This is a genomic window from Brevundimonas sp. MEB006b (assembly GCF_030209705.1).
GTDB lineage: Bacteria > Pseudomonadota > Alphaproteobacteria > Caulobacterales > Caulobacteraceae > Brevundimonas.
The window spans coordinates 447,000-557,304 of sequence record NZ_JARVRL010000005.1; the positions used below are offsets into that span (position 1 = coordinate 447,000).

111 protein-coding genes, 8 tRNA genes and 1 riboswitch (2 of these 120 only partly in view) are annotated in these 110,305 nt (G+C 65.8%); of the genes, 46 read left to right on the forward strand and 73 right to left on the reverse strand.

Annotation, left to right across the window (positions count from 1 at the left end; genetic code table 11):
• The 4 genes from QRN13_RS08575 to QRN13_RS08590 form a co-directional block, all read right to left on the reverse strand.
• Positions 1-775 carry the 5' portion of an NADH-quinone oxidoreductase subunit D gene (locus QRN13_RS08575; protein WP_088582886.1) on the reverse strand. The gene continues 404 nt to the left of window position 1, outside the view, so the window shows 775 of its 1,179 coding nt (coding positions 1-775); the start codon lies at positions 773-775; the stop codon falls past the left edge of the window.
• Positions 776-861: 86 nt separating this feature from the next.
• A complete protein-coding gene (locus QRN13_RS08580) occupies positions 862-1,491 on the reverse strand; it encodes an NADH-quinone oxidoreductase subunit C (protein ID WP_284877585.1) in 630 nt (209 codons plus the stop codon).
• The gene (locus QRN13_RS08585; RefSeq protein ID WP_087119131.1) at positions 1,488-2,117 is read right to left on the reverse strand and encodes a NuoB/complex I 20 kDa subunit family protein; all 630 of its coding nucleotides are present in this window, start codon (positions 2,115-2,117) and stop codon (positions 1,488-1,490) included. The genes QRN13_RS08580 and QRN13_RS08585 overlap by 4 nt, the downstream gene beginning before the upstream one ends.
• The gene (locus QRN13_RS08590; protein ID WP_017503999.1) at positions 2,087-2,464 is read right to left on the reverse strand and encodes an NADH-quinone oxidoreductase subunit A; all 378 of its coding nucleotides are present in this window, start codon (positions 2,462-2,464) and stop codon (positions 2,087-2,089) included. The genes QRN13_RS08585 and QRN13_RS08590 overlap by 31 nt, the downstream gene beginning before the upstream one ends.
• A gap of 205 nt (positions 2,465-2,669) precedes the next feature.
• On the opposite strand from QRN13_RS08590, the gene QRN13_RS08595 reads away from it, so the two are divergent.
• The 3 genes from QRN13_RS08595 (at position 2,670) to QRN13_RS08605 (ending at position 4,631) form a co-directional block, all read left to right on the forward strand.
• Positions 2,670-4,301 (forward strand): AbgT family transporter, encoded by a 1,632-nt coding sequence (locus QRN13_RS08595; RefSeq protein WP_284877586.1) that lies wholly within the window; start codon positions 2,670-2,672, stop codon positions 4,299-4,301.
• A gap of 96 nt (positions 4,302-4,397) precedes the next feature.
• Positions 4,398-4,474 (forward strand) — tRNA-Asp (locus QRN13_RS08600).
• An 80-nt stretch (positions 4,475-4,554) separates the two neighbouring features.
• Positions 4,555-4,631: transfer RNA gene (locus QRN13_RS08605), tRNA-Asp, on the forward strand.
• Positions 4,632-4,716: 85 nt separating this feature from the next.
• On the opposite strand, the gene QRN13_RS08610 is transcribed toward QRN13_RS08605, so the two are convergent.
• The gene (locus QRN13_RS08610) at positions 4,717-5,967 is read right to left on the reverse strand and encodes a glycosyltransferase (protein ID WP_082465006.1); all 1,251 of its coding nucleotides are present in this window, start codon (positions 5,965-5,967) and stop codon (positions 4,717-4,719) included.
• Positions 5,968-6,278: 311 nt separating this feature from the next.
• On the opposite strand from QRN13_RS08610, the gene QRN13_RS08615 reads away from it, so the two are divergent.
• Positions 6,279-9,572, forward strand: coding sequence for an autotransporter outer membrane beta-barrel domain-containing protein (locus QRN13_RS08615; RefSeq protein ID WP_284877587.1), 3,294 nt, complete (start codon positions 6,279-6,281; stop codon positions 9,570-9,572).
• Between the two features lie 58 nt (positions 9,573-9,630).
• On the opposite strand, the gene QRN13_RS08620 is transcribed toward QRN13_RS08615, so the two are convergent.
• The 3 genes from QRN13_RS08620 to lon form a co-directional block, all read right to left on the reverse strand.
• Positions 9,631-9,707, reverse strand: a tRNA-Val gene (locus QRN13_RS08620).
• Between the two features lie 33 nt (positions 9,708-9,740).
• Complete coding sequence (locus QRN13_RS08625) at positions 9,741-10,016, reverse strand: HU family DNA-binding protein (protein WP_284877588.1); 276 nt, start codon at positions 10,014-10,016, stop codon at positions 9,741-9,743.
• 105 nt (positions 10,017-10,121) lie between these two features.
• The gene (gene lon / locus QRN13_RS08630) at positions 10,122-12,518 is read right to left on the reverse strand and encodes an endopeptidase La (protein ID WP_137721542.1); all 2,397 of its coding nucleotides are present in this window, start codon (positions 12,516-12,518) and stop codon (positions 10,122-10,124) included.
• A 280-nt stretch (positions 12,519-12,798) separates the two neighbouring features.
• Here lon and QRN13_RS08635 point away from each other — a divergent pair, with 280 nt between their 5' ends.
• From QRN13_RS08635 to QRN13_RS08645, 3 genes are read left to right on the forward strand one after another with little or no spacing between them, the layout of a single operon-like run.
• Positions 12,799-12,927: a hypothetical protein gene (locus QRN13_RS08635; protein WP_284877589.1), complete on the forward strand. Its 129-nt coding sequence runs from the start codon at positions 12,799-12,801 to the stop codon at positions 12,925-12,927.
• Between the two features lie 59 nt (positions 12,928-12,986).
• On the forward strand, positions 12,987-13,130 hold the full coding sequence (locus tag QRN13_RS08640; RefSeq protein WP_284877590.1) for a hypothetical protein: 144 nt from the start codon (positions 12,987-12,989) through the stop codon (positions 13,128-13,130).
• A complete protein-coding gene (locus tag QRN13_RS08645; protein WP_284877591.1) occupies positions 13,130-13,324 on the forward strand; it encodes a hypothetical protein in 195 nt (64 codons plus the stop codon). The genes QRN13_RS08640 and QRN13_RS08645 overlap by 1 nt, the downstream gene beginning before the upstream one ends.
• A gap of 71 nt (positions 13,325-13,395) precedes the next feature.
• Here QRN13_RS08645 and clpX read toward each other — a convergent pair whose 3' ends face one another.
• Positions 13,396-14,664 (reverse strand): ATP-dependent Clp protease ATP-binding subunit ClpX, encoded by a 1,269-nt coding sequence (gene clpX / locus QRN13_RS08650; RefSeq protein WP_284877592.1) that lies wholly within the window; start codon positions 14,662-14,664, stop codon positions 13,396-13,398.
• A 194-nt stretch (positions 14,665-14,858) separates the two neighbouring features.
• Between clpX and QRN13_RS08655 the strand changes: the two genes are divergently transcribed.
• Positions 14,859-15,506 (forward strand): HAD-IB family hydrolase, encoded by a 648-nt coding sequence (locus QRN13_RS08655; protein ID WP_284877593.1) that lies wholly within the window; start codon positions 14,859-14,861, stop codon positions 15,504-15,506.
• Between the two features lie 3 nt (positions 15,507-15,509).
• On the opposite strand, the gene QRN13_RS08660 is transcribed toward QRN13_RS08655, so the two are convergent.
• The 4 genes from QRN13_RS08660 to tig form a co-directional block, all read right to left on the reverse strand.
• Positions 15,510-15,830, reverse strand: a complete 321-nt coding sequence (locus QRN13_RS08660) for a hypothetical protein (protein ID WP_066625462.1) — start codon at positions 15,828-15,830, stop codon at positions 15,510-15,512.
• Between the two features lie 72 nt (positions 15,831-15,902).
• Positions 15,903-16,550, reverse strand: a complete 648-nt coding sequence (locus tag QRN13_RS08665) for an ATP-dependent Clp protease proteolytic subunit (RefSeq protein ID WP_017506180.1) — start codon at positions 16,548-16,550, stop codon at positions 15,903-15,905.
• A gap of 93 nt (positions 16,551-16,643) precedes the next feature.
• Positions 16,644-17,549 (reverse strand): hypothetical protein, encoded by a 906-nt coding sequence (locus QRN13_RS08670; protein ID WP_284877594.1) that lies wholly within the window; start codon positions 17,547-17,549, stop codon positions 16,644-16,646.
• Positions 17,550-17,653: 104 nt separating this feature from the next.
• Positions 17,654-19,000, reverse strand: a complete 1,347-nt coding sequence (gene tig, locus QRN13_RS08675; RefSeq protein WP_284877595.1) for a trigger factor — start codon at positions 18,998-19,000, stop codon at positions 17,654-17,656.
• 191 nt (positions 19,001-19,191) lie between these two features.
• Between tig and QRN13_RS08680 the strand changes: the two genes are divergently transcribed.
• Positions 19,192-19,893, forward strand: a complete 702-nt coding sequence (locus QRN13_RS08680) for an MBL fold metallo-hydrolase (protein WP_284877596.1) — start codon at positions 19,192-19,194, stop codon at positions 19,891-19,893.
• Between the two features lie 18 nt (positions 19,894-19,911).
• Here the strand turns inward: QRN13_RS08680 and QRN13_RS08685 are convergent, their stop codons facing one another.
• The gene (locus tag QRN13_RS08685; protein ID WP_284877597.1) at positions 19,912-20,205 is read right to left on the reverse strand and encodes a hypothetical protein; all 294 of its coding nucleotides are present in this window, start codon (positions 20,203-20,205) and stop codon (positions 19,912-19,914) included.
• Between the two features lie 103 nt (positions 20,206-20,308).
• Here QRN13_RS08685 and QRN13_RS08690 point away from each other — a divergent pair, with 103 nt between their 5' ends.
• Positions 20,309-20,470 (forward strand): hypothetical protein, encoded by a 162-nt coding sequence (locus QRN13_RS08690; protein WP_197458470.1) that lies wholly within the window; start codon positions 20,309-20,311, stop codon positions 20,468-20,470.
• A 116-nt stretch (positions 20,471-20,586) separates the two neighbouring features.
• A complete protein-coding gene (locus QRN13_RS08695; RefSeq protein ID WP_039243609.1) occupies positions 20,587-20,808 on the forward strand; it encodes a con-10 family general stress protein in 222 nt (73 codons plus the stop codon).
• An 84-nt stretch (positions 20,809-20,892) separates the two neighbouring features.
• Here the strand turns inward: QRN13_RS08695 and egtB are convergent, their stop codons facing one another.
• The 6 genes from egtB to QRN13_RS08725 all read right to left on the reverse strand — a co-directional run bounded on the left by egtB (position 20,893) and on the right by QRN13_RS08725 (position 29,067).
• Entirely contained in the window at positions 20,893-23,052 is a 2,160-nt protein-coding gene (egtB, locus tag QRN13_RS08700) for an ergothioneine biosynthesis protein EgtB (protein WP_284877751.1), read from the reverse strand.
• 102 nt (positions 23,053-23,154) lie between these two features.
• Positions 23,155-24,366: an acyl-CoA dehydrogenase family protein gene (locus QRN13_RS08705; protein ID WP_284877598.1), complete on the reverse strand. Its 1,212-nt coding sequence runs from the start codon at positions 24,364-24,366 to the stop codon at positions 23,155-23,157.
• A 105-nt stretch (positions 24,367-24,471) separates the two neighbouring features.
• Positions 24,472-24,777: an SCP2 sterol-binding domain-containing protein gene (locus QRN13_RS08710; RefSeq protein WP_017506191.1), complete on the reverse strand. Its 306-nt coding sequence runs from the start codon at positions 24,775-24,777 to the stop codon at positions 24,472-24,474.
• A 262-nt stretch (positions 24,778-25,039) separates the two neighbouring features.
• Positions 25,040-25,318 carry a SemiSWEET family sugar transporter gene (locus QRN13_RS08715; RefSeq protein WP_284877599.1) on the reverse strand — a complete coding sequence of 93 codons (279 nt, stop codon included), beginning with the start codon at positions 25,316-25,318 and terminating at the stop codon, positions 25,040-25,042.
• A gap of 72 nt (positions 25,319-25,390) precedes the next feature.
• Complete coding sequence (locus tag QRN13_RS08720; RefSeq protein WP_284877600.1) at positions 25,391-26,884, reverse strand: amidase; 1,494 nt, start codon at positions 26,882-26,884, stop codon at positions 25,391-25,393.
• Entirely contained in the window at positions 26,818-29,067 is a 2,250-nt protein-coding gene (locus QRN13_RS08725) for a S9 family peptidase (RefSeq protein ID WP_284877601.1), read from the reverse strand. Before QRN13_RS08725 ends, QRN13_RS08720 begins: the two co-directional genes overlap by 67 nt.
• A 108-nt stretch (positions 29,068-29,175) precedes the next feature.
• Here QRN13_RS08725 and QRN13_RS08730 point away from each other — a divergent pair, with 108 nt between their 5' ends.
• Together QRN13_RS08730 and QRN13_RS08735 are read left to right on the forward strand one after the other, a co-directional pair.
• Entirely contained in the window at positions 29,176-29,991 is an 816-nt protein-coding gene (locus QRN13_RS08730) for a ferredoxin--NADP reductase (protein ID WP_284877602.1), read from the forward strand.
• A gap of 41 nt (positions 29,992-30,032) precedes the next feature.
• On the forward strand, positions 30,033-30,365 hold the full coding sequence (locus QRN13_RS08735) for a chorismate mutase (protein ID WP_284877603.1): 333 nt from the start codon (positions 30,033-30,035) through the stop codon (positions 30,363-30,365).
• Between the two features lie 15 nt (positions 30,366-30,380).
• On the opposite strand, the gene QRN13_RS08740 is transcribed toward QRN13_RS08735, so the two are convergent.
• Complete coding sequence (locus tag QRN13_RS08740) at positions 30,381-30,734, reverse strand: Hpt domain-containing protein (RefSeq protein ID WP_284877604.1); 354 nt, start codon at positions 30,732-30,734, stop codon at positions 30,381-30,383.
• On the reverse strand, positions 30,734-32,146 hold the full coding sequence (locus QRN13_RS08745; protein ID WP_284877605.1) for an amino acid permease: 1,413 nt from the start codon (positions 32,144-32,146) through the stop codon (positions 30,734-30,736). The genes QRN13_RS08740 and QRN13_RS08745 overlap by 1 nt, the downstream gene beginning before the upstream one ends.
• A 156-nt stretch (positions 32,147-32,302) precedes the next feature.
• Between QRN13_RS08745 and QRN13_RS08750 the strand changes: the two genes are divergently transcribed.
• The 3 genes from QRN13_RS08750 (at position 32,303) to gor (ending at position 35,569) form a co-directional block, all read left to right on the forward strand.
• Positions 32,303-32,378: transfer RNA gene (locus QRN13_RS08750), tRNA-Lys, on the forward strand.
• 188 nt (positions 32,379-32,566) lie between these two features.
• Positions 32,567-34,078, forward strand: a complete 1,512-nt coding sequence (locus QRN13_RS08755) for a tryptophan halogenase family protein (protein ID WP_284877607.1) — start codon at positions 32,567-32,569, stop codon at positions 34,076-34,078.
• Positions 34,079-34,186: 108 nt separating this feature from the next.
• Positions 34,187-35,569 (forward strand): glutathione-disulfide reductase, encoded by a 1,383-nt coding sequence (gene gor, locus QRN13_RS08760; RefSeq protein ID WP_284877608.1) that lies wholly within the window; start codon positions 34,187-34,189, stop codon positions 35,567-35,569.
• 9 nt (positions 35,570-35,578) lie between these two features.
• Here the strand turns inward: gor and QRN13_RS08765 are convergent, their stop codons facing one another.
• On the reverse strand, positions 35,579-37,099 hold the full coding sequence (locus QRN13_RS08765; protein ID WP_284877609.1) for a carboxylesterase/lipase family protein: 1,521 nt from the start codon (positions 37,097-37,099) through the stop codon (positions 35,579-35,581).
• A 131-nt stretch (positions 37,100-37,230) separates the two neighbouring features.
• Between QRN13_RS08765 and QRN13_RS08770 the strand changes: the two genes are divergently transcribed.
• Positions 37,231-38,727, forward strand: a complete 1,497-nt coding sequence (locus QRN13_RS08770) for a sensor histidine kinase (RefSeq protein WP_284877610.1) — start codon at positions 37,231-37,233, stop codon at positions 38,725-38,727.
• Entirely contained in the window at positions 38,724-39,101 is a 378-nt protein-coding gene (locus QRN13_RS08775; protein WP_091747160.1) for a response regulator, read from the forward strand. Before QRN13_RS08770 ends, QRN13_RS08775 begins: the two co-directional genes overlap by 4 nt.
• On the opposite strand, the gene hutI is transcribed toward QRN13_RS08775, so the two are convergent.
• Genes hutI through QRN13_RS08790 form a run of 3 tightly spaced genes read right to left on the reverse strand, consistent with a single transcriptional unit; the run spans position 39,098 to position 42,398 of the window.
• The gene (hutI, locus tag QRN13_RS08780; protein WP_284877611.1) at positions 39,098-40,303 is read right to left on the reverse strand and encodes an imidazolonepropionase; all 1,206 of its coding nucleotides are present in this window, start codon (positions 40,301-40,303) and stop codon (positions 39,098-39,100) included. The genes QRN13_RS08775 and hutI overlap by 4 nt on opposite strands.
• Positions 40,300-41,025 carry a histidine utilization transcriptional repressor HutC gene (hutC, locus tag QRN13_RS08785; protein WP_284877612.1) on the reverse strand — a complete coding sequence of 242 codons (726 nt, stop codon included), beginning with the start codon at positions 41,023-41,025 and terminating at the stop codon, positions 40,300-40,302. Before hutC ends, hutI begins: the two co-directional genes overlap by 4 nt.
• On the reverse strand, positions 41,022-42,398 hold the full coding sequence (locus QRN13_RS08790; protein ID WP_284877613.1) for a formimidoylglutamate deiminase: 1,377 nt from the start codon (positions 42,396-42,398) through the stop codon (positions 41,022-41,024). The genes hutC and QRN13_RS08790 overlap by 4 nt, the downstream gene beginning before the upstream one ends.
• A 77-nt stretch (positions 42,399-42,475) precedes the next feature.
• Here QRN13_RS08790 and hutG point away from each other — a divergent pair, with 77 nt between their 5' ends.
• The 3 genes from hutG to hutH are packed head-to-tail and all read left to right on the forward strand — an operon-like array spanning position 42,476 to position 46,488.
• Positions 42,476-43,294 carry an N-formylglutamate deformylase gene (hutG, locus tag QRN13_RS08795; RefSeq protein ID WP_284877614.1) on the forward strand — a complete coding sequence of 273 codons (819 nt, stop codon included), beginning with the start codon at positions 42,476-42,478 and terminating at the stop codon, positions 43,292-43,294.
• Positions 43,291-44,955: a urocanate hydratase gene (gene hutU / locus QRN13_RS08800; RefSeq protein WP_284877615.1), complete on the forward strand. Its 1,665-nt coding sequence runs from the start codon at positions 43,291-43,293 to the stop codon at positions 44,953-44,955. Before hutG ends, hutU begins: the two co-directional genes overlap by 4 nt.
• Positions 44,956-44,958: 3 nt before the next feature.
• A complete protein-coding gene (gene hutH, locus QRN13_RS08805) occupies positions 44,959-46,488 on the forward strand; it encodes a histidine ammonia-lyase (RefSeq protein ID WP_284877616.1) in 1,530 nt (509 codons plus the stop codon).
• Between the two features lie 6 nt (positions 46,489-46,494).
• Here hutH and QRN13_RS08810 read toward each other — a convergent pair whose 3' ends face one another.
• Together QRN13_RS08810 and QRN13_RS08815 are read right to left on the reverse strand one after the other, a co-directional pair.
• Positions 46,495-47,067 (reverse strand): manganese efflux pump MntP, encoded by a 573-nt coding sequence (locus QRN13_RS08810; RefSeq protein WP_066551658.1) that lies wholly within the window; start codon positions 47,065-47,067, stop codon positions 46,495-46,497.
• Between the two features lie 27 nt (positions 47,068-47,094).
• Positions 47,095-47,238: riboswitch (yybP-ykoY riboswitch) on the reverse strand.
• 47 nt (positions 47,239-47,285) lie between these two features.
• Complete coding sequence (locus QRN13_RS08815) at positions 47,286-49,184, reverse strand: PPC domain-containing protein (protein ID WP_284877617.1); 1,899 nt, start codon at positions 49,182-49,184, stop codon at positions 47,286-47,288.
• Positions 49,185-49,276: 92 nt separating this feature from the next.
• On the opposite strand from QRN13_RS08815, the gene folD reads away from it, so the two are divergent.
• The 5 genes from folD to QRN13_RS08840 all read left to right on the forward strand — a co-directional run bounded on the left by folD (position 49,277) and on the right by QRN13_RS08840 (position 53,253).
• On the forward strand, positions 49,277-50,200 hold the full coding sequence (folD, locus tag QRN13_RS08820; RefSeq protein WP_284877618.1) for a bifunctional methylenetetrahydrofolate dehydrogenase/methenyltetrahydrofolate cyclohydrolase FolD: 924 nt from the start codon (positions 49,277-49,279) through the stop codon (positions 50,198-50,200).
• A 61-nt stretch (positions 50,201-50,261) separates the two neighbouring features.
• The gene (locus QRN13_RS08825; protein ID WP_112861840.1) at positions 50,262-50,945 is read left to right on the forward strand and encodes a LemA family protein; all 684 of its coding nucleotides are present in this window, start codon (positions 50,262-50,264) and stop codon (positions 50,943-50,945) included.
• Positions 50,942-51,766: a TPM domain-containing protein gene (locus QRN13_RS08830; protein WP_284877619.1), complete on the forward strand. Its 825-nt coding sequence runs from the start codon at positions 50,942-50,944 to the stop codon at positions 51,764-51,766. Before QRN13_RS08825 ends, QRN13_RS08830 begins: the two co-directional genes overlap by 4 nt.
• Positions 51,766-52,443, forward strand: coding sequence for a TPM domain-containing protein (locus QRN13_RS08835; RefSeq protein ID WP_284877620.1), 678 nt, complete (start codon positions 51,766-51,768; stop codon positions 52,441-52,443). The genes QRN13_RS08830 and QRN13_RS08835 overlap by 1 nt, the downstream gene beginning before the upstream one ends.
• Before the next feature lie 72 nt (positions 52,444-52,515).
• Positions 52,516-53,253 (forward strand): endonuclease/exonuclease/phosphatase family protein, encoded by a 738-nt coding sequence (locus tag QRN13_RS08840; protein WP_284877621.1) that lies wholly within the window; start codon positions 52,516-52,518, stop codon positions 53,251-53,253.
• Here the strand turns inward: QRN13_RS08840 and QRN13_RS08845 are convergent.
• Positions 53,238-54,716: a phospholipase D-like domain-containing protein gene (locus QRN13_RS08845; RefSeq protein ID WP_271041314.1), complete on the reverse strand. Its 1,479-nt coding sequence runs from the start codon at positions 54,714-54,716 to the stop codon at positions 53,238-53,240. The genes QRN13_RS08840 and QRN13_RS08845 overlap by 16 nt on opposite strands.
• A 157-nt stretch (positions 54,717-54,873) precedes the next feature.
• Here QRN13_RS08845 and QRN13_RS08850 point away from each other — a divergent pair, with 157 nt between their 5' ends.
• From QRN13_RS08850 to pip, 5 genes are all read left to right on the forward strand, one after another.
• Positions 54,874-55,056: a hypothetical protein gene (locus QRN13_RS08850; RefSeq protein ID WP_055808686.1), complete on the forward strand. Its 183-nt coding sequence runs from the start codon at positions 54,874-54,876 to the stop codon at positions 55,054-55,056.
• Positions 55,057-55,195: 139 nt separating this feature from the next.
• A complete protein-coding gene (locus QRN13_RS08855) occupies positions 55,196-57,778 on the forward strand; it encodes a coiled-coil domain-containing protein (protein WP_284877622.1) in 2,583 nt (860 codons plus the stop codon).
• Positions 57,779-57,850: 72 nt separating this feature from the next.
• Entirely contained in the window at positions 57,851-58,456 is a 606-nt protein-coding gene (locus QRN13_RS08860; RefSeq protein WP_284877623.1) for a C15 family peptidase, read from the forward strand.
• Between the two features lie 48 nt (positions 58,457-58,504).
• Positions 58,505-58,867 carry a DUF423 domain-containing protein gene (locus QRN13_RS08865; protein ID WP_039247990.1) on the forward strand — a complete coding sequence of 121 codons (363 nt, stop codon included), beginning with the start codon at positions 58,505-58,507 and terminating at the stop codon, positions 58,865-58,867.
• A 26-nt stretch (positions 58,868-58,893) separates the two neighbouring features.
• On the forward strand, positions 58,894-59,874 hold the full coding sequence (gene pip, locus QRN13_RS08870; RefSeq protein WP_199059264.1) for a prolyl aminopeptidase: 981 nt from the start codon (positions 58,894-58,896) through the stop codon (positions 59,872-59,874).
• A gap of 49 nt (positions 59,875-59,923) precedes the next feature.
• On the opposite strand, the gene QRN13_RS08875 is transcribed toward pip, so the two are convergent.
• Together QRN13_RS08875 and QRN13_RS08880 are read right to left on the reverse strand one after the other, a co-directional pair.
• Entirely contained in the window at positions 59,924-60,322 is a 399-nt protein-coding gene (locus QRN13_RS08875) for a DoxX family protein (RefSeq protein WP_055755196.1), read from the reverse strand.
• 72 nt (positions 60,323-60,394) lie between these two features.
• Positions 60,395-61,093 carry a pirin family protein gene (locus tag QRN13_RS08880; protein WP_284877624.1) on the reverse strand — a complete coding sequence of 233 codons (699 nt, stop codon included), beginning with the start codon at positions 61,091-61,093 and terminating at the stop codon, positions 60,395-60,397.
• A gap of 120 nt (positions 61,094-61,213) precedes the next feature.
• On the opposite strand from QRN13_RS08880, the gene QRN13_RS08885 reads away from it, so the two are divergent.
• Positions 61,214-62,140, forward strand: coding sequence for a LysR family transcriptional regulator (locus QRN13_RS08885; RefSeq protein ID WP_055755194.1), 927 nt, complete (start codon positions 61,214-61,216; stop codon positions 62,138-62,140).
• 3 nt (positions 62,141-62,143) lie between these two features.
• On the opposite strand, the gene QRN13_RS08890 is transcribed toward QRN13_RS08885, so the two are convergent.
• From QRN13_RS08890 to QRN13_RS08905, 4 genes are read right to left on the reverse strand one after another with little or no spacing between them, the layout of a single operon-like run.
• Positions 62,144-62,440, reverse strand: a complete 297-nt coding sequence (locus tag QRN13_RS08890) for a hemolysin (RefSeq protein WP_271041322.1) — start codon at positions 62,438-62,440, stop codon at positions 62,144-62,146.
• Positions 62,441-62,461: 21 nt separating this feature from the next.
• Positions 62,462-62,818: a hypothetical protein gene (locus tag QRN13_RS08895; RefSeq protein ID WP_174085785.1), complete on the reverse strand. Its 357-nt coding sequence runs from the start codon at positions 62,816-62,818 to the stop codon at positions 62,462-62,464.
• Positions 62,776-63,234: a DNA polymerase III subunit chi gene (locus tag QRN13_RS08900; protein WP_055755192.1), complete on the reverse strand. Its 459-nt coding sequence runs from the start codon at positions 63,232-63,234 to the stop codon at positions 62,776-62,778. Before QRN13_RS08900 ends, QRN13_RS08895 begins: the two co-directional genes overlap by 43 nt.
• Positions 63,235-63,255: 21 nt before the next feature.
• The gene (locus QRN13_RS08905) at positions 63,256-64,731 is read right to left on the reverse strand and encodes a leucyl aminopeptidase (protein ID WP_284877625.1); all 1,476 of its coding nucleotides are present in this window, start codon (positions 64,729-64,731) and stop codon (positions 63,256-63,258) included.
• Between the two features lie 143 nt (positions 64,732-64,874).
• Between QRN13_RS08905 and QRN13_RS08910 the strand changes: the two genes are divergently transcribed.
• From QRN13_RS08910 to QRN13_RS08940, 7 genes are all read left to right on the forward strand, one after another.
• On the forward strand, positions 64,875-66,011 hold the full coding sequence (locus QRN13_RS08910) for an LptF/LptG family permease (RefSeq protein WP_284877626.1): 1,137 nt from the start codon (positions 64,875-64,877) through the stop codon (positions 66,009-66,011).
• Positions 66,008-67,147: an LPS export ABC transporter permease LptG gene (lptG, locus tag QRN13_RS08915; RefSeq protein WP_284877627.1), complete on the forward strand. Its 1,140-nt coding sequence runs from the start codon at positions 66,008-66,010 to the stop codon at positions 67,145-67,147. Before QRN13_RS08910 ends, lptG begins: the two co-directional genes overlap by 4 nt.
• Positions 67,148-67,180: 33 nt before the next feature.
• A complete protein-coding gene (locus tag QRN13_RS08920; RefSeq protein WP_284877628.1) occupies positions 67,181-69,619 on the forward strand; it encodes an LPS-assembly protein LptD in 2,439 nt (812 codons plus the stop codon).
• A gap of 72 nt (positions 69,620-69,691) precedes the next feature.
• A complete protein-coding gene (locus QRN13_RS08925; protein WP_284877629.1) occupies positions 69,692-71,059 on the forward strand; it encodes a peptidylprolyl isomerase in 1,368 nt (455 codons plus the stop codon).
• Positions 71,056-72,060, forward strand: coding sequence for a 4-hydroxythreonine-4-phosphate dehydrogenase PdxA (pdxA, locus tag QRN13_RS08930; RefSeq protein ID WP_284877630.1), 1,005 nt, complete (start codon positions 71,056-71,058; stop codon positions 72,058-72,060). Before QRN13_RS08925 ends, pdxA begins: the two co-directional genes overlap by 4 nt.
• Positions 72,061-72,068: 8 nt before the next feature.
• Entirely contained in the window at positions 72,069-72,878 is an 810-nt protein-coding gene (gene rsmA / locus QRN13_RS08935) for a 16S rRNA (adenine(1518)-N(6)/adenine(1519)-N(6))-dimethyltransferase RsmA (RefSeq protein WP_284877631.1), read from the forward strand.
• Entirely contained in the window at positions 72,875-73,999 is a 1,125-nt protein-coding gene (locus QRN13_RS08940) for a pyridoxal phosphate-dependent aminotransferase (RefSeq protein WP_284877632.1), read from the forward strand. The genes rsmA and QRN13_RS08940 overlap by 4 nt, the downstream gene beginning before the upstream one ends.
• Here the strand turns inward: QRN13_RS08940 and QRN13_RS08945 are convergent.
• The 11 genes from QRN13_RS08945 to QRN13_RS08995 form a co-directional block, all read right to left on the reverse strand.
• Positions 73,996-75,747: an ATP-binding protein gene (locus tag QRN13_RS08945; RefSeq protein ID WP_284877633.1), complete on the reverse strand. Its 1,752-nt coding sequence runs from the start codon at positions 75,745-75,747 to the stop codon at positions 73,996-73,998. The genes QRN13_RS08940 and QRN13_RS08945 overlap by 4 nt on opposite strands.
• A gap of 196 nt (positions 75,748-75,943) precedes the next feature.
• Positions 75,944-76,585 (reverse strand): guanylate kinase, encoded by a 642-nt coding sequence (gene gmk / locus QRN13_RS08950; RefSeq protein WP_039247959.1) that lies wholly within the window; start codon positions 76,583-76,585, stop codon positions 75,944-75,946.
• The gene (locus QRN13_RS08955; protein ID WP_284877634.1) at positions 76,575-77,459 is read right to left on the reverse strand and encodes a YicC/YloC family endoribonuclease; all 885 of its coding nucleotides are present in this window, start codon (positions 77,457-77,459) and stop codon (positions 76,575-76,577) included. Before QRN13_RS08955 ends, gmk begins: the two co-directional genes overlap by 11 nt.
• Entirely contained in the window at positions 77,456-78,556 is a 1,101-nt protein-coding gene (mltG, locus tag QRN13_RS08960; RefSeq protein WP_284877635.1) for an endolytic transglycosylase MltG, read from the reverse strand. The genes QRN13_RS08955 and mltG overlap by 4 nt, the downstream gene beginning before the upstream one ends.
• Before the next feature lie 61 nt (positions 78,557-78,617).
• Positions 78,618-79,889 (reverse strand): beta-ketoacyl-ACP synthase II, encoded by a 1,272-nt coding sequence (fabF, locus tag QRN13_RS08965; RefSeq protein WP_284877636.1) that lies wholly within the window; start codon positions 79,887-79,889, stop codon positions 78,618-78,620.
• Positions 79,890-80,040: 151 nt separating this feature from the next.
• Positions 80,041-80,280 (reverse strand): acyl carrier protein, encoded by a 240-nt coding sequence (locus tag QRN13_RS08970; RefSeq protein WP_008264317.1) that lies wholly within the window; start codon positions 80,278-80,280, stop codon positions 80,041-80,043.
• A 179-nt stretch (positions 80,281-80,459) separates the two neighbouring features.
• Entirely contained in the window at positions 80,460-81,200 is a 741-nt protein-coding gene (gene fabG / locus QRN13_RS08975) for a 3-oxoacyl-[acyl-carrier-protein] reductase (protein WP_284877637.1), read from the reverse strand.
• An 88-nt stretch (positions 81,201-81,288) separates the two neighbouring features.
• Entirely contained in the window at positions 81,289-82,230 is a 942-nt protein-coding gene (fabD, locus tag QRN13_RS08980; RefSeq protein WP_284877638.1) for an ACP S-malonyltransferase, read from the reverse strand.
• Between the two features lie 131 nt (positions 82,231-82,361).
• Positions 82,362-82,790: a J domain-containing protein gene (locus QRN13_RS08985; protein ID WP_284877639.1), complete on the reverse strand. Its 429-nt coding sequence runs from the start codon at positions 82,788-82,790 to the stop codon at positions 82,362-82,364.
• Between the two features lie 7 nt (positions 82,791-82,797).
• Positions 82,798-83,634 carry a division plane positioning ATPase MipZ gene (locus QRN13_RS08990; RefSeq protein ID WP_284877640.1) on the reverse strand — a complete coding sequence of 279 codons (837 nt, stop codon included), beginning with the start codon at positions 83,632-83,634 and terminating at the stop codon, positions 82,798-82,800.
• Between the two features lie 129 nt (positions 83,635-83,763).
• Positions 83,764-84,423 (reverse strand): SPOR domain-containing protein, encoded by a 660-nt coding sequence (locus QRN13_RS08995; protein WP_284877642.1) that lies wholly within the window; start codon positions 84,421-84,423, stop codon positions 83,764-83,766.
• A gap of 75 nt (positions 84,424-84,498) precedes the next feature.
• Between QRN13_RS08995 and panC the strand changes: the two genes are divergently transcribed.
• Entirely contained in the window at positions 84,499-85,359 is an 861-nt protein-coding gene (gene panC / locus QRN13_RS09000; RefSeq protein WP_284877643.1) for a pantoate--beta-alanine ligase, read from the forward strand.
• A gap of 44 nt (positions 85,360-85,403) precedes the next feature.
• Here panC and QRN13_RS09005 read toward each other — a convergent pair whose 3' ends face one another.
• The 4 genes from QRN13_RS09005 to QRN13_RS09020 form a co-directional block, all read right to left on the reverse strand.
• Positions 85,404-86,162: a chorismate mutase gene (locus QRN13_RS09005; RefSeq protein WP_284877644.1), complete on the reverse strand. Its 759-nt coding sequence runs from the start codon at positions 86,160-86,162 to the stop codon at positions 85,404-85,406.
• Between the two features lie 282 nt (positions 86,163-86,444).
• On the reverse strand, positions 86,445-87,020 hold the full coding sequence (locus tag QRN13_RS09010; RefSeq protein ID WP_284877645.1) for a prephenate dehydratase domain-containing protein: 576 nt from the start codon (positions 87,018-87,020) through the stop codon (positions 86,445-86,447).
• Between the two features lie 90 nt (positions 87,021-87,110).
• Entirely contained in the window at positions 87,111-88,481 is a 1,371-nt protein-coding gene (locus tag QRN13_RS09015) for a class II 3-deoxy-7-phosphoheptulonate synthase (protein WP_153925671.1), read from the reverse strand.
• Between the two features lie 66 nt (positions 88,482-88,547).
• The gene (locus QRN13_RS09020; RefSeq protein ID WP_165116349.1) at positions 88,548-88,688 is read right to left on the reverse strand and encodes a hypothetical protein; all 141 of its coding nucleotides are present in this window, start codon (positions 88,686-88,688) and stop codon (positions 88,548-88,550) included.
• A 243-nt stretch (positions 88,689-88,931) separates the two neighbouring features.
• Here QRN13_RS09020 and QRN13_RS09025 point away from each other — a divergent pair, with 243 nt between their 5' ends.
• Entirely contained in the window at positions 88,932-89,927 is a 996-nt protein-coding gene (locus QRN13_RS09025; RefSeq protein ID WP_284877752.1) for an ROK family protein, read from the forward strand.
• Here the strand turns inward: QRN13_RS09025 and QRN13_RS09030 are convergent.
• The 3 genes from QRN13_RS09030 to QRN13_RS09040 all read right to left on the reverse strand — a co-directional run bounded on the left by QRN13_RS09030 (position 89,884) and on the right by QRN13_RS09040 (position 92,118).
• A tRNA-Val gene (locus tag QRN13_RS09030) sits at positions 89,884-89,958 on the reverse strand. The two genes, QRN13_RS09025 and QRN13_RS09030, sit on opposite strands and share 44 nt — an antisense overlap.
• Before the next feature lie 56 nt (positions 89,959-90,014).
• The gene (locus tag QRN13_RS09035) at positions 90,015-91,304 is read right to left on the reverse strand and encodes a dicarboxylate/amino acid:cation symporter (RefSeq protein ID WP_284877646.1); all 1,290 of its coding nucleotides are present in this window, start codon (positions 91,302-91,304) and stop codon (positions 90,015-90,017) included.
• A 100-nt stretch (positions 91,305-91,404) separates the two neighbouring features.
• A complete protein-coding gene (locus tag QRN13_RS09040; RefSeq protein ID WP_284877647.1) occupies positions 91,405-92,118 on the reverse strand; it encodes an HAD-IA family hydrolase in 714 nt (237 codons plus the stop codon).
• A 64-nt stretch (positions 92,119-92,182) separates the two neighbouring features.
• On the opposite strand from QRN13_RS09040, the gene glmU reads away from it, so the two are divergent.
• Entirely contained in the window at positions 92,183-93,535 is a 1,353-nt protein-coding gene (gene glmU, locus QRN13_RS09045; protein WP_284877648.1) for a bifunctional UDP-N-acetylglucosamine diphosphorylase/glucosamine-1-phosphate N-acetyltransferase GlmU, read from the forward strand.
• Positions 93,532-94,215, forward strand: a complete 684-nt coding sequence (rpiA, locus tag QRN13_RS09050; RefSeq protein ID WP_284877649.1) for a ribose-5-phosphate isomerase RpiA — start codon at positions 93,532-93,534, stop codon at positions 94,213-94,215. Before glmU ends, rpiA begins: the two co-directional genes overlap by 4 nt.
• Here the strand turns inward: rpiA and QRN13_RS09055 are convergent.
• The 3 genes from QRN13_RS09055 to QRN13_RS09065 form a co-directional block, all read right to left on the reverse strand.
• On the reverse strand, positions 94,212-94,874 hold the full coding sequence (locus tag QRN13_RS09055) for a sugar transferase (protein ID WP_284877650.1): 663 nt from the start codon (positions 94,872-94,874) through the stop codon (positions 94,212-94,214). The two genes, rpiA and QRN13_RS09055, sit on opposite strands and share 4 nt — an antisense overlap.
• A 79-nt stretch (positions 94,875-94,953) precedes the next feature.
• Positions 94,954-95,451 (reverse strand): hypothetical protein, encoded by a 498-nt coding sequence (locus QRN13_RS09060; RefSeq protein WP_284877651.1) that lies wholly within the window; start codon positions 95,449-95,451, stop codon positions 94,954-94,956.
• Positions 95,448-96,404 carry a M28 family peptidase gene (locus QRN13_RS09065; protein WP_284877652.1) on the reverse strand — a complete coding sequence of 319 codons (957 nt, stop codon included), beginning with the start codon at positions 96,402-96,404 and terminating at the stop codon, positions 95,448-95,450. The genes QRN13_RS09060 and QRN13_RS09065 overlap by 4 nt, the downstream gene beginning before the upstream one ends.
• A 120-nt stretch (positions 96,405-96,524) precedes the next feature.
• On the opposite strand from QRN13_RS09065, the gene ligA reads away from it, so the two are divergent.
• Together ligA and QRN13_RS09075 are read left to right on the forward strand one after the other, a co-directional pair.
• On the forward strand, positions 96,525-98,858 hold the full coding sequence (gene ligA, locus QRN13_RS09070) for an NAD-dependent DNA ligase LigA (protein WP_284877653.1): 2,334 nt from the start codon (positions 96,525-96,527) through the stop codon (positions 98,856-98,858).
• Between the two features lie 122 nt (positions 98,859-98,980).
• Positions 98,981-99,403 (forward strand): DUF2147 domain-containing protein, encoded by a 423-nt coding sequence (locus tag QRN13_RS09075; protein ID WP_205681203.1) that lies wholly within the window; start codon positions 98,981-98,983, stop codon positions 99,401-99,403.
• Positions 99,404-99,475: 72 nt separating this feature from the next.
• Here QRN13_RS09075 and QRN13_RS09080 read toward each other — a convergent pair whose 3' ends face one another.
• The 14 genes from QRN13_RS09080 to QRN13_RS09145 all read right to left on the reverse strand — a co-directional run bounded on the left by QRN13_RS09080 (position 99,476) and on the right by QRN13_RS09145 (position 108,146).
• Positions 99,476-100,462 carry an aldo/keto reductase gene (locus tag QRN13_RS09080; RefSeq protein ID WP_284877654.1) on the reverse strand — a complete coding sequence of 329 codons (987 nt, stop codon included), beginning with the start codon at positions 100,460-100,462 and terminating at the stop codon, positions 99,476-99,478.
• A 98-nt stretch (positions 100,463-100,560) separates the two neighbouring features.
• Positions 100,561-100,637: transfer RNA gene (locus tag QRN13_RS09085), tRNA-His, on the reverse strand.
• A 150-nt stretch (positions 100,638-100,787) separates the two neighbouring features.
• A complete protein-coding gene (locus tag QRN13_RS09090; protein WP_055754883.1) occupies positions 100,788-101,507 on the reverse strand; it encodes an energy transducer TonB in 720 nt (239 codons plus the stop codon).
• Between the two features lie 14 nt (positions 101,508-101,521).
• On the reverse strand, positions 101,522-101,956 hold the full coding sequence (locus QRN13_RS09095) for a biopolymer transporter ExbD (RefSeq protein ID WP_055754882.1): 435 nt from the start codon (positions 101,954-101,956) through the stop codon (positions 101,522-101,524).
• Between the two features lie 5 nt (positions 101,957-101,961).
• Entirely contained in the window at positions 101,962-102,843 is an 882-nt protein-coding gene (locus QRN13_RS09100; protein ID WP_017505197.1) for a MotA/TolQ/ExbB proton channel family protein, read from the reverse strand.
• 532 nt (positions 102,844-103,375) lie between these two features.
• Positions 103,376-103,451: transfer RNA gene (locus QRN13_RS09105), tRNA-Phe, on the reverse strand.
• A 63-nt stretch (positions 103,452-103,514) separates the two neighbouring features.
• Positions 103,515-103,679 carry a DNA gyrase inhibitor YacG gene (locus QRN13_RS09110; RefSeq protein WP_082503546.1) on the reverse strand — a complete coding sequence of 55 codons (165 nt, stop codon included), beginning with the start codon at positions 103,677-103,679 and terminating at the stop codon, positions 103,515-103,517.
• Between the two features lie 3 nt (positions 103,680-103,682).
• A complete protein-coding gene (locus QRN13_RS09115) occupies positions 103,683-104,717 on the reverse strand; it encodes a ribonuclease E/G (protein WP_284877655.1) in 1,035 nt (344 codons plus the stop codon).
• Positions 104,714-105,295, reverse strand: a complete 582-nt coding sequence (locus QRN13_RS09120; protein WP_284877656.1) for a Maf family protein — start codon at positions 105,293-105,295, stop codon at positions 104,714-104,716. Before QRN13_RS09120 ends, QRN13_RS09115 begins: the two co-directional genes overlap by 4 nt.
• Positions 105,296-105,514: a translation initiation factor IF-1 gene (infA, locus tag QRN13_RS09125; RefSeq protein ID WP_008261544.1), complete on the reverse strand. Its 219-nt coding sequence runs from the start codon at positions 105,512-105,514 to the stop codon at positions 105,296-105,298. It lies immediately after the preceding gene.
• 103 nt (positions 105,515-105,617) lie between these two features.
• The gene (locus QRN13_RS09130; protein WP_017505201.1) at positions 105,618-106,085 is read right to left on the reverse strand and encodes a UPF0262 family protein; all 468 of its coding nucleotides are present in this window, start codon (positions 106,083-106,085) and stop codon (positions 105,618-105,620) included.
• The gene (locus QRN13_RS09135; RefSeq protein ID WP_066551770.1) at positions 106,082-106,567 is read right to left on the reverse strand and encodes a DUF2948 family protein; all 486 of its coding nucleotides are present in this window, start codon (positions 106,565-106,567) and stop codon (positions 106,082-106,084) included. Before QRN13_RS09135 ends, QRN13_RS09130 begins: the two co-directional genes overlap by 4 nt.
• Entirely contained in the window at positions 106,557-107,846 is a 1,290-nt protein-coding gene (murA, locus tag QRN13_RS09140) for a UDP-N-acetylglucosamine 1-carboxyvinyltransferase (protein WP_284877657.1), read from the reverse strand. The genes QRN13_RS09135 and murA overlap by 11 nt, the downstream gene beginning before the upstream one ends.
• 102 nt (positions 107,847-107,948) lie before the next feature.
• A complete protein-coding gene (locus QRN13_RS09145) occupies positions 107,949-108,146 on the reverse strand; it encodes a hypothetical protein (protein ID WP_055754875.1) in 198 nt (65 codons plus the stop codon).
• Between the two features lie 110 nt (positions 108,147-108,256).
• Here QRN13_RS09145 and QRN13_RS09150 point away from each other — a divergent pair.
• Positions 108,257-108,331 (forward strand) — tRNA-Thr (locus QRN13_RS09150).
• A gap of 66 nt (positions 108,332-108,397) precedes the next feature.
• Here the strand turns inward: QRN13_RS09150 and QRN13_RS09155 are convergent.
• The 3 genes from QRN13_RS09155 to QRN13_RS09165 form a co-directional block, all read right to left on the reverse strand.
• On the reverse strand, positions 108,398-108,985 hold the full coding sequence (locus tag QRN13_RS09155) for a hypothetical protein (protein WP_284877658.1): 588 nt from the start codon (positions 108,983-108,985) through the stop codon (positions 108,398-108,400).
• A 48-nt stretch (positions 108,986-109,033) separates the two neighbouring features.
• Entirely contained in the window at positions 109,034-109,528 is a 495-nt protein-coding gene (gene msrB / locus QRN13_RS09160) for a peptide-methionine (R)-S-oxide reductase MsrB (protein ID WP_284877659.1), read from the reverse strand.
• A gap of 73 nt (positions 109,529-109,601) precedes the next feature.
• Positions 109,602-110,305 carry the final stretch of a hypothetical protein gene (locus QRN13_RS09165; RefSeq protein WP_284877660.1) on the reverse strand. The gene runs 781 nt beyond the window's last position, so 704 of the gene's 1,485 nt are visible here — the last part of the coding sequence; the start codon falls outside the window, past its right edge — the gene reads right to left on this strand; its stop codon occupies positions 109,602-109,604.

A 110,305-nucleotide genomic window follows, 5' to 3' on the forward strand; every position in this document is an offset into this window, starting at 1 on the left:
GCACCAGATAGCGGTCCCAGCAGTCGCCGTTCTTGCCGACGACCACGTCGAAGTCGAGCTCGGCATAGCACTCATAGGGCTGCGACTTGCGCAGGTCCCAGGCGATGTTCGAGCCCCGCAGCATCACGCCGGTGAAGCCCCATTCCAGGGCCTGCTGTTTGGACACCACGCCGATGTCGACGTTGCGCTGTTTGAAGATGCGGTTTTCGGTGACCAGGCTTTCGATGTCCTTCAGCGCCGGCGGGAACTCGTGGCACCAGCGGCCGATGTCGTCGATCAGGTCCATCGGCAGGTCCTGGTGGACTCCGCCGGGACGGAAGTAGTTGGCGTGCAGACGGGCGCCGCAAGCGCGCTCGTAAAACACCATCAGCTTTTCGCGTTCCTCAAAGCCCCAGAGCGGCGGCGTCAAGGCGCCAACGTCCATGGCCTGGGTCGTCACGTTCAGCATGTGCGACAGGATGCGGCCGATTTCCGAATACAGAACGCGGATCAGCTGCGCCCGGTACGGAACCTCGATGCCCAGCAGCTTCTCGATCGCCAGGCAGAAGGCGTGCTCCTGGTTCATCGGCGAGACGTAGTCCAACCGGTCCAGATACGGCACGTTCTGAAGGTAGGTGCGGGCCTCCATTAGCTTTTCGGTGCCGCGGTGCAGCAGGCCGATGTGCGGATCGACGCGCTCGACGATCTCGCCGTCCAGCTCCAGCACCAGGCGCAGCACGCCGTGCGCGGCCGGGTGTTGCGGACCGAAGTTGATGGTGAACTTGCGGTCTTCCATCTCGCGCGCATGGGCGGTGCGGGTGTCGAGGTCGTCCTCGAACACATCGACGCCTAGCGGCGGCAGGGTGGGGTTTCCGTCAGCCATTACGCCTGGCCTCCCGCCTTCTCGTCGCCGGGCAGAACCGGCGCGGGGTATTCGGCGCCCTCCCAGGGCGACAGGAAATCGAAGGTGCGGAATTCTTGAGTCAGCTTGACCGGCTCATAGACCACGCGGCGCTGTTCCTCGTCGTAGCGGACCTCGACATAGCCCGTCATCGGGAAGTCCTTGCGCAGCGGATGGCCTTCGAAGCCATAGTCCGTCAGCAGGCGACGCATATCCGGGTGGCCAGAGAACAGCATGCCGTACATGTCGTAGGCTTCACGCTCGAACCAGTTGGCGGCCGGATAGGCCGAGATGACCGAGGGCACCGGCTGGGTCTCGTCGGTCGAGACCTTGACCCGCAGGCGCGCGTTCCGCGTCATCGACAGCAGGTGATAGACCACCTCGAACCGCTCCTTGCGATCCGGATAGTCCACGCCGCACAGGTCGAGCAGCTGCTGGAAGCCGAATTGATCGCGCAGGGTCGTCAGCACCTCGACGATCTGCTCGCGCGGCGCGACCAGCGTCAGTTCGCCGAACGCCACCTGAGCCTCGACGCCCAAGGCGCCGACCATCTCGGCGCCCAGCGGCGTCAGCGCGGCTTCGTGTTGCGCTTGAACAGCCAGAGAGGTCATCGGTCGATGGTCCCCGTGCGACGGATCTTCTTCTGCAGTTGCAGCAGGCCGTAAAGCAGCGCCTCGGCCGTCGGCGGGCAGCCGGGCACATAGACGTCCACCGGCACAACGCGGTCGCAACCGCGCACGACGCTGTAGCTATAGTGGTAGTAGCCGCCGCCGTTGGCGCAGCTGCCCATCGACACGACGTAGCGCGGATCGGGCATCTGGTCGTAGACCTTGCGGATGGCCGGGGCCATCTTGTTGGTCAGGGTGCCGGCGACGATCATCAGGTCCGACTGACGCGGGCTGGCGCGCGGCGCCATGCCGAAGCGCTCGACGTCGAAGCGCGGCATCGACATCTGGATCATCTCGACGGCGCAGCAGGCCAGGCCGAAGGTCATCCACATCAGAGACCCCGTGCGGGCCCAGTTGATGACGTCGTCGGCGGCGGCGACCAGATAGCCGCGCTCGCCGAGCTCCATGTTCACGGCCTCGAAGAACTTGTCGTGGACCTTGGGATCATAGCCCTCGACGGTCGAACGCGCGCCGGCGCCGGCCGGAACCAGGGGCGCGCCCGATGCGGACACCAGGCCTGCGGGCTTGGAAGCGGCGACTACTCCCATTCCAGGGCTCCCTTCTTCCATTCGTAGATGAAGCCGATGGTCAGCACGCCCAGGAAGACCATCATCGACCAGAAGGCGAAGACCATGCCGGCGTGCGACAGATCGAACATCGACACCGCCCACGGGAACAGGAAGGCGACTTCCAGGTCGAAGATGATGAACAGGATCGACACCAGATAGAAGCGGATGTCGAACTTCATCCGGGCATCGTCGAAGGCGTTGAAGCCGCACTCATAGGCCGACAGCTTCTCGCTATCGGGGCTTTTCGGCGCCAGCAGCAGCGGCAGCACGATGAAAAGAATGCCGATGAAGGCGGCTACGCCGGCGAAGACCAGGACCGGAAGATATTCGAGAAGGAATGCGTTCATTCGAAGAACCTCGTCCGCCGGGGAGAGGCGGGATTCGGCGCTTCTTAGACCCAAGACCGCCGCCGTTCAAACCCCTGCGACTATTGGATTTTCATTGAGAATGGCTCGCAACTTTGCGCGCCATATGTCGCAGGGCCGACGCTTGCGCGGCGCAGGGCTGCAAAGGCCTATTGGCGGGCCGATCGCGTAACCGAAAGTCATCCGAATGAGCCTAGCCAGCCGCGCCCTGAACGCTGTCGAACGGATCGGCAATCGGCTGCCCGATCCTGTCTTCCTGTTCCTGTGGCTGATCGGCGGTCTGATCGTCCTCAGCATGGTCGGCGCCGGCCTGGGCTGGTCGGCCGTCAATCCGGTCACCGGCGATCAACTGGTCGCAAATAGCCTGCTGTCGGCCGAGAATCTGGAACAGTTGATCATCGGCATGCCGCGCACACTGGCGGACTTTCCGCCCCTCGGCATCGTCATCACCATTATCTATGGCGCTTCGGTCGCCGAACGCACCGGGATGTTCGCGACCGCCATTCGCGGCGCCCTGCTGAACGCCCCGCGTTCCATACTGACACCCGTCGTCGTGATCACCGGCATGGTGTCCCATCACGCGTCGGACGCCTCCTATGTCGTGGTCATCCCGCTGGCGGCCGTCATCTTCGCCGCTGCGGGCCGCCATCCGCTGGCGGGTCTGGCCGCGGGCTTCGCCGCCGTGTCGGGCGGATACGCCGGCAACCTGTTTCCCGGCGCCAGCGACGCCCTGATCCTGGGCATCACCGAGCCGGCCGCCCGCCTGATCGATCCGTCCTATTCCGTGAACATCGCGGGCAACTGGTTCTTCATCGTCGGCGTCGTCTTCGTCTTCACCCCCATCGTCTGGTTTCTGACCGACCGGGTGATCGAGCCGCGCCTCGGCGTCTGGAAGCCGTCAGAGGGGGTCGCCGCCCCGAACGCTTCGGAAAAACAGCCCCTGACCGCCGCCGAAAGGCGCGGCCTGAAGTTCGCCGGTCTGGCGCTTCTGGGAATGATCGCGCTCTGGGCCCTGCTGACCTTCATACCGGGCTCGCCGTTCGTCGATCCCGAGGTGGATCCGGAGCAAAAGTTCAATCCGCTCTACAAGTCCCTGGTCGCCTTCTTCGCCATCACCTTCTTCATCACCGGCGGCGCCTATGGCGCAGGAGCCGGCACGATCCAGTCGCACCGCGACATGGTCACGATGATGCGCGACGGCATCGCCCAGTTGGCGCCCTATATCGTGCTGGCCTTCTTCGCCGCCCATTTCGTAGCGATGTTCAACTGGTCGGGCCTGGGGCCGATCCTGGCGGTCAATGCGGCGGCGGGTCTGAAGACCCTGGCCCTGCCCGCCCCTCTGCTGCTGATCTGCGTGGTCTTTGTCTCGTGCTTCTTTGACTTGTTCATCGGCTCGGCCTCGGCCAAATGGTCGGCCCTGGCACCCATCGTGGTGCCGATGTTTATGCTGCTGGGCATTTCACCGGAGATGACGACCGCCGCCTATCGCATGGGTGATTCCGTCACCAACATCGCCACACCGTTGATGAGCTACTTCCCGCTTATCCTGACCTTCGCCCAGCGCTGGGATCCGCGATTCGGCCTCGGTTCCTTGATGGCGACCATGCTGCCCTACGCCGGGGCCTTCCTGATCGCCGGTTTGGCGATGGTGGCGGCCTGGGTCGCCTTCGACCTGCCGCTGGGGCCGGGGGTCGGCGTCCACTATGAGCCGCCGCCTCCCGCCGTGGCGGCCCATGAGCCTGCCGACGGCGGCGTAGCGGGCCCGCACAGCCCGCCCCAGGCGGCGATGGTGGCACCGTCCACAGCCCCTTCGCGTTGAGCGGCGCGTTTCTCCGAAAAGGTCGCTTGACGCGATGTGTCAGCCCGCCTAAACGACGCCCCTCGCCGGGGCGCATAGCCGCTTTGGCCGGGAAACGCGGGTGTAGCTCAGTTGGTTAGAGTGCCGGCCTGTCACGCCGGAGGTCGCGGGTTCGAGCCCCGTCACTCGCGCCACTCTTTCTAGAAATAGAAGAGTGGCGCACACCGCCTTCCCAAAAAGCTTTCGAAACAGCTCAAAAGTTTCGACCTGATACGCGGGTGTAGCTCAGTTGGTTAGAGTGCCGGCCTGTCACGCCGGAGGTCGCGGGTTCGAGCCCCGTCACTCGCGCCACTTCTTTTCAAGACATCGATAAAAGAAGTGGCGCACTCCCGTTTTCGGAAACGCGCCATTCGAACGCGTCGTGGCCCTGGCCGCCTCAGTGCAGCGGCAGTGCAATATCCGGGTTCACGAAAGCCGCTTCGCCCGTCAGCTCGCCATAGACCATGCAGAGGTCTTCGAAGACGCGGTTCCAGGCGAACTGGCTGACGGCCTTCTCGCGCGCCGCCCGACCGATCGCTTCGATGTCGCGCGTGAACAGGGCCTCGACCGCCTGGGCGTAATCGTCGGCGTCCGCGCTGGCGGCCAGTTGCCCCACGCTTTCGTCGACGGTTTCGGCGACCCCGCCCGCGTTGACCCCGACGACGGGCCGTCCGCAGGCCATGGCCTCCAGCACGATCAGCCCGAACGGCTCCTTGTCATTGGCGTGAACGAAGGCGTCGCAGCTGGCGATGATCTTGGCGACCGCCTTGGGATCGCTTTCATAGGGCATGGAGATGACGCGATCTTCCTCGGGCATCCCCGCCCCAGCGCCGACCAGAACCAGATGATAGGGGGCGCCCAGCTTCTGCACCGCTTCGATCAGCACATCGACGTTCTTTTCCTTGGCCGGACGACCGGCGAAGCACAGCAGGCGCGCGTCGTCGCCTAAACCCAGCTGTTTCAGCAGCCACTGCCGGTCACGACGGTCCGGACGGAAAGTGTCGATCTCCACGCCCAGAGGCCGAATGACGATGTTGTTCACACCCGCCTCTTCCAGGCGCCGTGCGATAAAGCGGCTGGGCGACACCACCCGATCAAACTGTGAAAACAGCTTCGCCCAGCGCTTTTCCACCGGCTTCTTGGCCCATTCGCCGAAATGCAGCGCCGCGAGGCCCGCCGGATCGGAGTGGCAGAAGCCGACGACCGGGCATCCGACTCGCTGACCGGCCTCCAAAGCCCCTTGCCCGGGCGTGTAAGGATCTCCGGCCTCGATAATCGACGGCTTCATAGCCGCAACCCAGGCGCTCCAGCGTTTGACTGAACTGGGCCAGCGATAGCCATCGCCGAACGGCAGCTTGGTCGCCCTCAGTTGCACGATGCCGTCAGCGCGCGCCTTGTGACGCGCGCCGGGCACGATCAGCGAGTGACTGACCCCCGGCCGATTGGCCTCAATCCACGCCTTCTTGGACAGGATATAGCGCTTCACCCCGCCCGAGCGCGGTGCATAAAGCATTGTGGTGTCCACCAAGCGGGGCCGCTCGTCCATCGCCGCCGCCTTCAGAGCCCGCAGCGTATCGGCGACTTCCACATCCAGCCCCGGAATCAGTCGGAGTTCGCTTTCCTGGACGTCGAGGTCTGTCATGCTCATGGAGTGTTCTCGCCTGGTCTGGGCTGTCGAACGCCGGAGGGGTTCGATGGATGCGTCCACGGGACGCGGCCTTTGGACCGTTCGACGCCCGTAGACCCGGGCGCGGCAAAGCTCAAGTGCGCGCCGTCGCGATTTCCTCCGCATTCGGCCTATGAGGCATCGACGAGCGAACGCGGGTCGCCTTACAGGATCGCCTCAGGACCATCACGGCCTTGCATTCGCCTCAAATTCGATAAACTTGGAACGCTGGCGCGGACCCTGCTAAGGGGTCTCCCGTAACGTGACGCGTGACCACCAGGGGTTTCTACCGAATGCGTATTTTGCTCGCGACCGCCGTGGCGATCGCCCCCTTGATGGTCGCCACCGGATCCCAGGCCGAGATCGTCATCTCGAACGCCCGGACCACGCCGATCCAGACGTCCAATGCGACGGGCACGGCGGCCGACAACATCCGCATCGCCAGCGGCGGCAGCGTCGCTGTCGCCACCGGCGCGGCGGTGAACCTGAACAGCAACAACACGGTCGATCTGGACAGCGGCAGCTCCATCACGATGGACAAGTCGGCCGACGGCTCGACGGGTCTTCTGGTCAACGGCGGCAACACCGGATCGGTGATCGTCGGTGGCTCGATCACCGTCAACGACACTCAAGAAACGGCAGACATCAAGGACACGGACGGCGACGGCGATCTGGACGGTTCTTTCGCCACCGGAACTGGCCGCTACGGCGTACGGGTCACTGGAGCCTCGCCCTTCACCGGCAACATCCTTGTCGAGGGCACGGGCGTCATCGCCGTCGAGGGCAACAACTCCTACGGACTTGCGGTCGAATCAGCGCTGAACGGCAAACTCCAAAGCCTGGGCGCCGTCCGTGTCACTGGCAACGACAGCGCCGCCATCCGCACGACGGGCCCGATTTCCGGCAATGTCGATCTCGCTGGCGCCATCTCCGCTCTCGGCGCCAATGCGACGGGTGTGTCCATCGAGGGCGATGTCGGCGGCGCGCTCAAGATTCATTCCTCGGTCGTCGCCACGGGATATCGGTACACCACCCCGCCAGCCGCGCGCCCAACAACCGGCACATTCGACAACGCAACAACCCTCTTCCTAGACGAACTCGACGCTGACGATCTGCTGCAGGGCGGACCGGCTGTGCGCGTTGGCGCCAATGTCGCCGGCGGCGTGCTTCTGGATAAGGCGCTCGCCTATTCTGCTGCCGGCATCGAAGGCGACGACGACGGAGACGGCATCAAGAACGGCGACGAGGACGATGACGGCGACGGCGTCAAGAACCGCGACGACACGGACCGCGACGGCGACGGCGTCCCGGACGCCAGCGAGACGACTGCCTCCCTCACGTCGCTAGGCGGCGCGCCTGCCCTGCTGATCGGCTCGACGACCAACACCGTGACCCTCGGCGCCGTCGGTACAGGCGACGCGGCCTATGGCCTGATCAACCGCGGCACCATTGTCGGTTCCGGCCTCTATTCCGGCGTGGAGTCGCGCGCCGTGCAACTCGGCGTGACCGGTGGCCAGGCCGTCAACGTCGTCGGCGGCGTGCGTAACGAGGGCGGCATCTCATCGACCGCCGTGAACGCCAACGCTACCGGTCTTTGGATCGGCTCGGGCGTGACCGTTCCTACAATCAACAACTCCGGCTCCATTCAGGCCGTCGCTTCGGGCAAGCAGACCCAAAGTGCTACCGGTATTCTGATTGGTGCGGGGGCCAACGTTGGCTCCCTAACCAACACCGGCAATCTCGTCGCCACGTTCGGAGGCAATCAGGGTTCGGCAACCGTTATTCGTGACCAGTCCGGCAGCCTGACCCAGTTGAACAACGCCGGTTCGATCATCGGGGCGCTCAGCCTAGACACCACTGACACGAATCCCGTAACTGGCACTGTCACCGCCATCGACCTGTCGGCCAACACGACCGGCGTCACCCTACGTCAGTATGGAATTTCCGCCGCAGCAGGCAGCACGGCGACCGACACGGACGGCGACGGCGTGCCGGACGCGAACGAACCGGCCATCGTCGGCGCGATCAAGCTCGGCTCTGGCGCCGACACGGTCAATATCGAGAACGGCGTCGTCAACGGCGACATCGATTTCGGCGCCGGCGCCGACCGGCTGAACATCAGCGGCGGCGCGGTCGTGACCGGCGCCATCGCCAACAGCGATGGCCTGCTGGACATCAATGTGTCCAAGGGCACCCTGGCCGCCACCCAGACCGGCGCCACGGCCATCTCCAACCTGAACATCGGAGCCGAAGGGACGTTGCTGGTCAATCTTGACCCCGCCAACGACCGCGCTGGCGGCTTCAACGTCAGCGGCAATGCGACCCTGGCGACAGGGTCCACCCTGGGCGTCCGCTTCTCTTCGCTGATCGATCAGCCTGAGCGGTTCAACGTCATCACGGCCGGCACGCTGAATGTGGGTCAGATCAACCAGACCCTGCTGTCGGACAACTCGCCCTATCTCTACGTCGTGCAGGGTGGCGTCGCCGGCAACACCGTCTATATCGACGCCCGTCGCCGCACGGCTTCCGAGGCTGGGCTGATCCCGGTCGAGGCGTCCGCCTACGACGCCGTCTATGGCGCGCTGGGCTCCAATGAGGCGCTGCGCAACCTGTTCCTGTCGCAAACGTCGCGCGACGGCTTCATCGACGCCTATGAGCAGATGCTGCCCGACCACTCCGGCGGACCGCTGATGTCGCTGTCGGCCGGCGTGGACGCGGTCACCCGCGCGCTGACCGGACGTAACGCTGCCGCTGCGCCGGGTGAAACCAGCGCCTGGGTCCAGGAGATCAACTTCTACGCCGACAAGGACAAGACCGACTCCTACGGCTTCCGGTCCGAAGGCTTCGGCGTCGCCGGCGGCGTCGAAAAGGGCACCAGCCTGGGCGCCGTCGGCATCTCGGCCGCCTTCACCTCGTCCGACATCAAGGATCCCGAGGCCGAGGCCGAAGAGGTCCTGTCCGCCAACCTGCTGGAGCTGGGGCTCTATTGGCGCGCCCAGGGTCAGTACTGGACGACCTGGGCCCGTGCCGCGGGCGGTTACGCCTCCTTCAGCGCCGATCGTTCGCTGGTCGCCACCGGCGTCTATCTGAACAACAAGTCCGACTGGCACGGCTGGACGGCGGCGGTTGCCGGCGGCGCCTCCTATGAGCGCAACTTCGGCCGCCTGAACATCCGCCCCGAAATCTACGGCGAGTATTTCAGCCTGTCGGAAGGGTCGCGCAGCGAGAAGGGCGGCGGCGACGGCTTCGATCTCGACATCGATTCGCGCGACAGCCACATCTTCTCGGCGGTGGCGGCGATGAACGTCGGCTATGGCTTCGGCCGCAACGGCTGGATCCGTCCGGAACTGCGCATTGGCTATCGTCAGAACATCTCGGTCGACGCCGGCGAAACCATCGCCCGCTTCGCCAGCGGCGGCCCGGACTTCATCCTGTCGCCGGACGCCATCGAAGGCGGCGGGCCGATCCTGGGCTTCCGCCTGAACTTCGGCAACGAATTGGGCATGCTGTCGCTGACCGGCGACGCCGAGCTGCTGGAAGACTACGTCCGCTACTCGCTGCTGCTGCGGGCCAGCTTCCGCTTCTGATCGCACCCTGATTCACACAAACGAAAGGCCGCCGGATCGCTCCGGCGGCCTTTTTGTTTGGTAGGCGGCGACGGGTTCGAACCGCCGACCCTCTCGGTGTAAACGAGATGCTCTGACCAGCTGAGCTAGCCGCCCCCAAGGGAGAGACGGGCTTATGCCCGTCGCGCCTCAACCGTTCAAGGCGCTTTTCAAACCTTCACCCGGGCGAAAGCGCGCGGTGCGCGAGGCCGGGCGCGCGACGGCAGCGCCGGTCTGCGGGTTACGGGCGACGCCAGCCTTGCGGTCCACGGCGACGAAACTGCCGAAGCCGATCAGCTTCACGTCCGCGCCCCGCGTCAGCGACTCGGTCACGCCGTCCGTGAACGCCTCCAGCGCCGTCTTGGCCTGGTCGCGGCTGATGTGCGCCGCGCTGGCCATCCGGCCGATCAGTTCCGCCTTGGTCATCCGTCCCCCTCCAGAACGAATCACTAAAGGACAGATCGGCGGTTGCGTCAAAAACGAAAACGCCGCCGGTGGGGTCACCGGCGGCGCTCGCTGTTCAACTCGGCGTTAGTGGCTGACCGCCGCCGCCGGCCCTTCTGGAGCCGCGACCGGGGCCGGCAGGGGTTCGGCCGCCTCGTCCCACTCCACCGGCGTCAGGGTGCCGACAAGCGCCCACTTCAGCGCCTCGTCCGCCGTGGAGATCGGCACGATCTCCAGCGCCGACTTCACATTGTCCGGCACGTCGGCGAGATCCTTCTCGTTCTCCTGCGGGATCAGCACCGTCTTGACGCCGGAGCGCAGGGCCGCGAGCAGCTTCTCCTTCAGGCCGCCGATGGCGGTGACCCGGCCGCGCAAAGTGATCTCGCCGGTCATGGCGATATCCTTACGGATCGGAATGCCAGTCAGGACCGAGACCATCGCCACCGTCATGGCCACGCCGGCGGACGGGCCGTCCTTGGGCGTGGCGCCATCCGGCACGTGGACGTGGATGTCGGTCTTCTCGAACACCGGCGGCTTGACGCCGAAGGCCAGGGCCCGCGAGCGGACATAGGACGCCGCAGCCGAGATCGACTCCTTCATCACGTCTTTCAGGTTGCCGGTCACGGTCATGCGCCCGCGACCCGGCATCTTGATGGCTTCGATGGTAAGGATGTCGCCGCCGAACTCGGTCCAGGCCAGACCGGTGACGATGCCGACCTGATCTTCCTCGTCCGTCTCGCCGTAGCGGAACTTCTTGACGCCCGCATAGTCGGCCAGTTTGGCCTCATCGACCGTGATCGACTTGGCGCCCGTCTTGGCCATCTCGCGCACGGCCTTGCGCGCCAGACCGCCCAGAGCGCGCTCCAGCGAACGCACGCCGGCCTCGCGGGTGTAATAGCGGATCAGGTCGCGGATCGTGTCTTCCGGGACGATCAGCTCGCCATCCTTCAGACCGTGGTCCGCCAACTGCTTGGGCAGGACGTGGCGCTTGGCGATCTCGACCTTCTCATCCTCGGTGTAGCCCGACACCCGAATGATCTCCATCCGGTCCATCAGCGGCTGCGGCATGTTCAGGCTGTTCGCGGTCGTCACGAACATCACCTGGGACAGGTCGTAGTCCACCTCCAGATAGTGGTCGCCGAAGGTCGAGTTCTGGGCCGGGTCCAACACCTCCAGCAGGGCCGACGACGGATCGCCGCGCCAGTCCGATCCCAGCTTGTCGATCTCGTCCAGCAGGACGAAGGCGTTGGTGGTCTTGGCCTTCTTCATCGACTGGATGATCTTGCCGGGCATGGAGCCGATATAGGTCCGGCGGTGACCCCGGATCTCGCTTTCGTCGCGCACGCCGCCCAGCGACATGCGGACGTACTCACGCCCCGTCGCCTTGGCGATAGACTTGGCCAGCGAGGTCTTGCCGACGCCGGGAGGGCCGACGAGGCACAGGATAGGGCCTTTCAGGCTGCCGGTGCGGGCCTGGACCGCCAGATACTCAATGATCCGTTCCTTGACCTTCTCTAGGCCGAAGTGATCCTCTTCCAGTATGTCCTCGGCCTTGGCCAGATCGATCGGCTTCTGCTTGGCCTTTCCCCAAGGCACGGACAGCAGCCAGTCGAGATAGTTGCGCACGACGGTAGATTCCGCCGACATCGGACTCATGTTGCGCAGTTTCTTGACCTCGGCCTCGGCCTTGGTGCGCGCCTCCTTGGACAGGCGCGTCTTACGGATGCGCTTCTCCAAGTCCATGATCTCGTCGCGCGCGTCGTCGGTCTCGCCCAGCTCGCGCTGGATCGCCTTCATCTGCTCGTTCAAATAATATTCGCGCTGGGTCTTTTCCATCTGGCGCTTCACGCGCGAGCGGATCTTCTTCTCGACCTGAAGGACCGAAATCTCGCCCTCCATCAGCCCATAGACCTTCTCCAGCCGCTTGGGCACGTCGAAGGTTTCCAGCAGGCCCTGCTTGTCGGCGATCTTCACCGACAGATGGGCCGCGACCGAGTCCGCCAGCTTGGAGGCGTCGGTGATCTGGGGGATGGAGCTGAGGGCCTCGGGCGGAACCTTCTTGTTCAGCTTCACATAGTTTTCGAACTGCTCGACCACGGCGCGCAGCATAGCCTCGGCCTGCGACGCGTCGCCGGCTTCATCCTCGATCTCGACGGCCTCGGCCTCGAAATACTCCTCACGATCGGTGAAGCGGGTCAGGCGCGCGCGGCCCTTGCCCTCGACCAGCACCTTCACCGTGCCGTCGGGCAGTTTCAACAGTTGCAGCACCGAGGCCAGCACGCCGATGGGATAGATGGCGTCAGGCGACGGATCGTCGTCGACGCTGTTCTTCTGGGTCGCCAGCAGGATCTGCTTTTCCCCCTTCATGATCTCGTCCAGCGCCTTCACCGACTTTTCGCGTCCGACGAAGAGCGGCACGACCATGTGCGGGAAGACGACGATGTCTCTCAGCGGCAGGACGGGCAGGATTTTTGGTTCAGTCATGATGCGTACTCCTGGGCCATTGATCATCTCCGGCCCGCCGCCAGGGTCCGCCGGGCAAGAGGCCCGACCGGCGCATGACGGCCCGTCGATTCCGACGGCGTTCGGATGAGTATGTGGTTTGAAAGACCCGCGGTTCAAGCGTGACCGCGGAACGGCCCACATCTGCGTGGCGACAAGGCCGCCGATCGCGCTGCTTTAGGTCCGCATTACGCCCGGCGACGCTTTCGACATGGCCGCTTTACGGGGATCGGGCGTCTTCTGCAGATCCAAGGAGATGACCATGAGCCGTTCGCACCTGTTGGCCGAGACCCTGAAACGTCCAGCCCCGCCGCCGACAACCCTTCAGATGGCTATGACCTTCATCGGCGCCCTGTTCGGCGCCTCGATCCGCAAGGGCCGCGTGCGATGATGCAGGGCCATATCGAGGGCGGCGTGACACGCGCCGCCCCTCCCCGACGATACAGGGTCGTGCCTCGCGCCAGCGGTTGGGCCGTGGCGGTCAACAACGCCTGCACCCGCCCCCTGCCCGATCGCATCTCGGCCGAACGTCTCGCCGCCCGACTTCAGGCGGAGGCCGACCGCCTGAACCGCGACCAACACCGCTTCACATAATGATTACGCCCCTTGCCTCACCACCCGCCGTCGAAACCCTGACGATCCGGCCTGTCAGCGATCGCTGGCGCATCACCTCAAGCGACGGCCTGTTCGAAGGCGTCTTCACCGACGCCAAAAGCGCCGTCCGATACGCTAGAGCGGAGGCCGACGCGCACCCAGGCCATGTGCTGATGCTGGCCGAACCCGCCTGATCGCCCCAGGTCGAGAAAAAGGCCGGAGCGATCTCGCTCCGGCCTTTTTCATTTCAGCGCTGGTCGTCAGTTCAGGCGGCGCCGTCGGCCTTCTTCTTGGAGGCTTCCGAGTAGATCAGCAGAGGCTGGGCCTTGCCGTCGATGACCTCGGCGTTGACGACGACTTCCTCGACGCCTTCGAAGGTCGGCAGTTCAAACATGGTCTCCAGCAGGATGCCTTCCAGGATCGAGCGCAGGCCGCGTGCCCCGGTCTTGCGGGTGATGGCCTTTTTGGCGACGGCGATCAGGGCGTCGTCCGTGAAGGTCAGTTCGACGTTCTCCATCTCGAACAGACGCTTGTACTGCTTGACCAGGGCGTTCTTCGGCTGGGTCAGGATCGTGACCAGCGCCGTCTCGTCCAGGTCTTCCAGCGTCGCCAGCACCGGAAGACGGCCGATGAATTCGGGGATCAGACCGAACCGCATCAGGTCGTCAGGCTCGACACCCTTGAGGATGTCGCCGGTGCGACGTTCATCGATCTCCTTGACCTGGGCGCCAAAGCCGATCGAAGCCCCTGCCCCGCGCGCCGAGATGACCTTCTCCAACCCAGCGAAGGCGCCGCCGACGATGAACAGGATGTTGGCGGTGTCGACCTGCAGGAATTCCTGCTGCGGATGCTTGCGACCGCCTTGCGGCGGCACGGAGGCGACGGTGCCTTCCATGATCTTCAGCAGGGCCTGTTGCACGCCTTCGCCCGACACGTCGCGCGTGATCGAAGGGTTGTCAGACTTGCGCGAGATCTTGTCGATTTCGTCGATATAGACGATGCCGCGCTGGGCCCGCTCGACGTTGTAGTCCGACGCCTGCAGCAGCTTCAGGATGATGTTCTCGACATCCTCGCCCACATAACCGGCTTCGGTCAGGGTCGTCGCGTCGGCCATGGTGAAGGGCACGTCGATGATGCGCGCCAGCGTCTGGGCCAGCAGCGTCTTGCCCGAGCCGGTCGGGCCAATCAGCATGATGTTCGACTTGGCCAGTTCGACGTCGTTGTTCTTAGTCGCGTGGTTCAGGCGCTTGTAGTGGTTGTGGACGGCGACCGAGAGCACCTTCTTGGCGTGCGCCTGGCCGATGACATAGTCGTCCAGCACGTCGCGGATTTCCTTGGGCGTGGGCACGCCGTCGGTCGTCTTCTTAAAGCCGATCTTGTGCTCTTCGCGGATGATGTCCATGCACAGCTCGACGCATTCATCGCAGATGAAGACGGTCGGGCCCGCGATGAGCTTGCGGACCTCGTGCTGGCTCTTTCCGCAGAACGAGCAGTAGAGGGTGCTTTTGGCGTCGGTGCCGGCTGCTTTGGTCATAGACCCTTATCTCACTCCCGCGGGTCGGACCGAAATGGCCCGAAACGCGCTTCCCTCACATTGATTCCAGCACTCTGGATGCGAAGGTCTTCAAAAAATGACAATCACCCATCACACGTTCCGGAACAACCCCGAAGGCGGCAAGGGATTGTTGCAGTGCGTGGATGGATCAGTGTCGACGGGGATCAAGGCGAATGTCTGACATGGGTATTGTGCAGGAAATACGCCAGTCCACGGGCAATGGACCTGCCATTGTCGCCTTTGATTTCGACGGCACGCTGACGATTCGCGACAGCTTCACCGAGTTCCTGCGCTGGCGCGCCGGTCCGGGCGCCTGGGCGCTGGGGCTGGTCAAGCTGGCCCCCGCGCTGGCCGCCTACGCCAAGGATCGCGACCGGGGACGGATCAAGGCGGCCTCCGTCAGGGAATTTCTGCTTGGCGTAAGCCGCCAGACGCTGGAAGCGGAAGCCGCAGCCTTCGCCGAAGAGATCTGGCCCCGCTTCATGCGCCCCGATGCGCTTGAGGTGTGGAACGACTGGGGCCAACGCGGCGCGCATCGCGTCATCGTGACCGCGTCGCCCACGACGACCGTCGCGCCATTCGCCCGAAAGCTGGGGGCCGAGGCCCTGCTGGGCACCGAGTTCGTCTTCGACGCCGATGACCGGATCACCGGCGACTTCGCCGGTCCGAATTGTCGGGGTCAGGAAAAGGTGCGGCGGCTGAAGGCGGCCTATGGTGAAGACATGACCCTGACGGCCGCCTATGGCGACACCTCGGGCGATACCGAAATGCTGGCGATGGCCCAGCAGCCGGGTTTCCGGGGTTTCCGTCAGAAGCCGTAAGGCTTAGTTCCCGTCGGCGTCCACGTCGAACACCATCGCCTTGCCGCGCGAAGCCGGATCCCAGCCGGCCTCGATCGCTGAGGCGATAGCGGTGCGGACGGCGTCGACATTGACGCGCTGCTTTTCCACGTCCGGTCGGCCATTGGGCCGAAGCGGCGGCGGAAACTGTACAATCGCTTCACGCTTGAAGTCCGCGTGGCGAAGGGACACAGCCATCCCCTCCCAGACGTTGCCGCCCTTGGGTTGAGGTTGGCGACGAAGCTCCCAGACGTAGCTTTCGCCATCGACATCGACCGTGCCGCTTTGATCTCGTGTAAACTGCATGGCGGTTCCGATAGCACAAAATGAAAAGGGCGCGCCGCAATGGGCGCGCCCTTTCGTCTTTCGACAGCTGTCTTAGTTGCCGGGCGTCTTCACGCCGTCGGCGTCAGCCTGCTCGCGGCGATCATAGACGTGGTCCACGATGCCCCAGGCCTTGGCTTCCTCGGCCGACATGAAGTGGTCGCGGTCCAGCGTCTTTTCGACCTCCTCATAGGTGCGGCCGGTGTGATGGACGTAAATCTCGTTCAGACGACGCTTGGTGTAACGGATGTCGGCGGCATGCAGTTCGATGTCCGACGCCTGACCCCGGAACCCGCCCGAGGGCTGGTGCACCATGACTCGCGCATTCGGCAGGGCGATACGTTGGCCAGCGGCGCCCGCCGTCAGGATCAGCGAGCCGGCCGAGGCCGCCATACCCATGACCACAGTCGAAACCGGGCTCTTGATGTATTGCATCGTATCGTAGATCGCCAGCGCCGAGGTCACCTGACCGCCGGGGCTGTTGATATACATGCTGATTTCCTTCTTCGGGTTCTCCGATTCAAGGAACAGCAGCTGGGCGCAGATCAGCGACGCCATACCGTCCTCGAATGGTCCCGTCAGGAAGATGATCCGCTCGCGCAGCAGACGCGAGAAGATGTCGAAGGAGCGCTCGCCGCGGCTGGATTGCTCCACCACCATCGGCACCAGGTTCATGTTCATCAGTTCGATCGGATCGCGCATTTAGCCTTCTCGGATGCAGTGGCGACGATTCAGCGTCGTCAGCCGGTTATGCTGCATATCGCGTTCGATGACACCCTGCGCAAGACGCCGGGTTCAATCGGACTGCGCGTCTTGCTGGTTCGCCGCTGCACGACGTCCTTTCTGTAGTCGTTCCGCGACCGCCGCCTCCTGCGCGGCGGCGGATGCGCGATCGGGCTCCGCTTCATATAGCGCTTGCAGATAGGCGCGGTCCCAGTCCGTGAGGCCGGTCACGTTCTGAGGATCACCAAATAAATTCAGCACAGTGGGCTGATCGGAGTAGTCGGCGCGGGGATCGACCTGCGCCAAGACGACCATCGCGGCGTAGTCCATCAGAGCCGGCAAAAGGACGCCACTGGCCTTGGTCATATCAATGACGACGGTCGCTGAGTTCAGGTCGTACCGCAGTGGCGACCTCATGCGGCTGACGGCCCGCGATCCAATCGAGGGCGGCTCTCCACCGGCGACACGGGCCGCCAGTTGGCCAGTGTCTGCTGAGACTGGCAGGGAAATGTGCCACCATCGCACTGGCGCATCGCTGGTTTTGAACCGTTCCAGCGCCGCCAAACCCATGTTCGTGTTGTCGATCGGAGGACGGAAACGACGACGCCAACCTTCCACCAGCGCAGATGCGACACTGGGACCATCCTCCGTGGCGATTATGAGCACATTGGCCGAGCAGCCAGGCTCGCCCACTCGAATTTCAAGATCATGAGCGATTTCGCCGATGCGATCGGCAAGCATCTGACCGTAGGGCGCCTTCAATCCGGCGACGCTGACGCACAGCGGCGTATTCCACCGTCCAAGCCGCGCACCGGCGGGCGCGGTCGCAACACGCTGGACAAACTGACGCGCAGCCTGTCGCGGCGACTGACCCTCGACCGTGATCTCCTCCAGATCTGTCGGGGGCGACTGTCCCGGATCCTGCGCCTGCGCGCCTGCGGTAATGAGGGCGGCCAGCGCGACAGCGGAAAAAGACATTGACGACATACCTGAAAAGCAAAATGGGCCCGCACTGCGGACCCATTTGACTTACAATCCAGACGCCACAACCGCCAGTTACGGTCGTGTAATCGAGCGGAAAATCAGCCCTCGTCCTCGTCTTCCTTCAGCAGCTCTTCCTTCGTGATCGGTTTGTCGGTCACGTCGGCGACGCCCACGATCAGGTCGACGACCTTCTCTTCGTAGATGGGCGCGCGCATCTGGGCGGCGGCGTTGGGGTTCTGGCGGTAGAAGTTCAGGACGGCCTGTTCCTGGCCCGGATAGTTGCGGGCTTCCTGCAGGATGGCGGCGTTCAGTTCCTGGTCGGTGACCTGGACGTTGTTGGCGCGACCGATTTCGGCCAGCACCAGGCCCAGACGCACGCGACGTTCGGCGATCTTGCGGTATTCGGTCTTCAGGTCCTCGTCCGACTTGGCGGCGTCTTCTTCCGGCAGACGACCAGCGGTCTTGTCAGCCTCGACCTGCTGCCAGATGCCGTCGAACTCGGCGTCCACCATCTTCGGCGGCAGCGGGAAGTCGTGGGCCTCATCCAGCTGGTCCAGCAGGGCGCGCTTCAGCTTGAAACGGGCGGCGCCGGCGTATTGCTGGTCCAGGTTGGACTTCAGCAGTTCCTTCAGCTTGTCCAGCGACTCCAGACCGATGCGGGTGGCGAAATCGTCGTCGATTTTGGATTCGGCTTCCGCCTTGATGGCCTTCACCTTGATGTCAAAGGTGGCTTTCTTGCCGGCCAGATGGGCGGCTTGATAGTTCTCGGGGAAGGTGACCTCGATGGTCTTCTCTTCGCCGACCTTGGCGCCCGTCAGCTGCTCTTCGAAGCCGGGGATGAAGCGGCCCGAGCCGATCACCAGGTCCGCGTCCTCGGCGGCGCCGCCTTCGAAGGGCTCGCCGTCCAGCTTGCCCAGGAAGTCGATCGTCAGCTGGTCGCCCTCGGCGGCCTTGACGGTCTTGCCCTTCTTGTCTTCGTAGGTCTTGGCCTGACCGGCCAGTTCCGTCAGGGCCTCGTCCAGATCGGCGTCAGACGCTTCATAGGTCGGGCGCTCCAGCTTCAGGGTCTTGGGATCGACCGGCTCGAAGTCCGGCATGATTTCCAGCGACATTTCATAGGCCAGGTCTTCCTGACCGGCGATGACCTTGTCCATGTCCGAGGTCAGCTTCATCTCGGCCGGCGCGGCGGGACGGATATTGGCCTCGTCGAGCGCCTTCTGGCTGGTTTCGTTCAGCTCGGCGTTGATGATCTCGCCCATGAACTCACGGCCGAAGGTCTTTTTGACGTGGGCGACCGGCACCTTGCCCGGACGGAAGCCCTTCAGCTTCACCTGCGGGGCGACTTCCTTGACGCGGGCTTCGAGCTTTTCGTTCAGCTCCGCGACGGGAATGGTGACCGCGATCACGCGGCTGAGGCCTTCGTTCGACTTTTCGACGACTTGCATGGTCGGGATTCTGACGCTCTGGGGCGCATGAGCCATCGAGACGGCCGGCGCGGAATGGATAAAGCAAGAAGGCCGCCCCGTGTGGAGCGGCGCCTCGAAGCCCGCCCTTATGTCGAGAAGGGCCCGAAAGGTCAACGCGGGCGTAGTCAGAGCCGGTGGTTTCGCGGCCTTTGCGTGGCTATGTTGGCCAAATGAGCCAACCCGCCTCCCCCATCGGCGTCTTCGTCACGCCCGTCACCCCGCTTCAACAGAACTGCACGACCGTCTGGTGCACCGCCACCAACAAGGCCGCCGTGATCGATCCTGGCGGTTCGGTCGATGCAGTCCTGGGCGAGGTCACGCGGCGCGGCCTGACGCTGGATCAGATCTGGATCACCCACGGCCATCTGGATCACGCGGGCGGCGCAGCAGAAATGCAGGAAAAGACCGGCGCCCAGATCACCGGCCCTCAGAAGGCCGACCAGTTCTGGATCGACCGTATCGTGGAAAGCGGCCGGATGTACGGCCTGCCTGACGCCCGCCCCTTTACGCCCGACCGCTGGCTGGAAGATGGCGACACGGTATCGCTGGGGAAAACGACCTGGGACGTGCGCCATTGCCCCGGCCATACCCCCGGGCACGTCATCTTCTTCAATCGTGCGGCGCGATTCGCTCAGGTGGGCGACGTTCTGTTCAAGGGTTCGGTCGGCCGCACCGACTTCCCTATGAGCGACCCGCCCGCACTGATCCGCTCCGTGATCGAAAAGCTCTGGCCGCTGGGCGACGACGTCACCTTTGTGCCGGGCCACGGGCCGATCTCCACCTTTGGTGAAGAGCGACGGACCAATCCGTTCGTGTCTGACGCCGCAATGCGACAGGCCCCGATCCAGCGTGAGCCGTCGGGGCCTGCCTGAGCCTGCTGATCGCGTGGTTTATCGGCGCAGGATCATGCCGATGATGACGCCGATGCCCAGTGCATAGAGCGTCGCCTTCATCGGATTGTCCTGAATGTCTTCCTGCACGCGATGAACGCGTCCGGAAATCTTCTCACGCACCAGGCCCGCATCTTCTCTGACGGCCTGACGGACTGAAGTGGTCTTGCCCAAGCTGCGGCCCTCGCCTTGGGCGAGAATTGCGTCGGCCTGTCGGTCCAGACGTTGGGTCAGATCATCGTCCTCCAGGACGATGTCGTCGGGTGATGTCGCGCCTATCGGGGTGTTGGTCATCTCGATCTCCGTGGTTCGCTGAACAAACCGGTGTTGCGACTCATGGTTCCTTTTTGAACGCGGGCGATCAGGGTGCGTTGGTTGATCGCACAAGGAGCCGCTCATGACCTATATCGAACCCACTCCGACCACGCCGCAACCCGAGATCCAGCCTGAGCCGGCGCAGCAGCCGGAAATACAGCCTTCAGACACGCCCGATGAAGTTCCGCCGATGGAACCGGATGTTGGCGGCGAAGGTGATTCGCGACCTTACGGTGCTGGGTAAAGTCAAACTCACGAGCCCTTGAGGATCGTGACAGTAAAACGGAGTTCCCGACGGAACCGTCACCGAGTCACTGGGTTCACCTCAGCAAGCGCAACGGCAGCACTGAAAGGAACACGATGGACAGCCAACCCACACGCCCCTCCGGCGTTTCCAAGCGAGGTTTCGCCTCCATGGATCCCGAACGTCAGCGCGAAATCGCGCGCAAAGGGGGCGCAAGCGTCCCCAGCGAAAAACGCAGCTTCTCCCAAGACCGCAGCCTCGCCGCACAGGCGGGCCGCAAGGGTGGAGAAGCGTCGCACGGAACCAAGAAAGACGCGGACGCCGCCGACGGGCAATAGTCGGCGGAACTCGATACAAACAAGGGCGGCCCATCAATCGATGCGCCGCCCTTTTTCTTGCCCGCGATCAGCCGCGCATTCGGCTCAGGCGCGCAGGACTGCCAAGGCGACGCTCGGCGCCGGAGAGGTATCAATGCGGACAACCGTCCAGCCGGAGGCGGCCGCCATGGCTTGGATCGATCCAGGCGTGAACTTGCGCGAGCTTTCGGTGTGGATCGTCTCGCCGGTCACGAAGCGGAATGTCCGATCTCCGATGCGCGCGGTCGTCGGCGCGATCGCTTGCAGATGCATTTCCATGCGCGAGGCGTCCGGGTTCCACACGGCGCGGTGAACAAAGGCGTCCACATCGAAATCAGCATCCAACTCGTGATTGGCGCGGATCAGAACATTGCGATTGAAGGCCGCCGTGACGCCTTGGCTGTCGTCATAGGCGGCGACCAGGATCGCAGGGTCTTTGACCAGATCGACGCCCAGAATGAACAACGCCCCCTCGCCCAGCATCCGACGCGCCGCCGCCAGGAACTGCTCGGCCTCGTCCGGTTGCAGATTACCGATGGTCGAGCCGGGGAAGAAGCCGATTCGCCGTCCCGACGGCAGATCTTCGGGCAGCGGCGCCAAATGCTCGAAGTCCCCCAAAACCGGCTGCACGCGCAGCGTCGGATAGTCATCGCGGACGCGAATGGCGGCGTCCATCAGAGCACTCTCGCTGATGTCGAGCGGAACGTAGGCGCCGAGGTCGGTGGCGGCGTCCAACAAAATCCGCGTCTTCTCGCTGGCGCCGGATCCGAATTCGACCAGCACCGCGTCGGGGCCAAAGTCGGCCGTCAACTCTGCTGCGCGATCGCGCAACAGCGCCATTTCCTGCCGGGTCGGATAGTATTCGGGCAGCACGGTGATGTCTTCGAACAGGCGCGACCCGTCCGCGTCATAGAACCACTTCGGCGGCACGGCCTTTTGCGCACGCGACAGCCCTTCGATCATATCCTTTCGAAAGGCGGCGGTTTGGGCGTCGTCCGCTGCGGCGTCTCGCGCCACGGTCCGATCTTCAGCCAGTCTCAAACCCATGAAGGCCCACCTCTGTTGGGGATAGAAGAAGTTGCGATAGGTGATGCGGTCATGGCCCGGCGGTGTGGCTAACGATCCGCCTCGCAGCACCATCTGATTGGCCATGAACTTGCCGTTGTATTCGGCGGCGGTGCCCGGCGTCGGCTGAAAACCGGGATAGGGCGCATAGGCGCTGGACGTCCACTGCCACACTTCGCCAGCCAGGTTCGAGAACGCATCAGGCGAAGAGGCGGCGGCATGTTCCCATTCCGCCTCGGACGGCAGTCGCTTGCCGGCCCAACGGGCAAAGGCGTCGGCCTCATAAAAGCTGATGTGGCGAACCGGCGCAGCAGGATCGACAGGTTTACGCCCCGTCAGACCCATCACGGTCCAGTCGCCATCCGCCAAACGCCAATACAGCGGCGCGGTCCAGCCCTCAGCCTTGACCGTCGCCCAGCCGTCCGACAGCCACAGGTCGGAACGCGAATAGCCGCCATCCTGGATGAAGGCGATCCAGTCGCCGTTGGTCACCAAATCCGCAGCCAGAGCGAACGGCTCCAGCCAGACACGGTGCGCAGGCCCCTCATTGTCGAAGGCGAAGCCCGCTTGGTCGTGGCCGATCGTCACCAGACCGCCGTCGAACGCCACCGTTCCACCACGCCTGATCTGGAGCGTCTCGGCTCTGGGCTCGATCTCATAGGCGGCGGGGTCGAGCGGAGAGCGCGACATCAGGTTCAGCACATCCATCAGGAAAAGCTCCTGATGCTGCTGGTCGTGGTGCAGACCCAGCTCGAACAGATAGCGTTGATGGCCGCTGGTCTCGCCCTGCGCCAGCCAGGCTACCATGCGGCGGTCGATCTCTCGGCGATAGGCCAGGACCTCATCGACGGAGGGGCGAGTCATCAGCCCGCGCTGGTCCCGCCTGACCCGCTCGCCCAAGGCCTCATAGTAGGAGTTGAACAGTTGCTGGAAACGCGGATCCACCGGCTGGTATCCGGGATCAGACGACAGGATCATCGCTTCGAAAAACCAGCTGGTGTGCGCCAGATGCCATTTCCCTGGGCTGCAATCCGCCATCGACTGGGCTGACAGATCCTCGGCAGACAGACCTTCAGCCAGAGCGATCATGCGCGCGCGAACAGACTTGAACCGCGCCACGTCTGACGCAACCCGCGGGTCGGGCTCGGAGCGCGCATTCATGTCAGCTGTCCCGTCCGACACCAGCCCCAGCGCCTTGTCAGTGCCGAAAAAACGCACCAACAAGGCCAAGGTTCCCAAGCACTTGGCGTTCGGGATCACATATCAGCGCATCGGGCGGCCGCCATGTTTGGCGTATTCCAACCGCGCGATGGTGCGATTATGGACTTCGTCCGGGCCGTCGGCGATGCGCAAGGTGCGGACACCCGCGTAAAGCTCGGCCAAAGGCGTGTCGCCCGAGACACCGGCGCCACCAAACGCCTGAATGGCGTCGTCGATGATCTGCAAAGCCATCTTCGGCGCGGCGACCTTGATCTGGGCGATCTCGGAACGCGCGTTCTTGGCTCCCGCCTGATCCATCATCCAGGCGGCCTTCAGCACCAGCAGGCGGCACATCTCGATGTTGGTGCGAGCCTCCGCGACGCGCTGTTCCCAGACCGAGTGTTCCGCCAACTGCTTCTTGAACGCCGTCCGGCTCAGCAGCCGCGTCACCATCAGTTCCAGCGCCCGCTCGGCTGCGCCTATCGTGCGCATGCAGTGGTGAATACGGCCCGGGCCAAGCCGCCCTTGGGCGATCTCGAAGCCCCTGCCCTCGCCCGCGATCAGGTTCTCGACCGGCACGCGGACGTTCTCCAGCACGACCTCGGCATGGCCGATCGGCTTTTCGTCATAGCCGAACACCGACAGCATCCGCTCGACACGGAATCCAGGCGTATCGGCCGGCACGATGATCTGCGACTGCTGGGCGTGGGATGCGGCGTCCGGATCCGTCTTGCCCATGACGATGGTCACGGCCAGATTCGGATGGCCCATATTGGTCGACCACCACTTGCGGCCGTTGATGACATAGTGGTCGCCGTCGCGCTCGATCCGGGTCTGGATGTTGGTGGCGTCGGATGAGGCGACTTCAGGCTCGGTCATCAGGAAGGCCGAACGGATTTCGCCGGCCATCAGGGGCTTCAGCCAGCGCGCCTGCTGTTCGGCGTTCCCGTACATATGGAGCACCTCCATATTGCCGGTGTCGGGGGCGTTGCAGTTGAACACCTCGGCCGACCACAGATGCCGCCCCATCATCTCGGCCAGCGGCGCGTATTCCAGATTTGTCAGACCCGCCCCGTGTTCGCCGGGCAGGAACATGTTCCACAGCCCGGCCTCCTTCGCGGCCGCCTTCATCGTCTCCATGACCGGCGGCTGACGGTTCGTATCTTCGCGCACCTGGGCGAAATATTCAGCTTCGCGCGGGATGACCTGCTCGTCCAGGAAGCGACGGACGCGGGCGTGCCAATCCAGGGCGCGGTCGGAATGTTTGAAGTCCATGTCGTTTCCTCTTTCCCGTTCGCGTCTCTGCCGGACGCTCGATACGAAAACGGCGCGGTCCCTGGTCGGGAGCCGCGCCGCCATAACTGGTCGTTTAGACCGGCATCAGCGCTTCAGCAGCGGAGCCAGTTTCTGGGCGATCATCATGTCGCCGGCGATCTTCAGCTTGCCCTGCATGAAGGCCATCATCGGGTCCAGCTTGCCTTCCGACAGGGCCATGAAGTCATCCCACTTCATCGAGACGGTGGCGTCGGCGGGCTTGTCTTCGTTGGTGACCGTATTGGGCGTGGAGGCGCCATCGATGTAGATCTTGCCCTCGTCGCCGAGGTCGAGCTTGACGGTCTTGCCGAGGCCGGAGTTGTCGCCGACGGCGCCGCGGATGTGTTCGGTGACTTGTGCGAGATCGGGCATTGGGGGCGTCTCCCTGTTGGACGTTGTGAACTATGGGTTAGCCCGCATCGGCGGGGGCGCCAAGATCACGTCGGGGAAAGCTCGGTCACTTCTCGTCAGCGGAGCTGGAATACAGGCTGGCTGCGCCTAGCGCGACCATGAAGAAGGCGAACGCCGTCACGATAGCGGCGACGAAGGGAACAGCGGATTGCGGCATTGGAAATCTCCTCTGCCTTCGTTCTGAGCGCTATCGCACCAGGGCGCCTTGATCAGGATCAAATCCTTATTTGTCGGGATCGCCGTCGCGGAACCGCCACTTCATCACAAGCACGCCGGACGCCATCACCAAGGCGCATGCGTTGGCGACCGTGACAGGCCAGGCCTTCGTCATGATCCCATAGACGACCCAAAGCACGAAACAGGTCACGGTCAGGGAATAGGTCTTCAAGCTGACCGATGACGCGTCGCGCTCTTTCCAAATCTTGACCGCCTGAGGCGCGAAGCTAGTGATCGAGCAGATCGCAGCCGCCGAGCCAACGATATTGGCGACAAGGTCGCTCATGCCGCGATCGTCGACATGACGTTGAGGCTAAATCTGCACATGCCGCACTCTCAGCGGCCGCCCCAAGGGATGTCAGCGTCGGACGCCAGGCGGCGGCCGTCTGGCCTGGGTCACCTGTTCGAAGGCGTAACCCAGAGAAAGGATGCGCGCATCGTCCCACTTCCCGCCGAGGAAGCTGATTCCCACCGGCATTCCCCGATCAAAGCCCATCGGCACGGTCAGGTGCGGATAGCCAGCGACGGCGGCCAGTCGGCTGGCCGATCCCTGCATATCGTCGTCGTCCTTGGGATCGTTGGTCCAGGCGCGCGACGTGGTGGGCGCGATCAGGGCGATCACGCCATTCTCCCTCATCAGTCGATCGATGCCCTCCGGCCCCGCCAGTCTAAGCGAGGTTGCGCGCGCCTCCAGATAGTCAGCGTCTGTCAAATCGCCCATCGCCTGGGCGCGCTCAAAGATGTCCTGACCGAACAGCACCGTCTCGCGCGGTTCGGCGGCGTTGAAGGCGATGACGTCGGCCAGGGTGCGGGTGCGGACCTGCTGCGGGTCGGTCGAGGCCAGATAGAGGTTCAGATCGTGCTTCAGCTCATAGAGCAACACCTTGAACTCGGCCGCGCCGATGGCGCGACCGTCCGGTCCCTCGGGCAGATCGACCAGCACGGCGCCGGCATCGCGCAAGGCCTTCAGGTTCTGCTCGAACACCGCCTGCGTTTCGGGCGAGTAGCCTTTCAGGAACCGCATCACCCCGATCCGCGCGCCGCGCAACGCGTTGGCGTCCAGCCCGGCGGCGTAATCGACCTTGCGCGCATCGGCCTCGACCGTCGCCGGATCGGCCGGATCGGACCCGGCGATGACGGTCAGCACCCTGGCCGCATCCCTGACGGTGGTCGCCATCGGCCCGGCCGTGTCCTGCGAATGGCTGATCGGCACGATGTGGGTGCGCGAGACCAGGCCCACGGTCGGCTTGAACCCGACCACGCCGTTGACCGACGCCGGGCAGGTGATCGAACCGTCCGTCTCCGTCCCGATGGCGACGGGCGTCAGCCCCAGCGCCATCGCCGCCCCGCTGCCGGACGACGACCCACAAGGCGTGCGCGCGGGATCGTAGGGGTTCAGCGTCTGGCCGCCGACGGCGCTCCAGCCGCTGATCGAGTCCGACGACCGGATATTGGCCCATTCCGACAGATTGGTCTTGCCGACGATTACGGCCCCAGCGGCGCGCAGGCGCGTGACCAGCGGCGCGTCCCGTCCCGGCGCATTGTTTGCCAGCGCCAACGATCCGGCGGTGGTCGGCATGTCCGCCGTCTCGATATTGTCCTTCAGCAGGATCGGCATGCCGGAAATCGCAGACACGCCCCGGCTGGGTGATGTCGCGGTCCAGACCAGCACCGAATGGGCGCTGTCGTTCGCCCGCCCCGCCGCGACCACGGCGGATGCAGCTGGATAGGCGCCCTGCCCGGTCGCGCAGCCCGCAAGGGCCAGCGCGACCGCAGCCGCCAGAATCAGTCGGCCTTGGGTTCGGCCCGCTTGCCGATCGTGCGGTCCAGGAAGTCGAGATAGGTGCGCCATTGTTGCAGTTGCCTCGGATCGCCGCGGACGCCGTGCCGCTGGCCGGGATAGAGCATCATCTCGAACGGCACGCTCTTGGCCTGCAAGGCGTCGATGACGCGCGTCGCATTGCCGAAGATGACGTTGTCGTCGGCCATGCCGTGCAACAGCAGCAGGCGCCCCGTCATGTCGTCCAGTCGCGGCAGGACGTCAGTCGCGGCATAGCCCTCCGGATTGGCCTGGGGCGTGGACATATACCGTTCGGTATAGTGGGTGTCGTACAGGCTCCATTCCGTCGGCGCCGCGCCCGCCAGGGCCGAGGCTAGGCCGGCGTCCTTGTCGGTCAGGGTCAGCAGGCTGAGGAAGCCGCCGAAGCTCCAGCCCATCACCGCGATATGGTCGGCATCGACGTAAGGCAGGGTCTTCAGCCATTGCGCGGCCTGGGCCTGATCCTCGACCGCCGGAATGCCCAGACGGCGATAGATGCTGGTCTCGAACGCCTGCGACCGGTCACCCTCGCCGCGATTGTCGACGCGGAAGACGATGTAGCCCGCCTCGGTCAGCAGTTGGTTGGTCAGCGGCTGCCAGCTCTTCTGCACGCCTGCCCCGGTGCCGGGGCCGCCGTAGACCTGCATCACCACCGGATACTTCTTGGACGGATCGAAGTCCGGCGGCGTGGTCATGCGCCACACCAGGGTCTGACCATGGCTCTGCATCGTGCCGAACTCAGGCGTGCGCAGGCGCGAGACGTAAGGGGCGAACGGATGGCTGGCGTCGAGCTTGTTCTCTTCGATCCAGCGCACGCGCGTGCCGTCGATGCGGTACAGCGCCGACTGCGTCGGGGTCGCCGGGTCCGAATAGTTGCCGACATAGGCCGTCGCCGGCCCGTTAACCGACACCGTCCACCAGCCGCCGCCCGGCGTCACCGCGACCGGATCGACCGTGCGGTTCAGGTTGGCGCGGAACATCTGCTGCTCGATCGGCAGCTCCTTGCCGTCGCGCATCGAGGCGGTGAAATAGACGTCGCCGGTCTGTTCGTTGACGCCGTCCAGATGTTTGACCGGATAGTCGCCGCGCGTGATGGCCCGCAGCCGTCGCCCGTTACGGTCGTACAGATACAGGTGCCGCCAGCCCGAATCCTCATTGGACCAGATGAACCGGCCGTCAGACAGGACGCGGAAGTCGTCGTTCAGATCGACCCAGGCCTGCGCCTTCTGGCTCAGGATCACGCGTGACGCGCCGGTCGTCGGATCGACGCTCAGCAGATCCAAAGTCTTCTGGTCGCGAGACTGGCGTTGGACATACAGTGTCTTGCCGTCGCCGGACCAGTTCACCCGCGCCAGATAGACGTCGGGATTGGATCCCAGGTCCACCTTGACCCGGCCCCCGCCCTGCAGGTCGCGCACATACAGTTCGACCACCGCATTGGGTCGGCCTGCGCGAGGATAGCGCTGCTCCACCATCGTCGCGCCGCCGCCGGTGATCTCGAAGCGCGGCACGATATCGACCGGGCTTTCGTCCACACGCGTCATGGCGATGTAGCGCTCGTCGGGGCTCCACCAGTAGCCGGTGTCGCGATCCATCTCCTCCTGGGCGATGAACTCGGCCGTAGCCCAGGTGATCAGACCCGCGCCGTCGTCGGTGATCGGCGTCTCCTTGCCGCTGGCCAAGTCATAGACGATCAGGTTCTGGTCGCGGACATAGGAGACATAGCTGCCCTTGGGCGATACCTTGGCGTCGATCTCGTCGGCGGGCGTCTCGGTCAGGCGGCGCACCTTGCCGTCCGCCCGGTTCGCCAGGAAGATGTCGCCTTCCAGCGGCGCCAGGATGTAGCGGCCCTGCTGGTCCCAAGAATATTCGACCACGCCGCGCGCACTGATCCGCATCCGCTCGCGCCGGGCTTTTTCGGCCTCCGACAGTTCGCCGGCGTCGGGAACCAGCGCCCGTGCGTCGATCAGCTTGTAGGGTTCGCCCTCACCCGTCGGCGCGGCCCACAGGTCCTGCACATCCACATTGTCCTCGCGCGAGCGCAGGAAGGCGACCAACTGGCCGTCAGGCGACAGGCTGACCCCCTTGGCCACCGGCCCGTTCAGGCTGGGGCTGGAAAACACCCGCTCGGGCGTCAGGATGTTGGAGGGCGTCTCCTGCGCAAGCGCCGAACTGGCGGACAGGAGGATGGTCGAGGCGAGAAGAAGGGTGCGCATGGGTCGGGACGCTAGCGGTGCTTCTGCAAGCCGTCACGAGGAAATGTCGTCGCCGTGTGAAAGGCTTGTCCTTCCCTGCGAGGGGTTCTCAGATTAGAGAGACGCACGATGACAGACGCCGCCCTCTCCCCCGCCCCCGTGAAAGCCAGTCCGTTTAACGAGCTGGAGGTTCTGTGGGTGCGCCACTGGACCGACAGCCTGTTCAGCTTCGGCGTCAAACGGCCCGAGGACTTCCGCTTCCGCTCGGGCGAGTTTGTGATGATCGGCCTGCCCGGCGAAGACGGCGGAAAGCCTGTTTTGCGCGCCTATTCCATCGCCAGCCCTTGCTGGGCCGAGGAGCTGGAGTTCTTCTCGATCAAGGTCGCCGACGGCCCCCTGACCTCGCGCCTGCAGAAGATACAGCCCGGCGACACCGTCCTGATGGGCAAGAAGCCGACGGGCACCCTGGTGCTGGACGCCCTAACCGGCGGCGAGCGCCTGTTCCTGATCGGCACGGGAACGGGTCTGGCGCCCTGGCTCAGCGTCGCGCGCGATCCAGAGACCTATTCCCGCTTCGGCCATGTCTATGTGATCCACACGGTCCGCAGCGTCGCCGACCTGGCCTATCGCGACTTCTTCACCCGCGAGATCCACGACGATCCACTGATCGGCGAAGAGGCCCAGGCACAGCTGACCTATTACCCCACCGTGACCCGTGAGGATTTCGAAACCCCCGGCCGGATCACCGACCGCATCAAGTCCGGCGACTTCTTCCGCGACCTGAACCTACCCGAAGGGTTCGACCCCGCCCGCGACCGCGCCATGCTGTGCGGCTCCATGGCCATGATCAAGGAAGCCGGCGAACTGCTGGAGACCTATGGCCTGAAGGAAGGCTCCAACGCCGAACCGGCAGACTATGTGCTGGAGCGGGCCTTCGTCGGTTGACGGCCTTGGCTTGGGCCGCCTGACCCGCTAACCCCACGCCCATGTCAAAGCCTGCTCTTGTCGCCGTCGATGCGCGCGTCGATCCCGCCGAATGCCAGTCGATGGCCGAGGTCCGCCAGGGCGTCGACGCCCTGGATCGCGCCCTGGTCGCCCTGCTGGCCGAGCGCCAGCGCTACATGGACGCCGCCGCTCGCATCAAGCCCGGCCGCGACGCCGTCTTCGACCAGGCCCGTATCGACGACGTGGTCGCCAAGGTGCTGGTCTCCGCCGAGGCCCACCATCTCTCGCCCGACATCGCCGAACCCGTCTGGCGCCTGCTCATCGACCGCTGCATCGCCCACGAGTTCGCCACCTATGACCGCACGCGCAGTTGAACGTGACAAGCCCGTCTAGGTCTTGAGACTTCTCAGCATGATTTCGTGGCGATAGGCCGCGACATCAGCCAAGGCCGCCTCCAGCGCATCGCGCACCCGCTCCACAGCCGGCGCGGCCAGCTTCTGATCCACTGCTTCCGCCTCGGCGCAGATCATCGCCAGGTCTCGCGCGCCGATGCCCGCCGCCGCGCCCCGGATCGTATGGACCCCGTCGCGCCAGCCCTCGACCTTGGGATCCAGCATGACGGACCACAGGCCGGCCTGATTGACGAACAGGCCCAACACCTCCTCATTGATGGCGTCGTCCCCGCCCGTCATGCCGTTCAGCACGGCGAAATCGACGGCGCCCGTCAGATCGCGCAACGCCATCAGGCCGCCGTCTCCTCGCCCTTGGCGAGGCGGGAGTTCCGCGAGGACCACAGCAGATAGATCGCCACGCCGACCACGTTCCAGACCACGAAGCCGATCTGCGTCACCGGCTTCAGGCTCAGGAAGAAGACCAGGCAGCCGATCACGCTGACCGCTCCAACGACCGGCCATAGCGGCGCCTTGAACACCCGCTTGCGACCCGGCTCGCGGATGCGCAGCACGATCAGGCAAACCCCGACCGAGCAGAAGGCCGCCAGCGTCCCGGCGTTGGCCAGCGACGCCAGTTCGTCCAGCGGCAACAACCCTGCCAGAATCGCCACGACGATGGCGGTGAACACAGTCACCACCGCCGGCACGCCCCGGCTCGATACCTTGGCCAGGCGACGCGGCAGCAGGCCATCGCGCGCCATGCCCAGGAAGATGCGGCTTTGCCCGAACAGGAAGGCCAGCAGGACGGTCGGAAGCGCGATCACCGCCGCAGCGGCGATCCACTGGGCCGCCGTCCCGTGCCCCATCTGACGCAGAATCAGGGCCAGCGGCTCGGGGCTGCTGGCGAAGGTCGCGACCGGCCGCGCGCCAATGGCTGCGGCCGCGACCACCAGATACAGCGCCGTGCAGATCAGCATAGAGCCGACGATGCCGATGGCCAGGTCACGTTCGGGCTTCTTGGTTTCTTCCGCCGCCGTCGAGATCGCGTCGAAACCATAGAAGGCGAAGAAGATGATCGCCGCCGCCGCCATCACCCCGGTCTGGACGAAGGGCGCGCCGAAGCCGTTGGGCATGAAGGGCGTGAAATGCTCTGGCTTGAACGCAGGCAGGGCGATGGCGACGAACACCACCAACGCCGCGATCTTGATCAGAACCAGCACCGCGTTCAGCGTGGCGCTTTCCTTGGTGCCTAGCAGAAGCAGGCCCGTCACCACCCCTATGATGGCCACGGCCGGCAGGTTGATGACTCCCCCCGCATGCGGCCCGGCGACCAGCGCCGTCGGCAGATCGATCCCCAGCCCGCTCAGGAAACCGACCGCATAGCCGGACCAGCCCACCGCCACGGCGCTGACGACCAGCGAATATTCAAGGATCAGGCTCCACCCTACGATCCAGGCGATCAACTCACCCAGCACGGCATAGGAATAGGTGTAGGCGCTGCCCGCCGTCGGCATCATGGTCGACAGCTCGGCATAGCCCAGAGCGGCGCAGGCGCAGACTAGTCCCGCGAGGCCGAAGCTAATCAAAACGGCCGGACCCGCCAACCCCGCCCCGACCCCGATCAGTGTCAGGATGCCGGTGCCGACGATGGCCCCCACGCCCAGGGCCAGCAGGTGCGGCCAGCTCAACGTCGGCTTCAGCCGCGGTCCGTCGTGCGGCGCCATCATGGTGTCGATCGATCGACGCCGGTTCCAGAAGGCCATGATGTTCGCTCCCCCGCCGCTTGCCGCGGCTGATTCCACGGGGACCATACTCCGTCGCAGAAAGTTTGCGAAAGCGCTTGCCAACCCCCGAACCGCTGGGTAGTAGGAGCGCCCTTCGGCAAGGCCTCGCCCCCCCGAAGACGCAGACGATCGGTCGGGTGATTAGCTCAGTTGGTAGAGCAGCTGACTCTTAATCAGCGGGTCGTAGGTTCGAACCCTACATCACCCACCATCGTCTTTCTTCAGAATGTATGGATACACGGCTGGCTGGCTTTACTGCGAGGCTAGATCGCGTTTTTCGCCGGTTTGTATCGGCCCGTCAGAGAACCAGGATCGACAAGCGCGGCAGTTCGCGCAACTGATCGCACGGGCGGCCGCCGCCCTGCCCGACCACTCCACCACCTTCACCGGTTACGCCCGATGACTCCTGCTCCGCTGAAACGCATTCTGATCGTCGGGGGCGGCACGGCCGGCTGGATGGCCGCCGCCGCGCTGGCGCACGTCACGCGCGGCACGGTGAAGATCGAACTGGTCGAGTCCGAGGTTATCGGCACGGTCGGCGTCGGCGAGGCCACCATTCCGCCGATCCTGCTGTTCAACCAGTTGCTGGGCATCGACGAGAACGAGTTTGTCCGCGCCACCCAAGCCACCTACAAGCTGGGTATTCAGTTCAACGACTGGTTCCAGAAGGGCCGGAGCTATTTCCACCCGTTCGGAACCTATGGCACGCGCATCGACGCCGCCTCCTTCCACCAATATTGGCTAAGGCTGAACAAGGCGGGGCTGGACGACGACCTGGACGCCTATTCCGTCACGACGATGGCGGCGCGCATGGGCCGGTTCACCCGGCCTGACACCGACCCGCGCGGCGCCGGCTCGCAGATGACCTACGCCTTCCATTTCGACGCCGGCCTGTACGCCAAGTTCCTCCGCCAGCGCGCCGAGTCGCAAGGCGTCGTGCGTCATGAGGGCAAGATCGCCGACGTGCGCCTGCGCGACGGCGACGGCTTCATTCAGTCGGTGCGGTTGGACGACGGCCGCGAGCTGGAGGCGGACTTCTTCATCGACTGTTCGGGCTTCCGCGGCCTGCTGATCGAAGGGGCGCTGAAGACGGGCTACGAGGACTGGACCCACTGGCTGCCCGCCGACCGTGCGGTGGCCATGCCCTGCACCCGCGTCGGCGATCCGACGCCCTACACCCAATCGACGGCCCTTGAAGCGGGGTGGCGCTGGCGCATTCCGCTGCAGCACCGCACCGGCAACGGCTATGTCTATTGCAGCCCCTTCATCTCGGACGACGAGGCCCAGGCCAAGCTGCGCGCCTCCCTGGACGGCGAGGCGATGGCTGAACCCAACTTCCTGCGGTTCACCACCGGTCGCCGAAAGAAGACCTGGAACAAGAACTGTCTGGCCTTGGGCCTGGCGTCGGGTTTCCTGGAACCGCTGGAGTCGACCAGCATCCATCTGGTGCAGTCAGGCATATCCAAACTGCTGCTGCACTTCCCCGACACTGGCTTCGCCCAGGCCGATATCGACAACTACAACCGCATGATGCGGCTGGAGACCGAGCGCATCCGCGACTTCATCATCCTGCACTATCACGCAACGGCGCGCGACGACTCGCCCCTGTGGCGCCACGTGCGGGCCATGCCGATTCCCGAGACGCTGAAGCAGAAGATGGACCAGTTCCGCAGCCGGGGCCGCATCTTCCGCTATGAGGACGAGCTGTTTCAGGAGACGAGCTGGATCGCCGTGCTGCTCGGCCAAGGCGTCATCCCCGAGCGGCATGATCCGATCACGGAGACCATCCCTCTGGAGCAGGTCCAGCAATGGTTGCAGAAGATGAAGGCGATGATCCAGCAGGGTGTGGCGCGGATGCCGACCCACGAGGCCTTTATCGCCGCCAACTGCAAGGCGCCGCGGATCAACTGAACGACTCGACACGACCAACCTGATTAGGTCTGAACAGACCGTTGAGCTCTTGGATTTCGCGCGGCGTGGCTTAAATGCCGATGCCTGCCGCTGAACGGAATCCGACCTATGGCCGACTACGACTACGACCTCTTCGTCATCGGCGCCGGTTCGGGCGGGGTGCGAGCGGCGCGGCTGACGGCGCTGGACGGCAAGAAGGTCGCGGTCGCCGAGGAATATCGGGTCGGCGGCACCTGCGTCATTCGTGGCTGTGTGCCCAAGAAGTTCATGGTCATGGCGTCCGAGGTCAGCCACGCGCTCGAGATCGCCGAGGGTTACGGCTGGTCGTTCGACAATGCGAAGTTCGACTGGCCGACCTTCCTTGAAGCCAAGGACGTCGAGATCGCGCGCCTGTCCGGCATCTATGCCGCCAATCTGGGCAAGGCCGGGGTCGAACTGGTCCACGGGCGGGCGGTCCTGAAAGACGCCCACACGGTCGAGATCGTCGGCAAGGATCGCACCATCACCGCCGAGAAGATCCTGATCGCCACGGGCGGCCGTCCTTGGAAGCCGGACGAAATGCCGGGGATCGAGCACGCGATCACGTCCGAAGAAGCCTTCCACCTTCCGGAACTCCCTAAGCGCATCCTGATCGCAGGCGGCGGCTATATCGCGGTGGAGTTCGCCGGCATCTTCGCGGGCCTAGGCGTGGAGACGACCCTGATCTATCGCGGCCCCAACATCCTGCGCGGCTTCGACGACGATGTGCGCGCGCACCTGGCCGGAGAGATCGAAAAGCGCGGCATCAAGGTCATTCTGGGATGCCAGCACGAGAAGATCGAAAAGACCGACACCGGCTTGGTCAACCACCTCGAAAACGGGATGAAGCTGGAGACGGACGTCGTTATGTTTGCCACCGGCCGCATTCCTTACGTCAAGGATCTGGGGCTGGAGAGCGCAGGCGTCGAGCTGAATGAAGCGGGCGCCATCAAGGTCGATCCCCATTCGAGGACGACGGCCGACAATATCTGGGCCATCGGCGACGTCACCGACAGGATGAACCTGACGCCCGTCGCCATCCGCGAAGCCGTCGCCTTCCATCAGACCGTTTATCGCGACAATCCCCAGCATTTCGACTACGAGGCCGTGGCCACTGCCGTCTTCAGTCAGCCGCCGGTCGGGGTCGTGGGCCTCAGCGAGGCGGAGGCCCGCCGCTCCTGCTCGAACGGCGTCGATGTCTATGTCACCCGGTTCCGGCCCATGAAATACGCCTTCACCGGCTCGGATGAGCGGGTGCTGATGAAGCTGGTGGTCGACGCCGACAGCCAGCGCGTGGTCGGCGTTCACATCGTTGGCCCCGACAGCCCCGAGATGATCCAGCTGGCCGCCATCGCCGTGAAGGCCGGTCTGACCAAGGCCCAGTGGGACGCCACCTGCGCCGTCCACCCGACCATGGCGGAAGAGCTGGTCACGCTGAAGGAAAAACAGTCGGGCGCGACCTCCGCCGGCTGACGCGCGCTCTCAGGGCCGGGGCCGCTCGCGGAACCGTTCCAGCAGGTCCAGCCGCGCGCTGAACGGCACGGGCGTCACGGTCGGTCCCGGATTGACGAAGTTCATCAGCCGGGTGTCTCTCAGCGTCGCCGCGGGCCAGCGCGGCCGCCCAACGCCGTTGGGATCGCCCGAGCGCGCGAATGCGGTCCAATAGCCCATCATGGCCTCCGACGCCTTCCGGTCCCGATCCTCGACCGGATACGGCAGGGTGTTCAACGTGCCGAACACATAGGGCCGCTCGATCGCATGGGTCGCGCCGCCATGCGGCTCGGGATTCTGCGGCGACGAGATATCGAACCGATAGAGCCAGGCCGGATGGCCCGCCTTGGCATGCAGCCGCGCCAGCATCCGGGCCGGCTCGGAGAACACCAGATCCGTGATCGCCAGCTTGTCGAACGCCTCCAGCCCGCCATAGGCCTGGACGGCGTCGGCGCGCTCGAGCCAGGTCATGTCGTCGTCGATCTGACCATAGCCGTTGCGATCCGTGGGCCGCATCCACCAGAACTCGGCGCTGTTGCTGCCGATGATGAAGGGCACCGGGGCCTGCCGCCCCGCCTTGAACGCCGCCTCGACGGTGGACAGCACGACTCGCCCGTCGATCAGCGTCAGGTCGCCGTTGGCGAAGACCGGAGGCGGCGTCAGGAACAGATCGGCCGGCGCCGCGCGCAAATCCGCCGCCGTTCGCAGTCCCGCGCCGTAGGCCCAGACTTCGCCGCGCTCCCGCGCTGAAGGCGCGCCATAGGCGCCCTTGCGGTCCAGCGGCGTCTGCAACTCCCGCCCCAGGCCGGACTGAACGATCGCCCGATCGAACAGACCGCGCGCCGGCGGAGAAATCATCAGCCGCGTGACGATCGCCCCGCCCGCCGATTCGCCGAAGATGGTCACGTTGTTGGGGTCGCCGCCAAAGGCCGCGATATTGGCGCGCACCCATTTCAGCGCCGCCGTCACGTCCATCAGGCCGTAATTCCCCGCCGCCTCGCCTGCCGGACGCTCGGCCGCCAGCGCCGGATGATCGAAGAAGCCCAGCCGCCCCAGCCGATAGTTCAGCGTCACCACGACCATGCCGCGCTTGGCCAGGTTGGTTCCATCATACAGCGGCGCGGTTCCCGACCCGTTCACCAGGCCGCCGCCGTGGATCCAGACCATGACCGGCGCGGGCTGAGCCGCGCTGATGGGCCGCCAGACGTTCAGGTTCAGGCAATCCTCGCTCATCGGCAAGGGACCGACGCCAGGGTCGCCATTCGGGGGCGCCTGAATGCACAGCGGGCCATAGGCCGAGGCGTCGCGCTGGCCCTGCCAGGTCGGCGCGGGGCCGGGCGGTCGCCAACGCCGCTCGGCCGTCGGCGGCGCGGCATAGGGAATATTCTTGAACGCCGCCACTTCGGCATCGGCGCGTCCGTTCAGGACGCCCTGCGGAATGCGGACGGTGGGCTGGTCGGCTGCGGGCGCCATCATGAGCGAGAGGGTGGCGAAAACGCCGGCGATTGTCATGCGCGCTGATTAGCAAATTACGGCGGCGCGCCAATAATCTTACGATCACAGTTCACGACACGCGACGAGAGAACCGATTTCGATATGGCGCGTTATCGCCAAGCTGTGCGGGGTAGGCGTTGAACGAAACAGTGAAATCAAGCGACCTGACCGTCGATCTGGGCGCGGCTTTTGAAGCCTCCCCCAATCCATACGTGCTGATTACGCCTGACCTACGCATCGCCGAGGTCAACCAGGCCTATATGGATGTGACCGGAGCCAAGCGCAGCGATGTGCTGGGTCAGCCTCTCTTTGCCGCCTTTGACTCCGGCCCCGGATCCGATGCCCCTGAGAATGTTAGACAGGTGCGCGCCTCGCTTGAAAAGGCGCGAGACACACGTCAACGCGATCATCTCGCCGTGGTGCGCTTTTCGATGCCTCGAGTGCTAGCTGACGGCACCGAGGGTTTTGAGGAACGTCTGTGGAGCGCCACCCATACGCCCATCTTGAACGCCGACGGCGAAGTGGTCATGCTGCTTCAGCACACCACGGATGTGACGGACCTGGCGCCCGTCATCCGCCCGGATGAGCCGACCACCGCGCTGGACGCCATCGTCGGCGGCTCGGTCCTGCGTCGCGCTCAGTCGGTGCAGGAGGACAATCGTCGCCTCGAGACCGAGCGCAATCGTCTCGTTGAAATGTTCATGCAGGCGCCCGGCTTCGTCGCCATCCTGTCCGGGCCGGATCACCGGTTCCAGATGCATAACGACGCCTACAGCCAACTCATCGGTCACAGGGATATCGCCGGAAAGCCCGTCAGGCAGGCCCTGCCGGAACTGGAAGGCCAAGGCTTCTACGAGTTTCTCGATAGCGTCTTCGCCACAGGCGAACCCTATGAAGGCCGCGAAAGCGCGGCCCAACTGCAGCGCAAGCCCGACGGGCTGCTCGAAACCGTCTATCTCAACTTCATCTATCAACCGATCCGCGACGACTCAGGCGCGGTCGTCGGCATCTTCGTTCAGGGCCACGACATCACCGAAAACGTCCTGGCCGCGCAGCGTCAGAAGCTGATGATCGACGAACTGAACCACCGCGTGAAGAACACCCTCGCGACGGTCCAATCCATCGCCATCCAGACGGCCCGTTCCAACACCGACCCGGCCAGCTTCGCCGAGACCTTCCAGTCCCGGATCATGGCGCTGTCGCACACCCACAATCTGCTGACGCAAAGCCATTGGGAGGGCGCAGACCTGCGCGCCATTTTGGAGCACGAGACTGAAGCCTACGGGCCGACCCGAATAAGCCTGAATGGCCCGCCGGTGTCGCTGGAGCCCGCCGTCGTCCTGTCTCTGGGCATGATCTTCCACGAGCTTGCGACGAATGCCGCCAAATACGGCGCCCTGCATACGCCGGACGGTCGTATCCTCATCGACTGGGGTTTGGCGGATCAGCGCGACCGGAAACTGAAGCTGAGCTGGCGCGAAATCGGCGGGCCGAAAGTTGCGGTTCCGGACAGAAGAGGCTTCGGTAGCCGTTTGATTGAACGAAACATTCGACATGATCTGGCGGGCGAGATCGATCTGGTCTACGCCCCTGACGGATTGATCGCGGAACTGACGGTTCCACTGGACAGGACGGCCGCACAATGACTCAACCTCTGACCGGTCGCCGTGTCCTCGTGGTCGAAGATGAGTCGCTCGTCGCCATGCTTCTGGAAACGATTCTGGAAGACATGGAATGCGTGCCGATCGGTCCCGCCTCCAATGTGGACGACGGTCAAAGACTGGCCCGGGACACGGAAAATCTCGACGCCGCCTTGCTGGACGTGAACGTCGCCGGCCGTCAGGTTTTTCCCGTCGCCGAGGCGTTGAAGGAACGCGGCGTGCCGTTCGTCTTTTCAACCGGCTACGGCGAAGGCGGTTTGCCCGACGAATGGCGCGGCCAGCCCACGATCCAAAAGCCCTTCACTGAAGCCGCCATCCGCGACGCCCTGATGAAGGCCATGGGCGTCGCCGAAGTTTAAAGACCTACTTTAGCACTGTAGTAAAGCAAGGGCCTGCCCAACCAGTAGCTAAGCTCGGCCGGTCGTAAGATATCCCAGATCACAAGGTCGGCCGCCTTACCGACTTCGACAGTCCCGATCTCACCCAACAGACCCAGCGCCCGCGCCGCCTCCCGCGTTGCGCCGGCCAAAGCCTCTTCCGGCGTCAGACGGAACTGCACGCAGGCGAGGTTGAGCGCGGCGGTCATGGAAGCGATGGGAGAGGTGCCGGGGTTGCAGTCGGTGGCGACGGCCATTGGCACGCCGTGCCGGCGCAGTCGATCGATGGGCGGCGCCTGGGTCTCGCGCAGCATCAGATAGGCGCCGGGCAAAAGGACGGCGACCACGCCGGCGGCGGCCATGGCGGCGACGCCTTCCTCGGTCGCATGTTCGATGTGATCGGCGGACAGAGCCTGATAGCGCGCCGCTAGGGCAGCACCACCGCCGTTCGACAACTGGTCGGCGTGCAGCTTGACCGGTAGCCCCAGCGCGCGCGCCTTGTCGAAAAGACGCGACACTTCTTCGGTCGAGAAGGCAATGGGCTCGCAGTAGGCGTCGACCGCGTCGACCAGACCTTCGGCATGGGCGGCGGGCAGGATGTGGTCGATGGCCAAGCCTACATAGGCGGCCCGGTCGTCGCGATATTCAGGCGGCACGGCATGCAGGCCCAGATAGCTGGTACAGACACGCACGCCGCCCTCGCGCCCGATCCTGCGTGCGACGCGCAGCATCTTCAGCTCGGTCTCAAGGTCCAACCCATAGCCGGACTTGATCTCGACGGTGGTGACCCCTGTGGCCATCAGCCCCGCCAGACGCGTCATGGCGGAAGCGAACAGGTCGTCCTCAGACGCCGCCCGCGTAGCCTTGACCGAGGAGACGATGCCCCCGCCGGCGCGTGCGATTTCCTCATAGGTCGCGCCGCCGAGCCGCTGTTCGAACTCGGCAGAACGGTCTCCGCCGAACACCAGATGGGTGTGGCAGTCGATCAGGCCAGGCGTGATCCATCGCCCCTCCAGCCGCTCGGTTTCAGCCGCCTCTACGGGCGGCAGGTCAGCGCGCGGTCCCACCCAGGCGATGCGGCCATCGGCGACGACCACGGCGGCGTCCTGAATCGCGCCATAAGGGACCGCTCCCTCGACCATGGTGGCTACATGGCAATCGATCAGCAGACGATCGGCCTTCATCGGCGAGGCTCCTTGGCCAAAACGGGTGAATGGGCTGACGAGAAACGCGCGACCAGATCGTAGCGGTCGCCGGGGAAGGTCTGCCAGACCCGCGTCACCCCCTGCCCGTCCCGCCACGTCCGCCGCTCGACGCACAGGCAGGCGGCGCCGGGCTTGAGTTCCAACAGGCGTGCAGCGCGGGCGTCGGCCGCGATGGCCGAGATGCGGTTCTCCGCCTCGGTCCAGGGCGCGGAGTCCAAGAGCCAGCTTCCCGGCGGAACCGTACGAAAATCGACGTCTATGGCTTGAGGCGCCGCGCCGAGCGCGATGAGCCGATATTCCAAAGCCAGGGGCGCGCCGTCGGCGCTGTGCAGACAGGTCAGATCCAACAGAAGACCACCCGACGCCAGTTCAATTTCGTCCGCACCGTCCGGCTCGCGTTCGATCCGCTCCAGCAGGACATAGCCGTAAGCCTGCCCCCGCTCGACCACCTCCGCCCGCAGGTCGGGAATGGCCAGGACGGCGGCATGGGCCTTGGGCTGGGCGACGAAGGTGCCGGCGCGGCGACGGCGCGTCACCAGTCCCCGCCCCGCCAGTTCGGAAATGGCCTTGGACACCGTCATGCGCGAACAGCCGTAGCGTTCGGTCAGCTCATGCTCGAACGGAATCCGGTCGCCGGGCGACAGGTCGCCGGACAGGATACGCCCCTCCAGATCGGCGTAAATGCGGCGATGCAGGCTCACCCCAGCACCGTCGCCAGCGCCTTGCGATAGCGCGCCTCGATCGCGTCGCGCGCGATATGGCGGCCGTCCTTCACGACCTCGCGCCCCGCGCGCCAGACTGACGAAATCGAGCCCGTCGGAGCGCCGAAGATCCAACTGTCGAGCACCGCATCGCCTGATCGTCCGGCGAAGGCGACGCCGCTCGTATCTAGCGACACGATGTCCGCCGACGCGCCGACGCTCAGACCCGATGCGGCGCCGGTGGCCTGGGCGCCGCCCGCCAATGCGCGCTCGAACAGAGCGCAGCCCGTCGAGCGCTGGAGGTCCGCCATGACCGCACGGCCGCGCAGCGCCAGACGCTGGCTGTATTCCAGCATCCGCAGTTCTTCGGCCACGCCGATCTGGACGTTGGAATCCGTGCCGATGCCGAACCGCCCGCCAGTCCGTGTGAACTCGGCCGCCGGAAAGACACCGTCCCCCAGATTGGCCTCTGTGATCGGGCACAGGCCGACGACGGCGCCGCGTTCGACCAAGCCACGCCATTCGGCCTCGGTCACGTGGGTGGAGTGGATCAGGCACCAGCGCGGATCGACCGGCGCATTGTTAAGCAACCATTCGACCGGCCGCGCCCCCGACCAGGCCAGGCAGTCCGCGACTTCCTTGGTCTGTTCCGCGACATGGATATGGATCGGCCCGTCGCCCGCCAGCGCAGGCATGGCCGCCAACTCTTCCGGACTGACGGCGCGCAGGCTGTGCGGCGCGACCCCGACCACGGCGTCGGACAGATCGGCGGTCAGGGTCCGGCATCGCGCGACCAGATCGGCGAATCCGTTCAGATCGTTGATGAAACGCCGCTGTCCATGCGCCGGCGGCTGTACGCCGAACCCGGCATGGGCGTAGAAAACCGGCAGCAGGGTCAGGGCGATGCCCGTCGCCTGCGCCGCCGCTGTGATCCGCGCAGCGATCTCGGCCCGGTCCGAATAGGCCGCGCCCGACGGGTCATTGTGCAGATAGTGGAACTCGGCGACGCGGGTGAAGCCGCCCTCCAGCATTTCCATGAAGGCCAGGGCGGTGATGGCCTCGATCTCTTCCGGCCCGCCCCGATCAAGGAAGCGGTACATTAACTCGCGCCACGTCCAGAAGTCGTCATCCGAAGGTCCCCTCGCCTCGGTCAGGCCCGCCATGGCGCGCTGAAAGGCGTGGCTGTGAACATTGGCGACGCCCGGCAGGGCGACACCGCCCCCTTCGTCAGCCGGGCTGCGCGCAACTTCTTTGTCCAGACTGACAATCCGTCCGCCAGCCACGCCGATCCGCACATCTTGCGCCCATCCCTCCGGCAAGAGGGCCGCGTCGAACCAGAGGGTGCGATCCACAGGCTGCGGCTGAAGGGTCACTGGACAGGTCCGTGCGGTTGCGATCAATATGTCTAGACATACCACGATGGATCGATTTGGCGAGGGAGGCCGAACGGATGCAGGACTGGCTGACCATCCACGAAGGCACGGCGCCGCTGGTGATCGGCCTGCCGCACACGGGGACCGACATTCCGCCCGCCGTCGAGGCGCGGATGACCTCATCTTGGCTGGCCCGCAAGGACGCAGACTGGTGGGTGGATCGGCTGTACGACTTCGCGATCGACATGGGCGCGACCCTGGTGCGAACGGGCGTGTCGCGCAGTGTCATCGACGTGAATCGCGATCCGTCGGGCGTCTCACTCTATCCCGGCATGACCACGACCGGCCTGTGTCCGACCGAAACCTTCGACGGCGAGCCGCTGTATCGCCCAGACCAAGAACCCGACGCGGCCGAAATCGCCGAGCGACGCGCGACTTGGTTCGATCCCTATCACGCCGCCCTGCAAGCCCAGCTAGAGCGACTGCGCAGCCGAGGTCCGGTCGTGCTCTACGACGCCCATTCCATCCGGTCCGTCGTGCCGCGCCTTTTCGAGGGCGAACTGCCTCAGTTCAACATCGGCGACAACGACGGCGCCACCTGCGCCGGCGAGCTGACGCAGGCTGTCGAAAAAGCCTGTGTGATCAGCGGCGACAGTGTCGTCGTCAACGGCCGCTTCAAGGGCGGCTGGACCACGCGCCACTACGGCCAACCCGACGCAGGTGTTCACGCCATTCAAATGGAGTTGGCGGACCGGGGCTACATTCTCGATCCCGCCGGACCGGTGTCGCCAGAAAACTGGCCCAGCCCCTATGAGCCGGACCGCGCCGAGCCGATGCGCGGCCATCTGCGCCGCGTCCTGACCGCCTGCATCGCCTTCGCCGAGAGCCAACGATGAACACGCCCAACGCCCGGATCGTCCGCAGCCCGCGCGGCCCGGAAAAGACCGCCAAGACCTGGGCCGCCGAAGCGGCCATGCGGATGCTGATGAACAACCTGGACCCCGAGGTCGCCGAGCGGCCCCAGGACCTCGTCGTCTATGGCGGCATCGGCAAGGCGGCGCGGGATTGGGCGGCGTTCGACAGAATCGTGGAAAGCCTGCAGGCGCTGGAGGCCGACGAGACCCTGCTGGTTCAATCCGGCAAGCCGGTCGGCGTCTTCCGCACCCATTCCGACGCCCCGCGCGTGCTGATCGCCAACTCCAACCTGGTGCCAAAGTGGGCGACCTGGGAGCATTTCAACGAACTCGATCGCAAGGGCCTGGCCATGTATGGCCAGATGACTGCCGGGTCTTGGATCTACATCGGCACCCAGGGCATCGTTCAGGGCACCTACGAGACCTTCATGGAGGCGGGCCGCCAGCACTACGGCGGCGACTGGTCGGGCAAATGGATCCTGACCGCGGGTCTCGGCGGAATGGGCGGGGCCCAGCCCCTGGCCGCGACAATGGCCGGTGCTTCCTGCATCACGATCGAATGCCAACGCAGCCGCATCGAGTTCCGTCTGCGGACGCGCTACGTCGACGTCATGGCCGAAAACCTGGACCAAGCCCTGGCGTTGCTGGAGCAATCGTTCCGGGACAAGAAGCCGTTGTCGATCGGCCTGTTGGGCAATGCAGCCGATCTGTTGCCTGAAATGGTTCGCCGCGGCGTGCGGCCCGATCTCGTCACCGACCAGACCAGCGCGCACGATCTGATCAACGGCTACCTCCCCTCGGGCTGGACCGTCGCGGAGTGGGAAGACAAGCGAGTCAGCGATCCAAACAGCGTCGCCGCCGCTGCACGGGCCTCCATCGTCGCTCATGTGAAGGCCATGCTGGACTTCCAGGCAATGGGCGTGCCGACCACCGACTACGGCAACAACATCCGTCAGGTCGCCTTCGACGCGGGCGTCTCCAACGCCTTCGACTTCCCCGGCTTCGTGCCCGCCTACATCCGCCCGCTGTTCTGTCGGGGGATTGGTCCGTTCCGCTGGGCGGCCCTGACCGGCGATCCGGAAGATATCAGAAAAACAGACGCGGCCATGAAGCGCCTGTTTCCCGACAACGCGGGTCTGCATCGCTGGCTCGACATGGCGGGCGAGCGCATTGCTTTTCAAGGCCTTCCGGCCCGCATCTGCTGGATCGGATTGGGTGATCGCCACCGCGCCGGCCTGATGTTCAACGACAAGGTGGCGTCGGGCGAACTGTCGGGGCCGATCGTCATCGGCCGCGATCACCTGGACAGCGGTTCGGTGGCCAGCCCGAACCGCGAGACCGAGGCCATGTTGGACGGGTCTGACGCGGTCTCCGATTGGCCTCTGCTAAACGCCCTGTTGAACACGGCCTCGGGCGCCAGCTGGGTGTCGCTGCACCACGGCGGCGGCGTCGGCATGGGCTATTCCCAGCATTCGGGCGTCGTCATCGTCGCGGACGGGACCCCGGAGGCCGCCCAACGGCTTGAGCGGGTGCTGTGGAATGACCCCGCCACGGGCGTCATGCGTCACGCCGACGCCGGCTATGAGATCGCCCGTTCGGCCGCCCGCGAGCACGAACTGAACCTTCCGAGCCTGAAGGCCTGAACCATGACCGCGATCTTCCTCGGCCAATCGCCTCTCACCCTGGCGCAACTTCGTGCGGTGCTGGAGGGCCCCGCTACCGTTTCACTGACGCCCGACGCCTGGGCCGATGTTGACAAGGGCGCAGCGACCATCGCCGCCATCGTGGCCGAGGGGCGCACCGTCTACGGCGTCAACACCGGCTTCGGTCTGCTGGCCAACACCTCCATCGCGCCTGAAGATCTGGAGACGCTGCAGCGTAATCTGGTTCTCAGCCACGCCTGTGGAGTCGGGCCGCTGCTGCCGGATGCGGTAACCCGTCTTTTGATGGTGCTGAAGATCGCCAGTCTGTCGCGCGGCGCCTCCGGCGTTCGGCGCGAAACGCTGGAGGCCCTGATCGCCCTGGTCAACGCTGACATCCTGCCCAGCATTCCGTCCAAGGGATCGGTCGGCGCATCGGGCGACCTGGCGCCCCTGGCCCATATGTCCTGTGTCCTGATCGGCGTGGGCGAGGCGCGGCTGAACGGCGAGACCTTGGAGGCCGAAGCCGCTCTGGCGAAGGTCGGCCTTACGCCTCTGACGCTGGGCCCGAAGGAAGGTCTGGCCCTGCTGAACGGCACCCAGTGTTCGACGGCGCTGGCCCTTGCCGGTCTGTTCGCGGCCGAGGCGGCGTTCGCGGCCGGGATCGCCGCCGGAGCCTTGTCGGTCGATGCGCTGAAAGGTTCCGACGCCCCCTTCGATCATCGCATCCACGCCCTGCGCGGCCAACCGGGCCAGATCGCCGTCGCCGCCCGCCTGCGCGAGTTGATGGCCGGCTCCGCCATCCGCGACAGTCACCGCGACGACTGCACCAAGGTCCAGGACCCCTACTCCCTGCGCTGCCAGCCCCAGGTCATGGGCGCAGTCCTCGATGTGCTGACCAGCGCCGCCGCCACGCTGGCGCGTGAAGCCAACGCCGTGACCGACAATCCGCTGGTCTTCATCGAGGATGGCGACGTGATCTCGGGCGGAAACTTCCACGCCGAACCCGTTGCTTTCGCTGCCGATCAGATCGCCATGGCTCTGTGCGAGATCGGCAATATTTCGGAACGTCGCACCTCGATTCTGGTCGATCCCAAGATGAGCGAACTGCCCGCCTTCCTGGTCAAGGAAAGCGGCCTGAACTCCGGCTTCATGATCGCCCAGGTGACGGCTGCCGCCCTGATCGCCGAGAACCGCATGGTCGCTCATCCGTGCAGCGTGGACACCGTGCCCACCAGCGCCAATCAGGAAGATCACGTCAGCATGGCCACCCACGGCGCCCGCCGCCTGCTGGACATGGCCGAGAACACGGCGACAGTGGTCGGTATCGAGCTTCTGGCGGCGGCGCAGGGACTGGAGTTCCATCGGCCGCTCACCAGCTCGCCGGCGCTGGAACAGGTCTTCGCCATCGTGCGAGAAGCCGCAGCCCCCTATGCCAGCGATCACTATTTCGCCCCGGACATCGCCCGTGCGACCGACGCCGTGCGCGCGGGTCGTTACCGACCCTTTGCGGCGGATCTGCTGCCTTCGGCCTGATCCGGCTCAGCCGCCGAGAACACCTAGGTGTTCCAGCAGGATGGCCGTGCCCAGACCGATCAGCGCCACGCCGCCGATGATCTCTGCGGTTTTGCCGAAGCGCGTGCCAACGGCCTTGCCGATCAGCATGCCGATGGTGGTCAACACGAAGGTGGTGAAGCCGATCGAGGCGGCGATCACCCAGATATTGGCCCCGATGAAGGCCAGCCCCACGCCGACGGCCGCAGCGTCGATGCTGGTGCCGACCGCCGTCGCCACGAGCGCCCAGGGGCCGGACCGGCGCGGCGCCTCATCCTCGTCCGCGCCGCGAGGTTGAACGCCTTCCCAGATCATCTTGCCGCCGACGATCAGCAGCAGGGTGAAGGCGATCCAGTGATCCACCTTCTCGACCAGGCCGGCGGCGATGATGCCCAGTCCCCAGCCGATCAGAGGGGTGATCGCCTCGATCACGCCGAAGACCAGACCGGCCTTGACGGCGTCCTTGACGGCGGGTCGATGCGACGCCCCGCGTCCTACGGCGGCCGCAAAGGCGTCCGTGGACATGCTGAGCGAGAGAATGGCGATGGCGCCTGGGGTCATGAAACAGCACTCGACCGGACGCGTGACAGCGGTCCTGAACCGGCCGGTCGCGGCGTCAGGACACGCTGGTCTCGCTAGGCGGTGGTTCCGCTGATCGCGCCACGCGCCGAAGCGCGAGTATGTTGACGCGATCCCGACGACGAACGCCGGAAGCTACTCCCCAACAGGAGGCGGCTCTCTACACGCCGCTTGCCGCGCTTGGCAACCTCACAGGTCGATCAGGCGCCCGACTTGGGCGCCATCGCGGCGGGCGCATCATCGCGGGCCGAGGTCGATGCGCCGGCCGGTTGGCGCTCGACCGTCAGGGCATAGGCGCCCATCTGATTGGGCCCGTAGGCGCGAGCGCGCACGACGTACCAGCCGTCGTCCGGCGCGGTCCAATCCAGCTTGGCGTGCGCGTCGGACAGGCCGTCGTCATCGGTGGCCAGGCTGGTGAAATCGCCGTCCTCGTCTTCCTGGCCAAGGTCGATGAAGGAATCGAAGGCGTTCGACACCATCGTCAGACGCAGCTTCTCGTCCTTCTTGGCCTGGAAGCGGTAGGCGTCGAAGAAGGCGCCTTCGTCGCTGAGCGCCGCGCTGTTCGACAGAGTTCCGCGCACGGTCGACCCGATCAGCAGGCTGCCGGGCTTGGGCTCTGGCCCGCGATCCAGCAGCTCCAGTGAATAGAGGCCCTTGCCTTCCGCATCCAGCGGCATGGCGCGGACCACATAGTTCCCGTCCGACGGCAGGGTGAAGTTCAGCCTTGAATCGGTGCCCTCGGCCAGGCCGTCGTCATCGCTGGCCAAGGCCTCGAACTCACCGTCGGCCTTGCCGATCTCCAGATAGGCGTCGAAGTCGCCGGACCGCAGGATCGCCTGGACGCGCTGGCCTTCCGTTCCAGCAAAGACATAGGCGTCATAGCGTTTGCCATCGTCGCCCTGGGGGTCCTCGTCGGTGATCTCGCCCTCCACGGTTTGACCCAGGGTCGCCGTGGTCGGCGGCGGCGGCGGCGCGGTTTCGGTCAGCTTCAGCGTATAGTCGCCCTCGGCCTCGTCGCTGAATCCGCGCGCCTCGATGATGTAGTCGCCGTCGGCGTCCAAGGTGCGCGCGATGCGGGCGTCGGTGCCCGAGCCGGCGCCGTCATCGTCCTCCGCAAGGACAGTATCGTCCGAAGCACGGCGAAGCGTCAGATAGGCGTCGAAGTCGCTCGACTTCATCTCAATGGCGACGCGCTGGCCGTTTGTCCCGGTGAAGCGATAGGTCTCCGCGCGCTGACCGCCGTCGTTCGTGGCGCTGTCCGAGCCTAGTTCACCCTTGATCTCGTCACCGATCGCGATGGGCTTTGACGGCGGCGCGGGCGGCGCCTCGGCCAGGACCAGTTCGTAGCGACCCAGCCCGTCTTCCAGCGACGTGGCCCGGATCACATATTCGCCGGCCGTCGGCGCCGTGAAGGTCAGCCGCGAATTCAGCCCGCCGCCGGGCGCATCGTCGTTCGAACTGATCTCGACGAAATCGGGACCGTTCATCCGCCCCACCCGCACCAGGGGATCGAAGGCCTCGGAATCCAGCGTCACCACAAACCGATCGCCGGCATTGGCGCGGAAGGCGTAGGCGTCATAGCGGCCACCGCCTTCCTGCTCAGGATCGCGAGTCGTCAGTTCGCCGCTCTGGGTGGCCCCGACGCGAATGCCGCCGGGTCGCGGCGCACGCGGGGGAGCCGGGCGTTCCTGCAACGACAGCTGATAGTCGCCGCCGTCCAGTCCGCTCAGCGTCCGGGCTCTCAGAACATAGGTCCCCGCCTGCTCCGGCGTGAAGCGCAGCCGCGCATCGGTGTCGTCCCCCAATCCGTCGTCATCGGACGCCAGCGGATCGCCCGCTGCGCCTTCGGCATAGACTTCCAGATAGGCGTCGAAAGCGTCCGATCTCAGCGTGGCTTCCAGTCGCTGTCCCGCCCGCGCCTCAAACCGATAGTCGTCATAGCGATATTCGTCATCCGCCGCCTTGGCGTCGCCGTCCGTCAGGGCGCCGTTCACGTTGGCGCCGATGCGCAGAGACTGCGCGTCCTGGGCCACGGCCGGCGCGACCGCCCACAACATGGCAAGGGTGCTGACAGCGGCGACAAGCGACGGACGGTTCATGAATTCCTCCAGCATAGGCTGCGGATCATAGACGCCGAACCGTGACGGCTGTAAATCGCCGCCATCCTGATTTCCCGCCAGACGGAGCTGCCATGTCGGCCCAATCCACGCCTGCGACCCTGATCGACGGCAAGGCCTTCTCGGCCGCCCTGGTGGAACGCGTCGGCGCGGCCGTCGCCCGGCTGGAGGCCGCGCACGGCGTCAAACCCGGCCTGGCCGTCGTCATCGTCGGCGAGGATCCGGCCAGCCAGATCTACGTCCGCAACAAGGGTGAGACGACGCTGCGCGCCGGCATGCGCTCCGACACCCACCGCCTGGCCGAATCGACCCGGCAGGACGAACTGCTGGCCCTGATCGCTCAGCTGAATGCGGATGCGGGCATCCACGGCATCCTGGTCCAACTGCCCCTGCCCGCCCACATCGACGCAACGGTGGTTCTGGACGCCATTTCGCCGGACAAGGATGTGGACGGCTTTCATGTCGTCAACGCCGGTCGTCTGGCCGTCGGCCTGCCGGGTCTGGTCCCCTGCACCCCCCTGGGCTGTCTGATGCTGCTGAAGGATCGGCTCGGCGATCTGTCGGGCATGAACGCCGTCATCGTCGGCCGTTCCAACATCGTCGGCAAACCGATGGCGCAACTGCTGCTGGCCGAAAGCTGCACAGTCACCATCGCCCACTCGCGCACGCGGGATTTGCCCGAGGTCTGCCGCCGCGCCGACATTCTGGTCGCCGCCGTCGGTCGGCCCGAGATGATCAAGGGCGACTGGATCAAGCCGGGCGCGACCGTCATCGACGTGGGCATCAACCGCGTCCCCTCGGCTGATCCCGTCAAGGCCGCCGAGGGCAAGACCCGCGTCGTCGGCGATGTCGCTTTCAAGGAGGCGGTCGAGGTCGCAGGTCGCATCACGCCGGTGCCGGGCGGCGTGGGGCCCATGACAATCGCCTGTCTGCTGGCCAACACCTATTCGGCCGCCTGCCGCCTCAACAATATCCAACCGGAGCCATTGGACGCTTGATGCATTCATTGGGCCGGTGAATAGTCCCGCTGAACGGCGCTATCGCCGAACGGGAGATGTCATGGTCCGCCTCAATGCTCGCGCCGTCGCTCTGACCGGTGCTCTGATGATCGTCCCCGCCGTGGCGGGCTGCGGCTACAACACCATTCCGACCAAGCAGGAACGCGCGGAGGCGGCCTGGGCCGATGTGCAGAGCCAGTATCAGCGCCGCGCCGACCTGATTCCAAACCTGGTCGCGACCGTTCAAGGCGCCGCGATCCAGGAACGCACCACTCTGACCGACGTGATCAACGCCCGCGCTCGCGCCACCTCGGTCAACGTCTCGGCCGACGACCTCGATAATCCGCAGGCCTTCCAGCAGTATCAGGAAGCCCAGGGCCAGCTGTCCGGCGCCCTGTCGCGCCTGCTGGTGACGGTCGAAGCCTATCCGCAACTTCAGGCCAACCAGAACTTCCTGACCCTGCAGTCCCAACTGGAAGGCACCGAGAACCGCATTCAGATCGCGCGCCGCGACTACAATGAGGCCGTGCGCGACTACAACACGACCTTGCGCACCTTCCCGCAGGTGATCTGGGCCAAGACCCTGCACGGCGGTTCGCAGCCGATGCAGCTGTTCACCGCCACCGCCGCCGCCCAGTCGGCGCCCCAGGTCAACTTCAACCTGAACGCCCCGCCCGCCAACGCCTCGGCACCCGGCGGTGGCGCACCGGCCGTGGCGCCGGGCGCGACCCCGCCCGCCCAGTGACGACCCTCCAAGCGGCGGCGCGGCGTTCGCCTGGCGTCGCCGCCCTCCTTTTCAGCCTTGCCTTCGCCTTGCTACTCGCCCTTCCGGCGGCGGCGCAGAGCAAGATCGACTTCCCGCCCCTGACCGGCCGCGTGGTCGATCAGGCCAATCTGCTCGATCCGGCGACAGAACAGGCGCTGACAGACAAGCTGGCGGCGCTGGAAGCCAGTTCGACCGACCAGTTGGTCGTCGTGACGGTCAACAGCCTCCAGGATCAGGAGATCGAGGATTACGGCTATCAGCTCGGTCGCGCCTGGGGCATCGGTCAGAAGGAGAACGATAACGGCGCCTTGCTGATCGTCGCTTCGAATGAACGCAAGGTCCGCGTGGAGGTCGGCTATGGGCTGGAGCCCATTCTGACCGACGCCTTCTCGTCCCAGGTCATCCGCAACGACATTCTGCCGTCGTTTCGAGACGGCGATTACCAGGCGGGGGTGATCAAGGGCGTGGATGCCCTTATTGCTCAGTTGTCGCTCGACCCGGCGGAGGCGCAGGCGCGCGCCCAGGCCGCCGCAGCCGAGCAAGCCGACACCAAGAGCGAATCCGTCATTCCGCTGGTCATCATCGCCGGGCTTTTCCTGTTCATCTTCTTGATCGCCATGCGGTCCGGGCGCGGACGACGCAGCAATGCCAGCTCAGTCCTGTTGTGGGCCGCGTCAGAGGCGCTGCGGAACTCCGGCAGAGGCGGCGGCGGTTGGGGCGGCGGCGGTGGCTTCGGCGGGGGCGGGTTCGGCGGCGGCGGCGGCAGTTTCGGCGGCGGCGGCGCCTCGGGGGGATGGTGATGCAGATCACGGACAACGACCGCACCCGCATTGCCGAAGCCATAGCGGCGGCCGAGCGTCAGACGTCGGGTGAAATCTTCTGCGTCGTCGCGCGTCGTGTCTCGACCTATGTGGACGTCAGCCTGGCCTGGGCGGCGGCGATGGCGCTTTTGGCCCCGATCGTCTTTGTCCCGTTCGTGCTGGATCTTCGCTGGCCCAGCGATGGCTGGGAGGCGGCACACCAGGCCGCGCAGGACGCCACGACGGCGCAGGCCCTGGGTCTTTATGCCCTGTCGCAGGCCGTCGTCTTCGTTGCTGTCTTTCTACTGACCCGTATCCCAGCCGTGCGCCGTCTCGTGACGCCCGCCGGCGTCAGGCGCGGCCGCGTCAGGGAGGCGGCCTTGCAGCAGTTCATGGCCCAAGGCGTCCATGTCACGCGCGAGCGCACGGGCGTGCTGATCTTCGCGGCCATGGACGAACATCAGGTCGAACTGATCGCCGATGAGGGCATTTACGCCAAGGTCGATGAGGACGCCTGGGCCCAGGCCGTCGCGGCACTGACCCGCGAACTGCGCGCCGACCGCCCCGTCGATGGTTTCGCAGCGGCCATCGCCCTATGCGGCGAGGTTCTGGCCCGCCACTTTCCACCGCGCGCCGACAACCGCAATGAGTTGCCCGATCATCTGATCCTGCTCTGATCGTCGCATCGGGGTCGCATTCGCGCGCCAGAAGGCCTAGCCCACGGTCAACGTTCAAACAGCCGCCAGCTCATGCCTCGCCTTCTTACCTACAATGTCCACCGCTGCGTCGGCACGGATCGCCGTCTGGATGTCGGCCGGATCGTCGCCGTCATCGCCGAGTTCGAGCCGGACATCGTCTGCCTGCAGGAACTGGACGTGGGCCGCGCGCGCACGGGCGGGGTCGATCAGGCCGAGGCGATCGCCGACGGTCTGGCCATGACCTCGCGTTTCCATCCAGCGATGCGGGTCGAGGCGGAACAGTACGGCGACGCCATCCTGACCCCGCATCCCGAACGGCTGATCCGCGCCGGCGCCTTGCCGACCGTGAGCGGCATTCCGGGTCTCGAACCGCGCGGCGCGATCTGGTCGGAAATCGAGATCAACGGCACGGCCGTCAACGTCATGAACACCCACCTGGGTCTGGTTCCGCGCGAGCAGCGGCTTCAGGCCGCCGCGTTGGCCGGATCCGGCTGGGTCGGCGGATGCACGGGACCGATCCTGCTGGCCGGCGATTTCAACGCCACCTCCATCACCCGGCCCTATCAGACCTTATGCCGCAGCCTGCAGGACTGCCAGCGTCAGTTAGGCCAGAAACCCAGTGTGAAGACCTTCCCTTCGGCCTTCCCCGCCATCCGCATCGACCACTGTTTCGTCAGCCCGCATATCCGCATCCGCGCGGTGCGATCCGCCTTCTCGCCCCTGGCCCGCGTCGCCTCGGACCACCTGCCGCTGATCGTCGATTTCCAGGTCGTTCAACCCGGCGCGTGACCGCCCTCGGACGCTGGTCGCGTGCGTTGCGAACGGTTCAGACGCTTCCAAGGCCGCCAGGCGTCGCTGGACGATGTCGGGTCGCCCAGCTGCCATTCCGCAAACATCCGCTGGATACGCGTCGGCGGCTCTGAGCCCAGCGGCTTCAGCCGATCGGTTTCGAAGTTGCAGATCGCCTGCCCCACCGAGCCGAAGACGCCCTCGACCGCCGCATAGTCTTCCGTCGCAACGCCCAGCCAGTGAGCAATCGTCCGGTGACGGTGCGCCGTGATGAAGGCCCGACCGGCCGCATCGACAGGCTCGGCGGCGATGTCGCATTCTGTATCTAGGCCCATCGACCGGTTGTTCAGATTGGTGGACCCGATCCGCAGAAGCCGATCATCGATAATCGTCACCTTGGCATGGACGATGATCCGGTCGCCGTCGGCGGTCAGCGGGGCGAAGGCGAAAAAGCGGTTGTATTTGTCCGCCTGCTCCAGCCGGTGCAGCACCTCGGCCCGGGCCGTGTCCATGGTCATGCTGTCGAACCAGCTCGGGCTCTTGGCGGTCGAGATGACGATGACTTGCGGTCCATCCACCTCGGCCAGTCGTTCGGCCAGCGCGGCGGCGATGACCGGCGAGGTGAAATACTGGTTTTCGATATAGATCAACCGCTTGGCGCGCCGGATGGATTCCAGGTGCAAGGCCTCGCTCTCGCGCACCTCCTGCCGCCCCGACCATTTCGGCTCGGTGCGGGCGATGCCGACGGGCACGTCCGTCATCTGCACCGGCACGCCATCGGGCCAGGGATCGTCCTCGACGTCGTCCGCGATGGTGCGCTCCCAGGTCGCCTTGAACCAGCGTTCGCGCGCCAGATCGCCCAGCGCCCGCGCCGCAGGGCCGTCCATCACGCTCATCACCTCGTGACGCGCCTTGCAGATCAGGCCGCTGGGGAGGGCGCGGCGCGGGTCGCCGTCCAGATGTTCGTCGGAATCCCAGCGATCGGTCGAGATGTCGCCGCCGCCGCAGAAGGCCACCTTGTCGTCGATGACAACCACCTTCTGGTGATGACAGGCGCCGATAGGGCCGGGGGAATCGAGCCGGAACTCCACCATCCGCTTACGGAACCAGCGCTGCGCCTTGTGCGGATAGAAGCCTTGCGACGCGGCGATCAGCAGCGGCGATTTCCAGATGAGCAGTCGCACATCCAGGTCCGGCTTCTTCTTGACCAGCATCCGCAGCTGGCGACCGATCTCGGCCGATTTGTCGCCGGGCCGCGTCTCCGGGTCCAGATGGGTGCGCGGATCGAACTGCCATCCCAGCAGCACGATGGAGCGTTGCGCCTTGTGGATCGCAGACGACAGGGCGTCGAAATAGGCTTCGTTTTCCATCAGCACCGAAAAACGGTGCGCGACGGCGGACGTCCAAAGGGCGGGCCCCGGCTCCAGCAGACTGCCTTCGTAACTGTCGCCGGCTAAAGTCATGCGACCTATCTGTCTGATTCGCGTGACATGGTGTCGAAGCGTCTGCATCCTCCGTTCCACGCGCGTGTCCTTCGGTCAATCTTTCAGGGCGGGATTGTGACGTTCGCCGATTTGGCGCATAAGGAGCGTAGCCATACAGGCTGCGAGGGAGGGTAGAATGCAGGCGCTTGTCGAACTGATCGCTGGCTTCATCGCCCTGCTGGCCGCCGCCGTCCTGACGCAGTTCGGCGTCGACACTCACAACCCCAACCACGGCGACCGCGAAGTGCGCCGTGTGGTGGAGTGTCGGGACACCGGCTCCAACGCCACTCTGCTGTCCGACTCCAAGCGCGACTGCTGAACGCTGCGGCGCTTTGCGCGCTGCATGACGCGGTTCATCGACAGGTTGCGGGCTTGAGTCGGTTTCGTCCGCATCGATCATGCTCTAGGGTTTCCTCGGCGCTGTCGGACGCCCGCGTAGAGATCGAGTTTTTGAGCTTATGAAGTCTCCCAAACGGCCGCCGCTGAAGCTGACCGACGACGAGGCCGTCGCGCCGGTCGAGCTTTCGACCTCAGACGAAATGCCGGTCGATGAGGCGACACCGTCGCTCGACCCGATCCCCGAGCCTGATTTCGAAATCGTGCAGCCGACGTTCGAGCCGCCAATGTCCGAGCGCCGCCGCCGTCGCCTGCTGGAAGAGCAGCGGCAGGCCGAGGAACGCGCCCTTGCCGCCGAACGGGGCGCCGCCCCCGTCAATGCGAAACCGACGCCAGAGACTCCTGTCGATATGGCCGTCGCCGTCGGTCAGCCGCCCGCGCCGTTCGAGCTGTCCAAACCGCCCGCTGTGAAAACCGTTCAAGCCAAGGCCCAGGCCGAGCCGTCAGGACGCCACGCCTATGTGATCGCAGGCGTCGCCTCCGCCCTGTGGATCGGCGGCGTCGCATCCTGGGCTGCTTACGAGTTCGGCGCCGGCGGGGCGGAACTGGATCCGCTGCGGATCGCCATCTACGCCCTTATCGCCCTTGCCCCTGCGGGCTTGGCCATCATGCTGGCCCATGCCGTCCGACAGGGCGCCGGTCTGGCCGCAGAGACCCGTCGCGCCCGGCAACTGGCGGAGGCCTTGGTCGCCCCGACCGCCCTGGCCGCCCAGCAGACCGGCGAGGTGCTTCAGTCGCTGCGTTCCGACATCGATCACGCCACCCTGGCGGCGGAACGCGCACGCAACGACATGGCCCTGCTTCGAGAGGCGCTGGCCCAGGAGACAACGCGCCTGAACGAGGCGGCCGAGAACGCCGGCCGCACTGCGCGTCGTCTCACGGAAAACCTAGGCCGCGAGCGCGACCAGATGCAGACCCTGGGCATCCATCTGGATACGCAGGCGTCGGGCGTCATCGACGCCGTCGAGCGTCAGTCGCGAATGGTCGCTGACGCCTCTGATTTGGCTCAGGCGCAACTGCGTGAAGCCGAGGCCGCCCTCGCCGCGCGCGCCGCCGACCTCGCCGCCGCCGCTGGTGAAGCCCAAGACGCCGCCCGCGTGGCCTCCGACGATCTGGCGCGCCAGACCATTCGACTTGAGAACGCCGGTTCGGGCGTCGCCGAGCAGATCCAGTCCGTCGAAGAAGGCCTCAGCCAGCAGCGCGCCGCCCTGGTCACCGCCGCCTACGCCCTGCGCACCGATCAGGAGGACTTCTCCGCCCAGGTCGAAAGCCAGCGCGCTCAACTGATCGAACATCTTTCCGCCACGCGCAGCGCCGCGGGCGATCTGGATCGCACCACCCAGACCTCGGTCGAGTCCATGCGCGATCTGGTCGAGGCGGCTACCGACCAGTTCCGCGCTCTCGTCGACATGTCGCAACGCGAGGCCGACGGCTTCGATTCCGCCACCAAGCTCGCCCTGGATCGTTTCGAAGCCTTGGCGGCCGAGGCGCGCGACGCCCTGATGGAAGAGACGCGCCGCGCCCTGGAGCAGATGCGCGCCACGGCCGAGGATTCTCGCGCCGCCGCCGCCGACGCCGCCGAACAGGCGCGTCTGCGCACCGACCGCCTGGGCGAATCCTTGTTCGACGCGGCCCAAAAGGCCGACACCGCCGCCGACGCCCGCATCGCCGACGCCCGCCGCATCGTCACCGAAACGTCCGGCCTGGTCGAAGAGACCGGCGAGCGGATGGTCAGCCGCCTGGAAACCCTGGTCGCACGTCTCAACAACGCCTTGTCGGAAATCGACACCGCCGTCGCCGACATCGACGAACGCGCTGCGCGCCTGCCTCAGGAAGCTCGCGCCCGCGCCGACGCCGTGCGCGCCACGGTCGAGGAAGGCCTGGCCTCCCTTTCCGCCGCCTCGCGCAAGGCGGCCGAGGACACCGAGGCGCTGGATGTCGGCTTCCAGGATCGCGTGCGCCGAAACTACGACATGCTGACCGAGGCCGTGCGTCTGATGGGCGTGGTGTCGGGCGATACGACGCCGGCGCGTCGTCGCGAGCCGGCCGCAGAGATCGAAGCCCGGCCAGAACCTCGTCCCGAGCGCCGGACCGATCGCCCAACGCCTCCCGCCTCGCCGCCCGCCGAGGAGCGCAGGTTTGGTCTGCGCAGTCGCCTGCGGCTCGAGCCCGCAGAGACGCCCCCGCCGGCGACGGACAAGGGCCTGGATTGGAGCGATCTGATCGACGGCGACGACGACAACGAGGCGCCGCTGGAACTGGACACGCCCTCCCCTTCGCCTGCCGAGGCCGAGGCGCTGTCCGACCGGGTCGCCGCCGCCATCCGGCGCATGGGCGTCGATCCCAACGCCCTTCTGCCCCGCTCCCGCGTCGAAGAGGCCGCCCGCGCCTTCAGCAATGGCGACCCCGACGCCGCGCGTCAGATCGTGCGTCGCGTCGCGCCGGCCGCTGTCCGCAGCGTGTCTCGCCGTGTCCTCAGCGACGCCGAACTGCGCGCCGACGCCGAACGCTATGTCCGCAACTTCGCAGTCATGCTGAACGCTTCCGCCCGCGCTGGAGACAGCGCAGCGGTTCAGTCCAGCCTGGCGTCGGACAGCGGTCGCGCCTTCATGTTGCTGGATGCGGCAGTCGGCGACCTGGGCTAAGACTTTTGCGGACTTGACGGCGTCGGGAAGTTACAGCCTCTTGCACGTCACCGAACTGTCATGGATGGGGCTATGGCTGGCACGATGAACGAAATCGACAGTCGTGCCAGTGGTGATCGCCGCCCTGGCATCATCATCTGCGCCTATGACGGCGATGATGACGGGTGGGACCTGGTCGAGGATCTGTCGGGCGAAATCTGGAGCCCCAGCGGGGCCCGCGCTGTGCCTATCGCCGCCGCCGATCCCGACGAACTGGCCTCGACCCTGGCCGCCCGTCTCGGCAGCGGGGAATGCCGGGCCGTCCTCCTAGTCGGACGCACGCAAAAGGGCGCAGGCTTCCGGGTCCAGATGCGCGCGGAAAACCGCACCCTCGACTACAAACACCGCCTGTCCAGCACCGGGCCGGGCGTGGCCCGCACCACGGCGCCCGTCGCCGACATGGTTCGCGCCCTGACCGCCGCCGGGCTGCAGGCCGACGCCTCGTCCGACATTGAAGAGGACGCCGGCTCCTATCTTCTCTATCGCGTGCTCTCGGACCTGCCGGATGGGCCGCTGACGCCGTCGATCGGCCTACTGCGCGCGCCCGCCCCCGCCAACGAAGCGGCGGTGCGCAGGGGCGTCAAGGCCGCCGCCTCGGCCATGGCCAGCCACCTGACGCCGCTACCGCGTGTCGGTTAACCCTCCTGGGTCGCAGACATCGACGAACGGGCGGTCTAGGGTTTCGAAATGACAGTGAGTCGCAACCTGATCGTCTTCGCCGCCCTGAACGGCGCCCTGGCCGTGGCGCTGGGCGCCTTCGCCGCGCATGGCGCCGGGCCGCAGATCAAGACCCTGCTGACCACCGGCGCCCAGTATCAGATCGTCCACGCCGTCTTCGCCTTCGCCTGCGCCCAATGGACAGGGGGCGGCGGGCTGGCGCGCCTTGCGGGCTGGCTCGGATCGATCGGCGGCCTGATCTTCTGCCTCGCCCTGGCGGCGATCGCCTTTCTCGGCGTGCCCGCGTTCGGCGCCGTGGCCCCGATCGGCGGCCTGTTGATGATCGCCGGCTGGCTCTGCCTGGCGTTTGCGGCCTTGCGTTCTCGCCCCTGATTTCCTCGTAGAAAGACCAAGCATCCATGGCCTTCCCCACGCCCGCCGAGCCGCGTCGTGTGCTCCACCCCGAGATCGAGGCCTATGCCTCGGGTTGGATGCCGACTGGAGGCGTGCATGAAATCTATTACGAGGAATCCGGCAATCCGCACGGCCTGCCGGTCCTGGTTCTGCACGGCGGGCCTGGCGGCGCGGTCAATCCGGGCATGCGCCGCTTCTTCGATCCGGCCGTCTATCGCATCATCATGTTCGACCAGCGCGGCTGCGGTCAGTCGCGGCCCCACGCCTCGCTGGAAGACAACACGACCTGGACCCTGATCGACGATATCGAGCGTCTACGCGTGTTGTGCGGCATCGACAAATGGGTGGTGTTCGGCGGCTCTTGGGGTTCGACCCTGTCGATGGCTTACGCCATCACCCACCCTGAGCGGGTCATCGCGCTCTTGCTACGCGGCATCTTCCTGCTGACGAAGAAGGAGTTGCACTGGTTCTATCAGGACGGCGCCTCGATGGTCTTCCCCGACGCCTGGGAGCGCTTCATCGCCCCCATCCCCGAGGCCGAGCGCGGCGACCTGATGGCCGCCTATTACAAGCGGCTGATCGGCGATGACGTCGCCGAGCGCGAACGCTGCGCCGTCGCCTGGTCCAGCTGGGAGGGCGAGACCGTCAGCGTCGAGGGCCCCAACGCCCGGCCTGACAAGTTCGCCGAGCCCGACTTCGCCGTCGCCTTCGCGCGGATCGAGAACTGGTTCTTCACCAACGCCGGCTTCTTCGAGGAGGACGGCTGGCTGCTGAAGAATGTGGACCGGATGCGGCATATCCCGTGCTGGATCGCGCAGGGCCGGTTCGACGTGGTGACGCCGATCTCAGGCGCCTGGGCGCTGCACCGCGCCTGGCCCGAGGCGCATCTGGACATCGTCGGCGACGCCGGCCACGCCTCGTCGGAACCCGGGATCGTCGACAGCCTGGTGCGCGCCGCCGACTGGGCTGCAAGCCTTCAGGCATGAAAAAACCGCCGCGCAGGACAGCGCGGCGGCCTTTCCCATTCTGGAGAAATCAGAACCGCTTTGCGGTTCGATTGTCGATGCTCCACGCGCCCGGACCGGCAGTGAAGATGTAAAGGAAGATGAAGCAGTACAGGATGGCCGCGTCGCCGCCGTTCACGGCCGGATAAGGGCTGCTGGGGAAGTGGAACATCCAATAGGCCACGGCCATCTGGCCCGAGGCGATGAAGGCGGCCGGACGTGTGAACAGGCCCAGGATCAGCAGCAGGCCCGTGATCAGCTCGATCACCCCGCCAATACCGAACAGTGACAGCAGTTCCTGCTGACCGGGCTCGGCCCCGGCCGGAAAGCCGAAGACCTTGATGACGCCATGCGCCAGGAACAACAGGCCGGCGACGATCCTGAGCGCCGCCAAGGCGCGGGAAGACCAGCCATTCACTTGATTGAACATTCTCTTTCCTCGCCTTTTTGATGCGTTTGTTCACGGTCGGATCGGGTCCGACCGTGAAGCTTGATCCGAAAATCAGGCGGCGTCCACCAGCACGATCTCGGCGTCGGACAGCGCCTTGACCGTCACGACATCCTCCTGAGCGATGGCCGCGCCGTCGCGGGCGTTCAGCCGGACGCCGTTGACCTCGACCTCGCCCTTTGCCGGCACCAGATAGGCCCGCCGCGCAACGCCCAGCGGATAGTCGGCGCTGTCGCCCGCCTCCAGCGTCGCCGCCACGATCCGCGCATCGGTGCGGATCGGCAGGGCTTCCGTGTCGCCTTCGAAGCCCGAGGCCAGGACTACGAACTGGCCTGACCGCTCGCCCTTGGGGAAGGGCTTGGTGCCCCAACTCGGCGCATCCCCGCGTCGGGTCGGCTCGATCCAGATCTGGAAGATCCGCGTCAGCTCCGGCTCTGCATTGTATTCGGCGTGACGGATGCCGGTTCCCGCGCTCATCACCTGCACATCGCCCGCGACGGTGCGGCCCTTGTTGCCCAGACTGTCCTCATGGGTGATGGCTCCGTCGCGGACATAGGTGATGATTTCCATGTCGGCGTGGGGATGCGGCGGGAAGCCCGTGCCGGCGGCGATCTCGTCGTCGTTCCAGACCCGCAGATTGCCCCAGCTCATCCGCTTGGGATCATAGTAGTTGGCGAAGGAGAAATGGTGTTTGGCGTTCAGCCAGCCGTGGTTGGCGCCGCCGAGAGATTCAAATGGTCTGCGCTCGATCATCGCACTCGTCCTTTCGCGTCGGAACCGTCCGACGCCTTTGCTTGACGCCAAGATAGAGATCGGCGACCGATCAGAAATAGAAACAACCGAAACTCATCGTTTCAGGACGCAAGGCCGCCCATGTCCCGCCTGCCCGATCTGGAGGCCCTGGCCATCTTCGCCAAGGTGGCCGACAACCAGTCCTTCTCCGGCGCAGCCGAGACGCTGGGCCTATCCAAGGCCACCGTATCCAAGGCGATCACGCGCCTGGAACAGCAGCTGAAGACCACCCTGCTTCACCGCACCTCGCGCCGCTTCGCCCTCACCGATGCAGGCCGAACCCTGGCCGCCCGCGCCGCCCACATGCTGGCCGAGGCCGAGGGCGCGGTGTCGGAGGCGTTGGACATGTCCGTCACCCCGCGCGGCTTGGTGCGACTGGCGGCGCCCATGTCGTTCGGCATGGCCTATGTGGCCCCGGCCCTGCCCGAGTTCCTCGCCACCCACCCCGACGTATCGGTCGATTTGCACCTGTCGGACGAGGTCATCGATCTGGTCGGCGGCGGCTTCGATTGCGCGCTGAGGATCGCCGCCCTGGCCGATTCCTCGCTGACGGCGCGCAAACTGCGGCCTGTGGCCCGCGCCCTGGTGGCCTCGCCGTCCTATCTCGATCAGCGGGGCCGCCCCACTCATCCCGACGATCTGGCCCGTCACGCCTGCCTCGGCTACGCCTACATGCCCAGCCCGGACACCTGGCGGTTCAGCAATGAGGCGGGTGAAGAAGTGGTCGTGCATCCGCGCGGGCCGTTGCGCGCCAACAACTCCGACGCCCTGACGGCGTCGTTGTGTGCGGGTCTGGGGCTCTTTCCCCAGCCGGACTTCATCTATTGGAAGGACGTCGCCGATGGCCATCTCGAGACGGTGATGACCGACTGGCGGCTGCCGCCCATCGCCCTGCATCTGGTGGCGCCCAGCGGAGGACCGCGCCCGGCCAGGGTCACGGCCTTCATGGACTATCTGGCGGCGAAGTTCAGCGGACCGCTGTGGCCGGGCGATACGGTGGGGCGCTAACGCTCAACCGCACTTCACTTCGCGCACGATGTTGGTCGCCTCGTCATAGACGAAGTTCACCCGATTCTCGCGATAGTCCATGGTCGCGGCGCAGGTGGTGCACAGCACACGGAAGGTCTGGCCGGCGGGCGCGGTCGGGATGGTCGAACGGTTGCGGCCGACATAACTCTGATAATCCGAAACCTTGCACGCCTTGAAGGCGGTGTCCGATCCGGGCGCAGGCTCGGCGGTGTGGACAGGCGCGCAGGCCGACACGGCCAAGGCGCCAGCGGCCAACAGTGTACTCACGATAATCTTCATGGTCGTCTCCTTGCGTCGAGGTCAGCCGCAGCGGACCTGTTCGATGATGCCGGTCTGTTCGTTGTAGAAGATGTTCAGACGATAGGCGGAGAAGTCCTGCGTCACCGGGCAGGTGGTGCAGGTCACGCGCCGGTTGACGACGTCCACGGGCACTGGGATTTCGGTCCGGGACTTGCCGACAAGATATTGCATCTCGCCGGCCTTGCACACGTCCTCCGTCTGGGCGGTCGGCATCCGGCTGCCGACGGGCGGATTCAACTGGGCCTGCTCGACCGCGCGCGGCGCAGGCGCCTCGGAGACCGGCGTGGAGCAACCGGCCAGCAGAACCAGTCCGATCAGGCCGCCTTTTCCCAGCGCCCTTCGTCCGTTTGACGCCAATAGGCCAGGTTCGCGCCCTGCCCCTTCAGCGCCTTCCAGCGTCCCCGCGCGTGTTGCAAAGCCGGCTCGTCGCGACCGTCGAAAATAATGAAGCATCGTTCGAACCCTTCCGTCCCGCCCAGTTCTGCGTCGTCGACTATGAACAGCGCCTGAGCGCCGTTCAGGTTCTCGCCTGTCTCGCTCAACAGCACAGGCTGGCGCTCGGCATGGGGCTGGTCGGCCCGGCCGTGCGGCAGGAAACTGTCATCGCGAAACGTCCACAGCGTCTCGTCGACCTCGTCCAGACGATGCGAATGCGATGATTTGATCATGGCGCGCCACCCCCGCTCGATCGTCTTTTCGAGCAGGGTTGGCAGCACCTGATCCAGCGATGAACGCTCCAGGTGATAGAACCAGATTTCGGGCTTGTCGCTCACCCGGCTCTACCTCCCGACCGATCAGCCTTCGTAGGAATCCGCGACCATCCGGTCCAGAGTCCGCACAGCGAAGCCGACGCCGCCTTCCGGCACGGTGGGGCTGGGGCTCTTGTTGGCCCAGGCCGTCGGGGCGATGTCCAGGTGCGCCCACGGCACGCCGTTGGTGAAGCGTTGCAGGAACAGGGCGGCGGTGATCGACCCACCGGCGCGGCCGTTGCCGGTGTTCTTCACATCGGCGATCTTGGAATCGATGTGCTGCTCGTAGATGGCCGGGATCGGCATGCGCCAGAAGTTCTCGCCGACCTTCTTGGCCGCGGCCAGGATCGGGTCGGCGACATCGTCGGAGTTCGAGAAGACGCCGGCGTAATCCAGACCCAGAGCCACGATCATCGCACCCGTCAGGGTGGCCAGGTCGATCATGAACTTCGGCTTGAAACGCTCCTGCGTGTACCAGAGGGCGTCGGCCAGGACGAGGCGACCTTCGGCGTCGGTGTTGATGACCTCCACCGTCTGACCCGACATGGACACGACCACGTCGCCCGGACGCTGGGCGTTGCCGTCCGGCATGTTCTCGACCAGACCCAGCACGCCGATGACATTGGCCTTGGCCTTGCGGCTGGCCAGGGCGATCATGGTTCCGGTCACGGCTGCTGCGCCGCCCATGTCCCACTTCATGTCTTCCATGCCGTCCGCCGGCTTGATCGAGATGCCGCCGGTGTCGAAGCAGACGCCCTTGCCGACGAAGGCCAGCGGCTGAGCGCCGGCTTCGCCGCCGTTCCACTTCATGATCGCAAGCTGGCTTTCGCGACGGCTGCCTTGGCCCACGCCCAGCAGGGTGCGCATGCCCAGCTTCTCCATCTCGGCCTCGCCGAGGATTTCGACTTCAAGGCCCAGGCTCTCCAGCGCCTTCACCCGCTTGGCGAACTCGGCCGGATACAGGACGTTGGCCGGCTCGGACACCAGGTCGCGCGCGAAGATCACGCCGTCGGCCACCGCCGACAACGGCTCCAGCGCAGCTTCCGCGCCCCGCAGGTCGGTCGTGACCACGCGGATGGTGGTGATCGACGGAATCTTGTCGGCCTTTTGCGTCGTGCGATACTTGTCGAAGCGATAGGCGGCCAGACGCGCGGCGAAACCGACGCGGGCGGCCTGCTCAGGCGACAGGTCCGAAGCGTCGATCGTCAGCACCTGGGCGCCCGACAGCTTGACCGCCGCATAGGCGTTACCGCCGAAAGCCTCAACCGCCAGGTCGTCCAGCTTGTCCTTGGCGCCTGCGCCGACCAGCAGCACGGCGTCGGCCTCGACGCCCGCCGGCGCGGCGATGCTCAGGCTCTGCCCTGCCTTGCCGGTGAAACGGCCCTTGCTCGACACCTTGGTCAGGGCGCCGTTGGCCTTGCCGTCCAGCGCGGTCCCGGCGGCGGTGAAGGTGCGATCTTCAAAAACCGGAACGGCCAAAATCTCGGCGGCGTCCACGGCGGCGACGAATTCGATCTTCATTCAATCAACTCCAGCCAGGCCCCACCCGGCGTCTGCAAACAGCAAAATGACAACGGCGCGTCTGCTTGTCGCGGACGCGCCCTGATGTGCTACTAGATGCGCCTCAATATCGCCGCCTGCAACCGGGCGAAGTCCATCCGCCCATGACCCTGATTCAAAGATACCTTTTTCGCCAGATACTGTTCCCTGTGATCGCCGCGTGCGCAGCGCTGGCGGGAATCGGGATTCTGAGCCAGAGCCTCGACCAACTTCAGGTCATCGTGGAGCGGGGCCAGAGCGTGTGGATCATGGTCAAGCTGACCCTGCTCGCCCTGCCGCAACTGCTGTCGGTGATTCTGCCGATCGGCCTTTTCGTCGGCGCCCTGATCGCCCTGACGCGGTTGCAACGCGAACAGGAGCTGACGGCGGCCTTCGCGGGCGGCATGACCCGGTGGCAGGTCATATCGCCGGCCGCCCGCATCGCCGTGCTGGTCGTCTTGGTCACCCTGCTGGTCAACGTCTTCATTCTGCCCTGGGCGCAGCAGGAGGCGCGGCGACAGGCGTTCGACATCCGCACCGACCTCGCCGCTCTCTTGGTCGAGGAAGGCCAGTTCGTTCAGGGGCCTGACGGTCTGACCGTCTATGTGCAGCAGATCGAACAGAACGGTCTGCTGAAGAACCTGTTCGTCTATCTGGACGACAAGGACAAGGTCACGACCTGGAACGCGTCCGAAGCGCGCTTCAGCCGCGACGCCGGCGGCATTCCCATCCTGACCATGATCGACGGTTCGGCCCAGCGCTATTCGTCGGGCGGCGTGCTGGAAACGCTGTCGTTCGGGCGATACGATTTTTCTCTCGCGCCCTTCGTCGGGGTGACCGACACCATTCGCTACAAGCCGACCGACCTCTATCTGCGCCAGCTGCTGAACCCGACGGCCAAGGTGCTTGAGGTCGCCGGCTCGCGCGGCGAACTGCTGGCCGAGGCGCATTCGCGGCTGGCCTCGCCGCTCTACGCCATGGTCGCCATGGCCCTGGCGCTTTCGGCCATTCTGGGCGGCGCCTTCAGCCGCACCGGTTATACCTTGCGCATCGCCAAGGCGGCGGGCCTGTTCCTGGTCCTGCGCGTCATCGGCTATGGCCTTGTCGCCGCCAGCGCCTGGAACGGCTGGATGAACCTACTGCAATACGTCGTGCCGATCGTGGCCATCGTCGTCGCTCTGCGGGTTCTGTTCCGCGCGCTGAAGCCGCGTCGCAGCCGGACAACTGCCGCCCTGCGCGATCTGAAGGCCAAGTTCGCATGACCGCCATCGCCGCCTCCGCCCGTCGCTCGCCGCATATCCCCCGTCTCGGCGGCATTGAACGCTATGTGCTGGTTCAGCAGTTGAAGTCGCTGGGCGTGGCCCTGGCCGTAATTTCGGCCCTCGTCATGCTGATCGACTTCGTCGAGGTCTCGCGCGGCGTCGGCTCGGCCCAGGATTTGTCGGCCGTGCGCATTTTCGGCCTTGTGCTGCTGAAGTCGCCCTCGGTCATCGTGCAGTTGATGCCGTTCGTGTTCCTGTTCGGCACCCTGTCGGCCTTCATCAGCCTCAACCGCCGCAGCGAGTTGATCGCCATGCGGGCTGCCGGCGTCTCCGCCTGGCGGTTCGTCCTGCCGGCGGCCGGCATGGCCTTCGTGCTGGGTGTGCTGACCGTCACGGTATTGGGTCCGATGGCCTCGGCCGGCGACGGTCTGTGGCAACGCGAGCGCGCGCGGATTTCCGGTACGGCGCCCGGCGGCGACCCCAAGGAGGCGATCTGGCTCCGCGAGGGCGACGATCAGCGCCAGATGATCATCCGCGCCGGCCAGCAGGACCGCGCCAACGCGCGACTGCTGAACGTCAGCTTCTTCATCTACACAACCGCGCCCCGCGGCGGTCGCACCTTCTCCGAGCGGATCGACGCCAAGTCGGCTTCGCTGAACGCCGGCAGCTGGCGCCTGACCGACGCCGTCGGCGCCCAGATCGGCCAGCGCGCCGTCACCTATTCCAGCCTGACCCTGGTCTCCAGCCTGGCGGACGACGAAGCCTTCGATCGTTTCGCTCGACCGCAGGCCACGCCCTTCTGGTCGCTACCCAACCAGATCAGCCGAATTGAAAACGCGGGCTTCACCTCGACCGCCTATCGCCTGCGCTTCCAGCAACTTCTGGCCACGCCGCTCGTGTTCGCCGCCATGTCCATCCTGGCCGCCGCCTTCTCGCTTCGGCTGATGCGATTGGGCGACTTGGCGCGCATGAGTGTGGCGGCCGTGGTGCTGGGCTTCGCTTTCTTCTTCTTGAACCAGTTCTCGTCGGCGATGGGATCGGCCGAGGTCGTGGCGCCCTTCGTCGCCGCCTGGCTGCCGCCTGTTCTTACGGCGCTCGCAGCCTTGACCTTGCTGTTCTATACCGAAGACGGCTAATCGGGCGCTCGCTTCTCAGACTACGGATGGCCTATGCAGGGTGATCGGCGCTTCGACGCTTTCAAAGCAAGGCTTCTCGCCGGTGCGGCTCTGGTCGCCTGCGCGCCCTTGGCGACGCCTGCATGGGCGCAAACGACCCCTCCAGCCGCAGCCGCGCCTTCCGACGGCCTGCCGCCCGAAGCGGTCTATGTCGACGCCGACAATGCGCGTCGCGAAGGCGACAACATCATCGTCAGCGGCACGCCCGAAAACCGCGCCTATGTCCGCACGCGAGGCCATGTGCTGCGGGGCGAGAACCTGTCCTATGATCTGAACGCCGGTTCGGCGACGGCCGAAGGCCGCGTCGAGGCCATCGCGCCCGATGGCACCGTGGTCTACGCCAGCCGTCTCGAGCTGGATGAAAATCTGGAGACAGGCGTCGCCGTGGATTTCGCCACGCGTCTGGCCAACGGCGCCAGTCTGATGGCCGCAACGGCTGTCCGCCGCAGCGAGAACGTCAGCGAACTGAACTACGCCCGCTTCACACCTTGCCCGATATGCGACGATGGCGGTCCGAAGACGCCGACCATCTCGATCCAGGCGGAAAAGGTGACGCAGGACAAGCAGTTGCGCGCGATCCTGTATCGCAACGCCGTCTTCTACATCGGCCCGGTGCCCGTCTTCTACACGCCCTTCTTCGCCCACCCCGATCCCTCGGTGGAGCGGGCCTCGGGTTTCCTGGTGCCCATCGTCAACTATGACGAAGGTCGCGGCGTCTCCGTCGAGGTTCCCTATCTGCACGTCGTGTCGCCGTCCGAGGACTGGCTGATCAGCCCGCAGATCAACACGAGGGTCGCGCCGCTTCTGAACCTGCAATGGCGCCGACGGTTCGCCAACGGCATGGTCGTGGCGCGCGGCGGCTATACCTACGAGCGCGAGTTCGGCGACTTTGATCGGGACGGCGACGGCGACTTCGAAAGCAACGTCAAGTTCGGCGATCGCGAACACCGCAGCTATCTGTTGTCGCACGGCGAGTTCGATCCGGATGGCCCATGGCGGTTCGGCTTCACGGCCGAGCGCACCTCGGACAAGACGCTGTTCGACCGCTATGACGTGCGCTCTCCGTATCAGGACAACGGCCTCTATTACGGCGACCGCCGTCGTCTGATCAGCCAGATCTACGCCGAACATCAGACCGATCGGTCTTACGTTTCGGTCGCGGCCTTCTCGATCCAGAGCCTGCGCCTCGATCCGGCGTTCGCCGCGACAGACTTCCGCGACGCCAACGGCTTCAAGGTGTTCGAGGACGACGACACCCTGCCCTTCGTCGCCCCGCTGATCGATGCCCGCTGGGAGCCGCGCGAACTGGTCTTCGGCGGCCGGCTGCGCCTGAAGGGGTCAGCCGTTTCGCTCTACCGCGACGCTTTCGTCGGCGCGCCGATTCTGAATCCGGAGATCGTTCCGCCCGTCACGACAGGTCTGGCTGGCGTGGACAGCCGCCGCATCACGGGCCAGGTGGAATGGCGACGGGCGATCGTCCTGCCGGTCGGCATGCGCGTAGAGCCGTTCGTCGATACGCGCGTCGATCTCTACTCCATGTCCGACCTGCCGCCGATGATGGGCGTCGACAGCGACGAGACGGTCAGTCGATCCAGGTTCAGCGCGGGCGTGGACGTCACCTATCCCCTGATCAAACGCATCGCCGACGCCGACATCATCCTGGAGCCGGTGGGTCAGTTCTCGGTCTCCAACAAGGTCAGCCTGGACCGCCGCATTCCCATCGAGGACTCCCAGGTTCTGGAGTTGGACGAGTCGTCACTGTTCCGCATGGATCGCTTTTCCGGCTACGATCTGCTGGAAGGCGGCGCGCGCGTGACGGCGGGCGGTCGCGCCACCATCCGCTGGGCTGAAGGTCGCAAGGCCAGCCTGTTCGTGGGACGCAGCTATCGTTTCGACCAGCAGGACGACTTCAAGACGTCGATTCCGGACGATCCCGCGCGTCTTTATGACCCGACGGGCCTGGCCTCCGAGACCTCGGACTGGGTGGTCCAGGGCGATTTCTCGCCGTCGGATCGCATCCGCAGCTGGTTCCACGCCACGGTCGACGGTTCGGGCGAGGTGCGCCGCGCCGAAGCGGCGCTGGACGGCCGTTGGGGTCGCCGCAACCTGGCCACCGTCAGCTACATTCTGGATCAGTCGAACCCCGTCGACGGGCCGCTGAACCGCAACTACGAATTCGTCCAGCTGGCGGGTCAGCAGTTCGTCTTCCAAAACTGGGGCTTCACCGTCGCCGGCATCGCCGATCTGGACCAGAACGAGATCACGCGATCCGAAGTCGGCGTGCTGTTCGACGACGACTGCCTGCGGTTCGAACTGGGCTATCGGCGCGACAACACCCGCGCACGGCCCGGCGGCCCGTCGGAAGGCATCTATGTGCGCCTAAACCTCGCCACTTTCGGAGGTTCAGGTTATGGACAGGGCGATATGCGTTGAGCATGACGCTTTACGGGGCGCGACCGCCTGCCGGCCTGGCTGGCGGACCGCTGTGAGGAATCAGGACGACCAATGGGTTTGATGCGTTATTCGACGGGGGCTGCGCTCGCGGCAGTCCTCCTCGCCGGTTCGGCCTATGCCCAGACGGCGCCCGCTCCGGCACAGACCCCCACGCCCGCGCAGGGCCCTGCGGCCGGCGCGCCGAATCCTGCGGCTGAAGAGGCGCCGACGACGGCGCGCGCCGAGCCTCAGTTCGAAATGGCCGACGGCATCGTCGCGACGGTCAACGACAAGATCATCACCGGCTATGACCTGCGTCAGCGCATGCTGATGTTGATCGCCTCGTCCCAGGTCCAGCCGACCGAGCAGAACCTGCCCGCCATTCAGCAGGCCGCCCTGAACGCCCTGATCGAGGATCGCCTCAAAGATCAGGAGATGGCCAAGTTCGAGAGCCTGAAGGTCACGGACGAGGAAATCGACGGCGAGATCGCCGAAATGGCCCGCGCCGCAGGCACGACGCCGCAGGCCTACATGCAGTTCTTGCAACAGGGCGGCATCCAGCCCGCCGCCTTCCGCGACAACCTGCGCACCCAAATCGGCTGGAGCCAGCTGATCCCGGGCCGCTTCAACAGCCGCGCCCGCGCCAGCACCCTTCAGGTCGATCAGGAAGTCCGTCGGCTGAACGAGGCGGCCTCCAAGCCCCAGTTCCTGCTCGGGGAAATCTACATCGACGCCGCCCGCGTCGGCGGCGCGCAGGCAGCCTTGAACGGCGCCCGCCAGCTGGTGCAGCAGATCATCCAGGGCGCGCCGTTCCAGGCCGTCGCTCAGCAATTCTCCGCCGCCCCCTCGGCCAGCGCCCGCGTCCCAGGCGATGCAGGCTGGGTCGTCAAGGATTCGCTCCAGCCGGCTGTGCAGTCAGTGCTGGAACAGCTCCAGCCGGGCCAGCTGTCCAACCCCATCGTCGTCGATGGCGGCGTCTACATCCTCTACCTCCGCGACAAGCGTGACGGCGCCTCGACCAGCCTGGTTTCGCTGAAACAGGTCATGGTCGAACTGCCTGAAACCGCATCGGAGGCCGATGTCGCGGCCGCGACCGCCAAGCTGGAAGGTCTGCGCAACGGCCTGACGTGCGACAACATCATCTCCCAGGCCCGCGCGACCCAGGGCGTCCTTGGCGCTGACCTCGGCGAATCCGATGTCGCCAACCTGGCGCCCCAGTTCCAGCAGTTCGCGCGCACCGGCGAAATCGGCTCGGTCTCGACGCCGATCCGCACCCCGCTGGGCCTGCACCTGGTCGCTGTCTGCGGTCGTCGCGTCGGCGGGCCGGAAGCGCCGAACCGTCAGCAGGTCGAAAACCGTCTGCGCGCCCAGAACCTGGCCGTGCTGGAGCGCCGCTATCTGCGCGACCTGCGCAGCGACGCCCTGATCGAGTTCAAATGAGCCCAGCGGTCGCGCCTCTGGTTTTGACGCTGGGCGAACCCGCCGGCGTCGGGCCGGAGATCGTGGCCGCCGCCTGGAAAGCGTTGCGCGCCGACCAGACGCCCTTCGCCGTCATTGGCGATGCGGCGCTATTGCGCTTGCAAGGCGTTGCTGTGGCCGAGGTCGGGGCTCCCGGCGACGCTAGTGGCCTGTTCGGGTCCGCGCTTCCCGTCATCCATCGCCCCCTCCCCGCGCCGGTCTTGGTCGGATCGCCCGATCCGGCCAATGCCTCGGCCGTGGCGGACGGCATCGAGGAGGCGGTCAGCTTTGCCCTGTCCGGCGAGGCGTCCGGCGTTGTCACCGCCCCGATCGCCAAGGCGCCGATGTACGCCTCGGGCTTTCGCTTTCCCGGCCATACCGAGTTCATCGCCGAACTCACCGCCGATGCGCCCTACGCCGGCACGCGCGGTCCGGTGATGATGCTGACGGCCCAGAAACTGCGCGCCTGTCTCGTCACCATTCACGTCGCCTTGGACCAGGTGCCGGAACTGGTCACAGCCGAGCGTGTCGCCCGCACCGCCCGCGTCGTCCACGAAAGCCTGAAACGCGACTTCGCCATCGCCCACCCGCGCCTGGCCATGGCGGCGCTGAATCCCCACGCGGGCGAAGGCGGCGCCTTGGGCCTGCAGGAACTCGACATCCTGATCCCCGTCGCCGAACAGCTTCGCGCCGAGGGGATCGACATAACCGACCCCAGACCCGCCGACACGATGTTCCATGACGAGGCGCGCGCCACCTATGACGCCGCCATCTGCATGTACCACGACCAGGCCCTGATCCCGGTAAAGACGCTGGACTTCTGGGGCGGGGTCAATGTCTCCCTCGGCCTGCCGATCATCCGCACCTCGCCCGATCACGGCACCGGCTTCGACATCGCCGGCAAGGGCGTCGCGCGTCCTGACAGCCTGATCGCCGCCATTCGCCTGGCATCGGAGATGGCGGCGGCCCGCGCCACGCGCTAACAGGGCGTGTGACCGACCTTCCCTCTCTCCGCGAAACCCTCGACGCCCACGGCCTCTCGGCCAAGAAGAGCTTCGGCCAGCATTTCCTGCTGGACCTGAATGTCACCCGCAAGATCGTGCGCATGGCCGGTCCGTTCGAGGGCCGCGCCGTGATCGAGGTCGGCCCCGGCCCTGGCGGCCTGACCCGCGCCCTGCTGGAATCCGACGCCGGCGCCGTGGTCCTGGTGGAAAAGGATCCGCGCTTCATTCCCTTGCTGACCGAGCTGGACGACGGCTCCGGCCGCCTGACCATCGTCGAAGCCGATGCGCTGAAGGTGAAGGAGGCGGATCTGGTCTCCGGCCCGACCCATCTGGTGTCCAACCTGCCCTACAATGTCGGCACCCCCCTGCTGATCAAATGGCTGACCGGCCCGTGGCTGCCCCACAGCCTGACCCTGATGTTCCAAAAGGAAGTCGCCGAGCGCGTCGCCGCAGGGCCAGGGGAGGACGCCTACGGCCGTCTGGCGGTGATCGCCCAGGCCGTCTGCACCGCCCGCATCGTCATGCATCTGCCCGCCGCCGCCTTCACGCCGCCGCCCAAGGTGGCCTCTGCCGTCGTCCATCTGGTTCCGCTGGATGAGCGCCCGTCGCCCGAACGCCTGAAAAAGCTGGAACGCGTCACCGCCGCCGCCTTCGGCCAGCGCCGCAAGATGCTGCGGTCCAGTCTGAAACAGCTGGGCGGCGCCGCCCTGTGCGAGGCCGCTGGCATTGAACCCGACGCCCGCGCCGAAACCATCGATGTCGCGGGCTTCCTGCGACTGGCGGATGCCCTTCAATGACCGTCGAACCGTTCCGCGCCATCTCCGTCAGCCGCCTGGCGCATCAGCTCAAGAGCGAAGGCCGCTCGATCATCCATATGGAGTTCGGCCAACCCTCCACAGGCGCGCCCGCCGCCGCCATCGCGAAAGCGCATCAGGTGCTGGACGCCGACGCGATGGGCTATTGGGAAAGTCCCGATCTGCGCGGCCGCATCGCGCGCCTGTACGACGAGCGTTACGGCGTCGCCGTCGATCCCAACTGCATTTTGCTGACCTGCGGCGCCTCTCCGGCCCTGGTGCTGGCCCTCAGCACCCTGTTCAAGCCCGGCGACCGGATCGCCCTGGCCCGGCCCGGTTACGTCGCCTATCGCAACACCCTGCGCGCCCTGCATCTCGAGCCGGTCGAAATCGCCTGTGGTCCCGACACCCGCTTCCAGCTCACCGCCGCCCAGCTCCAGGCGCTGGATCCCGCCCCCGCCGGCGTCATCATCGCCAGCCCCGCCAATCCGACCGGAACCATCATACCGGACGCCGAGCTGGCCGCCATCGCCGAGGTCTGCCGCGCGCGCAACATCGCCATCGTCTCGGACGAGATCTACCACGGCCTCAGCTATGTCGGCCCGACGCCTTCGATGTTGCAGTTTGCGCCTGACGCCGTGGTCATCAACAGCTTCTCCAAATATTGGAGCATGGCGGGCTGGCGCCTCGGCTGGCTGCTGGTCCCGGAGGACCGGATCGACGCCGCCCGCGCCTATATCGGCAACATGTTCCTGACGCCGCCCAGCCTCAGCCAGCATGCCGGTCTGGTCGCCATGGACGCGATCGATGAGCTGGAAGGCCATATCCAGACCTACGCCCGCAACCGCCAGCTGATGCTAGACGCTCTGCCCGCGCTGGGTCTGCGCAAGATCGCGCCTCCCGACGGCGCCTTCTACATCTGGGCGGACATCGGCCATCTGACGAACGACAGCGTGGCCTTCTGCGAGCAATTGCTGCGCGACACCGGCGTCGCCACCGCGCCCGGCGTCGACTTTGATCCTGTCGAAGGCCACCACTTCATCCGCTTCAGCTTCGCCGTCTCGACCCCCGAGATCGAAGACGCCTTGAGCCGCCTGCGTCCCTGGTTCGCGGCCCTGGCTTAAGCCGCCTTCGCCGGCACCGCCGTCGATGTCGCCCGGTGCAAGGCGTCGTAGAGCTTCTTCGGCTCCAGCGGCTTGGCCAACCAGTCCGTCATGCCGGCCGCATAGCAGGCCTGCACCTGTTCGGCTTCCGTGCCCGCGCTGAACCCGATCACAGGGGCGTCCGCATTGGGCCCGTCCGACGCACGCAAGCGCCGTGTCGTTTCGTTGCCGTCAATGCCCGGCATATTCACATCCATCAGCACCACGTCAAACACCTTCTCCGACAGAAGCGCCAGCGCCAGATGACCGTCCGAGGCCGTGGTCAGATCGACATCCAGCGGCTGAAGCACGAGCGAGATCGTGCGGCGATTGATCTCGTGATCGTCCACGGCCAGGACGCGAAGCCGCCGGGCCAGAACGGGCGCCGCCGTCTCCTGCCCGTCCAAAGCCTGCGTCGGCCGACCCGCTGGCAGATCGACACATAGGGTGAAGGCCGCGCCCTGCCCCGGCGTGCTCTCGACCGTCAGGTCGCCGCCCATCAACCGCGCCAGCTCCCGACTGACGGTCAGGCCCAAGCCCGTCCCGCCATAGGTGCGCGCCACCTCGGCCGACCCCTGTGCGAAGGGGGTGAACAGCCGGTTCATCGCGTCTGGCGCAATGCCGGCGCCCTGGTCGATGACGGTCAGGGTCAGACAGTGCTTCCCGTCGCCACGCGGCGCCGACGCCTCAAGACGGATCACGCCTGACGGTGTGAACTTGATCGCATTGGACACCAGGTTGTTGATGATCTGGCGCAGACGATAGGGGTCTCCGCGCAGCCACACCGCCTCGCTGTCCACGCCCGACATGTCCAGCGTCAGTCCCTTGTCCGCCGCCGGCGCCGCCCAGAACCGCACCGTATCGCGCATCAAATCGCCCAGCTCGAAGTCGCGGCTTTCCATCGCCATCGCCCCGGCCTCCATCTTGGAATGGTCCAGCAGATCGTTCAGCATGCCGGTCATCAATCGTCCGGCGTCGATGATCAGGTCGGCCGTCTCCTGGCGGTGCTCCGGCGACTTGCCATCACGAAAGACATGGGCGCCGGCCAGGATGGCGCTGACGGGCGTGCGCAGTTCGTGGCTGACGATCGCCGCCATCGCCGCACGATCGGCCATGGCCGCCTGCGCCTGCTCCAAGCGCGTTTCCGCCTCCGCCCGAGATTTCACCTCGGCTTCGCGTGATCCGTGCACCCGCCAGTAGATGTTCAACACCATGCCGACGAACAGGATGGCGGACAGGGTCATGACCACGACCCCGCGGGTATCGCCCTGGATCACCTTGATCGCCGGCATCAAGGCCAGCGCCGCCAGATAAGGGCTGCCGCCGATGAAGAAGATCCGACGCGAGGCGATGCCGGACGCGACATTGGTCAATAGCCCGCCCGCCATCGTCAGGCCGGCGAGCGTCACCAGCGCTGGATGGTTGGTGGACCAGACCATCAGGGCCATCGCGGCATAGGTCGTCGCCATCACGGTGGTGGACGCCAGAGCGACAAACACGGACAGCGGGCTCTGCGACGCTTCGGCGCGTCTGAACGGCGCCATAGCCCACAGTTCGAATGCCTGAACCACAATCGCGATCGCCAGCCACAGCGGGACCCATCGCAGCATCCCGGCTTCGGTCATCGCCCAACCGACCAGGGCGGCCAGCAAAAGCCTGACGGGGACCTGCTTGACCCTCTCCCTGGCGCTGCTGGCCAAAAGAGGCGCGATCGAATGAAGAAAGCCCATGATACCCCCGTTCACCGCCTGACGTTAGGTCAAGAGGGCGAACAGGTCGTAAACCTGCGATATCGAGCCGCTAGGGAACATTCCCTATGGCCGCGTTTACCGTCCGAAATCATCTGGGCGGCAAAACAGCGTCAGTAGCGTAGCGTTGAGTAACCACAGCGCCGCAGGTCCCCACGGCCTGTGGCGCTGTTTTTCTTCAGACGGCTTCGTTCAGAAGGGCGGCCTTGTAGTCGCCGACCCACAGGTTCCTGAACCGGCGCGAACGCTCGGCGTGATAGATGTGGGCCAGTTCGGCATAGGACCGGTCGAAGTCCTCGTTCACCAGCACATAGTCGAAGGCGTCGCAGTGTTCGATCTCGCCCTTGGCGTTGGCCACGCGGCGCTCGATCACGTCGTCGGCGTCCTGTGAGCGGGTGACGAGACGACGACGCAGCTCTTCCAGGCTAGGCGGCAGGATGAAGACGCGCACGGCGTCCTCCGGGCATTTCTCGGCGACATCGCGCGCGCCCTGCCAGTCGATATCGAACAGCACGTCCCGTCCCTCGGCCAGCGCCTTGTCCACCGGCCCGCGCGGGCTGCCGTAGCGATTGCCGTGAACGTCCGCCCATTCCAGGAAGGCGTCCTCGTCGATCAGGCGCTGAAACTCGTCATGGCCGACGAAGTTGTAGTCGCGCCCATGCACTTCGCCCGGCCGGATGCCGCGCGTGGTCATGGAGACGGACAGCTCCAGCCCGCCGTGATCTGCCATCAACCGGCGGCACAGCGAGGTCTTGCCGGCGCCCGAAGGACTGGCGACGATCAGGAGGACGCCCCGGCGGGGACTGCGTTCATTCGACATTCTGGACCTGCTCACGCAACTGTTCGATGACGGCCTTGAGCTCCAGGCCGATTCCGGTGAGCGCGGTCGTAGCGGATTTCGAGCACAGCGTGTTGGCCTCACGCATGAATTCTTGCATCAGGAAGTCGAGTTTCCGCCCGGCGGGCGCCGAGGCCACAAGCTGACGCGCCGAGGCGACATGGGCGGTCAGCCGATCCAACTCCTCGCGCACATCGGCCTTGGTCGCCAGAGCGGCGGCTTCCAGGAAAATCCGGTCCTCAAGCCCCGGCGCATCAGGCGCCAGTTCTGAAATTCGGCGGGTGAAGCGATCGCGAATAGCCTCGACCTGCGCGGTAGCCTCCCCTTCCGCCTGGGCGACCAGCGCCTCGATCCGAGCGATGAATTCGTCCAGCACCGGCGTCAGTTGCGCGCCCTCGTTCTGGCGCGAGGCCTTCAACGCATCCAGCGCCTCTTCGACGGTGCGGGTCATGGCTTCCTCGACCGCCGCCCGCGCCTCGGGATCGTCCGCCTCTTCGGGCGCCTCGATAACGCCGCGCAGGGCCAGCAGGCCGTCGGCCGACGGCGGCGTTGCGCCGTTTTCGGCCAGTTCGTTCGCCAGCGTCAGATAGCGCGCCAGCACGGCGGCGTTGATCGTGACCGCCGCCTCGCCGGCTTCGGCCCGCTTGGCCTGAACGCCGATGGTGACCTGGCCCCGCGCGAACCGCGCCTGGCCGGCCGCCTTGGCCGCGCGCTCCAGCCCGTCGAAACCGTTCGGTCCACGGAACCGGATCTCCAAATTGCGCCCGTTGACCGAGCGGGCCTCGACCGACCAGGTCCAACCTTCGCCGGCCCCGTCGGCCCGGCCGAAGCCGGTCATTCCAGAAAGCGTGCTCATCGGGGCCCCTGCGTCGCGCCGGCCGGAAGGGTGATCGTCGCCTGACCGTTCCCGACAGGCGCGGCGGCGGGTTCGGTCGTCATCGGCGCCGCACTGGTTCCCGGCGTGGCGGGCGGCGTCGCTTCCGGCGGCAGGCCCGCCTTCTGGCGCTCGATCTGACGCCACCGCGCGACGTTTTGCAGATGCTCGTCATAAGTCAGGGCGAAGGCGTGTCCGCCGGACCCATCGGCCACGAAGAACAGGGCCGGGTCTGCTGGCGGGTTCAACACCGCCTTGACCGCCTCCTTGCCCGGATTGGCGATCGGCGTCGGCGGCAGCCCGTTGATCTGGTACGTGTTCCACGGCGTCGGGGCCAGCAACTCCGAGCGCCGGATGCCCCGTCCCAGCGGCCGACCCTTCGTCACGCCGTAGACGATGGTCGGATCGCTCTCCAGCCGCATCCCCGCCCGCAACCGGTTCGAGAACACCGCCGCTACGCGGGGTCGCTCCGCCGCCAGCGCGGTCTCTTTCTCCACGATGGAGGCCAGAATCACAGCCTCCTCCGGCGTGCGCGCCACGGTCGCGGGCGACCTCTGGCTCCACAGCAGACGCAGGTTCTCGGTCGCCGCGCGCTGCATCCGGTCGATCACCGACTGACGCGTGTCGCCGCGCGAAACCTCGTAGGTGTCGGGCCATAGGCTACCCTCCTCGGGCGTTTCGGCGACCGTCCCGGTCAGCACGGCCTCCTTGTTCAGGATGTCCACCGCCTGCAACGACGACCAACCTTCCGGCAGGGTCACGAAATGGCGCACCACCCGCCCCTCGACCAGCAGGTTCAGCACCCCGGCCAAGGACGTGCCGGACGGCACCTCGTATTCGCCGGCCCTCAACCGACGATCCGCGCCCGTCAGGGTCGCCGCCGCACGGAACAGGTCCGTCGAACGGATCACACCCGCCGCCTTCATCCGCGCGGCGATGGCCGAGACGCCGGACCCGCTGGGCAGGGTGACCACCGTCGTCTGCCCCTGCCGCGCGGACGGTCCCGGCGCATAATAGACCGCCCAGACGGCGATCAGCGCCACCAGCAGGAACAGGCCGAAGGTCGCGGACGCGGTCAAGAGCGAGACCGTAAAACCCGACCGCCCGCTGGATTTCTCGACCCGCCCGCGCCCGAACATCTCAGTCGACCTTCTTGAAGATCACCGAGGCGTTTGTGCCTCCGAAGCCGAAGCTGTTGGACATGGCCACATCGATCTTCATCGGCTTGGCCTTGTTGGGGACCAGGTCGATGGGCGTCTCCATCTCGGGATCGTCCAGATTGATCGTCGGCGGCGCGATTTGATCGCGGATCGCCAGCACGCAGAAGGCCGCCTCGATGGCGCCCGCCGCGCCCAGAAGGTGTCCGGTCATCGACTTGGTCGAGGAGACGGTCAGGTTCTGCGCATGATCGCCGACCAGCCCCTCGATGCCCTTCAGCTCGATCCAGTCGGCCATGGTCGAGGTGCCGTGGGCGTTGACGTAGTCCAGGTCCGACGGCTGCAGACCGGCCCGCTTCAGCGCCGCCTTCATGGCCCGCACACCGCCTTCGCCGTCCTCGGACGGGGCGGTGATGTGATAGGCGTCGCCGCTCATGCCGTAGCCTACGACCTCGGCATAGATCTTGGCCCCGCGCGCCTTGGCGTGTTCGTATTCTTCCAGCACCAGGATGCCGGCGCCTTCGCCCATGACGAAGCCCGCATGGCCCCGGTCATAGGGACGCGACGCCTTCTCGGGCGTGTCGTTATAGGCGGTGCACAGCGCCTTGCAGGCCAGGAAGCCCGCAATGCCGATCGGCACGACCGAGCTTTCGGCCCCGCCCGCCACCATCACGTCCGCGTCATCCAGCGCGATCATCCGCGCCGCATCGCCGATGGCGTGGGCGCCGGTGGCGCAGGCGGTCACCGCCGCATGGTTCGGCCCCTTCAGGCCATGACGGATCGAGATTTGGCCACCGGCGAGGTTGATCAGGGCGCTGGGGATGAAGAAGGGGCTGACGCGACGCACGCCCTGTTCCTTCAACACGATGGCCGTGTCGGCGATGGGGCCCAGGCCGCCGATGCCGGAGCCGACCATCACGCCGGTGCGCTCTTGGTCTTCGTCCGTCTCGGGCTTCCAGTTCGCATCCGCTAAAGCCTCATCCGCCGCCGCGATGGCGTACAGGATGAAGTCGTCGACACGCTTCCTGTCCTTGGCGGACATGATCTTCTCAGGATCGAAGTCGCCCTCGCCGCCGCCGCCGCGTCCATCCACGCTCGGCACTTCGCCGGCGATGGTGCAGCCATAACCCGTAGTGTCGAACGACGTGATCGGGCCGATGCCCGAGCGTCCCTCGATGATGCCTTTCCAGCTCTTCTCGACGCCCCAACCCAGGGGTGTCAGCAGACCGATGCCCGTAACGACGACGCGGCGCATGGTGCGTGCTCCCTTATCTCCAGCCCGACCCTTCGGAATCATTGCGGATTCGCGCGGGTCAGAAACAGTAAAGGCCGCCGGGCGTCTCCGCTAGGAGCGCCGGGCGGCCCTGTGAACCGTCAGCCTATTCGGCCGAGATCGGCGACTGAGATCAGCCGGCCGACTTTTCGTCGATGAACTTGACCGCATCGCCGACCGTCTGGATGTGCTCGGCGGCGTCATCCGGGATCTCGATGTCGAATTCTTCTTCGAAGGCCATCACCAGCTCGACGTTGTCGAGCGAGTCGGCGCCCAGGTCGTCGATGAAGCTGGCCTTTTCGGTGACCTTGTCCGGATCGGCGTCCAGATGGTCGATGACGATCTTGCGAACGCGCTCGAGGGTGTCGGACATGAGTGTCTCTCTGCCTGTTTGAAATCGCCGTAGAGGCGGGGGTAGCTCAGAAATCGCCGTCTCACGGCAGCGATGGCGACGCAAGCCCGAAAGCCCGAACCGCCGACGCATTCAACCCTTTAGCACAGGCTTTCGGGCTGGAAATAGTCTGTTGCGCGACGTGATAAGGGCCACAGCCCTTAAATCATCGCCATGCCGCCGTTCACGTGCAGGGTCTGACCGGTCACATAGGCGGCTTCGTCCGACGACAGATAGACGGCGGCGGCGGCGATCTCGTCGCCCGAACCCAGTCGGCCCGCCGGAATCCGGCCCAGGATGGCCTCGCGCTGCTGATCGTTCAGCACATCGGTCATCGGCGAAGCGATGAAGCCCGGCGCGATGCAGTTGACGGTGATGCCCCGCGAGCCGACCTCATGCGCCAGCGACTTGGAAAAGCCGATCATGCCGGCCTTGGAGGCCGAATAGTTGGTCTGGCCCGGATTGCCGGTCACGCCGACCACCGAGGTGACGCCGATGATTCGACCCGAACGGCGCTTCATCATCCCCTTCACCGCCGCGCGGGTCAGGCGGAAATAGCTCTCCAGATTGATCTGGATGACGGACTGGAAATCCTCGTCCTTCATCCGCATCAGCAGGCCGTCCTTGGTGATGCCCGCATTGGCCACCAGGATGTCCAGCGGCGCGCCCGCCGCCGTCTCCGCCGCGTTGACCAGATTATCGACCGACTCGGGATCCGACAGGTTCGCCGTGGCGAAATGCGCCCGTTCGCCCAGTTCCTTGGCCAGGTCCGCCAGCACCGCCTCGCGCGTGCCCGACAGCACAACGGTCGCGCCCTGGCCGTGCAGCGCCCGCGCCACCGCCCCGCCGATCCCGCCCGTCGCGCCGGTCACCAGCGCGGTCTTGCCTGCAAGATTGAACATTTATATCTCTCCGAAGTGGCGAGTGATTAGTGTCGAGTGGCGAGGAAAAGCAAAGTCGCGTGACGAAGCCGTCGCCACGCGTCCCACGTCAGCCCTTGGCGAACGCTTCCAGCTCTTCCGGCGTATTCAGAGGCAAGGCCTCAGCGTCCGGTGCGATCCGCTTGGCCATGCCGGTCAGCACCTTGCCCGAGCCGATCTCGACGAAGCGGGTCACGCCTCCTTCGGTCGCCATCCACTCCATGCTCTCACGCCAGCGCACCCGGCCGGTGACCTGCTCGACCAGCAGGCGGCGGATGACTTCCGGATCGCTCTCGGGCCGCGCCAGGACGTTCGCCACCACCGGCACGACCGGCGCGACGATCTTCGCCTCGGCCAGGGCGGCGGCCATCTCGTCGGCGGCCGGCTGCATCAGCGGGCAGTGGAAGGGCGCCGAGACGTTCAGCGGGATCGCCCGCGCGCCCAGTTCCTTGGCCTTCTCGATGGCCCGGTCCACAGCGGCCTTCTCGCCTGAGATGACGATATTGCCGTTGTTGTTGTCATTCGCGACCACGCAGACGCCGATTTCCGAACCGGCCGCCGCCGCCGCTTCCGCCAGCGCCAGATCGGTCTTGGGCCCGATCAGCGAGGCCATCGCCCCCTGCCCCACCGGAACCGCGCGCTGCATGGCCTGACCACGCAGTTTCAGCAGCCGCGCCGTGTCCGACAGCGAGATCGCCCCCGCGGCCGCCAGGGCCGAATATTCGCCCAGCGAGTGACCGGCCACATAGGCCGCGCTCGCCACGTCAAAGCCGAGCTCGGCCTTCAACGCCCGGATCGCCGCCACGGACACCGCCATCAATGCAGGCTGGGCGTTCTCGGTCAGGGTCAGTTGATCCTCGGGGCCTTCGCGCATCAGCACCGACAGCTTCTGGCCCAGCGCCTCGTCCACCTCGGCGAAGACGTCGCGAGCGGATTGGAAAGCGTCCGCCAACGGCGCGCCCATGCCGACGGCCTGGCTGCCCTGTCCCGGAAACAGAAGTGCGAGGGTCATCGACCGCTCCCTGAATCATTTATCAAGAGCGCGGACCCGTAAGCCCAGACTTACCCGAGGGCAAGCGGAGGCGGTGGGTGCTTGTGCGTTGAACCGTTTCCACGACCGCAGGGATGCTGCCCTGAGAGCGCCTAGCGGCGCCGGTATTTTGCGAGCAGTCGATCGCGCGCGGCGTTGACGCGCGCCGCCAGCCCCTCCGTGCCGCCCTGATCGGGATGGGCGCGGGCCATGGCGCGTTTCCAGGCCGCGCGGATTTCCGTCTCGGTCGCGGCTGGCCCGACGCCCAGCACGGCGCGGGCGTCAGCCTCGGTGATGGGTTCGGATCGGATGACCGGCCGCATGCGGGAGGACCAAGCCAGATAGAGTCCTGCCCCAGCCAGCGCCGCCGCCGTCAGCCACGATCCACGAAACGCCGCCAGCGCGCCGCCCGCCAGCAGCACCGCGCCCAGCAGGGTCGCTGTCACGCGCCAGTGAGCGCGTCCGCGTCGCTCGGTCTGCCGGCCCAGCCGAACCAGCGCCCAGACGGCGATCGCCGCCAAGGCCAGCCAGATCAAACCCATCAGGCGATCAGGCCGCCACGTCCAAAGGGCTCAGCACCTGCTCCAGGCCCATGGCCATCATCAGATTGCGCATCTCTTGGCGCGCAGCGACGTGGGCCAGGGACACCGCGACCGGCCGGATGTCGTTCGACAGGTCGGCCACCGTCAGGCCGAACGGGAACAGTTCGCGATAGATGACCCGGTCCCGCAGGCCGGGACCGACGCGGAAGCCGACGCGCTTGGCCAGCTTGGTCATCCGTTCTTCCAGACGCTTGCGGTTGCGGGCCTCCGCGACGGCGAGACGATTGGTGACCACCAGCCAGTCGATCGTCGCGTGACGGCCCTGGGCGATGGCGCGCTGCTTGCGCGCCTCCCAGACGCTCTCGGAATAGATCGAGGGTTTCAGCAGTTCCAGGGTGACCGGATCAACGTCGCCCAGCAGGTCGAAATCGACGAAGCTGTCGTTCATCGGCGTCACGATCTGATCGGCGCGGGCGTGGGCGGCGTTCGAAACGGCCGTGTCGCCGCCGGGCGTGTCGATCAGGATGCAATCGACGCCCCGCGCCGCCGCCTCATCGAAAGCGCGCTCGAAGGTGGCGATCTGTTCGGCCACGTCCGCCTTGGCCAGGGCCTTGCCGTCGCCCATGTCGGGGATCAACGGTTGGGGCAGATCGTGTCCGTTCGCCGCCAGCCAGGCCAGACGGTTGTGGAAGAAGCGCTGCATCGAACGCTGGCGCAGGTCCAGATCGATGATCGCCACCGAACGCCCGGCGTGCAGCAGGCCGGTCACGATGTGGATGGCCAGGGTGGACTTGCCCGCCCCGCCCTTTTCGTTGCCGAGGACGATCACATGCGGCTGCGTCATTCGAGGGAATCCTCTGTGCCGACCGCGCGACTCAGACTGCGCGGTCCTAGGTCCGGCGAGACTCGGCCTCAACGGGCCAAACGTCAACGGAACCTTAACGCAGACCTGTGGACGGCGAACCGGGGTCGGTCAGCTGTTGCGTGCGCACCAGGCGTCGGCGACAGCGGCGGAGCGGCACACCGCAGCGGCGGTTTCGGTCGAGACCGGTCCGACCTTCAGCCGCGTCAGGCGACGGCCGTTGACCTCGACCTCCTGGTAGATCGGCGACAATCCCGACAGGTCTGACGTGGCCTTCATCCGATCCCAAGCCTGACGCGCGCCGGCCGCACTGGAATAGGCGCCCAGTTGGATCGTGCGTCCGGTCTCCCGCGCCGCCGTGAGGCTTGCGGGACGCAACACGGGCGCCTGAACCCGCGAGATCGCCTCATCCGCAACGGCTTTCACGACCGCCGGCGAGGCAGCACGAATGACCGCGTCGCGCAGCCCGGTATCCTCACCGACGGGGCGAAGGCCTGCCTGAACGTCTCGGGCGTCCCACATGGCGTGGGGATCCATGACCGCCACCTTGACGGGGGTGAAGCGCACAGGCCGCAGTCCGGCCTTTTCAGCCACGGCATGCCGGGTTTCGCGATCACCGGCCGAGAGCGGAATGTCGATCGACGCGACGTTCTCGGCCATCGTGCTGAATCGATGGGGATCGCTGTCCACCGCGCCACAACCGGCGACGGCTAGGCTGCTGGCGAAGGCCAGGGCGATCAGAACTGGACGGGTCGCTTCTGCGGGCGTCATAAGCACGACCCTAGAGCCCAGACTTTGCGGTCTGGTGCATCAACAGGCTTAAGCGGAAAGGTTAATCGCTTCATCATGATAGACGCCGCCCCCCTCCCCGTCGTCCGCACCGTCGCCGACCTGCGGGCGATCGTCCGGGACTGGAAACGTCAAGGCCTGAGCGTCGGCATGGTTCCGACCATGGGCGCCCTGCATGAAGGCCATCTGACCCTGGTGCGCGAAGCCGCACGCCGCGCTGACCGCGTCGTCGCCTCCAACTTCGTCAATCCGACCCAGTTCGCGGCGCATGAAGACCTGGGCAAATACCCGCGCCAGCAGGAAGAGGATGCGCGCCTGCTGGCGGGCGCCGGGTGCCACCTGATGTTCGCTCCCTCGGCCGAGGAAATGTATCCCGAGGGCTTCGCCACCAGCATCGCCATGACCGGCCCGGCCCTGGGTCTCGAGGGCGATTTCCGGCCGCAGATGTTCGGCGGGGTCGCCCTGGTCGTCACCAAGCTGTTCAACCAGGTCCAGCCCGATGTCGCGGTCTTCGGCGAGAAGGACTACCAGCAGCTGATGGTCGTTCGTCGGTTCGTGCGCGACCTGGATTTGCCGGTCGAGATCGTCGGCGCGCCTACGGAGCGGGATGGCTGGGGCCTGGCCCTGTCGTCACGCAACGCCTACCTGTCCGAGACCGAGCTTGAGACCGCGCGCCGGCTGAACGGCATTCTGGCGGAGGCTGGCGTCCATGCCTCAAGCGGCCGCCCCCTGCCAGGCGTCGAGCGTGAAGCCTATGCGGCCCTTCTGAAAGCCGGGTTTGATCGCGTCGATTACGTCGCCATCCGCCACGCTGAGGACCTGACGCCGTTCCGCAACGACATCGTCGACGCCCCCGCGCGCATCCTGGCCGCCGCCTGGCTGGGCAAGACGCGACTGATCGACAATATGGCGGTCTGAAACGACAAGGGCCGCATCCGTTCGCCGGATGCGGCCCTGTCAGATCATCCGATCGCGCCGACGCAACCCTCTGCGTCGCCTGGCGCCAGATCGGCGTCGGTCAGGGCGATGGTCCAGCCGTGATGTGTGTTCAGGCCCCAGCGCCGCGCGCCGCCGCCATCGCCGGCGTCCCCACCCGCCGTGACCACCACGCGTCGGCCCTTGGGCAGAGCCGGCGGATCGATCTTGCCCACCGCCAGAGACGTCGGCGTCTCGCCGCCGTAACCGTCGAACACGCTCAGCATCGACCATTCACGACGCAGGCCCATCCACCAGGCGTCCTCGGTATTGATCGCCAGCACAGCGATCCCGTGGCCCTCGGCGGCGAAAGCCAGAGCTTTTTGCGGATCGCGCACCATCTTGATGTCGGCGGCGGCGCCGAAGCGCAGGCGCGCGCCGTCATAGGCGCGTGTCGGTTCGATTGGGGCCCAGACCTGGACCTGAAGCCGGCCCTGGCGCGCCAGGCCCCAGCCGACGATCTCGCGCCACAGATGTTCGACCGCCTCGGCATTCTCGGGCTGCGCCTGCTTGAGCATGCGCGAGAGGACGGTTTGTTCGCGATCGGGACGCAGCTTGGTGTGCGGTCCCGTGGGTGCGTCCTTGGCCCTGCCGACGGTGGCGGCGATGGCCAGACGTTGCTCGAACAGGGCCAGGATCTGGTCGTCGATGCCGTCGATTTCGGCGCGCAGGGCGGCCAGCGCCTGCTGTTCGGGGGTCAGGTCGGCCATGTCAGGCCAGACTTGCTGAAGGTTGAAATGGGGCATGGGAAAGGGCTTTCGGCATTCTGAGATTCGATATGTGCAGGGGCGAACAGCCGCTCTGGTCCAGAGCGGTCGCCGGTGAAGCAGTCAGGGACGGAGTGCGCCCGACGCCTCAGCCGGCGTATCGAAAGCCGTAAAAGCCGTAGCCGAAATAGAGGCCGGAAACCGCGCGCGAACGGTCGAAAGAAACAGAAAGAGCGCGCAGGCGGGACATGGTCCGGTTCCGGTTGATGCGGATCGTGTTGCGACCCGTCGGTGTCTTAAGGACGCAAAGACCGTGCGCAGTCAAGCCTCAGGCAGGCTCAACAGGACAAAACGCGTCTGATTATCGCTGGAATCCTGCAAGTCGTTGCGCAGGATCGACAGACCATACACCTCAGCGGCGCCGACCGGGGCGATGGCCGCCCGTGTCGGGTCGCCCGCTTCTGCCACATCGCGCGCCGCGCCTGCGGTATCGAAATGCTCGATGACCTCGACATTCAAACCGGCCAGCGTGTCCTTGCACTGGGCCAGGGCGATGGGGTGGCTCTCGACCGTGCGGATATCGGACAGACGCGCGCCGTCGATCGCCATCAGCGCATGACGGATCGGCCGCCAGACCTGGGCGACCGGCTCCACGCCAAGCGCACCGACCAACGTCGCCGCCGGCTCGACCACGCCGATGGTCGAGTTCTCGACCGGGATCAGGGCGCAACCGCAGTCGCCGGCGCGCAGCGCATCCAGGGCCTGGGCGAAGGTTTCGAACGCCACAGCCTCGTCCCAAGGACGCAGGGCCAGACAGGCCTCATGGCTGAACGATCCGGGCGCGCCCTGATAGGCGACCCGGCCGGGCTTTTCCTCAGTTGGAGCCGCTACTTGCATCGATCACTTCCTCGGTCTCGGATCGATCTGGCGCTGCCTCGGTGGCGTCACCATGACCGGATCGGCCCGCATTTGGGGCGCTGACGACGGCTAGGCCGCCGCCGACTGCGCCACCCGCCCGGCCTTCAGCCGCTCCGCGACCAGGAAGGCCAGCTCCAGCGCCTGGTCCGCGTTCAGGCGTGGATCGCAGTGGGTGTGATAGCGGTTTGACAGGTCGTCCTCCGTCACAGCCTGGGCGCCGCCGATGCATTCGGTGACGTTCTGGCCGGTCATTTCCAGGTGGACGCCGCCGGGGTGGACCCCTTCCGCCTCGGCCACGTCGATGAAGGTCCGCACCTCGCCCAGGATGCGGTCGAACGGCCGGGTCTTGTAGCCATTGCCGGCCTTCAGCGTGTTGCCGTGCATTGGGTCGATGGACCAGATCACCTTGCGGCCCGAGGCCTTCACTTCGCGCATCAGCTTGGGCAGGCGCTCGCCCACCTTGTCGTGACCGAAGCGTCCGATCAGCGTCAGACGACCGGAAACATTGTCCGGGTTCAGGGCGTCGATGAGCGGCAGCAGGTCGTCGGCGGTCATGGTCGGCCCACACTTCACGCCGATGGGGTTCTTGATCCCCTTCATGAATTCAACGTGGGCGCCGTCCAGCTGACGCGTGCGCTCGCCGATCCACAGCATGTGGGCTGAGGTGTCGAACCATTCGCCGGAACCGCCGTCCAGACGCGTCAGGGCGCTTTCGACGTTGAGCAGCAGGGCCTCGTGGCTGGTGAAGACCTCGACCCGGCTGAGGTCCGGATGGGTCTCGGGCGTGACGCCGACCGCCTCCATGAAGGCCAGGGCCTCGGTGATCTTGTCGGCCAGCTCGCGGTACTGGGCGCCGGCGGCGTTGTCTCCGGCGAAGCCTAGAGTCCAGCGATGGATGTTGTACAGGTCGGCGTAGCCGCCGCCGGCGAAGGCGCGCAGCAAGTTCAGCGTCGAGGCCGACTGGTTATAGGCGCGGATCAGACGCTGCGGATCGGGCGCGCGCTCTTCCGGCGTAAAGCCCATGCCGTTGATGATGTCGCCGCGATAGCTGGGCAGTTCGACGCCGTCGATCTCTTCCAGCGGCGACGAGCGAGGCTTGGCGAACTGGCCCGCGATTCGCCCCACCTTCACCACCGGCTTGCGCCCGGCGAAGGTCAGGACGACCGCCATCTGCAGAATCAGGCGGAAGGTGTCGCGGATATTGTCTGTCGAGAACTCCTTGAAGCTCTCGGCGCAGTCGCCGCCCTGGAGCAGGAAGGCGTCACCCCGCTCAACCTGCGCCAGCTTCGACGTCAGGCGCCGCGCTTCGCCGGCGAAGACCAGCGGCGGCAAGGCGCGCAACTCGTCTTCCACCCGAGCGAGGGCGGCGGGATCCGGATAGTCCGCCGGCATATGCAGGGCGGTCTTGGTTCTCCAGCTTTCGGGCGTCCAGCGTGTCATCGCGCAAGAATAGGACTTCGCGCCTATTCAAACAACGAAAAGCCAGGAGGATTTTGCCGCGAGATGTCAGTCTTCCGAAGAAGGCGACTTTTCCGCCGCAGCTTCAGCCTTGCGTTCGGCCTTCGCCGCCGCCTTCTCGGCCGCCTTCAACGCTGCGGCGCGCTCGCGTTCCTGACGCTCAAAGCTATAGTTGGGTTTGCGAGCCATCGGCGTCCTCGTCTCATATCTTGATCTTGCGGTGAAGGTGACGATGCATGGGGCCGGACGCAATCGCCAAATCCAGCACCATGCAAAAGCGGCTCACAGCAGTCTCTCCTTGCGCGTCAAAATCTTGGCGGCGGCGTCGAAGGCGATGAACAGGCGGGCTAGAAGGGTCATGGGGTCTGAACGCTTGGCCCTATTCGATGTTCAGTCCCGCGAACCTTCGTCGCACCCGAAAGACAGGCGCCCATGTCGACCCAACCCATCCTCCTCGGCGGTGTCGAAGCCGGCGGCACCAAGTTCATCTGCGGCGTCGCCGCCGCCGACGGCGTGATTGTCGACCAGATTCGTATACCCACGACGTCGCCCGACGAGACGCTCGATGCGGTTGCAGCCTTCTTCGTCAACGCCCAGTCGAGGCACGGCCGGCTTTCTGCGCTGGCGATCGTCAGTTTCGGCCCTTTGTCCTTGAAACCGGACGCGCCGGATTTCGGCGCTATCACCAGCACGCCCAAACCCGGCTGGAGCGACGTCAACCTGTTGGCCCATCTGCGCCGTTTCATCGATGTTCCAATGACGCTGGACACCGACGTGAACGGCGCGGCCGTGGGCGAACGCCTGTTCGGCAGCGGGCAAGGGCTGGAGAGCTTCTGCTACGTCACGGTCGGCACGGGCGTGGGGGTCGGGGTGATGATCGACGGCGCACCGCATGGCGGGGCGAACCATCCCGAAGCCGGTCATATCCGGCTGCCCCGCGCCAAGGGCGACGAGAGGTACTCGGGCACCTGTCCCTTCCACGGCGACTGCCTGGAAGGCCTGGCGAGCGGGCCGGCGCTGCAAGCGCGCTGGGGCGCGGCCGCCGAGACGTTTTCTGACGATCATCCGGCCTGGCCGATGGCGGCGGAGTATATCGCCGGTCTGTGCACCAACCTGACCTACACGCTGCGGCCGGAGCGAATCATCATCGGCGGCGGCGTGATGCAGCCGCACATGTACGATCTGGTCAGACAGGCGCTGGTGAGACAGCTCGGCGGCTATGACGCGAGCCTGCGGGATCTGGATACGAAGACCTACATCGCGGAGCCGACCGCGGGGGTGTCCGCCGGCCTTATCGGCGCATTGGCCCTCGCCTACCGTTCCGTCACGGGCGAGTGGCCCAAGGACTGGGCGACGCAAGGCCAGGATCAAATTGGATTGGAGATGGTGGACGCGACAGGGATTGAACCTGTGACCCCCTCGGTGTGAACGAGGTGCTCTCCCGCTGAGCTACGCGTCCTTGCCTTGCGGAGGCGGCGACATAGCCCGGTCGCCGGCCCCGCGCAAGCGCCTGTTTCAGATTCCGGCGGCGCGAACGCCTTCGGGCGTATCGGCTTCCGGGTCGCCCGGCAGCCAGGCGACGTGACCGTTATAGATGTCCTGGTTGAGGATGCGCTCTTCCTTGGCGACCAGCACCGGCACCAGCATTTGGCCGGTCACATTGGTCGCGGTGCGCATCATGTCGATGATGCGATCGATGGCGACGATATAGCCAATCCCTTCCAGCGGCAGGCCGGCGGTCGACAGGGTCAGGGTCAGCATGACGATGCTGGTCCCCGGCACGCCGGCCGTTCCCAGCGACCCGAGCACCGCCGTCAGGCCGATCAGGACGTACTGGGTCAGCGTCAGATCAATCTTGAAATACTGGGCGATGAAGATCGAGGCGATGGCCGGATAGATGGCCCCGCACCCGTCCATCTTCACATTGGCGCCCAAAGGCACGGCGAAGGCGGCGTAGGCCTGGGGCACGCCCAGCCGTTCGACCGTCTGGCGAAGGGTGATCGGCAACGTCCCCAGCGAGGAGGAGGTCGCAAACGCGGTCTGCTGGGCCGCGAAGGCGCCGCGGAAGAAGCTGGTGACCTTCAGGCCGTGGATCTTCAACAGGCCCGAATAGACGATCAGGATGTGGAACAGGCAGGCGGCATAGATGGCGAGAATGAACTTCAGCAGCGGCAGCAGCGCCTCCCAGCCATAGCCGCCGACGACCGATCCGATCAGGCCGAACACGCCGATGGGCGTCAGCTGGATGACCCAGCGGGTGATGCGGAAGATGACGGCCGCGCCCTCATCCACCAGACGCCGAACGCCCTGCGCCCGGTCGCCCAGCGCCACCAGGGCCATGCCGACCAAGGCCGAGAAGAAGATGATCTGCAGCACCTTGCCTTCGGCCAGGGCGGCGAACGGATTGGTCGGCACGACGCCGATCAAGACTTCCAACGGAGTCGGGATCACCCGTTCCTTGACCTCGCCCAGCGGCAAGTTGGACAGGCCGACGCCCGGATTGATGATGTGGCCGAAGGCGAAACCGACCAGCACCGCCAGCAACGACGTGATGGCGAACCAGACGATGGTCCGCACCCCCAGCCGCACGGCCCCCGCCCCCTCGCCCAGCTTGGCGATCGAGCTGGCAATGGTGAAGAGCACCAGCGGCGCCACAACCATGCGGATCAGGTTCAGATAGACGTCGCCGATCGGCTGAAGCCAAGTCTCGGCCCGCTCGCGCAGGATCAGCCCGGCGATGATGCCGAGGATGAAGCCGGCGGCGGTCCGCTGCCACAGCGGGATCTTGAAAAAGCGAGCAAGCATGACGGCACTTTCAACAGGGGTGCGCCAATCTGTCCATCGCCATGGCGATCCGCAACCGCAGCAGCGATCATTCAGCCGACAGATTTCCTGTCGGCTGGCTTCAGAATTTCAGCGCCCGCCTTACGTAGAAGTCGGAGAGGATACCGTCGATCGCCTCTTCGACGTCCTCGAAAGCGTCGATCAGCACGTCCCCGCCCAGATCTTCGACGGGCGTCGGCGTAAAACCGAAGGTCGTCAGAATGCAGGGCATGGCGGCGTCTTTAGCGGCATCCGCGTCCGGCGCGGCGTCTCCCACCATGATGGCCCGTTCGGGATCGCCGCCTGCGATGGCGACGGCCTCCTTCAGATGGGCGCCCGAGGGCTTGCGCGCGCTGACCCGATCCGGCCCGACGATAGCGGCGAAATGTCGGGTCAGGTCCAGCTTGCCCAACAACAGCTCCGACAGGTCCGAACGCTTATTGGTGGCCACAACCAGGATTGCGCCCCGCTCGCTGAGCCGCTCCAGCGTCTCGACCACGCCCTCGAAAGGCTGCGAGCCGTCGGCGATATGGGCGGCGTAATCGACCAGGAACCGCTCGAACAGTTCGTCGGACTTGGCCCGCTCGACCGGCGCGCCGGCGGCTTCGAAGCCGTGCACCAGCAGCGCCCGCGCGCCCGATCCGATCAGGCTCGAGGCGGACTCCATCGGCACGGGCGGCAGCCCCTCCTCGACCAGCATCCGGTTCAGCGTGCCGATCAGGTCCGGGGCGGAATCGACCAGCGTGCCGTCAAGGTCGAAGGCGATGGTCCAGCCTTCCAGGTCGCGATCGCTCATCCACATCTCCCGCTGGCCCGCATGATGGGCTAGATCGCAGGACGACTAGACTGCGAGACGATTCATGACCAGCCAGACGCGCGCCCGCGCCGCCATCATTCTCGCCGCCGGCCAGGGCACGCGGATGAAGTCGCCGCTGCCCAAGGTGCTGCACCCCGTCGCCCACCGCGCCATGCTGGACCACGCCATCGATGCGGCGGAAGGGCTTGGTTGCGAACGTATCGTCGTCGTGGTCGGCAATCACTCACCGGAGGTCCGGGCCCATGTGGTGAAACGGCTGGGCGAGGCCGCCATTGCGGTCCAGGACCCGCCGCTTGGCACCGGCCACGCCGTGCGCGCCGCCGAACAGGCGCTGGCCGACTTCGACGGCGAGGTGGTCGTCACCTATGGCGACGTGCCGTTGCTAAAGGCCGCCGACATCGAGCCCGTCTTTAATGCCGACGGCGTCACCGTCATCGGGTTCGAGGCTCGCGATCCGGGCGCCTACGGCCGTCTGATCGTCGAAGGCGACACCCTGACCGCCATCACGGAGGCCAAGGAGGCGTCGGCCGAGATTCTCGCCATCACCGCCTGCAACTCGGGCGTCATGGCCGCGCCGGCCGGCCTGCTCTTCTCGTTGCTGGCCGAGGTGAAGAACGAAAACGCCAAGGGCGAATACTATCTGACGGATGTCGTCGCTCTGGCGCGCCAGGGCGGCCACCCGACCCGCGCCGTATTCGCCGCTGAGGACGCGGTAATGGGCGTCAACTCCCAGGCCGAGCTGGCTCAGGCCGAAGCCTTGTTCCAGAGCGTGCAGCGCGACACCTTCCAGGCGGCCGGCGTGACGATGGCGGCGCCCGACACCGTCCATTTCGCCTGGGACACCCAGATCGGCGGCGGGACCGTCGTCGAACCCTTCGTGGTCTTCGGCCCTGGTGCGGTCATCGAGGGCGGCGCGCGCATTCGCAGCTTCAGCCATATCGAGGGCGCGCGGGTCGCGGCCGGCGCCGAGGTCGGTCCCTATGCGCGCCTGCGTCCCGGCGCGGACCTGGCGACCGGGGTCAAGGTCGGCAACTTCGTCGAGGTCAAGAACGTGAGGATGGCGGAAGGCGCGAAGGCCAATCACCTGGCTTATCTGGGCGACGGGTCGGTCGGCGCCGGCGCCAATGTCGGCGCAGGGACGATCTTCTGCAACTACGATGGCTTCAACAAGGCGCAGACCCAGGTCGGCGCCGGCGCCTTCGTCGGATCGAACTCCAGCCTCGTGGCCCCGGTGGTCATCGGCGACGGCGCCCTGATCGCCTCGGGCTCCGTCATCACCGAGGACGTGCCCGCCGACGCCATGGCCTTCGGCCGCGCCCGCCAAACCGTCAAACCCGAAGCGGCCGCGGCCTTCCGGGTCGAAGCCAAGGCGAAGAAGGCTGCGAAATCCAAATGAGCGACCTCCAGAAGAAGAACGCCGGCGAGGCCGCCGCCGCCCACGTCGAGGCGGGCATGATCGTCGGGTTGGGCACCGGCTCGACGGCCGCCTGGTTCGTCAAGGCGCTCGCGGCGCGCAACCTGCCCAACCTGCGCTGCGTGCCGACATCGGAGAAGACTGCAGATCTCGCGCGCGAACTTGGGCTGACGTTGTCGACGCTGGAAGACACGCCGCGCATCGACCTGACCGTGGATGGCGCCGACGAGATCGGGCCGGGCCTGGCGCTGATCAAGGGCGGCGGCGCGGCTCTGCTGCGCGAGAAACTGGTGTGGGAGGCCTCGGCCCGCTGCATCGTCATCGCCGACGCGGCCAAGGTGGTGCCGGTTCTGGGGACCTTCCCCCTGCCGATCGAGGTCGTCGCCTTTGGTCATAAGACGACGGCCAACCGCATCGCCGACGTCCTGATCGATCACGACATCAACCAGCCGGCGCGCGTACGGCAGGCGGATCGCGGCCTGGTCCGCACCGACGGCGGCAATCTGATCTATGACGCGGGCTGCAAGGCGATCCACGATCCGGTCCGTCTGGCCGACGATCTGAAACTGATCACCGGCGTGGTCGAGCACGGGCTGTTCCTGGATCTCGCGGACCTCGCCATCATCGGCACGGACGACGGCGTTAAGGAGCGTCTTCCCTAGGACACGCCCCGACGGCTCAGCACCGCCGGGACCGTGCGCGCCAGGATCGCCAGATAGACGCTCACGGTGCGGTTTCTGACGAACCAGACGTCCATCGCCACACGCCGCGGATAGGGCACGGCGTTGCGCCCCGACACCTGCCACAGCCCCGTCAGGCCCGGGCGGACCGCGCAGTAGTCGGCCAGTCGACGCCCGTATCGCGCAGCCTCGTCGATCACGATAGGTCGGGGCCCAACCAGCGACATCTCGCCCCTCAACACATTGATAAGCTGAGGCAGTTCATCCAGGCTGGACCGTCGCAACAGGCGGCCCAGCGACGTGACGCGCGGATCGTGTGTTAGCTTTCGCATCGCCTGCCATTCCGGGTCGGAGGCTGACGGCAAGGCTTGCTCCGCGCCCATCCTCATCGAGCGAAACTTGAGACAGTCGAATAGTCGGCCGTCGCGCCCGATCCGTTGCTGGCGAAAGATCGCGGCCCCTCCGTCCTGCGCCATTACGCCCAGGGCGATGAAAACGAAGAGCGGCCAGGTCAGAAGCAAGCCTATCAGGGCGAATGCGATATCTATGGCGCGGGTCGGGTCTAGACGGATATGGCGCCGAGACGCACCGACGCCGCGTGTCGACGTCACATCGCAGCCGGCCAATTCCGATATCGACATTCAGCGCCTCCAAGCGTCACCATGACTTGGGATTGCGCGGCTGGCAATCTTGGCGCGTCGTCTGCACAGATTGCTTAGATCAGTCGCCGCCCCACCAGCTCAGCATGAACGGCGTGGGACGACCGTTGACCGAAACCGTTCCGGTGACGACAGGCATCTGATCTCCGAGATTCCGCCGCGCCGTCGCCAATGCGCCCTGATCAATCCGCGCCGACAGTTCCACCGGGCCCAAGCCGGGCGCGGAGCCCCGCATTTGAATCCGATCGTCGGTGACAACGTAGGCGTCCGGCAGAACCCTGGCCTCGCCTTGCGGGCCGGTCAGCGACAGGATCAGCGGCGGCGAAGCGCGGGAGCCGCCTTCCCAGGCGGCGAAGGCCTCATCCTGTCCGATGAACAGCGATGCCACGGGCTGAATGGATTCCTCACCTGTCGGGCGATAGTCGCCCGAGATATCGCCGCTCAGACGATGCTGGAACGTCGCTTCCGGCGTCGACGTCGATGTCGCGGCGTCGCGCCGCTCGCATGCCGCCAGGCTCAGCACGGCCATGACCGCGACGATCACCCATGAAGATCTCATCGATCAAGCGCCCGGTCCAAGGCGCGGAACCCGGCGATGGCGATCTCGGTCGCGCTGGTGAAGACCGACGGCGTGATCCGGTCGAAGGTGTCGCTCGGTTGATGATAATCGGGATGATAATCGACGCCCATGTACAGGAAGGGTACGCCGGCCTCATGGAAGGCGCCATGATCGGAGGCGTCGACCCAATTGTTCTCGCCCGTATCCTGCGGGGTGTCCTTGCCGAAGGCGAAGGACACGGCGCCGTTCGGCGCCACGGCCTCCAGCACGGGGCGCAGACTGGGATGCTGATAGGTCCCGGTGACCCACAGATGGCCGTCGGTCTCCGCCCGCGCAGTCATGTCGAAGTTCAGGTTCAGGCTCAGTGACGACAGCGGCACCGGCGGCGCCTTGACGAATTCGCGAGCGCCCAACAGCCCCCGCTCCTCGCCGTCCAGCGCGACGATCAGCACGCTGTGCTCCGGCGGTTGGGCCTTCAGTCGCGCCGCCAGCTCCAGCATCGTCGCCACGCCCGAGGCGTTGTCGTCGGCCCCGTGGAAGATCTGGCCGTCATTGACGCCGACATGGTCATAATGGGCCGTCACGACGATATAGCGGTCTGCGACGCGGGTACCGGGAATCAGGCCGACGATGTTGACGCCGCTGAAGGTCTTCACGCCCTCGCGCGTGCGGCCCGGTGTCTCGAACCGCTGCAAACGCCCGAACGGCGGCGGCTGAACGCCCATGGCCTCCAATCGCGAGACGATGTAGGCGCGCGCCCGCTCGCCGCCTTCAGAGCCCGTGTCGCGGCCCTGCATGTCGTCGGCCGACAGGATGCGAACGTCCTCCAGCAGTTGGCTCGGACCGGTCGCGACGGCGCTCGGCGCACGCGGAGCTGTCGCGGGAACGGCGGCGCAACCGCTGACGATCAGGGCGGCGCCGGCGACGAAAAAGCAGAGGGTCGAACGAGTCATACAGGCTCCGATAATGACGCGCGAACCTAGCGAAGCGCGGACGGCGCGTCAGCCTACGGTTCTGTCATCATCGGCTTTGCGCGATGCACGGGCGACGCGTCAGATGATATGACGGCGGCCATGGCCAATGCGATTCCTCTTGAAGTCCCCGTCGAAGACCTCACCGCCGAGACGGCTGCCGAGGCCCTAGCCTGGCTGGCCGCCGAAATGGCCCGTCACGACGCGCTGTACAACGAGGCGACGCCCGAGATTTCCGACGCGGAATACGACGCCCTGCGTGCGCGCAACCTGGCGATCGAAACCGCCTTCCCCGATTTGGTCCGTTCTGACTCGCCGTCGAACAAGGTCGGCGCCGCCGCCTCAACCCAGTTCGCCGAGGTGCGCCACGGCGTGCCCATGCTGTCGCTGGACAACGCCTTCGACGAGGGCGAGGTGCGCGATTTCGTGGCTCGGATCACGCGCTTCCTGAAACTGCCCGCCGACGAACCCATCGCCTTTGTCGCCGAGCCCAAGATCGACGGCCTCTCCGCCAATCTTCTCTATGTCGACGGCAAGCTGACGATCGGCGCCACGCGCGGCGACGGCCGCGCGGGCGAGGACGTCACCGCCAATCTGAACACCATCGCGGATGTGCAACAGACCTTGGCAGGCGACGGCTGGCCCGACCGGATCGAGATCCGGGGCGAGGTCTATGCGCCCAACGAAGCCTTCGCCGCCTTCAACGCCGCCGCCGAGGCGGAAGGCCGCCGCACCTACGCCAACCCCCGCAACTTCGCCGCCGGCTCCCTGCGCCAGAAGGATCCCCGGATCACCGCCAAGCGCCCGCTGAACTTCTTCGCCTACGCCTGGGGCGAACACTCCAGCGACTTCGCCGAGACCCAGTGGGAAGCCCTGCAAAAGCTCAAGGCCTGGGGGTTCTCCGTCAACGCCCGCTCGCGCCGGGTCGAGGGCGCCGAGGGGCTGATCGCCGTCTATCGCGACCTGGAACGCGACCGCGCCACCATGGGCTATGACATCGACGGCGTGGTCTACAAGGTGGATCGCATCGACTGGCAACGCCGGCTGGGCTTCGTCGCCCGCAGCCCCCGCTGGGCTATCGCCCATAAATTCCCGGCCCAGCAGGCGACCACAGTGCTGGAGGGCATCGACATCCAGGTCGGCCGCACCGGCTCCCTGACCCCCGTCGCCCGGCTGCATCCCGTCACCGTCGGCGGTGTCGTGGTGCGCAACGCCACCCTGCACAATGAAGACGAGATAGAACGTCTGGATGTCCGCATCGGCGACACCGTCCGCCTGCAACGCGCCGGCGACGTCATCCCGCAGATCCTGGGCGTGGTCCCGGAGTTACGTCCCGCCGACGCCGTCCCCTATGCCTTCCCTGAACACTGCCCCGTCTGCGGCTCGGAAGCCGTTCGTGAGGGCGACGAGGTCAAGCGCCGCTGCACCGGCGGCCTGATCTGCGACGCCCAGATCGTCGAACGACTCAAGCATTTCGTCGGCCGCCGCGCCTTTGACATCGAGGGGCTGGGCGAAAAGCAGTTGGTCGCCTTCCATGCGCGCGGCTGGATCAAGGAGCCGGCCGACATTTTCCGACTGGCGCGTGACGAGGCGCGGCTGAAGGAGCTTGAGCGTGACGACGGTTATGGCGAGATCAGCATCCGCAACCTGGTCGCTGGCATCGACGCCCGCCGCGTCATCTCGCTGGACAGGTTCTTGTTCGGTTTGGGAATCCGCGACATCGGCGAACAGACCTCCATCGTGCTGGCCCGCGCCTTCGAGAGCTGGCCTGCGCTGAAGGCCGCCTGCCTCCAGGCCGCCTCGGGCGTGCCGTCCGACGCCTGGACCGAACTGGCCGCCGCCCACGCCATATCGCCCCGCGTCCTGGCCCTGATGGCCGAGGCTAAGCCCCCCGCCGTCGATCCCTGGCCCGAGGCGACGATGGACATGAAGATCAGCCAGGCCTTCCCCGGCATGGCCGCCCCGGCCCGCCGGTCTCTGGCGACGATGGCGAACGACTGGTCCGGGCTGGTCGAACTGGCCCGTGTCGCGCGCGAGGACGGTCCGTCCGAAATCCTGAACCAGATTGCCGGTGTCACCGGCGTCGGTCCCGTCGCGGCCGAGGCCTTGGCACACTTCTTCCACGAGCCGCACAATCTTCAGGTCGTCGCCGCGCTCGAGGCCGAACTGACCGAAATCCTCGATGCCGAACGCCCCAAGTCCGACACGGCGGTCGCCGGCAAGACCGTCGTCTTCACCGGCGCTCTGGAACGCTTCACCCGCGACGAGGCCAAGGCCCGCGCCGAAAGCCTGGGCGCCAAGGTCTCGGGTTCGGTGTCGAAAAAGACCGACTACCTCGTCGCCGGCCCGGGCGCCGGCTCCAAGCTCAAGGACGCCGAAAAACATGGCGTCCAGGTGCTGACCGAGGACGACTGGCTGGCCCTGATCGGCGGCTGAAGTTGACCTAAGGTTCGGTTTTCGTTGGCGATCGCTGGGGTTTTGGCCTTGTTTTCAACCGAAACCGCGATCAACGTCCGCTCCAACGGGCGGTGCGACCGACCCGACGAAAGGGAACGACCATGAAGACCAAGATCATGCTGGCCGCCGCCGCGCTGGCGACGGCTCTCGCCTCTCCGGCCCTGGCGGGTGATCCAACCGGCCTGTGGCAGACGCCGACGAATGGCGGCCAGGTGCGGATCGCGCGCTGCGGCCAAGCGCTGTGTGGTACGCTGGTGACTTCGGACCACATTCGCGCCGACGCCAATGCGCGCGACGCCAACAATCGCAACGCCGCCCAGCGGAACCGCACCCTGCGCAATCTGCCCATGCTGACCGGCTTCACCGGCGGTCCGACGGAATGGCGTAATGGCTCGGTTTACAACCCGGCCGACGGCGGCACCTATCGCGGCACCATCACCATGACAAACGACAACAGCCTGCGTCTGCGCGGCTGCATCGTGGCTCCGCTGTGCAAGACCCAGACCTGGACCCGCATCCAGTAGGATCAGGACGCCCCACATACGAAAGGCCCGGTCGGAGCGATCCGACCGGGCCTTTTTCATTTGGCTTGTAGCTCAGCGATTCAGCGCCGCCCGCGCCGCCTCGGCGTAGCGATGCCCCGTCGCCGCGCCCTTGGGGAAGACGGCCTCAATCCGGGCGAGATCCTCAGGCGTCAGAACGATGTCCACGGCCGCCGCATTCTGCTCCAGGGTCGCGATACGACGTGTGCCGGGGATCGGGATCAGATCCTCGCCCTGCGCCAGCACCCAGGCCAGCGCTAGTTGAGCGGCGGTTATGCCCTTGTCCGACGCAATGGCCTTCACGGCCTCAACCAGATCCAGGTTCTTCTGGAAGTTCTCGCCCATGAAGCGCGGATTGGTGCGGCGGAAGTCGTCCGCTTCCAGGTCATCGATCGAGGTGATGTCGCCCGACAGGAAGCCGCGGCCCAGCGGGCTGTAGGGCACGAAGCCGATTTCCAGTTCGCGCACGACCGCGAACAGTTCGTCTTCGGGCTCGCGGCTCCACAGCGAATATTCCGTCTGCAGTGCCGTGATCGGATAGGTCCCATGCGCCTTGCGCAGGGTGTCGGGCGCGGCCTCGGACAGACCCAGGAAGCGAACCTTGCCCTCCTTCACCAGTTCCGCCATCGCCCCGACGGTGTCCTCAATGGGCGTGTCCGGATCGACGCGGTGCAGATAGTAGAGATCGACGTGATCGACGCCCAGGCGTTGCAGGCTGCCCTCGATGGCGCGACGCACATTGGCCGGGCTGCCGTCGGTCATCAGTTTGGTGCGGTCGGCATTGTAGTTGATGCCGAATTTGGTGGCGATGAAGGCCTGGTCGCGCCGGTCCTTCAGCGCCTTACCGACCAGCACCTCGTTGGTGTGAGGACCGTACATCTCGGCAGTGTCGAACAGGGTGATGCCCAGATCGAGAGCGCGATGGATGACGGAGGTGGACTGAGCTTCGTCAGAGCCGCCGTAGAAGGCGCTCATGCCCATGCAGCCCAGGCCAATGGCCGAAACCTCGGGACCGTTCGCACCCAACTTGCGCGTCTTCATGGGGCCTTCTCCTGTCGATGTGGGGGATCGACCACACGGCCGATTATCAGGAGATGGTCGCGGCGACGGCGGGCTGCAAGCCCGACCGCGCTTTGCAATGGTACCGCCTCTCAGGCTTGAACTGAGGACCTCCGGTTCCACAAACCGGCGCTCTAACCAACTGAGCTAAGGCGGCCCGCTCATCGCGAGGCGCGTTCTCTACCGGGCCTGCGGCAGGCGATCAAGCGCCTTCCTCACATTTCGTCCGGAGATTTCGCCGGCAACGCCACAAAGAAAAACGCCCCGGAGATTGCTCTCCGAGGCGTCTTGTCTGTTGCCGTGACCATCACCCGAGGGTGAAGGGCACCCGAACGCGGAAGGTCGCGTCTTGAGCGGCGCCGTCGACAGTCCGCGGGGACAACTGTCCACGCTGAACCACCCGAATGGCGGCGCGGCCGAAGCCCATGCCTGCGGGCTCTTCCGAGATCACGCGGCAGTTCGCCGGAGCACCGTTGGAGCGCGCGGTGCACTCGACCGTAGCCGAACCGCTGATTTCACGTTCCAGCGCACGCGCCGGGAAGTCATCAGCCGTCGGGCGCGGTTGGCGCGACCACTGAACGTTCGTGATCGTCGACGGGCGCGGCGGAGCCGGTGGGGCGGGCGGAGGCGGAGGTCCAGGAATATTGACGGGCGGACCCGTGTATTCAACCCGATCTTCCTTCTTCGTCGGCGTGATGTTGACCGGCGGAGGGGGGACGATGTTCGGGACCGGAGCCGGCACGCGCACCTGAAGCTTCGGCGGCGGAGGCGTGTCCGTCGGCGGAGGCGGCGGAGGCGGAGGCGGCGGAGGCGGCGGAACCGGCTCGACCAACTCGACCTCGACCGACTCGTCGACGTAGTTGAACTCCTTCAGCTTGAACTTGGACTGCTGAACAAAGAAGATCAGCAGCGCGAACAAGATGCTGACCACCATCAGGCAGACGATCAGCACGGGGTAGGACACCCCCATGAAGCCCTTCTTCTTGGGTACGTCGTAGCGACTGCGATGATATTCGACGTCTGTCATACTATCTCCGCATCCTAACTCGTCGCCTGGTCTTCGCCGACCAGCGCAACGCTATAGAAGCCGTTATCCTGCAGCGCATTCATGACCTGCATGAAGTCGCCGTAACGGGTGTTCTGGTCGCCCCGAATGAAGATCCGCTCATCGGCCGGGTTCCGGGAACCGATCTGTTCTTTCAGATCGGCGCCCAGGGATCCGACGTCGGTCTTGAAGTCGCCCACATAGACGTCGCCGTCATTCTGGATCGAAATATAGACCGGCTTGGGCGGGTTCGGGGCCGCCTTGGCGACGGCGATTGGCAACTCGACAGGCACCGACACAGAGGCAAGCGGAGCCGCCACCATGAAGATGATGAGCAGAACCAACATGATATCGACGAAAGGCGTAACGTTGATATCACTGTTGGCCTGAGGCAGGTTGCCAGCGCCGCCCGATTTAATCTTGGCGGCCATCCGTCTTACGCCCCCTTGTCGAGCTGACGCGAGATGCCGTTCAGCAGCTCAGCGGCGAAGCCGTCGGCGCGCGTGCCGTAAGCCGCGATGCGGGTGTTGAAGTAGTTGTAGAAGACAACGGCCGGAATAGCGGCGAACAGACCGATACCGGTGGCCAGCAGAGCTTCAGCGATACCCGGCGCCACAACGGCCAGGTTGGTCGTGTTCGACTGGGCGATACCGATGAAGGAGTTCATGATGCCGTACACGGTGCCGAACAGACCGACGAACGGACCGATCGAGCCGACCGACGCCAGGAACTGCTGGCCACCCGACAGGCGCAGGGCCAGACCGGATTGCACGGCGGCGACAGCCGACTGAGCGCGGGCCATGGCCGAGTCGAGGTGATCGCCGGTGACCGACAGACCCGATTGACGCGACAGTTCGATTTCCTCGGTGGCGGCGGCGGCCATGTCGGCCAGCGGGTTGCCGTCGAACTCTTCCTGAGTCGAGACAGCGCGCATGTCAGCGATGGTGCGGGCGCCGCGGAAGTTCTCGAGGAAGTTGTCGGTCTTACGGTTCAGAGCGCCGAACTCGAACAGCTTGATGAGCAGCAGGGTCCACGACAGGATCGAGGCCAGCAGCAGGCCGGCCATGACGACCTTAACGACGACCGTGGCTTCCATGAACATGGAGATCGGGGTGATGTCGCCGTGACCGCCGCCGACGGCGTCGTTCACCGTTGCGGGATCAGCTTCGCCGGCAGCCGGAGCGGCGGCTGCGGGAGCCGCAGTCGAGGCGGCCGGGGTGGGCTCGGCCGGGGCCTGGGCCAGGACCGGCGAGCTCGCCATCAGCGCGGCGGCGCCGGCCATGGCGAGAAGGATATTCGTCTTTTTGCTGTTCAGCATAATTCGCCAGTTCCTGCTTGGTCTGACTCGTGGAACCAAAGGTGCGGCCATAGTCAGCGACCGCCCCCCAACCTGAAATGTTTCCTTCAACGCGCCCGTCCTTTCGAGGATCAGAGCCCGCTGAAATCTTCGGTGGAGATCGAACCGGTCGCCCGCCTCGTCTCCGCTGGTCGAACCTTCGGAGACACGTCTCCGGCGATCCGCATTAACGTCTTCTTGCGAAGGCGCCTCAACCCTTTGACGAACCCTTACCGGAGCGTCAAGGGACAAGAGGGGCTTTTAACCCGTCGAGAGACATGGAGAAAAGTTCCACCAACCGGCGCATTAGAGTGCAGCCGCGCGACATTTTGATGATGATCTGACGTCAGATGAAGCAAGTTTGTTCAAAACGGCCGTCCTGAGCGCGATCATTTCCCAATACTGCAAATTCTAGGGCTGATCGCTGCAACCCGCCTGAGAGCCAAGGACGGCGCAAAGGCCGCAGCGCAATATAATGCGCCGGCGCAATCGATTTTTGTGGGGCAGGAAAAGATGGTGCCTGGAGGCGGGTTCGAACCACCGACACGCGGATTTTCAATCCGCTGCTCTACCAGCTGAGCTATCCAGGCGCCGACGCGGCGTCGCGAGAGGCGGGTCTATAGGGGAGGCTTTTCCGCCTGTCTAGCGCCCAATCAGTCCTTTTCGTCATCATCTTCCGCACCCTCGTCCAAGGTGACCGGAATGGCGTAGCCGCCAGTGAACCAGCGCTGCAGATCGACGTCGGAACAGCGGCGTGAGCAGAAGGGCTTGTACTTGGGATCGGCGTCGGCCTTGCGGCAGATGGGACAGGAAGCCACAGCTCACCCCTCTTCTATTCGTCCGCGCCCAGCCGGGATCGCGGGATCGGCCTGGATCACCGCTCGCGGTCCCAGACGAGCCGCCAACGGATGAGCAATCAGAGCTTCTTCCGGCGCGCAACGCGCGATGATGCGCGGCGACAGGGTATCGGCCAGAAGCTGCCGCCGCAAAGTGCGCACGACAGATAAGGCTCGTGTTTGAACAGACGGGCGTCCGCTGGCGTCGAGCAAGACCTCCTCGATCGGCGTACGGCGCCAGGGAAGCGACATCTGCAACAGGCCGAACCGACTGACGGGTCCGAAGACGGCCTGGGGGTCGTGACCGAACGCGGCCCGCACGACCTTGGCCTGGGCCTCCGCGTCCGTACCGTCCCCGATCATGTCGATGACGACCAGGCCGCCCCAGTTCCGCAGGCCGATCAGCCGCGCTGCCTGTTTCAAGCCCTCGCGATTCGCAGCCGCCCTTGCCTGTTTCGGATCACGGCCGGGCGTGGATGCAAAGTCGATGTCCACAGCCACCAGGGCGCGGGTGCGCTCTATGGCGAGATCGATTCCATGCGAGGCGAAAACAATCGATTGAGCCAGAGCCTCCTCATCCGCCTCGACCACGGCGTCGATGGCGGCGATGCCCGTGACTGATTCCTCGCCGGGCGCGAGATCGCGCAACTGTTCGGCGATGCTGGGTGCGGGCTGAATCAGGCGAGGCGTCCCCTCCCCGGGCCCCAGACGGCGAACCACCGCCCCTTTTCCCGCATGAGGTTCGGCGGTGACGACGACTTCCAGCCGCTGGCCTTGGGTAAGACGGTCGTTTCTCGGGAAGGGCAGAAAGGCGGCGGTCGGTGCGGCGATATCGACGAAGGCGCCGCGCAAGCCGGGGTTCAGCTCGATGACACGCCCCACCGAGCGGGCGCCGAGCCGGGTCTGCGCCACATCATCGTCGCGGTGGATCAGAAGATGGGTGTAGCGGCCGTCGCGCATGATGGCGCCACGCGTCTCGCCAGGCGTCTCGTCGAGGAAGACCTCGACTGCACCGCTCATGAACGCCAGCCGACGCCGTGCAGAAGCTGGACGGCCTCATAGACGGGCAGGCCCATCACAGACGGATGGCTGCCGACGATTCGCTGGATGAAGGCGGCCGCCGGGCCCTGGATGCCATAGCCCCCGGCCTTGCCGCGCCAGTCGCCCGTAGCGACGTAGGATGCGATCTCGTGGTCCGACAAGGGTTTGAAGGTCACGCGGGTTTCGTTGACGCGCGACGATAGTTTTCCGTCGCGCCAGACGGCGACGCCGGTGAAGACGCGGTGATTGCGGCCGGACAGCAGTTTCAGAAAGCGCGTCGCCTCGGCCTCGTCCGCCGCCTTTTCCAGAAAGCGACGCCCGACAGCGACAACCGTATCGGCGGCGATGACGACCGCGGAGGGACGGCGTTCTGCGACAACCAGGGCTTTCGAGGTGGCGAGCCGTTCGGCCAGACGCGGCGGAGTCTCGCCCTTCAGAGGCGTTTCGTCGATATCGGCGGGATCGATATGGTCGGGCGTGATCCCGACCTGCGCCAGCAATTCGATGCGGCGCGGGCTGGCCGAAGCCAGCACCAGTTCGGGGCGACCCGCAGCCACTTACTTGAAGCGATAGGTGATGCGACCCTTGGTCAGGTCGTAGGGTGTCATTTCGACCAGCACCTTGTCGCCGGCCAGAACGCGGATGCGGTTCTTGCGCATCTTGCCGGCGGTGTGGGCGATGATCTCGTGGTCGTTCTCGAGCGTCACGCGGAAGGTGGCGTTCGGCAGCAGTTCGCTGACGGTGCCGGGAAACTCGAGCAGTTCTTCCTTAGCCATGCGGCCTCTCACGCCCGTTGAATATGCGTTCGACCCCACGCCGGGCGGGCGCGAGGGGCGGAATGGACGGGCCTAATGCCCGAAAACACAGAGATAGTCGAGGTCAGCCGCGACGGTAGAGGGCGCAGAGCAATGTAAACAGGCGCCTCGACGTCTCGTGATCGACCACGATCTTGCCGTCCAGTCGCGTCTTCAACTGTTCGGCACCCTCGTTGTGAAGGCCGCGCCGGCCCATATCGACCGATTCGATCTGGCTGGCCGAGGATCCGCGCAGAGCCTCATAGTAGCTGTCACAGATCATCAGATAGTCTTTGATCACGCCCTTCAGCGGCGTCAGGCTGATGGCGTAGGTGCGCGTGAAGTTCTCGCCGTCGATGTCGAACACCAGACGATTGTCCTGAAGCGAAAGCTTCAGCCTGTAGGGTCCGCCCTCGGCGCCGACGGGCTCGAAGCTGTTCTTCTCGACCAGATCGAAGATGGCGACGCGACGCTCGTGCTCGATCTCGGCCGTCGCCGCCGGCAGGGTTGCGGCGTCCAGTTCGACCGAGGCCAGCTTGTGATCGGCGCTCATGCCGCAGTCCCTTCGTCCAGTTCGGGCGTGTCCAGGTGGGTCGGCGCGATCCGTGCAGGCCAGCGGTCGGAAATATCCGTGACCACGGCGTCCAGACATTCCACGTCGATTCGCAAATCACCGCCGCCGGCGAACATCAGGATGACGCGCCCGCTCAGATCCTCGGTCGGAATGAAGTCGAGCGCGAGCAGTTCGAGCGAGGCGTCGGGGCTGCGCGACAGGCGGCGGCTCTTGACCGCCAGAACGTCGCCGAACTGCATGGCGCACATCACGCGCGTCCCGCCGCACTCCCAGCAGAAGCGGCTAAAGGCGATGGTCAGGGTTCGGGCCGCCTTTTCCCAGACGATATCGACGGGGCGCAGGATGGCGTCCTGGAGCGCGGCGGAGATGATCTGAAGATCGTCGGCGTCCTCGGCCAGCAGGCGCAGCGGTTCGACCGGCGCCTTGGCTTCAGGGATGACGCCGTCGATCTCAGTGCTCATCACCTGTTCCCTTTATGCGGCGGATGTCGGCTCCGCACGCGCCGAGCTTTTCTTCCAAACGCTCGAAACCGCGATCCAGATGATAGACGCGTCCGACCGTCGTTTCGCCCTCGGCGACGAGGCCCGCAATGACCAGGCACATCGAGGCCCGAAGATCCGTCGCCATAACCTGTGCACCGTGCAGAACTTCGACGCCGTTGACGTGCGCCTCTCCGGCGTGAACCGAAATGTCGGCACCCAGTCGCGCCAACTCCGGCACATGCATGAAGCGGTTTTCGAAGATCGTCTCGCGAACCGTGCTGACGCCTTTCGCCGTAGTCATCAGCGCCATGAACTGGGCCTGGAGATCGGTGGCGAAGCCCGGATAGATGGCCGTCTTGACGTCTACGGCCTTCAGTCGCTGCTTCGGGTCGCGTTTGATCAGAACGCCGTCGGCGGTCGGCGAGACCTCGACGCCCGCCTCGACCATCTTGTCCGTCAACGAACCGATCAACTCAGCCCGCGCCTTGGTCAGACGCACCTCGCCGCCCGCCATGGCGGCGGCGACGGCGTAGGAGCCCATCTCGATCCGGTCGGGAATCACAGACCAGGTCGTTCCATTCAGCGACGAGACGCCGGTGATGGTCAGGACGTCGGTGTCGATGCCCTCTATCCTGGCGCCCATGGCCGTCAGACAGTGGGCCAGATCGCCGATCTCGGGTTCGCGCGCAGCACGGCGCAGGACAGTCGTGCCTTCAGCCAGCACAGCGGCTAGAAGCGCGTGTTCGGTGGCGCCGACCGAGACGAAGGGGAACTCGATCTCGGCGCCCTTCAGGCCCTTGGGCGCGCGGGCGGTGACATACCCTTCGTCCAGCTCGATCTCGGCGCCCAGCGCCGTCAGCGCCTGCAGGTGCAGATCGACCGGACGCGCGCCGATGGTGCAGCCGCCCGGCAGCGAGACCTTGGCCTCGCCTGTGCGCGCCAGCAACGGCCCCAGCACATTGAACGAAGCCCGCATCTGGCGCACCAGATCATAGGGGGCGAAGGTCGAGGTCAGGTCCTTGGCGTGGAACAGGCTCTCCTGCCCGTCCGCGCCGTCACGCTCGGTCACTTCGATGCCGAACTGGCGCAGCAACTGACCCAGGAACCGGGTGTCGGCCAGACGCGGCATATTGGTCAGCAGCAAGGGCTGATCCGTCAGGATCGAGGCGGCCATCAGCTTGATGGCGGAGTTCTTGGCGCCGCTGACGGGAATGTCCCCGAAAAGCTGGGCGCCGCCCTGAATGGCGATGCTGTCCATGACGTCCTTAAGCGCGCCCGATGCCAACGCCTCGGGGGGAAGGTTCTCTAGCAAGCCGATGGGCGCTTGCCAAAGGGCTGCGTGATCGCGAGCCGATGACTTTCAGTTGCTGTCGCGCGGCGCAGCAGGCGTCCGCGCGGGCGCCTTGCGGCGTCGCAGGTTGGCGCGAAGGGCGGAGGCCAGCCGCATGGCCTTTTCCGCCTTTGCGCGCGCTTTCTCGAATTCAGGCCCCGATTCGACGATCGGCGTCGCCTGCGCGGCGGCGGAGGGCGTATCGGCGTCATGCGGCGTGCGAGTCATGGCGCGATGATGCCGTGATCACGGGCCATGTCCAAACTTTCTTTCAGATCGTCAAAAAGCCGCTTCCCTCCCCGGAAGGGTTTGGCTATACGGCCGCTTCCTCAGTCGGGGCCGCCGTAGCTCAGTGGTAGAGCGCATCCTTGGTAAGGCTGAGGTCGTGGGTTCGATTCCCCCCGGCGGCACCATCTGAGACTTGAAAAGGCCCGGCTTTCGCCGGGCCTTTTTGATTTCCAGATCGGACAAAAAAGCCTTCAGTCGTAGCCGTATAGGCCGCGGCGATAGAGATCGCGGTCATCCGCATCGCCGTCCTTGCTCCAGATGAACCCCATCGACATCGACTTGGTCGTGGTGTCGGCCCCATAGCCTCGACCGCGCCAGCCGCCGCCATAAGGCGAGTAGAAGCCCGGTCCGCGCAGACCATAGCCGCCGTAGCCGTATCCCCAGGGTTCGTTGCGGCCTTCGCGGTAAGCGAGGTCCAGTCGACCATTCTCGCCGACGGGCAAGGAAACGGCCGCGCCATAGCTGCGATAGCCGCCGGTGCCGATCCCGGCCTCGACCATGCCATGGACCTTGCGCTCGGCCGGGGCGCCCGGCTCTGCGCTTTCGTCGAAGGTTGCGCCGGGCGCACGCGCGCTGATCCAATTCTGGATTTGCTGTTCGGTGGTCATGCCGTGCGGGGCGGCGTCCTGAGCCGTTGGCGCGGTCAGCGACGCCTCAGGCGCCGCCGCCAGGGCCTGGGCCAGGGTTGGCGCGTTTGTCGGCGCCGTCGTTACCACGCCGTCCGGATCACCGTCCGACGCCGCCAGCGCCACACCCGCCAAGAGACTTGCAATCAGCATAGGCCACCTCCATTCGACATCATCCTAGCACAGCGATTGAGGCCAAGGTCAGGCGATGCCGTCGCTGCGGTTGAGGGGGTCCGGCAGAGGCTCGCCCTCAGCTACGAAACTGAGCGCGACCGAGTTGATGCAATAGCGGTTTCCGGTGGGCGGCGGGCCGTCGGGGAAGACGTGACCCTGGTGGCTGCCGCACCTGGCGCATTGGGTCTCGATCCGGATCATGCCGTAGCTGGTGTCGCGGATTGCATGGACGTGCGCTTCATCGACCGGCTGGGTGAAGCTGGGCCAGCCGGTGCCGCTTTCGAACTTGGTTCCGCTCTTGAACAACGGCAATCCGCATTCTCGGCAGCAGAAGACGCCGGCCCGCTTCTCACCCAGCAGAGTGCCGCAGAAGGGGGCCTCCGTGCCATGGGACAGCAGGACGCGCTTTTCTTCAGGGTTCAGACCGGCTTCAAGCCGGGCGCGTTCTTCGGCGTTCGGCGGGGTCAGGTCATAGCCCGACGGCGAACGGAGGGATTCGGAGGTTTGGGCGAGATCGGTCATGGACTGCAAATAAGAAGGGCGGGCCAAGGGTTCCACCCCCTGCCCGCCCCTGGTTCATTCGACCGACCGTTCCTTATTGGAACAGCGTGCCCACCCAGGCGCGCACGGCCGCTTCGTCCGTCGCAGAGCCGGTATAGGCAAGGCCCTGCGCCGGGGTGAAGGGCGCATCGTTGCCGCGCTGACGCGTCGTCCAGGCCTTATGACCATAGGTCAGCTCGGCATAGTTCGAAGGCAGGCGCAGCACAGTCGGCTCGATGAAGATCGAGTCCTCGGCTGTGACTGATCCGGCCAGGCGCACGTTCGGCAGGCGCGTCAGCAGGTCCAGCGTATCCAAGCACCCGCTAGTGCAGCCGCTATCGACCAAGACCACAACCGGACCCGCCACAGGGTTTGCTGCGCCCGTGTCCGCCACCGAAGGACGGCCCGGCATGGTGAAGGTCGGCTGATTGGCGGCAAGGGCCGAATCGAAGGCGGCGACGATGGCCTGGGTCTGTTCGATCACCGGGCCGGATTCGGCGACGAAGCGCGGATCGGCCTGCATGCGCGCCAGGGTGTCGGCGAACCACTGACGGTTCGCGGGCGTGGCGCGGTAGGTGATCGAGCCGGCTTCAGGCTGACGGCTGACGGTGAACTCCGGCGTCCAGATGCGGTTGGCCAGGCCATAGCCCTTGCCCGTCGCATTCAGCGAAGCGCCGTTTGCGCCGCGCAGATCGATGACCAGACCCTGCGCGCCGCGAATGGCGGGCAGCTGGGCTTCGACTGCGGTGTAGAAGGCGT

What these genes read in the sequence shown, in the direction of transcription:
- QRN13_RS08680 (WP_284877596.1), top strand. Translation starts at nt 19,192, where the DNA reads ATGAGCCAACCCGCCTCCCCCATCGGCGTCTTCGTCACGCCCGTCACC.
- QRN13_RS08720 (WP_284877600.1), bottom strand. Translation starts at nt 26,884, where the DNA reads ATGGCGCACCTATCTCGACTTCCTGGACCGCACGATCGGCAAGCGGGC.
- QRN13_RS08670 (WP_284877594.1), bottom strand. Translation starts at nt 17,549, where the DNA reads ATGTCTTTTTCCGCTGTCGCGCTGGCCGCCCTCATTACCGCAGGCGCG.
- egtB (WP_284877751.1), bottom strand. Translation starts at nt 23,052, where the DNA reads ATGAATGCGCGCTCCGAGCCCGACCCGCGGGTTGCGTCAGACGTGGCG.
- QRN13_RS08865 (WP_039247990.1), top strand. Translation starts at nt 58,505, where the DNA reads ATGACAGTGAGTCGCAACCTGATCGTCTTCGCCGCCCTGAACGGCGCC.
- QRN13_RS08955 (WP_284877634.1), bottom strand. Translation starts at nt 77,459, where the DNA reads ATGAGCACGCTTTCTGGAATGACCGGCTTCGGCCGGGCCGACGGGGCC.
- QRN13_RS09115 (WP_284877655.1), bottom strand. Translation starts at nt 104,717, where the DNA reads ATGAGCGGTGCAGTCGAGGTCTTCCTCGACGAGACGCCTGGCGAGACG.
- infA (WP_008261544.1), bottom strand. Translation starts at nt 105,514, where the DNA reads ATGGCTAAGGAAGAACTGCTCGAGTTTCCCGGCACCGTCAGCGAACTG.
- fabG (WP_284877637.1), bottom strand. Translation starts at nt 81,200, where the DNA reads ATGTTCAATCTTGCAGGCAAGACCGCGCTGGTGACCGGCGCGACGGGC.
- QRN13_RS08860 (WP_284877623.1), top strand. Translation starts at nt 57,851, where the DNA reads ATGGCTGGCACGATGAACGAAATCGACAGTCGTGCCAGTGGTGATCGC.
- QRN13_RS08610 (WP_082465006.1), bottom strand. Translation starts at nt 5,967, where the DNA reads ATGAGCATGACAGACCTCGACGTCCAGGAAAGCGAACTCCGACTGATT.
- QRN13_RS09145 (WP_055754875.1), bottom strand. Translation starts at nt 108,146, where the DNA reads ATGACTCGCACGCCGCATGACGCCGATACGCCCTCCGCCGCCGCGCAG.
- QRN13_RS08920 (WP_284877628.1), top strand. Translation starts at nt 67,181, where the DNA reads ATGCAGGGTGATCGGCGCTTCGACGCTTTCAAAGCAAGGCTTCTCGCC.
- QRN13_RS08585 (WP_087119131.1), bottom strand. Translation starts at nt 2,117, where the DNA reads ATGGAAGAAGGGAGCCCTGGAATGGGAGTAGTCGCCGCTTCCAAGCCC.
- QRN13_RS08655 (WP_284877593.1), top strand. Translation starts at nt 14,859, where the DNA reads ATGTCTGACATGGGTATTGTGCAGGAAATACGCCAGTCCACGGGCAAT.
- QRN13_RS08735 (WP_284877603.1), top strand. Translation starts at nt 30,033, where the DNA reads ATGTCAAAGCCTGCTCTTGTCGCCGTCGATGCGCGCGTCGATCCCGCC.
- QRN13_RS09075 (WP_205681203.1), top strand. Translation starts at nt 98,981, where the DNA reads ATGAAGACCAAGATCATGCTGGCCGCCGCCGCGCTGGCGACGGCTCTC.
- QRN13_RS08850 (WP_055808686.1), top strand. Translation starts at nt 54,874, where the DNA reads ATGCAGGCGCTTGTCGAACTGATCGCTGGCTTCATCGCCCTGCTGGCC.
- QRN13_RS08590 (WP_017503999.1), bottom strand. Translation starts at nt 2,464, where the DNA reads ATGAACGCATTCCTTCTCGAATATCTTCCGGTCCTGGTCTTCGCCGGC.
- QRN13_RS08840 (WP_284877621.1), top strand. Translation starts at nt 52,516, where the DNA reads ATGCCTCGCCTTCTTACCTACAATGTCCACCGCTGCGTCGGCACGGAT.
- QRN13_RS08885 (WP_055755194.1), top strand. Translation starts at nt 61,214, where the DNA reads ATGTCCCGCCTGCCCGATCTGGAGGCCCTGGCCATCTTCGCCAAGGTG.
- QRN13_RS09055 (WP_284877650.1), bottom strand. Translation starts at nt 94,874, where the DNA reads ATGTCGATATCGGAATTGGCCGGCTGCGATGTGACGTCGACACGCGGC.
- QRN13_RS08875 (WP_055755196.1), bottom strand. Translation starts at nt 60,322, where the DNA reads ATGTTCAATCAAGTGAATGGCTGGTCTTCCCGCGCCTTGGCGGCGCTC.
- QRN13_RS08835 (WP_284877620.1), top strand. Translation starts at nt 51,766, where the DNA reads ATGCAGATCACGGACAACGACCGCACCCGCATTGCCGAAGCCATAGCG.
- QRN13_RS08635 (WP_284877589.1), top strand. Translation starts at nt 12,799, where the DNA reads ATGAGCCGTTCGCACCTGTTGGCCGAGACCCTGAAACGTCCAGCCCCG.
- QRN13_RS09155 (WP_284877658.1), bottom strand. Translation starts at nt 108,985, where the DNA reads ATGCTGATTGCAAGTCTCTTGGCGGGTGTGGCGCTGGCGGCGTCGGAC.
- murA (WP_284877657.1), bottom strand. Translation starts at nt 107,846, where the DNA reads ATGGACAGCATCGCCATTCAGGGCGGCGCCCAGCTTTTCGGGGACATT.
- QRN13_RS08970 (WP_008264317.1), bottom strand. Translation starts at nt 80,280, where the DNA reads ATGTCCGACACCCTCGAGCGCGTTCGCAAGATCGTCATCGACCATCTG.
- QRN13_RS08775 (WP_091747160.1), top strand. Translation starts at nt 38,724, where the DNA reads ATGACTCAACCTCTGACCGGTCGCCGTGTCCTCGTGGTCGAAGATGAG.
- QRN13_RS08595 (WP_284877586.1), top strand. Translation starts at nt 2,670, where the DNA reads ATGAGCCTAGCCAGCCGCGCCCTGAACGCTGTCGAACGGATCGGCAAT.
- QRN13_RS08880 (WP_284877624.1), bottom strand. Translation starts at nt 61,093, where the DNA reads ATGATCGAGCGCAGACCATTTGAATCTCTCGGCGGCGCCAACCACGGC.
- gor (WP_284877608.1), top strand. Translation starts at nt 34,187, where the DNA reads ATGGCCGACTACGACTACGACCTCTTCGTCATCGGCGCCGGTTCGGGC.
- fabD (WP_284877638.1), bottom strand. Translation starts at nt 82,230, where the DNA reads ATGACCCTCGCACTTCTGTTTCCGGGACAGGGCAGCCAGGCCGTCGGC.
- QRN13_RS09080 (WP_284877654.1), bottom strand. Translation starts at nt 100,462, where the DNA reads ATGAAGACGCGCAAGTTGGGTGCGAACGGTCCCGAGGTTTCGGCCATT.
- QRN13_RS09065 (WP_284877652.1), bottom strand. Translation starts at nt 96,404, where the DNA reads ATGACTCGTTCGACCCTCTGCTTTTTCGTCGCCGGCGCCGCCCTGATC.
- QRN13_RS08695 (WP_039243609.1), top strand. Translation starts at nt 20,587, where the DNA reads ATGGACAGCCAACCCACACGCCCCTCCGGCGTTTCCAAGCGAGGTTTC.
- QRN13_RS09135 (WP_066551770.1), bottom strand. Translation starts at nt 106,567, where the DNA reads ATGAGCACTGAGATCGACGGCGTCATCCCTGAAGCCAAGGCGCCGGTC.
- QRN13_RS08715 (WP_284877599.1), bottom strand. Translation starts at nt 25,318, where the DNA reads ATGAGCGACCTTGTCGCCAATATCGTTGGCTCGGCGGCTGCGATCTGC.
- QRN13_RS09090 (WP_055754883.1), bottom strand. Translation starts at nt 101,507, where the DNA reads ATGACAGACGTCGAATATCATCGCAGTCGCTACGACGTACCCAAGAAG.
- QRN13_RS08890 (WP_271041322.1), bottom strand. Translation starts at nt 62,440, where the DNA reads ATGAAGATTATCGTGAGTACACTGTTGGCCGCTGGCGCCTTGGCCGTG.
- QRN13_RS09035 (WP_284877646.1), bottom strand. Translation starts at nt 91,304, where the DNA reads ATGCTTGCTCGCTTTTTCAAGATCCCGCTGTGGCAGCGGACCGCCGCC.
- QRN13_RS08730 (WP_284877602.1), top strand. Translation starts at nt 29,176, where the DNA reads ATGACAGACGCCGCCCTCTCCCCCGCCCCCGTGAAAGCCAGTCCGTTT.
- QRN13_RS09020 (WP_165116349.1), bottom strand. Translation starts at nt 88,688, where the DNA reads ATGGCTCGCAAACCCAACTATAGCTTTGAGCGTCAGGAACGCGAGCGC.
- QRN13_RS08990 (WP_284877640.1), bottom strand. Translation starts at nt 83,634, where the DNA reads ATGACGCAGCCGCATGTGATCGTCCTCGGCAACGAAAAGGGCGGGGCG.
- QRN13_RS08910 (WP_284877626.1), top strand. Translation starts at nt 64,875, where the DNA reads ATGACCCTGATTCAAAGATACCTTTTTCGCCAGATACTGTTCCCTGTG.
- QRN13_RS08985 (WP_284877639.1), bottom strand. Translation starts at nt 82,790, where the DNA reads ATGGGTTTGATCTGGCTGGCCTTGGCGGCGATCGCCGTCTGGGCGCTG.
- QRN13_RS09100 (WP_017505197.1), bottom strand. Translation starts at nt 102,843, where the DNA reads ATGCTGAACAGCAAAAAGACGAATATCCTTCTCGCCATGGCCGGCGCC.
- QRN13_RS09005 (WP_284877644.1), bottom strand. Translation starts at nt 86,162, where the DNA reads ATGCCCCATTTCAACCTTCAGCAAGTCTGGCCTGACATGGCCGACCTG.
- QRN13_RS08685 (WP_284877597.1), bottom strand. Translation starts at nt 20,205, where the DNA reads ATGACCAACACCCCGATAGGCGCGACATCACCCGACGACATCGTCCTG.
- QRN13_RS08665 (WP_017506180.1), bottom strand. Translation starts at nt 16,550, where the DNA reads ATGCGCGATCCGATCGAACTGATGAACATGAACCTGGTGCCGATGGTG.
- QRN13_RS08660 (WP_066625462.1), bottom strand. Translation starts at nt 15,830, where the DNA reads ATGCAGTTTACACGAGATCAAAGCGGCACGGTCGATGTCGATGGCGAA.
- QRN13_RS08810 (WP_066551658.1), bottom strand. Translation starts at nt 47,067, where the DNA reads ATGACCCCAGGCGCCATCGCCATTCTCTCGCTCAGCATGTCCACGGAC.
- QRN13_RS08995 (WP_284877642.1), bottom strand. Translation starts at nt 84,423, where the DNA reads ATGACGCCCGCAGAAGCGACCCGTCCAGTTCTGATCGCCCTGGCCTTC.
- QRN13_RS08815 (WP_284877617.1), bottom strand. Translation starts at nt 49,184, where the DNA reads ATGAACCGTCCGTCGCTTGTCGCCGCTGTCAGCACCCTTGCCATGTTG.
- rpiA (WP_284877649.1), top strand. Translation starts at nt 93,532, where the DNA reads ATGAGCGACCTCCAGAAGAAGAACGCCGGCGAGGCCGCCGCCGCCCAC.
- QRN13_RS08765 (WP_284877609.1), bottom strand. Translation starts at nt 37,099, where the DNA reads ATGACAATCGCCGGCGTTTTCGCCACCCTCTCGCTCATGATGGCGCCC.
- QRN13_RS08855 (WP_284877622.1), top strand. Translation starts at nt 55,196, where the DNA reads ATGAAGTCTCCCAAACGGCCGCCGCTGAAGCTGACCGACGACGAGGCC.
- panC (WP_284877643.1), top strand. Translation starts at nt 84,499, where the DNA reads ATGATAGACGCCGCCCCCCTCCCCGTCGTCCGCACCGTCGCCGACCTG.
- QRN13_RS08745 (WP_284877605.1), bottom strand. Translation starts at nt 32,146, where the DNA reads ATGGCCTTCTGGAACCGGCGTCGATCGATCGACACCATGATGGCGCCG.
- QRN13_RS08625 (WP_284877588.1), bottom strand. Translation starts at nt 10,016, where the DNA reads ATGACCAAGGCGGAACTGATCGGCCGGATGGCCAGCGCGGCGCACATC.
- pip (WP_199059264.1), top strand. Translation starts at nt 58,894, where the DNA reads ATGGCCTTCCCCACGCCCGCCGAGCCGCGTCGTGTGCTCCACCCCGAG.
- fabF (WP_284877636.1), bottom strand. Translation starts at nt 79,889, where the DNA reads ATGCGCCGCGTCGTCGTTACGGGCATCGGTCTGCTGACACCCCTGGGT.
- QRN13_RS08705 (WP_284877598.1), bottom strand. Translation starts at nt 24,366, where the DNA reads ATGGACTTCAAACATTCCGACCGCGCCCTGGATTGGCACGCCCGCGTC.
- hutG (WP_284877614.1), top strand. Translation starts at nt 42,476, where the DNA reads ATGCAGGACTGGCTGACCATCCACGAAGGCACGGCGCCGCTGGTGATC.
- QRN13_RS09025 (WP_284877752.1), top strand. Translation starts at nt 88,932, where the DNA reads ATGTCGACCCAACCCATCCTCCTCGGCGGTGTCGAAGCCGGCGGCACC.
- QRN13_RS08945 (WP_284877633.1), bottom strand. Translation starts at nt 75,747, where the DNA reads ATGGGCTTTCTTCATTCGATCGCGCCTCTTTTGGCCAGCAGCGCCAGG.
- QRN13_RS08725 (WP_284877601.1), bottom strand. Translation starts at nt 29,067, where the DNA reads ATGCGCACCCTTCTTCTCGCCTCGACCATCCTCCTGTCCGCCAGTTCG.
- hutH (WP_284877616.1), top strand. Translation starts at nt 44,959, where the DNA reads ATGACCGCGATCTTCCTCGGCCAATCGCCTCTCACCCTGGCGCAACTT.
- QRN13_RS08690 (WP_197458470.1), top strand. Translation starts at nt 20,309, where the DNA reads ATGACCTATATCGAACCCACTCCGACCACGCCGCAACCCGAGATCCAG.
- tig (WP_284877595.1), bottom strand. Translation starts at nt 19,000, where the DNA reads ATGCAAGTCGTCGAAAAGTCGAACGAAGGCCTCAGCCGCGTGATCGCG.
- msrB (WP_284877659.1), bottom strand. Translation starts at nt 109,528, where the DNA reads ATGACCGATCTCGCCCAAACCTCCGAATCCCTCCGTTCGCCGTCGGGC.
- QRN13_RS08615 (WP_284877587.1), top strand. Translation starts at nt 6,279, where the DNA reads ATGCGTATTTTGCTCGCGACCGCCGTGGCGATCGCCCCCTTGATGGTC.
- QRN13_RS08710 (WP_017506191.1), bottom strand. Translation starts at nt 24,777, where the DNA reads ATGCCCGATCTCGCACAAGTCACCGAACACATCCGCGGCGCCGTCGGC.
- lon (WP_137721542.1), bottom strand. Translation starts at nt 12,518, where the DNA reads ATGACTGAACCAAAAATCCTGCCCGTCCTGCCGCTGAGAGACATCGTC.
- QRN13_RS08645 (WP_284877591.1), top strand. Translation starts at nt 13,130, where the DNA reads ATGATTACGCCCCTTGCCTCACCACCCGCCGTCGAAACCCTGACGATC.
- QRN13_RS08940 (WP_284877632.1), top strand. Translation starts at nt 72,875, where the DNA reads ATGACCGTCGAACCGTTCCGCGCCATCTCCGTCAGCCGCCTGGCGCAT.
- QRN13_RS09095 (WP_055754882.1), bottom strand. Translation starts at nt 101,956, where the DNA reads ATGGCCGCCAAGATTAAATCGGGCGGCGCTGGCAACCTGCCTCAGGCC.
- QRN13_RS09130 (WP_017505201.1), bottom strand. Translation starts at nt 106,085, where the DNA reads ATGAGCGCCGATCACAAGCTGGCCTCGGTCGAACTGGACGCCGCAACC.
- QRN13_RS09040 (WP_284877647.1), bottom strand. Translation starts at nt 92,118, where the DNA reads ATGAGCGATCGCGACCTGGAAGGCTGGACCATCGCCTTCGACCTTGAC.
- QRN13_RS08755 (WP_284877607.1), top strand. Translation starts at nt 32,567, where the DNA reads ATGACTCCTGCTCCGCTGAAACGCATTCTGATCGTCGGGGGCGGCACG.
- QRN13_RS09060 (WP_284877651.1), bottom strand. Translation starts at nt 95,451, where the DNA reads ATGAGATCTTCATGGGTGATCGTCGCGGTCATGGCCGTGCTGAGCCTG.
- QRN13_RS08925 (WP_284877629.1), top strand. Translation starts at nt 69,692, where the DNA reads ATGGGTTTGATGCGTTATTCGACGGGGGCTGCGCTCGCGGCAGTCCTC.
- hutU (WP_284877615.1), top strand. Translation starts at nt 43,291, where the DNA reads ATGAACACGCCCAACGCCCGGATCGTCCGCAGCCCGCGCGGCCCGGAA.
- folD (WP_284877618.1), top strand. Translation starts at nt 49,277, where the DNA reads ATGTCGGCCCAATCCACGCCTGCGACCCTGATCGACGGCAAGGCCTTC.
- QRN13_RS08845 (WP_271041314.1), bottom strand. Translation starts at nt 54,716, where the DNA reads ATGACTTTAGCCGGCGACAGTTACGAAGGCAGTCTGCTGGAGCCGGGG.
- glmU (WP_284877648.1), top strand. Translation starts at nt 92,183, where the DNA reads ATGACCAGCCAGACGCGCGCCCGCGCCGCCATCATTCTCGCCGCCGGC.
- hutI (WP_284877611.1), bottom strand. Translation starts at nt 40,303, where the DNA reads ATGAAGGCCGATCGTCTGCTGATCGATTGCCATGTAGCCACCATGGTC.
- lptG (WP_284877627.1), top strand. Translation starts at nt 66,008, where the DNA reads ATGACCGCCATCGCCGCCTCCGCCCGTCGCTCGCCGCATATCCCCCGT.
- QRN13_RS08740 (WP_284877604.1), bottom strand. Translation starts at nt 30,734, where the DNA reads ATGGCGTTGCGCGATCTGACGGGCGCCGTCGATTTCGCCGTGCTGAAC.
- pdxA (WP_284877630.1), top strand. Translation starts at nt 71,056, where the DNA reads ATGAGCCCAGCGGTCGCGCCTCTGGTTTTGACGCTGGGCGAACCCGCC.
- QRN13_RS09010 (WP_284877645.1), bottom strand. Translation starts at nt 87,020, where the DNA reads ATGCAAGTAGCGGCTCCAACTGAGGAAAAGCCCGGCCGGGTCGCCTAT.
- QRN13_RS09015 (WP_153925671.1), bottom strand. Translation starts at nt 88,481, where the DNA reads ATGACACGCTGGACGCCCGAAAGCTGGAGAACCAAGACCGCCCTGCAT.
- QRN13_RS08905 (WP_284877625.1), bottom strand. Translation starts at nt 64,731, where the DNA reads ATGAAGATCGAATTCGTCGCCGCCGTGGACGCCGCCGAGATTTTGGCC.
- QRN13_RS08580 (WP_284877585.1), bottom strand. Translation starts at nt 1,491, where the DNA reads ATGACCTCTCTGGCTGTTCAAGCGCAACACGAAGCCGCGCTGACGCCG.
- clpX (WP_284877592.1), bottom strand. Translation starts at nt 14,664, where the DNA reads ATGACCAAAGCAGCCGGCACCGACGCCAAAAGCACCCTCTACTGCTCG.
- QRN13_RS08825 (WP_112861840.1), top strand. Translation starts at nt 50,262, where the DNA reads ATGGTCCGCCTCAATGCTCGCGCCGTCGCTCTGACCGGTGCTCTGATG.
- ligA (WP_284877653.1), top strand. Translation starts at nt 96,525, where the DNA reads ATGGCCAATGCGATTCCTCTTGAAGTCCCCGTCGAAGACCTCACCGCC.
- gmk (WP_039247959.1), bottom strand. Translation starts at nt 76,585, where the DNA reads ATGTCGAATGAACGCAGTCCCCGCCGGGGCGTCCTCCTGATCGTCGCC.